Source organism: Kitasatospora sp. NPDC093679 (assembly GCF_040683455.1).
Classification (GTDB): domain Bacteria; phylum Actinomycetota; class Actinomycetes; order Streptomycetales; family Streptomycetaceae; genus Kitasatospora; species Kitasatospora arboriphila.
On sequence record NZ_JBFBDW010000009.1, the window covers coordinates 112,213 to 195,551 of the forward strand.

The window sequence follows — 83,339 nt, forward strand, 5'->3', positions numbered from 1 at the left end:
GCAGCACGGGACGGCGGCCGTCGCGCAGGAGGACCGTGCCGGCCAGGAAGGCGGTGGCCGGGAGCACGAAGAGGTAGGCGCGCAGGATCATCTCGCCGCCGTAGCCGTTGCCGAGCAGCAGGGGCAGGGGACCGAACAGGACGGCGACCAGGCCGGTGCGCCGCACCCACCGGTGGCAGACCAGTGCGGTCAGGGCGAGCAGGCCGATCGCCCCGGACATGCCGAGGGACAGCCAGCCGACCATCACCTGGGCCGGCGCCACGGTGCCGAGTTTCAGCTGGTTGGGCGGGCGGACGTTGCTCTCGGCCGCGCTCAGGTCGGCGATCAGGCCGCCGATGTTCTCCGACAGGTAGGGGCGGGCGATGGTGGCGTCCCAGGCGAGGGTCATCCCGACGGCGGCCGCCAGCACCGGCCACACCGTCCGGCGGTTGCGGCGGCGCAGGCAGAGCATGGTGAGAACGCTGATCGTCATCACCGGGGTCAGCGGGTGCGAGACGACCATGCCCGCGATGATCACCACGCTCATGGCGTACCAGCCGAGCCAGGGCGTCCTGGCGGTGAGCGCGGTGGCCGCCGGCCGCCCTTCGGCCGCGCTCTGCGCCGCCCGGCGTGTCTCTGCCAGCCGTCCGAGCACCAGCGCGAGCAGCAGTACGAACAGCACGAACGCGAAGGCCTGCGGCGCGAAGTAGTCCTGGCCGACCCAGGAGACCGAGTAGAAGAGCCAGACACCGCCCCATACGAGGCGCCGGCTGTCGGTGAGCGAACGGTAGAGCAGAAGCAGCGGTCCGAGCAGCAGCAGGTTGGTGATCAGCGGCCACCAGGCCGCGTACCCGAATGCGGAGTGCAGGCCGGTGGCGCGCAGGAAGAGCACGTTGAGCTGGAAGAAGCCCGGCCACTCGTTGTAGATCTCCAGTCCGCCGGCGTTCGGCACGGTGCCGTCGTGCCGGAGCATCGCGTCGACGACCGCGATGTGCTTCCATGCCCAGGCGTAGCGCAGCGTGGGGTAGAGCACGCTCGGGGTGGCGTGGATCAGGGTGATCAGCGCGACCACGTACGCCGCGGCCCAGCCCTGCGGGATGCGCGGCCGGTAGAGCACGGCGAGGAAGCCGGTGAGCAGGAGGGCGAAGCTCGCCCAGTAGAACGGCGGCAGGACCTGGAGCAGTCCGAGGTCGCCCATCCGGTCGAGCCGCGCACCGCGCAGGGCGAGCACCCACAGCACGATCGCCGCGGGCAGCGCTCCGACGGTGATCCAGGCCGCGGGGCCGCGGCCGCCGGCCACCCGCGCCAGCAGCGCCGACGGCGGGCGGCGCTGGACGGGCGGGTCGGCCGGACCGGCGATCTGCTGGTCAACCATCGAAGGGCCCTCTCCGGACAGTGGGCGTGACGGGCACGGGCGGCGGTCAGTCCTTGGGCGGACCCCCGACCGGGGCGCCGATGAATCGGGTGGCTCTGCGGTAGGCGCGCCAGCCGCGGGTGTAGAGGCTCTCCCTGATCGGCCCGACGCGGCTGCCGCGGCCGGCCGTCCAGTCCTCGAAGACGCTCTCCGGGGTGTCGTTGCGGACCATCAGCCGGCAGATCCGCATCGGGTCGTCGATCGCGGAGCTGAACTTGTTCTCCACGGCGGTCGCCGAGGTCCAGCCTGCGGCGCGGACCTGGCGGCGCACCGTGGGGCTGGAGTACCCGTGCGGGTAGGCGAAGGCGGTCACCGGGTGCCCGACCGCGTCCTCCAGGCGCTTCTTGCTGCCGACGATCTCGTCGGTGCGCCGCTGGCCGTAGACCGTGTCGAGCTGGGCGTGGGTCTGGGAGTGACCGCCGATCTCCACGCCGATCGCGTCCAGGGTGCCCACCTGGCGCCAGTTGAGCATCTGCGTGTCGGGCAGCAGGCTCCCGGTGGGACGGCCACCGGGCGGATGGAGGGCGCCGACGGTCACGTAGAGGGTGGCCGGCAGGCCGCGCTCGGTGAGGAGCGGGGCGACCGTCCAGTAGAAGTCGGCGTAGCCGTCGTCGAAGGTGAGCACCGCGGCGTTCGGGGGCGGCGGCGAGCCGCCGTGCAGGGCGGCGACCAGCCGGCGCAGCGGGACGACGGTCAGGCCGGCGTCGGCGATCCGGTCGAGCTGTTCCCGGAAGACCCGCGGGGAGACGGTGTAGGGCGCGAGCCAGTCCGGCGGGTCGTCCGAGACCGAGTGGTACAGGAAGACGGGGACGGCTCTCATCGCGGGCTCCTCACCGGCCGGAGCGCGGGCACGGACCGCCGGGGCAGCAGCAGGGCGGCGCGGCCCACGGTGTAGCCCAGCAGGGTGATTCCCGCCCCGGCGCAGAGCGCGCCCGCGGAGCGGAGGTCGGCCCGGCGCAGGCTGCGCAGCACGGCCGAGGGCAGCGTGTGCCGCAGGTAGCGGCGCTCGGAGGCCAGGGCGGGCCGCGGGCCGGTGTGCCGTGCGACGACGGCCTTGGAGCGGCCCTCGGCGTAGCAGCGGGCCCGGAAGTAGGACCAGGTGGCCCGTGCGGGCGGCACGTGGTGGTGGACGACGGCGGCCGGGTCGTAGCGCAGCACCGCCTCGGGGTGGCGGGCGGCCAGCCGCAGGCAGAACTCGGTCTCCTCGCAGCCCACCGGCCGGGTGCCGATCCGGCCGAGGTCGAGCCGGAAGCCGCCGGCGGAGACGGCCTCGGCGCGCCGGAAGGACATGTTGGCGCCGGTGAAGTTGCGGATCGCGGCGGGCCGTTCGGGCAGGCCGTGGTAGGAGCAGCCGACCACCCAGTCGAACTCGCCGGGGAACCATCCCGGCCGGCCGGTCTCCCAGCGCGGCCGGACGAACCCGCCGACGCCGAGCACCGCGGGGTCGCGGTAGCCGGCCAGCAGCCGGCTGCTCCAGTCGGGTGCGGCCGCCGCGTCGTCGTCGAGGAAGGCGACGACGTCCCCGTGGGCGGCACGGACTCCGGTGTTGCGGGCGCCGGACAGGCCGCGGCGCTGCTCGTTGCGGACGACCCGGACGCCGGGCCACTGCCGTTCGGCACGGCGGGCGAGCTCGGGGCAGTGGTCGACGACCAGCAGCAGTTCCTCCGGGGGCCGGTGCTGGCGGCGGACGGAGTCCACGGCGGCGCACAGGTCGTCCCAGCGGTCCAGGGTGTAGGCGCAGATGACGACCGACAGGCTGGTCCGTGTGTCCGGTGCGGTGGTCATGCCCGACTCCCTTCGGGGTTCCTCATCCAGCGTGGCAGAGTGAGCAGAAGAGGCACGGCGACGGCGCAGCAGGCGAGCAGCCAGGCCAGGCCGACGCCCGCGAGTCCGTACAGCGGCAGCATCACGAAGGTGAGGCCGACGGTCAGGACGCACTGGGCGACCTGGACGCCGATGAGCAGCCGGAGGTTGCGCCGGACGCGGGCGACGTCGATGGCGACGATGATCAGGACGGTGGGCAGCGAGGCGACGGCCATCAGCCGCAGGACGGGGGTGCCGTACCGGGCGTAGGCCGGGCCGAAGAGGGAGAGGACCCACGGCGCCGCGACCAGCACGACGGCGGTGGCGGCGAGCACCAGCAGCCCTGCGTGGCGGAGCATCCGCCGGGCGAGCTCGGGAAGCCGTTCCGGCGCGTGGGCGCCCTCGACGACGAGGGAGAACCCCATGCTGAGCACGGCGATGTTGAAGGTGTCGGCGATGATCCAGGCCAGCGAGTAGTACGCGTTCTGGGCGGCGCCGAGGTGGGCGAGCACGGTCAGGGGCAGCACCGTGTAGGTGGTGATGCCGGCGAGCTTGCCCAGGTAGTCGGCGACGGCGTAGCGCTTCACCCGGCCCGGCATCGGTGCGCCCTCGCGGTCGGCGCGCTGGTGGGCCGGGATGGCGTGGCGGAAGAGCACGGAGTTGGCGATCAGGATGGCCAGCACGAGGGCGACGGCCCACGAGGTGAGGATGCCCGTGCCGATCGCGAGGGCGGCGCAGGCGGCGAGGGCTCCGGCCTTGGCGGCGGCGAAGATCACGTTCTCGCCGAGGACCCAGCCGGTGCGGCGCAGGCCGGTGAGGGCGCCGTCCTGGAGGTCGAAGATGGAGTAGCCGGCGGCGGCGATGACGAAGGCGGTACCGAGCAGGGGGGTGCGCAGGAAGTCCAGGCTGGGGGCGATCACCGGGATGAGCAGCAGGAAGCCGACGGCCGCCAGTGCGCTGAACACGCCGGCGATCGCGTAGCACCGCAGGACGAACCGTCCTGTGTGCCGCCCGGCCCGCGGGACGAACCGGACGAGGACGTCGCCGAGGTTGAACCGGCCGAGGGCGGACATCAGGGCGGCGACCGACAGGGCCGCGTAGCTGGTGCCGACGGTCTCGGCGCTGTACCAGCGGGTGGCGAAGATCCAGAACAGCGCGCCGAGCCCGGCCGCGAGCACCGCGCTGGCGGCCAGGATGTGCCCGTTGCGCAGCAGCGGTTCGCCCGCGGTCCGCCGGAGCACCGCCCTGGCGCGGGCCCGCAGCAGCGCGCGGTAGCTGCACTCGCAGGGCAGCGGCAGCGGGCACGAGCACGCGCGGGTCGGTGCGGTGCGGCGGCGGGTCAGTTCCGGTATCACGGCCGGGCACCGCCACGTGTGCGTCGGCGCCCGTGGCTGACGAGGTAGCTGAACGGTCCGACGAGCAGGCCGCGGCACTGCAGCCGGACGAGCTCGCGCGGCGCCGGCGCGCTGTCGGGGCGCCGCCGGCCCGGGGCCAGCGGGAGCATCGCCGGCAGGCCGCGGACGAGGTCGCCCAGCATCGCCGGGCGGTGGACGACGACCGCGGTCAGGAACGCGCCGTAGCCGACGCCGTAGCCGTACACCTGGGAGCGGAGGGCCGACGGGGTGCGGCGGTGGCGGTGCCAGACCAGCGCGTCGGGCGCGTAGGCGACCAGGTGCCCGGCGGTGAGGACGGCGAGGAAGGCCAGCAGGTCCTCGCCGCCGCGGGTCGGGGTGCCGGCGCCGGCGGCCTCGTCGAACCCGCCGACGGCCCGCAGCGCCTCGGTGCGGAAGGCCATGTTGGCGCCGGTGCCGAAGCGGCTGACGGTGTAGGGGACGGGCGGGTCGCCGCCCTGGTCGGCGAGCGACCAGACGCGCGGGGCGAAGCCGCGGGAGAAGCCGCAGTGGCGCTCGAAGGCCACCTGGGAGGGCGTGTCCAGTTCGGCGGGCAGGACCAGGCCGGTGACGCAGCCGATCCGGGGGTCGGCGCGGAAGGTCTCCCGCAGGGCGCGCAGCCAGCCGGCGTCGGGCAGGGTGTCGTCGTCGGTGAAGGCGCACACCTCGCCGGTGGCGGCGGCCAGGCCGGCGTTGCGGGCCCGGGAGACTCCGGGCGCGGGTTCGCACAGGTAGCGGATGCGGTCGCCGTACCGGTCGCGGACCAGGTCACGGGTGGCGAGGTCGCTGGGGGCGTTGTCGACCAGCAGCAGTTCGGCGTCGGCGGGCGCCGCCCGCAGCAGGGCGTCCAGGCAGGGCGGGAGCAGTTCGGTGCGGTCGCGGGTGCAGATGATCACGGTGAGCGAGGGCGGGGCGGCCGCCACGGGCGGCGGCGCGACCGGCGTTGCACCCAGTCCGGTGCCGGCGGCGAGCAGGGCGGCCCGCAGGCCGGAGGTGTCGCCGGGGGCGGCGGTCGCGGTGACCATGCCGAGCGGGTGGCTGTGCCGCCGGACGAGGGCCAGGACGGGGCCGCCCGCGGGCGGCGGGGCGGCCGCGCCTCCGGGGAGCTTCAGCTCGGTGGGACGGGCCAGGTCGATGTCGAGGATCGTGGCCGGGGGCTCCGGCAGTACGGCGGCGGCGGCGGTCATCATGGTGATCACTCTCCGATCCGTGCACCGCGCTGGTGCCAGACACTGCAGAGGTAGCCGAGGGGGCCGTACACCAGGCCCTGCAGCTCGCGCCGCCCGAGGCCGGGCACCGGCTCGGGGCCGTGGTTCTCGGTCGCCCGCCGGCGGTGGACGGCCTGCCACTGCCACAGGCCCCGGGGGAGCCTGCGGAGCAGGTCGCCGAGCACCTCGGGCCGGTGCGCGACGGCGGCGGTCAGGTAGGCCCCGAAGCCGACCCCGAAGTTGAAGATCTGCCGGGCCAGGGCCTCGTCGGTGCGCGGGTGGCTGTGCCAGACGATCGCCTCCGGCTGGTAGGCGATGTCGTGGCCGCCGTTGTAGACGGAGAAGAAGGCGTAGAGCTCTTCGCCGCCGCGGGCCGGCGTGCCCGCGCCGGTGGCCGGGTCGAAGCCGCCGACGGCACGGAGCACCTCCGTCCGGAAGGCCATGTTGGCGCCGGAGCCGAAGCGGCCGACGGAGAAGCGCTGCAGGGGGTCGGCGTTCGCGTCGCGCAGCGACCAGCTGCGGGCCGCGAAGCCGCGGGAGTAGCCGCCGTAGCTCTCCAGCGCGGCCTGGGCGGCGGTGTCGAGCTCGGCGGGCAGCACCAGGCCGGTGACGCAGCCGATCCGCTCGTCGCCCTGGAACGCCTCAACGAGGGCGGCGACCCAGCGGCGGTCCACGACGAGGTCGTCGTCGGCGAAGGCGCAGACCTCGCCGCGGGCCGCCGCGAGACCGGTGTTCCGTGCACGGGCCGAGCCCTGGACCGGTTCGCTCAGGTAGCGGACCCGGTCGCTGTAGTGCTCCAGCACCATGTCCCGGGTGTCGGTGCCGTCCGGGGCGTTGTCCACCACGACGACGTCGATGTACGGGTAGTCGGTGCGCAGCAGCGAGTCGAGGCAGCGCCGCAGCGTGGCCGGCCGGTTGCGGGTGCAGACCACCACGGTGACGGTCGGCGAGTCCGCGGGCACCCGCGGCGGCCCGGTCCGGCGGGGACGCGCCGCGGGTGTCGCGGTGGACAGGGAGGGAACGCGCAGTTCCCGGTGAGCGGCTTCGACCAGCGCCCGGCGCAGCGTGGCGGGATCGCCTGCCGTGCCTGTGGCCTCGACCAACCCCAGCGGGTGTCCGTGCAGCCGCACCAACGCCAACACGCGGCCCTCCGGGTCGACGGGGCCGAGACCGCCGGGCGCATGCAGCCGCCCGGGCTCGTCCAGGTCCAGCTCGACCACCCGGACGGGGGTGTAGAGCGATTCTCGTGCGGCTGGGCGCGGGCAGGCTGCCGGGGTGCGCCGGTCGTAGCCATTCATCATCGCTCCCCCACGGCAACGGGCGCCGCGGACCTGGCTCCGGGACGCTCGGCGATCAGCGTCCGCAGCACCCTGCGGCCGTCGGAGACGGCGTGGAGGTGCGAGCGACCGCTGCGGCGGGGAAGTTCGAGGCTCGGGACCTCGGCGATGCGCAGACCCGAGCGGAGGGCGTGCGCGATCATCTCGGCCTCGATCTCGAAGCCGGACGAACGCAGCCGGAGTTCGTCGAGGAAGTTGCGGTTGAACGCGCAGTAGCCGTAGCAGAGGTCGGTCAGCACCGTGTGGTACAGCCGGTTGACCACGGCGATCAGGGCGCGGTTCCCGAGGGCGCGGATGCGGGTGAGGTCGAGCGATCCGCCGCCGGCGATGCAGCGCGAGCCCTTGACGAAGTCGTACCCGTTGTCGAGGAAGTGCAGGTAGTGCGGGATCTCGCCGGGCCACATCGAGCCGTCGGCGTCCATCATGACGATGTACTCGCCGGTGGCGGCGGCGAATCCGGTGCGCAGGGCGTTCCCCTTGCCCGGGCCCGTCTGCTGGACGTTGCGCACGGTCGGCAGGCAGTGCCGCGCCATGGCGAGGGTGGCGTCGCTGGAGGAGCCGTCGACCAGGATGACCTCGTCCACGCATCGGGGGATCTGCTCGAACACCCAGGGGATGTTGCGGGCCTCGTTGTGGGCCGGCACGACCAGGCTGACGGTGTGCCGGGGGGCGAGGTCCCCGGCCCGGCGCATGGGCTGCGGTGCACCCTCCGCCCTGTCGGTGGCTCGGCGCATGGGCCGGCCGTTGTGCATCGGGTACGGCTGGTGCGGGTCGGAAGACGCAGTGGTGCTCATCGCGAGCGGCCTCTCGGGAGGCGGCAGGGCACAGGGGTGCCCGCGGAAACGGGGTGGAGACGGATCAACGACGCTCGGGCTGCGTCCCCCGCGGCCTCGGTGAGCCCCCCGGGCCCTGCCCTCGGAATGCGTCGGTCGTCTCGGGCGCACGCGGCGCCGACGGTGACGGCCGGTACCTGGCGTCCCGCCGTAGCGGTACCGGTTGGAGCCATCATCCTCACGGCGGTCACGCCGAGTCAAGGGCTTTGGGGGGGTTTATCTGAATTGCCCGAATTGTCGACGGGCGGTCGACGGCCCCTCACTCGGCGAGGTCGACCGTCTCCGACAGGTTGGCCTCGGCGATCCGGCGGGCGATCTCGCCGGGACGGACGGGACGGCCGAAGTGCCACCCCTGCGCCCAGTCGCAGCCCATCAGCCGCAACCGCTCGGCGTCGGCGCGGTTCTCCACGCCCTCGGCGGTGACGGTCAGCCCGAGGGTGTGCGCGAGCGAGACGAGTCCGCTGACGATCCGCCAGCCGAGGTGGGTGTCCTTGGCCGGGTCGTGCAGGTCGCCGACGAAGGAGCCGGCGATCTTCAGCCCGGAGACCGGCAGGTCGCGCAGGTAGGCGAGGTTCGACCAGCCGGTGCCGAAGTCGTCCACGGCCAGCGAGACGCCGAGGTCGACCAGGCCGTGCAGCGACTTGAGCGCCTCGTCCTCGGGGCCGACCACGGTGGACTCGGTGATCTCCAGCTGCAGCTTGCCGGGCTGCAGACCGCTCGTGCGCAGGATACGGTCGAGGTCGGCGACCAGCCCGGCGTTGCGGGCCTGACGGACCGCCAGGTTGACGTTCAACTGCGGCGCCCGGTCGCCGAACCGGCGCACCCAGTCGGCCGCCTGGCCGCAGGCCTGCTCCAGCACCCACCGCCCGAGCGGCATGATCAGACCGGTCTCCTCGGCGGTGCCGACGAACTCCTCGGGCCCGAGCACGCCGAGCTGCGGGTGACGCCACCGCACCAGCGCCTCGACCGCGGCGAGCGACCCGTCGGCGAGGTTGACCAGGGGCTGGTAGTCGATGAAGAACTCGCCGCGGTCCAGCGCGGACGGCATCCGCACGGACACCGCGTACCGGCTGACCGCGCGGGCGTTCTCCTTGGGGTCGAAGAGCGTCCAGCGGCCGCGGCCGGCCTCCTTGGCCCGATAGAGCGTCAGGTCCGCGGCCCGTACCGCGGCGCCCGGGGTGGTGGTGGCGACCCGGCGTTCGAGGACGCCGACGCTCGCGCCGACGGCGAGCTTGTGGTCGCCCACGATCACCGGCTTGGCCAGCGCGGCGAGCACCGTCTTGGCCGCGGCCACCGCCTCCTGCTCGCCCCGGCAGTTCTCCAGCAGCACCACGAACTCGTCGCCGCCGAGCCGGGCCACCATGTGGCCGAGCGGGGTGAGCGCGGCGTCCAGCCGACTGGCGACCGCCGTCAGCAGCTGGTCGCCCATGTCGTGGCCGAGGCTGTCGTTGACCACCTTGAAGCCGTCGAGGTCGACGTAGCACAGACCGAACCGGGCGCCCGGCTCCGGCTCCTCGAAGAGCCGCTCCAGCCGCTCGAAGAAGGCGGCCCGGTTGGGCAGGCCGGTGAGCGGGTCGTGGGTGGCCTGGTGGCGCAGCCGCTCCTGCAGGCGGTAACGGTCGGTGATGTCCTCCAGCATGGCGACCTGGTACTTGGGCACGCCGTCCGCGTCGCGGATCAGCGAGACGGTCAGGTGCGTCCAGACCACCTCGCCGTCGCGCCGGTAGTACGGCTTGTCGACCTGGAAGTACTCTCGCTTGCCGCTGATGAGGTCGCCGTAGGCCTCCCACACGCCCGGGGTGTCCTCGGGGTGGACGAGGTCGCCGACCCGGCGGCCCGCCATGTCCTCCGTGCCGACCCCGAAGATCTCCCCGATGGCCTTGTTCACGGCCAGGATGTTGCCCTCGACGTCCCCGATGCCGATGCCGATCGCCGCGCTCTCGAACAGCGCCCGGAAGCGGGCCTCGGACTCGCGCAGGGCGCGCTCCACGCCGTGCCGGGCGGTGTCCGCGGCCAGCCGGATCGCCTCCTGCTCGCGCAGCGTCCGCTCGCGCAGGGCCGCGGCCCAGCCGGCCGCGAAGGCGCCGGAGAGCATCGGGCCGACGCCGTCGGCGGCGGGCTGCCGGTGCAGGATCTCGACCGCCCGGGCCAGCACCTCCGGGTCGGTGAAGTGCGCGTCGACCAGCAGCGCGCCGGCCTGCCGGGCGGGCACGGGGTCGAAGGGCCGGGCACGGCGGGCCCGGTCGAGCAGCTCGGCGGTGCGGTCGACCAGGCTGTCGACGACCCGCGGGTGGACCGCTCCGCCGTGGTTGCCGCCGAGCAGCCGGGCCCACTCCTCGCGCAGGCCCTCCGTGCTGCCGGCCCCCACCGGCAGCCCGCCGCTCACGGGAGTCGTCCGACGCCGGCCACGCCCGTCATCCGCTCCGGATGCGGGCCGACCTCCTGCGGATCGTCCGGACGCCATTCGGGGAGGTAGACCACCCCGGGCTCGACCAGCTCGAAGCCGTCGAAGAAGGCCTCGATGGCCTCCCGGCTGCGCATGGTGAGCGGGGTCGGGGTCTTCCGGTACAGGTCCTGGTGGGAGCCGGCCTGGTCGGGACGGCCCTCCAGCGAGGCGTGCGAGAGCACCAGGGCGCTGCCGGGCGGCAGCGCGTCGCGCAGCGCGGCGACCAGCTTGTGCGGGTCGTCGGACTCCGGCACGAAGTGCAGCACCGCGACGAGCAGCACCGCGACCGGCTCGCCCGCCGCGAGCAGGCTGCTCACCTCGGGACGGGCGAGGAGGTCGTCGACGTGGCGCAGGTCGGCCTGGACGACGCTGCTGAGCGGGTCGTCCTCCAGCAGCAGACGGCTGTGCGCCACGGCGACCGGGTCGTTGTCGACGTACACCACGCGGGCGTCGGGGGCCGTCCGGCGGGCGGCCTCGTGGACGGGGCCGAAGGTGGGGATCCCGGAGCCGATGTCCAGGAACCGGGTGATGCCGGACTCGGCGAGGTACTGGACGGCCCGCCGCAGGAACGCCCGGTTGGCCCGCATGATCCGCGGGAGCTCCGGCCAGAGCTCCACCGCCTTGCGGGCCATCTGCCGGTCTGCCTCGAAGTTGTGCGAGCCGCCGAGGTAGTAGTCGTACATGCGGGCCGCGTTGGGCTTCTCGAGGTCTGTTCCGGCGGGCACCCAGTTCGGTTGCCGCATGACGGCACCCCCTCCGGTTCAGGAAAAAGCCAACAACTCGACACGATTTTCCTATGATCTGATCTTCCTTGCAAGCGGAACGGGAGTTCCCGGCTCCACCCCTGCCGGCCCCGGATTCCTTACGCCGTGCGGTTCCTGACGCCTTCGGCGGAGAATGGTCACGATGGCCGGACGCATCGAGGACTACGCCCTCATCGGTGACCTCCAGACCGCCGCCCTGGTGGGCAAGGACGGTTCGGTCGATTGGCTCTGCCTGCCTCGCTTCGACTCCCCCAGCTGCTTCGCCGGACTGCTCGGCGACCGCCGGCACGGCGCGTGGCGGATCGCACCCGCCACCGGCGGCGAGTGCACCCGGCGGCGCTACCTCGGTGACAGCCTCGTCCTGGAGTCCCTCTGGGCCACCCCCGACGGCACCGTCCGGATCATCGACTTCATGCCGCAGCGCGACCGCGTCCCCCAACTGGTGCGGATCGTCGAGGGCGTCTCCGGCACCGTCCCGATGCGCGGCGAGCTGCGGCTGCGGTTCAACTACGGCCGGGTCCACCCCTGGGTCCGCCGCACCGAGCACCACCGGGTCGCCGTCGCCGGCCCGGACTCCGCCTGGCTGCGGGTGCCGACCGGGGTGCACACCTACGGCGAGGACGGCACGACCGCCTCCGACTTCACCGTCTCCGCGGGCGACCAGGTGCCCTTCGTGCTCACCTGGCAGCCCTCCCACCTGCACGCCCCGCCCCGGGCCGACTCCGCGCGGGCCCTGGCCGGCACCCTCGACGGCTGGGAGCGCTGGGCGTCCGAATGCCACTACGACGGCGAGTGGCACCGCGCCGTGCTGCGCTCGCTGATCACCCTCAAGGCGCTCGCCTACGAGCCCACCGGCGGGATCGTCGCCGCCCCCACCGCCTCACTGCCCGAGGTGCTCGGCGGCGAACGCAACTGGGACTACCGCTTCTGCTGGCTGCGCGACTCCAGCCTCACCCTCTCCGCGCTGCTGCGCGGCGGCTTCCGCGAGGAGGCGGCCGCCTGGCGCAAGTGGCTGCTGCGGGCGATCGCCGGCGACCCCGGCGACCTGCAGGCCGTCTACGGCGTCGCGGGCGAACGCGGGCTGCCCGAGATCGAGGCCGACTGGCTGCCCGGCTACGACGGCTCCACCCCCGTCCGGTTCGGCAACGTCGCCGTCCGCCAGCTCCAACTCGACGTCTACGGCGAGGTGGTGGACACCATGCACCTCGCCCTGCAGGCCGGGATCCCGATGGAACGCCAGGTCTGGAGCCTGCTGCGGACGCTCATGGCCTACCTGGAGAAGCACTGGACGGAACCCGACGAGGGCCTGTGGGAGGTGCGCGGCACCCGGCGGCACTTCGTGCACTCCAAGGTGATGGCCTGGGTCGCCGCCGACCGCGCCCTCAAGATGGCCGAACTCACCGGCCTGCCCGCCCCGGTGGACCGCTGGCGGGAGATGCGGGACGCGGTGCACGCGGACGTCTGCGAGAACGGCGTGGACCGCCGCCGCGGCCTGTTCGTCCAGGACTACGGCGGACGGGACCTGGACGCCGCCACGCTCTTCGTCGTGAAGAGCGGCTTCCTGCCGCCGGACGACCCGCGGGTGGTGCGCACGGTGGACGCCGTCCGCACCGGGCTGGACCACGGCGGGCTGATCCGGCGCTACTCGGCGGGCTCCCCCGCGGACGGCCTCCCCGGCAACGAAGGCGCCTTCCTGGCCTGTTCGTTCTGGCTCGCGGACGCCCTCGGCGCGATCGGGCGGACCGGCGAGGCCCGCGACCTGTTCGTCCGGCTGGTCTCGCTCGGCAACGACGTCGGACTGCTGGCCGAGGAGTGGGACCCGCACTCCGGACGCCAACTCGGCAACATGCCACAGGCGTTCAGCCACGTGGCCCTGGTCAACTCCGCCTTCGAACTCGCTGCCGGGCATTCCGGGCAGGGGTGACCCCAGGGGTTCTCCGCCGCCCTGGGGTTGCCCCCGCATGCGGGAGGGCGGCCGATCCCACGGCCGTGGGATCGGCCGCCCGGGGTCCGCGATCAGGTCGCGGTGCGGGTCACAGCGCCGTGCAGGTCAGCGTCGGGACGGCGTTGCTGCCGCCCGAGTTGGTGGCCCCGAAGCCGAAGCCCGCCGAGCCGCCTGCCCCGATCGCGCCGTTGTACGCCGCGTTGGTGACGGTCACCGTCTGGCCGGTCTGGGTGTAGCTGCCGTTCCAGAGGTTGGAGATCTTCTGCTGGCCGCCGTAGGTCCAGGTGACCTTCCAGCCGTTGATCGCCGTGGTGCCGTTGTTGGTGACGGTGACGTCGGCGTTGAAGCCGGCGCCCCAGTCGCTGCTCACCTTGTAGGTGGCGGTGCAGCCGGAACCGTTGCCGGTGCCGGAGGTGGTGACGGAGAGCGCCGTGGAGGCCGCCGAGACGTTGCCGGCCGCGTCCTTCGCCTTGACCGTGTAGCTGTACGCCGTGGAGGCGGTCAGACCGGTGTCGGTGAACGAGGTGGTCGCGGACGAGCCGACCAGCGTGCTGCCCCGGTACACGTCGTAGCCGGTGACACCGACGTTGTCGGTGGAGGCCGTCCAGGACAGCGAGACGCTGCCGGAGGTCTTCGCCGGCGAGGTCAGACCGGTCGGGGCGGTCGGCGCCTGGGTGTCGGTGGTGCCGCCGGCCGAGGTGGTGACGGAGAGCGCCGTGGAGGCCGCCGAGACGTTGCCGGCCGCGTCCTTCGCCTTGACCGTGTAGCTGTACGCCGTGGAGGCGGTCAGACCGGTGTCGGTGAACGAGGTGGTCGCGGACGAGCCGACCAGCGTGCTGCCCCGGTACACGTCGTAGCCGGTGACGCCCACGTTGTCGGTGGAGGCCGTCCAGGACAGCGAGACGCTGCCGGAGGTCTTCGCCGGCGAGGTCAGACCGGTCGGGGCGGTCGGCGCCTGGGTGTCGGTGGTGGTGCCGCCGACCGGCGGGTAGGCGTTGGCCAGCAGCTGCTGGAACTGCGCGGAGAACCAGGCGCCGGCGAGCGGCGAGTTCGGCAGGGCGCCGGACATGCTGTTGCCGTTGCGACCGTTGCCCGTGTAGGTCGGGTCGCACATCCGGTCGAAGCCCTTGCCCTCGTCGTTCTGGATCACCTGGCTCGCGCCGTCGGACTCACCCGGGGGCTTGGCCCACACGTAGGCGTCGATGCCCGTGGCGGGCGCGGCGGTCGGGCGCTCGCCGAGGCCGGCACCGCTCTGGTTGCACCAGTTGCCGGCGTGGATACGGCGGTCGACCCGGCCGCCGTTGACGTAGTCGTCGACGGAGGTCAGCGGGCCCGGGCCGGCCGGACGGGCGGTGCCGCCCCAGCCGTTGCGGGAGGTGTCGATCAGCATGCCGATGCTGCTGTTGAAGCCCTCGCCGACCAGCTTGGTGCGCAGCGCCTGGGCGAAGGACAGCTCGTCGACGTAGTAGTTCCAGTCGACCCACTTGGACTGGCGCACGGTGGTGCCGTTCACCGAGTCGGTGACCTTGAAGTTCGGCTCGGTCAGCGCGCTGTAGTTGGCGGTGTTGACGATGAAGCCGGCCACGTCGTTGACGGTGGCGCCGCCGGTGGTGGCGGCCTTCTTGAACTCGGTGGCGGCGGGGCCCATGTTGGAGTCCCAGCCGAGCCAGCCGTGGTGCGCGGCGTCGATGTAGTTGTAGACGTTCGGAATGGCGCCCAGGGTGTGCAGGGCGTAGCCGACGCCGGCCTCGTAGTTGCCGTTCGCCTTCATGGTGGCGCAGGCGTCGGTCGAACCGGCGGTGCCGCCGGCGTTGGTGACCAGGTTCGGCAGCGAGTCGGGCTCGATGACGTTGACGATCCGCAGGCCCGCGTACTTGGAGTCCGACATGATCGCGGCGATCGGGTCGATGTACTCGGTCTTGTAGCGGCCGATCTCGGTGGCGCCGAGCTCGCCGTTGGAGGCGAGGGCGGAGCAGTCGCGGCCGGGCAGGTCGTAGATGACGATCTGCACCAGGTTGGCGCCCTGGGCGAGGGCGGTGTCCAGGTGGGCGCGCAGGCCCTTGGCGGCGGAGGAGCCGCTGATCGCGGCGATCCGGTCCATCCAGACGAAGGTCGGCTGGTTGGCGACCGCGGAACCGCCGGGCTCGGCGGCGGCCTTGGCGGACCAGTCCGGGTTCACGTAGACCTTGGCGCCGGCATACGGGTTGTCGAGCTTGGCCTCGGCCGCGGCTGCGGGCTGGACGGCCGTCGCGAGCGGCAGCACGGCTGCGACGCCCAGCGCCGCGGCCGCTGCCGACGTGCGCAGACGCCGCATGATGGGGGAAGGCACTTACGGAGTCCTTTCGGGTGGGGGAGGGACCCTGACGTGCATCGGAGGGAGTCGCGGGTGGGAGCGCTCCCATTTACTGGGGATCGACGATACGTCGATGGAACAGTCGGAGCTTGGTCGACGAGTCGCCGGAGCGGCGGATCTTCTCAACCCGCCCTTCAGGGCCAGGCCCTGAGCTCATGGGATATCAAGCCACGAAGGCCATGCCCCGTCAAGGCATCGGACGGAGTTGGCGATGCGAAACCTGAACTCCCGTGGGAGCGCTCCCCTTTTGGGCATGCTGCACGGTCGCCCGCCGCACCCGTAGCGTGGAGACGGCGGTCGCCGCCCGGCGACCGGACGGAAGGAGCGGCGGTGACGGAGTCCTTCGACCGCAGCGGGACGGGCAGCAGCAAGTGGGCCCGGGCCGGCCGGGGCCGGATCGCCCTCGGCCTCGCCGACATGGACCTCCCCGGCCCCGCCGCGATCGGCGCCGCCCTGGCGGAGCGGGCCCGCCACCCGGCGTTCGGCTACACCGTGGCCGATCCGGACGGCCCGCGCCTGGTCGCCGACTGGTACCGCCGGCGGCACGGCGCGGCCGTCGACCCGGCGTGGGTGCTCTGCCTGCCCTGCGGTCCGCGCACCGCGATGCGGCTGCTGCTGGACGCCGCCGCGCCGCTCGTCCGCGGCCGCACCGCCGTCGCGGCGGCGCCGGAGTGGGGCGGCTTCGCCGGGCTCTGCGCGGCGGCCGGGCTGCCCTTCGCCGCCGTCCCGTCCGGCCGCGCCGACGACCCGTCCGGGCTGCCCGTCGACCGCTTCGCCGCGCAGCGCCCCGGGGTGCTGCTGGTCAGCAGTCCGCACAACCCGACCGGGCGGCTGCGCACGGCCGCCGAGGTGGGCGCGCTGGCCGCCCTCGCCGCCGCCGAGGGCGGCCTGCTGGTCTCGGACGAGGTGCACGGCGACCTCGTCCACCCCGACCACGGCCTGCCCCACCCCGTCGCGGTGGCCGTCGCCGATCCGGCCGCGGCCCGGCACACGGTAACCGTGGGATCGGTCGGCAAGACCTTCAACACCTCGGGCATCCCCAGCTGTTGGCTGCTGGTGCCGGATCCCGGCCTGCGCGACCGGGTCCGCGACCGGGCCGCCGCCCTCGGGGTGTGGGAGGGCGGACTGCTGGAGCAGATCGTCCAGCGCGCCGCCCTGGCCGAGGGCGGCGACTGGCTGGACGGGCTGCTGCGGCACCTCGTCGCCGCCCGGGGCCTCGCCCTGGCGGCGCTCGGCCCGGCCGTGCTCGCCCGCCCCCAGGCCTCGTACCTGCTGTGGCTGGACGGGGCCGCCCTCGGTCTGCCACCCGAACGGGCGAGAGAGCAGGCGATGACGGAGCGTGACGTCGAACTGGCGGACGGGGCGGACTTCGGAGCGTCCCGGCCGGGGCTGCTCCGGCTCAACTACGCCCTGCCGCTGCCGGTACTGGAGCGCGCGCTGCACCGGCTGGCATGCGCCTGACCTGCGTTGAGCGGCGGCGATGTTTGCCGCGTAGCAGACTGAGCAGGAAATACCGGGCCGCAACCGCGTACCGAGGGATGGTGAGTCCGGTGATACCCGTCCGTCCGCAGCGCAGCACCGAAGGAATCGATCAGACACCCAGCGTGACGCCGCTGACCGAGGCGTCCGCCGAGACCCATCTGGCCGGAATCTGCTTCAAGATCGGGCCACCCGCCCTGGTCGGGGTGGAGGCCGAGTGGTTCGTCCACGACAGCCGATGTCCCGAGCAGCCGGTCCACCCCGCCCGCACCGCGGCCGCCCTGGCGGCCCTGCCCGAGGACCACGACGGCCCGCTCTTCCCGGCGGGCTCCCGCTTCACCCGCGAACCCGGCGGCCAGGTCGAGCTCAGCTCCCGGCCCGCCGACTCCCCCGCCGCCTGCGCCGCCGACCTGCTGCGCGACCAGGCCGCCCTGCGCACCGCACTCGCCGGGCAGGGTCTGCGGCTCACCGGCAGCGGCACCGACCCGCTCGGCCGGACCCGCCGGATGCAGGCCGAACACCCCCGCTACCGGGCGATGCAGACCTTCTTCGACCGCGCCGGGCCCTGGGGCCGGATCATGATGACCGGCACCGCCTCCGTCCAGGTCTGCGTGGACGCCGGCACCGAGGCCGCCGTGGCCCGCCGCTGGCGGCTCGTCCACCGGCTCGGCCCGGTGCTGGTCGCCGCGTTCGCCAACTCCCCGCTGCTGGACGGCCGGCCGACCGGATTCCGGTCCAGCCGCCAGGTGGTGTGGTCCCGGATGGACCCGACCCGCACCCTCGCGCCGCCGCCCGACGGCGACCCGCGCGAGGCCTGGGCCCGGTACGTGCTGGACGCCGAGGTGCTGTGCGTGCGGCGGCCCGAGGGCCGGCCCTGGACGGCGCCGCCCGGCCTCACCTTCCGGCAGTGGCTGCGCGGCGCCGGCGAGCGGCCCGCGACCCTCGCCGACCTCGAGTACCACCGCACCACGCTCTTCCCGCCCGTCCGGCCGCGCGGCCACCTGGAACTGCGCATGATCGACGCCCAGCCCGGCGACGGCTGGCTCGTGCCGCTCGCCCTGGTCACCGCGCTGCTCGACGACCCGGAGGCGACCGACGCCGCGCTCGCCGCGCTGGAGCCGCTCGGCCACGACCGGGCGCTGCCGCCCCCGCGCTGCAGCCTCTGGCGGCGGGCCGCCGCGCTCGCCACCACCGACCCCGAACTGCGGCAGGCCGCGCTCACCTGCTTCGCCGCCGCCGAACGGGCGCTCGCCCGCCGGCCCGACACCGCCGGGCTGCGCCGCGCCCTGGCCGAGTACGCCGACCGCTACCCCGCCCGGGGCCGCTGCCCGGCCGACGACCAGCTGGACGCCGTGCGCGCGGGCCGCCGCCCCGCCGTCGAGGAGGACGCACCGTGCTGAACGCCGACCGCACCGACCCGGCGACGCTCCGCGAGGCGATCGCCGCCGAGCTGCTGGCCGCCCGCGACCGCACCGCCGGGCTCACCGGCTGCGTGGACGACCACGACCTCACCGCCCAGCACTCCCCGCTGATGTCGCCGCTGGTCTGGGACCTCGCGCACATCGGCAACCAGGAGGAGCTGTGGCTGCTGCGCAACGTCGGCGGCCACGACCCGATGCATCCCGAGATCGACCCGCTCTACGACGCCTTCGAGCACCCGCGGGCCGAGCGGCCGAGCCTGCCGCTGCTGCCGCCCGAGGAGGCCCGGCGCTACGCGCACGAGGTCCGCGGCAGGGTCCTCGACCTGCTGGAGGCCAGCCCGCTGGAGGGCGCGCCGCTGCTGGACGCCGGCTTCGCCTTCGGCATGATCGCCCAGCACGAGCAGCAGCACGACGAGACCATGCTGATCACCCATCAGCTGCGGCAAGGCGCCGCCGTGCTGGCCGCCCCTCCCCCGCCGGCCGCCCCGGCCGACCGGCTGCCCGCCGAAGTCCTCGTCCCCGCGGGCCCGTTCACCATGGGCACCGACACCGAGCCGTGGGCACTGGACAACGAGCGGCCCGCGCACCGGGTGGACCTGCCCGCGTACTGGCTGGACACCGCGCCCGTCACCAACGCCGCCTACCTGGCCTTCGTCGAGGACGGCGGCTACCGGGAGCCGCGCTGGTGGACACCGGCCGGCTGGGAGCACCGGATGCAGGCCGGCCTGACCGCCCCGCTCTTCTGGAGCCGGGACGGCGGCCAGTGGCTGCGCCGCCGGTTCGGCACCGTCGAACCCGTCCCGCCGGACGAGCCGGTGCTGCACGTGAGCTGGTACGAGGCCGACGCGTACGCCCGCTGGGCCGGGCGGCGGCTGCCCACCGAGGCCGAGTGGGAGAAGGCCGCCCGCTTCGACCCGGCCTCCGGCCGCTCCCGGCGCTACCCGTGGGGGGACGGACCGCCCGCCGCCGAGCACGCCAACCTCGGCCAGCGGCACCTGCAGCCCGCCCCGGCCGGCAGCTACCCGGAGGGCACCGCCCCCTGCGGCGCCCGGCAGCTGATCGGCGACGTCTGGGAGTGGACGGCCAGCGACTTCCTGCCCTACCCGGGCTTCGCCCCGTGGCCGTACAAGGAGTACTCCGAGGTGTTCTTCGGCCCGGAGTACAAGGTGCTGCGCGGCGGCTCCTTCGCGGTGGCGCCGGTCGCCTGCCGCGGGACCTTCCGCAACTGGGACTACCCGGTCCGGCGGCAGATCTTCGCCGGGTTCCGCACCGCCCGCTCCGCCGGCGGCACGGAGGGCGCCTGATGTGTCGCCACCTCGCCTACCTCGGCGGTGAACTGCCGCTCGGCGCGTTGCTGTTCGACCCGCCGTACGGGCTCGTCCGGCAGTCCTGGGCGCCCCGGCGGCAGCGGTACGGCACGGTGAACGCCGACGGCTTCGGGATCGGCTGGTACGCGTCGGGCGACGAGCGGCCCGCCCGCTACCGCCGGACCGGGCCGATCTGGGCGGACGAGAACCTCGCCGACCTCGCCCGGGTGGTGCGCACCCGGGCCCTGCTGGCCGCCGTCCGCTCGGCCACCGCCGGCTGCGCGCCCGGCGAGGCCGCCGCCGCGCCGTTCGCCGCCGGGCGGCTGCTGTTCAGCCACAACGGCGCCCTGCCCGGCTGGCCGGAGCGGTACGGCCCGCTCGCCGCCACCCTGCCGCCGGCCGATCTGATGGCGCTGGAGGCGCGCAGCGACTCGGCCCTGCTGTGGGCGCTGCTGCTGGCCCGGCTGCGCACCGGCGCCGAGCTGGGCGAGGCGCTGGCCGACACCGTCCGGGAGGCCGCCAAGTACGGCGACGCCAGGCTCAACCTGCTCGTCACCGACGGGACCTCGATCGCCGCGACGGCCTGGGGCGACACGCTGTTCCACCGCTCCGGCCCGGGCGTGGTGGTCGCCTCGGAGCCGTACGACGACGGACCCGGCTGGACCGAGGTCCCCGACCGCACGCTGCTGCTCGCCGGACCGGCGGGCGTGGCGCTGCACCCCATCGACCGCGCCGAACCGGCGCCCGCCGCACAGGAGTCCGCCCGACCGGGGCGCACCGAGGAGGAGAGCGACCGGCCCGCACCCGCGGCCGGCCGCCCGATGCGAGAGGACGACTCGCCGTGAGCACCTTCGACCTGACCCGCCTGCTGCCCGCCGACCACTTCAGCCACGCGCTACGGCACGACGTGCAGCGGGGCCTGACCGCGAGTCCCAAGTGGCTGCCGCCGAAGTGGTTCTACGACGCGCGGGGCAGCGAGCTCTTCGAGGAGATCACCCGGCTGCCCGAGTACTACCCGACCCGGGCCGAGCGGGAGATCCTGACCGACCGGGCCGGCGAGATCGCCGCGCTCACCCGGGCCCGCACCCTGGTGGAGCTCGGGTCGGGCTCCTCGGAGAAGACCCGGCTGCTGCTGGACGCGCTGAACGGGATCGGCAGCCTGCGGGGGTACGTGCCGGTCGACGTCAGCGAGAGCGCGCTGGAGGCCGCGGGCAAGGCGCTGATCGCCGACTACCCGGGCACCGACGTGCACGCGGTGCTGTCCGACTTCACCCAGGGGCTCGGGCTGCCGCCCGGCGGCGGGCCGAGACTGGTGGCCTTCCTCGGCGGCACGCTCGGCAACTTCGTGCCCGCCGAGCGGGCCGGCTTCCTGCGCACCCTGCGGGCGGCCATGGAGCCGGGCGACGCGCTGCTGCTCGGTACCGACCTGGTGAAGGACCCGGCGGTGCTGGTCGCCGCGTACGACGACGCGGCCGGGGTCACGGCCGAGTTCAACAAGAACGTGCTGAACGTGCTCGACCGGGAGCTGGACGCCGACTTCGACCCGGACGCCTTCGAGCACGTGGCGTTCTGGGACGCCGAGCAGGAGTGGATCGAGATGCGGCTGCGCTCCGTCCGCGACCAGACGGTGAAGATCCCGGCGCTGGACCTGCCGGTGCACTTCGACGAGGGCGAGGAGCTGCGCACCGAGGTCTCGGCGAAGTTCCGGCGGGAGCGGGTGGCCCGGGAGCTGGCGGCGGCCGGCCTGCGGCTGACCCACTGGTGGACGGACGCCGAGGGCCGGTTCGGGCTGTCCCTCTCGGAGCCCGTCTGAGTCAGCTGAATCCTCATACTATTCAGCTCTTGAACGCTCGTCCGGAATGGTTTGCCCCAATGACCGGATAGTGCGTACATGTGATGAACGGGCCGGGGGTACGATCCTGACGCCTCTCTCAATGTCGAGTACACAGGAGTCAGTGATCGTGAGCGTCACCCAACAGCCCGTAGCGGCCCGCGCGCAGTCGCCGGACCGACTCGGCTTCGTGGTCTTCATCACGGCGGCGGCCGCGCTCGGCGGCTTCCTGTTCGGCTACGACAGCTCGGTGATCAACGGCGCCGTCTCCGGCATCCAGGCCCGGTTCGGGATCGGGGACGGCGTCACCGGGCTGATCGTCTCCTCGGCGCTGCTCGGCTCCGCGGTGGGCGCCGCCCTGGCCGGCCGGTTCGCCGACCGCTACGGCCGGATCCGGGTGATGAAGGCCGCCGCCGTGCTGTTCGCGCTCAGCGCCGTCGGCTCGATGCTGCCCTTCTCCGCCTGGGACCTCGCCGCCTGGCGCGTCCTCGGCGGCGCCGCGATCGGCATCGCCTCGGTGATCGCCCCGACCTACATCGCCGAGGTCGCCCCGACCCGCTACCGCGGCCGGCTCGCCTCCTTCCAGCAGGCCGCCATCGTGCTCGGCATCGCCGTCTCCCAGCTGGTGAACTGGCTGCTCGCCGAGGCCGCGGACGGCGACACCCGGGGCAGCCTGCTCGGCCTGGAGGCCTGGCAGTGGATGCTCGGCATCTGCGTGCTGCCGGCGGTGCTGTACTTCGTGATGTCGGCGATGATCCCGGAGTCCCCGCGCTTCCTGATCTCCGCCGGGCGGCTGGACGAGGCCCGCTCCGTGCTCCGCGAGGTCGAGGGCGAGGGGACGGACACCGAAGCCCGGATCGCCGAGATCCGCGGCCTGATCGCCTCCGACCACCGGCCGCGCTTCCGCGACCTGCTCGGCGGCCGGGCCGGGCTGCTGCCGATCGTCTGGGTCGGCATCGGCCTCTCGGTCTTCCAGCAGCTCGTCGGCATCAACGTGATCTTCTACTACTCGTCGATCCTCTGGCAGTCCGTCGGCATCGACCAGAGCAACTCGCTGATGATCAGCTTCATCGGCTCGGTGATCAACATCGCCGGTACCGTGATCGCCGTCCTGCTCGTCGACCGGATCGGCCGCAAGCCGCTCGCGCTGATCGGCTCGGCCGGCATGGCCGTCACCCTCGGCGCCGCCGCCTGGGCGTTCTCCTCCGCCACCGGCACCGGCGACGACGTCACCCTGCCCGACCTGCAGGGCACGGTGGCGCTGGTCTCGGCCAACCTGTTCGTGCTGTTCTTCGCGCTCTCCTGGGGCGTCGTCGTCTGGGTGATGCTCGGCGAGATGTTCCCCAACCGGATCCGTGCCGCCGCCCTGTCGGTCGCGGCCTCCGCACAGTGGCTGGCCAACTGGGCGATCACCGTGTCGTTCCCGGCGATGTCCCGGTGGAACCTCTCGGCCACCTACGCCCTGTACGCGGCCTTCGCGCTCGGCTCGATGGTCTTCGTGGCCCGCTTCATGAAGGAGACCAAGGGGATCCGCCTGGAGGACATGGGCTGATCCTCCGGGAGTCGAGGGGCGTCCGCGGGGTGCGGGCGCCCCTCCGCCGTGTCCGGCCGGCCGCGCCGGACGGAGGCGGGGCCGGGGGCGGGGGCGGGGCGGGGCGGGGCACCTTAGCGGCCGCCGCGGCGGGACGCGGCACAATCGCGCACTCTCCGCGCCCGGCCCGGCACATCCGGTACCCATGACGCCAGGGAGGGATGTGTCCTTGATCTTCCGCCGGATTCGCGCCACCCGCAGACCCGCCGCGGCCTGCCCCTACGCCCACCAGCACGCGCCCCAGCCGCCGGCCCCGCCGGCCGCGGCCGCACCGTCGCCGACCGGGGCGCTCGCGGGCGAGGCCGTCGCCTTCGTCCGCCAGTTCCACCGGGAGCAGCCGGGCACCGGCGACCCCGCCCCGCGGGTCCGCCAGGTGCTCGCCGAGATCGAACGGACCGGCGGCTACCGGCACACCGCCGAGGAACTCGCCTTCGGCGCCCGGCTGGCCTGGCGCAACGCCGCCCGCTGCATCGGCCGCCTCTACTGGCGCAGCCTCGTCGTCCGCGACCTGCGGCACGTCGACACCCCGGACGCGATGGCCGAGGAGTGCTTCGAGCACCTGCGGACGGCCACCAACGGCGGCCGGATCCGCCCGGTGGTCTCCGTCTTCGCCCCGGACCGGCCGGGGCGGCCCGCCCCGCGCATCCTCAACCAGCAGCTCGTCCGCTACGCCGGTCACCCCGACGGGGAGGGCGGCTGGACCGGCGACCCGGCCGGTGCCGCACTCGCCGCACTCGCCCGCGGGCTCGGCTGGAAGAGCGGCGAGGACCGGTTCGACGTGCTGCCGCTGATGATCCGGCACCGGCCCGGCGAGGAGCCGCGCTGGTACGAGCTGCCGGACGACGCGGTGCTGGAGGTGCCGCTGCGGCATCCCGACCACGCGTGGTTCGCCGGGCTCGGCCTGCGGTGGTACGCCGTGCCGGCGATCAGCGACATGACCCTGGAGATCGGCGGCGTCCGCTACCCGGCGGCCCCGTTCAACGGCTGGTACATGGGGACGGAGATCGGCGCCCGGAACCTGGCCGACGCCGACCGGTACGACATGCTCGGCGAGGTGGCCCGGCGGCTCGGCCTCGACACCGGGTCGGAGCGGAGCCTGTGGCGCGACCGGGCGCTCGTCGAACTGAACGTGGCGGTGCTGCACTCCTACGAGCGGGCCGGGGTCACCATGGCGGACCACCACACGGAGTCGGCGCGCTTCCTCGCGCACGTCGCGCGGGAACGGCGGCACGGGCGGCCCACACCGGCGGACTGGAGCTGGATCGTGCCGCCGGTCTCGGGCGGGCTGACGCCGGTGTACCACCGGTACTACGACCCGGTGGACCCGGACCTGCGGCCGGCCTTCCTGCCCGGCGACGCGGGGGCGCCCTGAGCGGCGGCGGGGAAAATCGCTGGCCGGAGTGCTGACGGGTGGTCACAATGCGCGGGTGGAACAGAGTGTGCAGCGCAGTGTGACGGCAGTGGTGACCTTCGAGGGCGAGACGCTGGGGGAGGTCGGGCCGTTCCCGGTGGACCATCCGCGGTGGCAGGAGGTCGGGCCGGTCGCGCGGGGGCTGGAACAGCGGCTCGGGGTGCCGGTGCTGGTGCTGCGCCTGGTGTCCGTGGCGGGCGGGGAGGCCGGACGCGGCGGGCACGTGGTGTACCACGCGGAGGCGCTGCGCCGGCCGGAGGCCGTGCTCGACGAGGGATCCGTCCGGCTGGAGGAGGACCCGCTGCGGGCCGTCTGGGCCACCGCGGAGGGCCTGCGGGCCGCCCTGGACTGGGCCGAGGAGGCGCTCCGTGCGTGCGGCCGCCCGGCGACCGGCCCCGCCGAGCAGGTGAAGAGCTGGAACCTCTCGGGTCTGGTCCGCATCCCCACGGCGGACGGGCCGGCCTGGCTGAAGACCACGCCGCCGTTCGGCACCGACGAGCACCGGCCGATCGCCCTGGTCGCCTCGCTCGACCCGGCCCTGGTGCCCGGCGTGATCGCCGCGGCGCCCGGCCGGCTGCTGCTGGAGCACGTGCCGGGCGAGGACTGCTGGGGGCTGCCCGAGGACGCCATGCTGGACGCGGTCGGGCGCACCGTCGCCGTCCAGGCCGGGCTGGCCGCGGCACTGGCCGCCGACCCGGCGGCGCACGGGCTGCGCGACCGCTCGCCGCGGCGGGTGCTGGAGCAGGCCAGGGAGCTGCTGCCCCGGCTGGACGACCTGTCGGCCGAGGAGCACGGGCGGGCCGGGGCACTGCTGGACGGCCTGCCCGCGGTGATCGACGCGTTGGACGCCTGCGGGCTGCCGCTCACCCTGGTGCACGGCGACTTCCACCCGGGCAACTACCGCTCGGACGGCAGCGCCACGGTGCTGGTCGACTTCTCGGACGCCTTCTTCGGGCATCCGGCCTTCGACGGGCTGCGGCCGCAGGACTTCCTGGGCGAGCAGCGCTGGGCGGACGTCCGGTCCGTCTGGGCCGCCGCCTGGTCGGCGGCGGCCCCCGGCTCGGACCCGCTGCGGGCGCTGGAGCTCGCGGCCCCGCTGGTGCACCTCGGCTACGCCGTCCGCTACCAGGAGTTCCTGGACGGGATCGAGCGCAGTGAACGGATCTACCACGAGGGCGACCCGGCCTCCGAGGTGCGGGCCGCACTGGCGGCGGCCGACGCCCTCAGTGTTCCGGGCCGTTGAGCAGCCGGCAGACGAAGTCCTCCTCGACCGCCCGCAGCTGCACGAGCAGCGCGGGCCGGGTGCTCCGGCTGATCTGCTCGGTGACGGAGACCGTCACCGAGCGGCGGCCGTCCGGGGTGGCGGCGGCGAACTGGGTGTAGCCGGCGGTGTTGCCGGTGTGGCCGTACACGACGCCGCAGCGGGTGGTGTAGCGGAAGAGCGCGAGCCCGGCCGCGTTGGTGCCGGGCCCGGCGGGCTCGGAGGCGCCGGGCACCCAGTCCGTCTGCTGCTGCCGGGTCGAGGGCTTCAGGAAGCCGTCGCCGCCGTAGGCGCGGATGAAGGCGGACAGGTCGGCGGGGGTGGAGACGATGCCGCCCGAGGCCCAGGCGCCCGAGGCGCCGAACAGCGTCGAGACGTCCTCCGGCGGGCCGGGCGGGACGACGTCGTAGCCGTGCAGGTAGGGCTCGGGCAGTTCGTAGCCGCGCGGCAGGGTCGTCTCGCGCAGGCCGAGCGGGCGGTTCACCAGGCGGGCGAGGAGCTCCTCGTACGGGCGGCCGGTCGCGGCCTCGGCCATCAGGGCGGCGGCGATGTTGTCCGAGTTGGAGTACCGGTACCGGGTGCCGGGGGCGAAGCCGAGCGGCTGGTCGAAGACGTAGTCCAGCAGGTGGTGCGGGTCGAAGACGTGGTGCGGATCGGCGGTGATGACGGCCCGGAAGGCGGCCGAGTCGCTGTAGTCGGGCAGGCCGCTGGTGTGCTGGAGCAGCTGGCGCAGCGTCACCGCGTGCCAGGCGGCGGGCAGGTCGGGCAGCCGTTCGCCGATGGTGTCGTCCAGGCCGAGGGCGCCGCGGTCCACCAGCCGCAGGGTGACGGCGCCGCTGAAGGCCTTGGCGGCGCTGGCGATCCGCATGTGGTCGGTGATGCGGGGCCGGCGGCCGGTGCCGACCTCGGCGGTGCCCGCGCGGTGGACCTCGGTGCGGTCGCCGTACCGCAGGACGGCGATGGCGCCGGGCGGGCCGCCGGGGGCGGTAACCAGCTCGCGCAGTGCGCGATCGAGCGACGGGCGGCCGCCGTCCTGGCCGCCGCCCTCGCCCTGACCGGCCTGCTGCCCGGCACCGCCCTGGCCGGCGGCCGGGGCGGCGGCCAGGACGGCGGCGGGGCGCAGGGGCCGGCGACGGGTTCGGGCCGGGTGGGGCGGTGGCTGCACGGTGGGCTCCGGGTGGGCGGACCGAGGGGACAGCAGCCAGTGATGACCGTCCGTCCGACCGGGCAAACGCATCCCGGGTGGCTGTGACCCGGAGGGGAGAACGAAACCCTTCGAACGGCTGCCACCGTACGGACCCGGGCGAGCCGGAGCGGCCGGGAGTACCGAGCCCGGACTGCGCAGTTCTCCCCGGCCTTCGGCCGGGAGGTGCCCCCACGCGCCCCTGGGTGGTTGCCCCTCTACGGCTTCGGGTCGGCGGCGGGGTGGCGCAGGGCGAGGCCGTCGAGGAGGGCGGCGAGGCCGGTTTCGAAGGCGCCCTCGTCGATCGCGCGGCGGTGTTCGGCGAGCAGGTGGGCCTCGCCGAGGTGCGGGTAGTCGGCGGCGTAGACGGCGGCGTCCTCGGGGAAGCCGCCGGCGAAGGAGCCGAGGGCGGAGCCGGTGATGAAGTAGCGCATCAGCGCGCCGATCCGGGTGGCCTGGCCGCGCGGCCAGCCGGCGTCGACCAGGCAGCCGAAGACGGCGTCGGCGAGGCGCAGCGCGTTGGGGCGGCGGCCGGGGCCCTGGGCGAGGACGGGGACGACGTTGGGGTGGGCGGCGAGCGCGGCGCGGTAGCTGCGGGCCCAGTCGCGCAGGGCGGTGCGCCAGTCCTCCGGCGCGTCGAACATCGACAGGTCGACCTCGCCCATCACGCTGTCGACGACGGCGTCGAGGAGGTCGTCCTTGGTGGCGAAGTGGTTGTAGAGGGAGGGCCCGCTGACCGAGAGCTCGGTGGCGAGGCGGCGGGTGGAGAGCGCGTCCAGGCCGTCGGCGTCGACCAGGGAGAGCGCGGCGGCGACGATCCGCTCGCGGCTGAGCAGCGGGGTGCGCGGGCGGGCCATGCGGTCGCGGCCTCCGATCGGGTGGGGTGTCGCACATTCTTGCAGGCGACCCTTCCGCGGGCGGCGCGGTGGGGCTACGCTCCCATTAAAACTTGCACTGCTAGTTTATGGAGCGTCCGCCGCCATGAATCTTGAGCTGTCCGAGGAGCAGGCCGCCGTCCGCGACCTCGCCGCGGCCTTCACCGACCGCGAGATCGTGCCGCACGCGGCCGCCTGGGACCGCGCCGAGTCGGTGGACCGCGGCATCGTCGGCAAGCTCGGCAAGCTCGGTTTCCTCGGTCTGACGATCCCCGAGGAGTACGGCGGCAGCGGCGGCGACCACCTGGCGTACTGCCTGGTGCTGGAGGAGCTCGGCCGCGGCGACTCCGCGGTGCGCGGCATCGTCTCCGTCTCGCTCGGCCTGGTCGGCAAGTCGATCGCCGGGTACGGCACCGAGGAGCAGAAGCGGTCCTGGCTGCCCCGGCTCACCTCCGGCGAGGCGCTCGGCTGCTTCGCCCTCACCGAGCCCGGCACCGGCTCCGACGCCGCGAACCTGACCACCCGGGCCGTCCGCGACGGCGGCGACTGGCTGATCACCGGCGGCAAGACCTTCATCACCAACGGCACCTGGGCCGAGGTCGCCCTGGTCTTCGCCCGCACCGGTGAGGAGGGCCACCGCGGCATCACCGCCTTCCTGGTGGAGACCGGCCTGCCCGGCTTCGAGCGGCGCACGATCCACGGCAAGCTCGGGCTGCGCGGGCAGGCCACCGCCGAGCTCGTCCTCGACGGCGTCCGGGTGCCCGACAGCGCCCGGCTCGGCGCCGAGGGCCAGGGCTTCCGGGTCGCGATGTCCGCGCTCGCCAAGGGCCGGATGTCGGTCGCGGCCGGCTGCGTCGGCATCGCCCGGGCCTGCCTGGAGGCCGCCGTGAAGTACGCCGGCGAGCGCGAGCAGTTCGGCAAGCCGATCGCCTCCCACCAGCTGGTGCAGGAGCTGCTCGCCGACATCGCCGTCGACGTCGAGGCGTCCCGGCTGCTCACCTGGAAGGTCGCCGACCTGATCGAGCGCGGCCTGCCCTTCGCCACCGAGTCCTCCACCGCCAAGCTGTACGCCAGCGAGGCGGCGGTGCGCGCCGCCAACAACGCCCTGCAGGTGTTCGGCGGCTACGGCTTCATCGACGAGTACCCCGTCGGCAAGTACCTGCGCGACGCGCGCGTCATGACCCTCTACGAGGGCACCAGCCAGATCCACAAGCTGCTGATCGGGCGATCCCTGACCGGCATCAACGCGTTCTAGAACCCACGAGAACAGGAGCCCGACGAAGTGCGTCCCGTCTACTTCGCCGCCGCCCGCCGCACCCCGATCGGGCGGCTGCGCGGCGCGCTGTCCACCGTCCGGCCCGACGACCTGTCGGCCGCCGTCCTCTCCGGTCTGCTGGCCGAGGTGCCGCAGCTCGACCCGGCCCGCATCGACGACGTCTACTGGGGCGCCGCCAACCAGGCCGGCGAGGACAACCGCAACGCCGCCCGGATGGCCGTGCTGCTCGCCGGACTGCCCGACAGCATCCCCGGCGCCACCGTCAACCGGCTGTGCGCCTCCGGCATGGAGGCCGTCACCAGCGCCGCCCGGGCGATCGGCTCCGGCGAGGCCGAGGTCGTCGTCGCCGGCGGCTGCGAGTCGATGACCCGCGCCCCCTTCGTGCTGCCCCGCCCCGACGAGGCGATGCCGCACCGGATGGAGACCTTCGACACCCGGCTGGGCTGGCGGCTCACCAACCCGCGGATGAAGGAGCTGCACGGCGTCCTCTCCATGGGCGAGACCGCAGAGGAGGTCGCCGCGCGCTTCGGCGTCACCCGCGAGCAGCAGGACGCCTTCGCGCTGCGCAGCCACCAGCGGGCCGCCGCCGCCCGCAAGGACGGCCACTTCGACGCCGAACTGCTGCCCGTCGTCCGGCCGGACGGGGTCACCGTCACCGCCGACGAGTCGATCCGCGAGGACACCACCCTGGAGAAGCTGGCCGGCCTCAAGCCGGTCTTCCGGGCGGGCGGCACCGTGACCGCCGGCAACGCCTCGCCGATGAACGACGGTGCCGCGGCCCTGCTGCTGGTCTCCGAGGAGGCGCTCGGCCGGCTCGGCCTGGAGCCGCTCGGCCGCTACGTCGCCGGCGCCTCGGCCGGCGTCCACCCGGACGTCATGGGCATCGGCCCCGTCCCCGCCACCCGCAAGGTGCTGGCCCGGGCCGGCTGGCAGGTCGGCGACGTCGAGGAGGCCGAGTTCAACGAGGCCTTCGCGGCCCAGGCGCTCGCCTGCGTCAACGAGCTCGGCTTCGACCACGACCTGGTCAACCCGAGCGGCGGGGCGATCGCGCTCGGCCACCCGCTGGGCGGCTCCGGCGCCCGCATCCTCACCACCCTGCTGCACCGGATGCGCCGGACCGGCGCCCGGCGCGGCCTGGCCACCATGTGCGTCGGTGTCGGACAGGGCACCGCCGTACTCGTCGAGAAGAACTGAGGGCAGATCAGATGACGCGATTCGCAGGCAAGGTCGCCGTGGTGACCGGCGCCGCCCAGGGCATCGGCGCGGCCACCGCCGCCCGGCTCGCCGAGGAGGGCGCGACCGTGGCCGTCGTCGACCTCACCGCCGAGCGGGCGCAGGCCACCGCCGACGCCATCACCGCCAAGGGCGGCACCGCCCGCGCGTACGGCTGCGACGTGGCCGACTACGACGCGGTCGACGCGGTGTTCGCCCAGGTCGTCGAGGACCTCGGCGCGCTGCACATCCTGATCAACAACGCCGGCATCACCCGGGACAACCTGTTCTTCAAGATGGCGAAGGACGACTGGGACGCCGTCCTCACCGTCAACCTCACCAGCGCCTACAACTGCAGCCACGTGGCGCAGAGGTACATGGTGAAGCAGAAGTACGGCAAGATCGTCTCGCTGAGCTCGCGCTCCGCGCTCGGCAACCGCGGCCAGGCCAACTACGCCGCCGCCAAGGCCGGCATCCAGGGCCTCACCGCCACCCTGGCGATCGAGCTCGGCCCGTTCAACATCAACGTGAACGCGGTCGCCCCCGGCTACATCGCCACCGCGATGACCGCCGCCACCGCCGAGCGGGTCGGCTCCTCCGCCGAGGACCACCAGGCGATGGCCGCCGAGCGGACCCCGCTGCGCCGGGTCGGGCAGCCGGAGGAGGTCGCCTCGGTGGTGGCCTTCCTGGCCAGCGAGGACGCCTCGTACGTGAGCGGGCAGACGCTGTACATCAACGGCGGCGCCCGCTGACGGGAGCTGCGCTGCGCCTGTTCCGGGTTCGCGTTACCAGCCAAGTGAACGTCACCTGAATTGCGCAGTTCCCCGCGCCCCTGAGTGGTCGGCCCCCTGCTTCGGCTGGCCGCGCGCCCGCTGACACCGCCCCGGAGTCATGTGGGCTTACCGAATCCGGGGGTGGTCTTTACCCGATCCGGTGGCCCACTGCGGTGGGGGCGACGGCCCCGGGGTGACTATGGATCAACGGGCCCGCGCCCGGTGGGATGTGGGGTGCCGACCGACCGGTCGGCACCCCTCCACCGAGGAGTCCCATGGGCACGCATCCCGTCACCGCGGGTCCCCGCTCCACCGTCCGGGCGCTCGCGCTGCTCGCCGTCGGGGCCACCGCCCTGGCCGGCGGCACCGCCGTCGCCCGGCCGGCCGCCGGGTCCGCCCTCCGCGGGCCGGCCGTCCACGTCCGGCCCGCGTCGAGCGGCCACATCAGCGCGGCCGGCCGCACCGCCCCGATATCCACCGCCGAGTGCGTCGCGCAGATCGGCATCCACTGCTACTCGCCGCTGCAGTACCGCACCGCCTACGACCTGGACCCGCTGTACCGGCAGGGCGTCACCGGCAAGGGCCGGACGATCGTCATCGTCGACTCCTTCGGCTCCCCGACGATCCAGCACGACCTGGAGGTGTTCGACAAGCAGTGGGGGCTGCCCGACACCGACGTCGAGGTGGTCAAGTGGGGCGACGTTCCGCCGTTCGACCCGACCAACGGGGACCACACCGGCTGGGCCGGCGAGACCACCCTCGACGTCGAGTACGCCCACGCGATCGCCCCGGACGCGCACATCGTCCTGGTGGAGACCGGCGTCGCCGAGACCGAGGGCGTCACCGGCCTGCCGGAGATGATGGACGCCGAGAAGGCGATGATCCGCTCCGGCCGGGCCGACGTGATCTCGCAGAGCTTCGGCGCCACCGAGAACACCTTCCCCGGCTTCGACAAGCACGACTTCTCGTCCATCGAGAAGCTGCGGTACGCCTTCAAGGAGGCCGCCGCCCGGAACGTCACCGTGCTCGCCGCCTCCGGCGACAACGGCGCGACCGACGCCATGGAGAACGGCAGCGACCTGTACCCGTACAGGGTCAACTCCTGGCCGTCCGCCGACCCGCTGGTCACCTCCGTCGGCGGCACCCAGCTGACCCTGGACGACAAGGGCGTCCGCACCGCGCCCGACAAGGTCTGGCACGACGACTACGGCGCGGCCGGCGGCGGCGTCTCCGGCGTCTTCGAGCGCCCCTGGTACCAGGCCGGCGTCGCCAAGGTGACCGGCAACCACCGCGGCACCCCGGACATCTCGATGAGCGCCGCCGTCGACGGCGCGGCCTGGACGTACGAGTCCTACGACCCGACCCGGGTCGGCTGGCACCTCACCGGCGGCACCAGCGAGGCCACCCCGATCTTCTCGGGCGTCGTCGCGCTCGCCGACCAGCTCGCCGGGCACCGCCTCGGCCAGCTGAACTGGCGGATGTACGGCCTGGCGATGCTGCCCGCCAAGTGGAGCGGCATCAACGACGTCACCGCCGGGGACAACTCCTGGGACAAGGTGACGGGGTACCAGGCGGCCCCCGGCTACGACCTGGCCTCCGGTCTCGGCACCGTGGACGGCACCCGCTTCGTGCACGCGCTCGCCGGACGCTGACCGGCCCCGCACGTCCGGGCCGTCCCGCCGCCGGCGGGGCGGCCCTGCAGGTGTCCGCGGGGCCGCGGCGTCCGTCAGCCCTCGGCGGCCGCGGCCGCCAGCTTGGCGAGGTAGCGCTCGGCCGCGCGCAGCTTGCGGCCCTCCGGACCCGGCAGGTGGGCCCGCAGCTCGATGATCTCCGGGGCGATCCGGATCGCCTCGACCGGGTCCGCCACCGCCCGCCAGCAGGCCTCGGCGTTGGTCGCGGCCCGCTGGGTCTCCGGGTCCTCGGCACCGGCGGTGCCGAGCAGCGCCAGCGCCACCTCCCGGTACAGGTCGGCGGCGAGCACCGTACGACCCGCCAGCCGGGAGACGTGCGCCCGGACCTGACGGACCTGCAGCACCTCGGGGGCCGCCGCACCGTGCGTACCGAGGGCCTCCTCCTCCAGGGCGAGGGCGAGTTCGGCGGCGGTGTCGTGCTCGCCGGCGTCGGCGGCACGGACGATCCGGCCGACCGCCTCGCGGTAGTCCGCGACCGGCTCGGCCGCCGGCCCCGCTGCCGGCTCCGCGGAGGGGGACGCCTCGGGGACGGCCCGCTTGCCGAGCTCGACCCGGGCCGCGGAGCCGCCGGGCGCCTCCGCGGGCGCCCCGATCGGGTCGGGGACCGCCGCGGTCCGCGCGGGTTCGGCCGCCGCGGCCGCAGCCTCCGGCGACATCGGCGGCGGCACCGGCGGGTCGCCGGGCAGCCGCTTGCGCAGCGAGACCGGGCGCGCCGGACGCGGCGGGGTGGGCGGCACCCCCGGCTTGAGCAGCGACACCGGGCCGCGCGGCACCGCCTGCTGCGCTTTCGCCAGGGTGATCCGCGGCGCGGCCGCGACGGGTGCCGCCGGGCGGGGACGGCCGGGGCGGGCCCCCGGCCGCTTCGGCTGGACGGCCGAGGGGCGGGGCGCCTCGTTGAGCCTGGCCGCGGTGGAGGTGTCGCCGATCTGCCGGGAGGTGTTGCGGAAGACCGGGCGGTCCGGGGCGTGCGACTGCAGGACGGCGGCCTCCGGCCGGAGCACCGAGTGCACCTGCCGGCGCAGCTCCTCCGGTGCGAGCACCGGCCCGGCGCCCGGGACGCCGACGTGCAGCACCTCGATCAGCGCCCGGGTGAACGTGCCGACCTGGTCCGGGTCCGGGTTGACCACGGCCCACAGCGGCACGCCGTCGGTGAGCGGAGAGATCGTGCTCTGCACCAGCGGCCAGGCGGTCTGGTCGGCGCTCAGGTCGGCGACGACCAGGGTGTCCCACTCCTGCGGGCGGTGCTGCAGCTCCGCGGCGACGGCCTGCCAGGGCAGGGTGTCGTGCGAGCGGGCGTCACGGAGCGTCAGGAAGAGCTGCTCGCCACGCCGGTCGGTGACCAGGTGCCCGCCGATGTGGACGAGCAGCGGGCCCGGGTGCCGGGAGGCGGCGCGCAGATGGGCGAGGACGGTCTGCGGGTCGCCGGCACCGGGCAGGTGCACGGCGTCGACCGCGTCGGAGGCCAGCAGGACGTGCGGCGAGACGGCAGCCAGCATCGCGGACAGCACCGGTGCCTGTGCGCTGCCGCGGCCCCAGGGCCGGCGGCCGCTGCTGCCGTAGCCGCCCTCGACGACCAGGATCCGGCCGCGCAGACCGGCGCCGAACCCGCGCAGCGGCGGGGTGGCCGGCAGCCCGGTCGGCCCCGGGCCGGGCGGGACGGCCGGGGCGGGCGGGGGCGCGGACGGCGGCACGGGGGCCGGGCCGGGCGGCTGCTGTGGCAGCTGGGGCTGCTGCGGCGGGACGGACGGCAGGGTGATCGCCGGCATGGTGGTCGTCCAGCCGGTGTGCGGCACGGGTGCGGGCGGTTCGGTCTGCTCCTCGCCGGGCCGGTATTCGGCCGGCCGCGGGGGCGTGTCCGTGTCGAACGGTCTCCGCTCGCCGCCGCCGGAGGCCGCTGTCACGTCCGCCACGCCCGGTCACCGCCCCGCCCCGCCGCCCGCCGCGGCCTCGCCCTTGCCAGCGCGATGCCCTCCACCGCGCACGATTTCGCCACCATACGGGGTGATCCCGGGCCGCTTCCAGGCCGGGTCGCGATGACCGCCCGGGCGGGTGGCGCAGCCGTCGGTCCGTCAGTAGGTCACGGTGATCCGGCGGGCCGGCCCGTCCACCCGGACGGTGCCGCCGTACGGGATCACCACCTGCGGGTCGGTGTGCCCGAGGTCGACGTCGAACACCGCCATGGTGTCGGGCGCGTACGCGGCCAGCGCGCGGAGCACCGCCTCGCGCTGCCCGGCCCGGTGCGCGGCGCGCTGCGCGGCGTCGTTCGGCCGGTCGAAGGACCACGCCTTCGCCCGGCCCATCAGCAGCGCGGGGAAGCGGGCGAGCAGCCCCCGCTCCCCCATGTTGCGCAGGATCCGGAACACCTCCTCGCCGGACGGGAGTTCCTCCGAGGTCTCCAGGAAGAGCACGCAGCCCTCGTACGCCTCGGGGCTGCGGATGCCCCGGTCGGCCATCAGCAGCCAGCCGAGGATCTCCAGGTTGCCGCCCCAGCTGACCCCCTCGACCACCCGCTCCGGCCGGTGCCATGTCCAGCCCCCGGCGGGCTGCATCGGCGCCTCGGACTCGAAGGTCGCCGGCTCCTGCCAGGGCCGGTCGATGTCGTTGAACTCCGCGGGCTCGGTCAGCTCGTACGGGCCGGAGGTGAACAGCGCGGCGCGGGCCGAGGCCCCGGTGACGGGGTGCAGGGCGCCGGGGCGGCCGAACTCGGTCATCACGCTCGCCCCGTGGTAACCGACGATGCCGAGGTTCCACAGGTGGGTCAGCAGGTTGGTGTTGTCGCTGAACCCGAAGAACGGCTTCGGATTGGCGCGGATCAGCTCGTCGTCGAGGTGCGGCAGCACGGTGATCTGGTCGTCGCCGCCGATGCTGGCGATCACGGCCTTGACCTCCGGGTCGGCGAAGGCCGCGTGGATGTCGGCGGCCCGTTCCTGCGGCGAGCAGCCCATCCGCCGGGTGGTCGGGTACTCCACCGGCTTCAGACCGAACTCCTCGGTCAGACGGCGCAGGCCGAGGTCGAAGGGCAGCGGCAGGACGGCCGGCAGGCCGGAGGACGGCGAGAGGATCGCCACCCGGTCGCCGGGCTTCGGCTTGGGCGGGTACACGGGAGCTGTCATGCCCCGATCGTAGGTTCGGCGGGCCCGTGTGCCGAAGCGGTTTCGGCGCCCCGACGGGAGGTCCCGGACGGGAGGTCCCGTCCGGTGACGGCCGGTCAGTCCCGTTCCTCCCGGACGACCAGGAGGGTCTTGCCGGTGGTCGCCCGCATCTCGATCGCGGCATGCGCATCGGCCGCGCGCTCCAGCGGGAACCGCTGCCCGATCAGCGGCCGGAGCCGGCCCGCCGCACCCTCGGCGAGGGCCTCGGCGGTGGCGGCGCGCAGCAGCACCGGGTCGGGCCGGGCCGGTGCGACGAGCTCCACCCCGCGGTCCTCCGCCGCCTCCGGTGGGATCGCCGCCCAGCTGCCGCCCGCCAGCCCGTAGCTGACCATCCGCCCGCCGGGCGCGAGCAGCTCGAAGGCGGCCCGGGCCAGATCGCCGCCGACCCCGTCGAGGACGACGTCCAGGCCGCCGGTGCCGGACCGCACCAGCTCCGGCCAGCCGGCCTCCCGGTAGTCCACGGCGAGCTTCGCGCCGAGGCCCGCCGCGACGGCCGCCTTGCGCGGGCCGCCCGCCGCACCGACCACGGTCGCCCCCGCGGCCGCGGCCAGCTGCACCAGCAGACCGCCGACACCGCCGGCCGCCGCGAGGACCAGCACCCGGTCCCCGGCGGCGACCCGGACGGCCCGTAGCTGGAGCAACGCGGTGCGGCCGTCCGCGAGCAGCGCGACCGCCGCGTCCAGGGCCAGCCCGTCCGGCACCGCGACCAGGTCGGCCGCGGCCGCGAGCGCCCGCTCCGCATAGCCGCCGGACCCGCCGGTGGAGGTCACCACCCGGCGGCCGAGCAGCGCCCCGTCCACCCCCGCGCCGACCTCCGCCACCGTGCCGCCGACCCCGTTGCCGGGCACCAGCGGCGGCACCGCCGCGAACGGCCCACGGCCGCTCGCCCGGAACTGCGTCTCGACGAAGGTGGTGTTGGCGTACGCGACGTCCACCACCACCTGCCCCGGACCCGGCACCGGATCGGGCGCCTCGCCCGCCACCAGCACCTCGGGCCCGCCGAACTCCGTCAACCAGACCGCTCGCACGACCGCTCCCCGGCTCGCTCCGACCTCTGCGCCCCAGCCTGCACGTTCAAGCGGACTTCAGGTCAAGGGCCGGAACCGGAACCGACGCGCGCCCGCGGTCACACCGAGGCCACCGGGCCGGTGTACCGGTCGGTGTAGTGGGCCAGGTACTCGGCGAGCTCCGGCGCGGCCGGCGCCTCCTCGTGCTGCAACGCCTGCCAGAGCCGGTTCTCCACCCAGAAGCGGTAGGCGAACTCCTCGAAGCCCGGGGCGCAGTGGGCGACCGCCGCGCTCAGGTCCACCGGCCCCTCCGCCTCCTCCCACTCCGGCAGGCAGGCGAAGTCCAACGGCGACCCCACCACGAACGCCTCCCCCGAAGGCCGCAGGTAGAGGTACCAGAACACGCAGTCCTGCTGGTCCCGCAGGAACCGCACCAGCCGCGCGCCCGGCTCGAACGGGCTCGGCAGCGGCTGCGACACGTCCGTCCAACAGCCCGTCACCGACACCTCGTCCAGCACGTCGTGGCAGCGGGCCGAGGTCTGCAGCGCCACGAAGTCGGCGGGCAGCTCGCAACCCGTGCCGGCCAGCGCCGCCGCCACCCCGTCCAGCAGCGCCACCCGCTCCGGATCCGCCGGCCCCGGCCCGCCCAGCCAGCCGAACCCCCCGTCGAACCGGCCCGCCGCCAACGGCGGCAGGCTCGCGTACGGGTACCACTCGTAGGTGCCGCGGCACGGCCGGTGCACCCCCAGATCGGTGGCGCACCACGCCGGGACGAACTCCACCGGCCGGTCCGGTCCCACGCTGCTGACGGTGCCCACGGCTGCTCCTCCGGACGCGCTCGACTGCTCGCTCCGCATCCTGCCGCCTGGCACTGACAGCGGGCCCGGACCGGAGATCAGCCCAGGTGCGCGAGGATGACGGCGGCCTCCGCACGGAGCCGCTCGGCACGGTCGGGACGGCCCGCCCGGTCGTACGCCTCCGCCGCCTCGGCCCGCTCGGCGGCCTCGGCCCGGACGATCCCCACGATCTGCTCCTCCGTCAGCTCCCGGCGGGCCACCTCGGCGGCACCCGCACCGATCGGGATCAGCTCGACCGCGAGGTTCCGGTCGGCGCCCTCGGGACGCTCCACCGCCTCGGCGTTGTCCAACGCCGCGAGGGTGGGTCGCAGGGCATCGACGGTCACCTTGTCGCGTGCCTTCATGGCCACCGTGAGGGCCGCCCGCAGGCGGGGTCGCAGGGGCAGGTCCGAACTCGTCATGCCGCGACGCTAACCGGGCCACCACCTCCCCCGCGACCCATATTCGTGCGAGTACGGCCATGGGAAATCAGGGGCGCGGGGAACTGCGCAATCCAGGAGTGGGCACCGTACGAAATTCGGCCCGGCCCTGATCCGCGAGGTGGGCCGCACCCGGGCCGCGCAGTTCCCCGCACCCCCGGGGCGGGGCCTCTCAGGCGGCGAGGAGGTCGCGGAGGAGGGCCACGGTGTCCGGGTCCAGGTCGCGGCCGGTGCGGCGGCTGAGGGCGTCGAGGCGGTTGACGGCGCGGACGAGTTGGTCGCGGGCGCCTGCGGAGGCGTACGCGTAGAACAGGTCGCGGTGCAGGAGTTCGACGTCCGGGGCGACGGCCAGGGCCCGGAAGATGGCGGCCTCGGCCGTCCGGTGGTCGCCGTACTGGAGGCGCCGGACGGCGAGTTCGTGGGCGGTGTCGACGATCGCGGCGAGCATGTCCTGGCGTTCGGGTTCGGCCCAGCCGTACGCGTCGGCGGGGGCTTCGGCGAACGGCGCCCCGCGGACGAGGGCGAGGGCGTGGGCGAGCGCCGCGTCGGCGGTGGAGCTGGTGGAGCGCATGCCGCGGCGGTAGAGCCCGCGGAATTCGTCCCAGTCGCAGCTGACGGTCGGGGCGAGGGCGTAGCCGTCCGGCTGGTCGGTGCGCAGGTGGGGGCGGCCGTCGGCGGAGGTGCCGAGCCAGGCGGCGAGGCGGGTGAGTTTGCCGGGGAGCGGGCTGGCGGCGAGGGCGGGGGCGAGTTCGGCGAGGTGGGCGGCGCCGGGGTGCAGTTCGCGGTCCAGGGTGGCGTGGTCGATGCCGGGCCGCAGGGTGATGAGGGCGGCGAGTTCGGTGAGGCGGGGGACGGCGGCGGGTTCGGTGCTGCCGGTGGCGCCGGTGATGTCGACCGGTCCGAGGACGCGGAGCCTGGGCGCGGAGCGGCCGGTGTGGGCTTCAGGTGAGCGGAGGATGGCGAGCAGTTCGGCGCTGTCGGTGCGGGCGGCGGCCGCGCGGGGTGTGCCGGCGGCCGGGGAGGCGACGTCGGGGGCCGGGTCGTGGGTCGGTGTCGGTTCGGGGGCGGGTGCCTGGTCCGCGGAGCGGTCGGGCTGCCGGGGGACGGCGGGCTGCGGCGGGCGGCCCGGTCCGGAGGCGGCGTGCCGGCCGATGCCGTTGGCAGTGTGCCGGGGCGGGGGCGGTGTGTCGTCCCCGCCCGCGCCGGGCAGGTCGGCCGTCGGCCGGTCGGCGGGCGGCGCCTCCACGGCGGGCCGGTCCGCGGTCGGCTGCGGCACGGGGGGCCGGTCGGCGGCGGCCGGGACGGGGGTGAGCGGCGGTGCGGTCGGGTTGACGGGGGTGACCGCCCGGACGACGGCCGTCCCGGGCTGCGGCGGGGTGGCGGTCGGGGCGGTGCCCGCGAAGGGGCTGGCGCCGGTGCCGATGACCCGGGCGATCAGCCGCGGCGCGGCGTCGTCGTCGCCGTCGGCGCTGTTGGCGCTGTTGGCACCGCTGGCGCCGTTGGCACCGTTGGCGCCGTTGGCCGGCCGCCTGTCCGCGGTGCTGCCGACGGCGGCCAGCACGGGGACGGGGGCGGGCAGTTCGGCCGGTTCGAGGTCGTCGCCGGGGCCGTCCAGGGTCCACTCGGGTGCCAGGTGCTGGGTGGTGTCGCCGGAGGCGCGGACGAGTTCGGCGAGGTTCGCGTACTGGGCGTCGTCGAGGCGCTGCAGTTCGACCTGGAGGTGCAGGCCGGGCAGGGTGGCGGCGCCGGTGGCGGGCAGGGTCCAGCGGGCGACGGGTCCGCTGCCGCGTTCCGGGGCACGGGTGATGACGGCGAGGCAGCTCCGCGGCTTGGCGTCGAGCAGGCGGCCGAGTTCGGCGGGCACCTGGCCGGCGGGCGGTTGGGCGGAGAGGACGATCTCGGGGACCCAGGCCTCGTCGGACCGGCCTCGGCTGCGGGCGTCGCGCGGGCTGGTGGCCTCGGCGGCGACCAGGGTGGCGCGGGCCCGGGCGGTGCGCGGGCCGAGTGCGCCGAGGGCCTGCTCCAGCGAGTCGTAGCGGTGGACGCGTTCGGCGGCGCGGCCGGCGATCGGCAGGTCCTCGGCGAAGCCGACGAGGTGCAGGTGGAGGCGGTCGGCGAGCGGGCTGTGGGCGAGTTCCAGGGCGAGGGTGCGCAGCACGTCGCGGGCGTCGTCGGGGTGGCCGGAGAGGTGCACCAGCCGGACGGTCTCGAGGTCGGCGAGGACGACGGAGCCGTCCGGCGAGGTGCCCAGGGTGACCAGGGCCGGGTAGGGCGCCGAGGCTTTGGCGGCCTGGCCGGGCGACAGCAGTTCGTTGGAGTCCTCGGGGCACCACCAGACGTTGGCGGCGTGCGCGGCCCGGAAGGGGGCGATCGGCACGGCCGGCCCGGACAGGTGGAGTTCGACGGTGCGGCCGGGGGTGATCCGCGCGGCGACCAGGGAGGGCAGCCGCTTGCCGGTGCGGACGGTGTTGCGGGCCAGGGTGCGCAGGGCGCGGTCCAGCAGTTCCAGCGCGGGCACGTTCTGACGGGCCTTCAGCTCGGCCTCGAAGGCGGCGGCGGACGGCGCCGGCATGGTGATCCGGTGCCGGGGCCGGCGGACGCGCTGCTGGTCGCCGCGGCGCCGGGCGACCGTGCCGATCATGATGGCCGCCAGCAGCACGCCGACGGTGGAGGCGGCGAGCGCGGTGGTGTAGTCGCCGGAGGCGGCGTGCGCCTCGTGGCCGACCCCGGCGGGGACGACCGGCGGCGGGGTGTGCTTCGCCGGTGTGCTCGGCGCGGGGCTGTGGGGGGCGGGCGTGCTCGGTGCGGGGCTCGCGGGTGCAGGCGTGGCCGGCGCGGGAGTTGCGGGCGCGGGGGTGGACTGCGCGGGCGGCTGCGGGGCCTGCTGCTCGGGTTGCGGCTGCTGCGGGGCGGGCTGCGGGGCACCGGGGACGGCCAGCACCGTGCCCGGGACCAGCACGTCCGGGTCGGTGAGCCGTTCGCCGTCGGGGGCGCGGACGCCGCGGTTGGCCTCGAAGAGTTCGGGCCACCTGTCGCCGCTGCCGAGTTCGCGCTGCGCGATGGCGGAGAGGCTGTCGCCGGGGGCGACGGTGACCGAGGAGTGCTGCGGGGCGGGCGCGGGGCTCTGCTGCGGGGCTGCGCCGCCGCCGGCGTCCGGCCTGGCGTCGCCGGGCATCAGCAGCTTCCAGCCGGGATGGATCGGCCGGTCTGCGTCGAACCGCCGCCCGGAGTCGTCCATCACCCGGCCGTCGTTGAGCCGGGCGATCTCCTGCCACCGCTCCCCCGAGCCGAGTTGGTGCTCGGCGATGGACCAGAGGCTGTCGGCGGGCCGGGTGTCGCGGACGGTGTAGACGGGGTGGTCCTGGGCGGGTGCGGCCGGGGCTGCGGCCGGCGCGGCCGCGGGCAGCGCGGCGTACTGCGGCGCGGCGGGCAGCGCGGCGGCGACGGCCTGCGGGCCGCGTTCGGGGACGGCGGCGAAGGCCGAACCGGCCACCGGCAGCAGGGCGAGGACGGCGCCGACCAGTCCGGCCGCGATGCGCTGGCTCCAGCCGAAGGCGGGGATCCGGCGGGCGACCCGGCCGCGGAGCTGGGCGGGGATCTCGATCAGCACGGACAGCGCGAAGCAGAGCCAGGCGATCCAGCCGACGCCGACCAGCGCCCACAGGAAGAGCCGTCCGTCGTCGGGGCTGGTGAGGACCTCCACGGCGCTGCCGCCGGTGGCGGGTTCGCCCATCGAGGCGACCGCCAGGGTGCCGTAGCCGAGCAGCGCGGGCAGGCCGGCCAGTAGGGCGACCAGCGCGAGCAGCGCGCCGAGGGCGGCGGCCACCGAGCCGGCGGTGCGGCGGCGCCGCGTCCGGACGGCGGCGGGGCGCCGGACGCCGGCGGGTGTCCGGTCGCCGGGGGCGCCGGTGCGGGCGGGGGCGCCGGTGCGGGCGGGGTCGTCGGCTCGTCGCGCGGCCATCAGCCGTTCTCCGCTTCCGTGATGCCGGGCACGAGGGTGGCCTTGCCGTACCCGTGCACCTCGAGGTGGGTGAAGTCGGGGATCACCGCGCCGATCAGGGCGCTGGTGTAGGTGCCGGTGGTCCGCACCTCGACGGTGCGGTCGTCCACCAGCCGGGTCGTGCCGGTGAGGTTGTAGGCCCGCAGGTAGTCGTCGGCGGCCCGCTCGGCGGCCTCCTGGCTGACGATGCGGTAGCCGTGGCCCTGCAGCACGGCCTCGACGTCGAGCTGCTGGCTCGCGACGCGGGCGGCCTCCTGGGCGCGGGCGTCGGCGCGTTCGACGGCGCGCAGCCGTCCGCCGAGGTCGAGCACGATGCCGACCAGCACGACCAGGGCGGCCGCGCAGATCGCCACGTACACCGACAGTGCGCCGTCGTCCGGGCCGCGGCGGCGCCGCGGCGGTGTTCTCCGGTGTGCCACCGGCCCCCCTCTCCTGCTCGGTCGCCGCGGTGGCGGTCGACCCTGCTCAGTCGCCGCGGTAGCGGTCGACGACCGAGGTGAACTCCCCCGTCATGGTCTTGTCCCCCTGCAGCGCGTCCACACCCAGCAGGTCGCGCAGCGGCACCGAGCAGCGCACCCGCACGGTGACGGTGGCGAGTTCACCGCCGGGGGTCTGCAGGGTGCCGTAGGACACCGGGGTGACCGGGTCCTGCGAGCAGCGGACCTTGCGCCGGCCGAGGACGTCCTGCACGGCGTCCGCGGCGGCCTGCCGGGCGCCGTCCTCGCCGCGGGCGAGCGAGGCGGCGCGGGCGCCGGCCCGGGCGGCCGCGTCGACGACGGCGCCGGTGCTCTGCACCCGGCCGGCGGCGACCACGATCAGCACGAAGGCGAGCACCACGGGCAGCAGCAGCGCCGCCTCGACGGGGACGGCGCCGGTGTCGCGGCCCGCGGGCGGCCGCCGTCGGGCGGCGCGGGCGGTCACCGCTGCCCGCCCTGCGGGACGAACCGCTCGCGGGGTGCGCTGAGCGTCTCGGTGATGGTCAGCCGGTCGAAGAACGGCACGACCGACTGCGGACGGACCGTCACCGTCATCTGCTGGGTCTCGGCGTCGGAACCGGCGTGGTCGACGCTCTCGAGTTCGGCGAGCCGGCCGAAGCGGGCGAGGAACTCCCGTACCCGCACGTCCCCGTCCTCGGCGGTGGCACCGCGCACCCGGCCGGCGTCGACGCCCTCGCGCAGCGCGGTGAGGGCGACCTGGTCGGCGTACCACCAGAGCGAGGCCTGCACCACGAGCATGACGGCGGTCAGCACGACCGGGAAGACGATGGCCAGGCCGAGGACGACCGCCCCGCGGTCGCGCAGTGCGGCGGTGCGCGGCGCGGCGGGGACGCGCGGGCGTCGGATCACTTCACCGCGTCCGGGACGTCGGTGGGGATCTTCTGCTCGGCCTTGCCGGCGAGCAGTTTGACGGCGGCCAGCACCGCACCGGCGATGGCGACCAGGACGATGATGGTGAGGGCGAGTTCGATGCTGATCGCGCCGCGGTCGCCGGAGGCGCGGGCGGCGCGCAGTCTGCCGAGGCGCACGTGCAGGTAGGGCATGCCGAGGTGCAGGGGCAGCAGGACGGGCAGCAGGAGGGCGGTGGCCAGGGGCTTGAGCCTGGCCGCGGTCTCGGTCATGGTGTGGTCTCCAGGACGGGCGGTCGGGTGGTCGTCGGCTGCTCAGCTGACGTCGAGCATCTGGTACAGCGCGGGGAAGACGATCAGCACCGTCATGAGCAGGGTGAGCGCCGAGCCCGGCGCGACCATCCGCTCGCTGTCGGTGTTGGCCTGCGCCAGTTCCTCGGCGAGGAGTTCGCCGCGGAGGCTCTTGGCGCGGGCACGCAGGGTGTCGTACACGGCGGCGCCGTCGGTGCCGGAGATCCGCATGATGTCGGCGAGGTCCTGGAGGGGGGTCAGACCGAGTTCGGCGGCGAGGGCGTCGAGGCCGTCCCAGGGCGGCAGGCGGTCGGTGGCGGCGCGTTCCAGGGCGTCCCGGATCCGCCGGAAGACGGTGCCGCGGCCGACCGCGGCGGCCCGCCGCAGGGCCTCCGCCGGTCCGCAGTCGGCGGCCCGCTCCAGGGCGACGAGTTCCAGGTAGGCGGCGACGCCGTGCAGGTACTCGGTGCGGGCCTCCTTCGCCTCGCCGGCCACGATGCCGTCCGGGACGAGCCAGAGCACGGCGGCCAGCAGCGGGCCGGCGAGCAGCGGCACGGCGACCGGCAGGCCGATCCCGGCGACCGCGGCCATCGCCACCAGGTAGCCGGGCAGGACGAGTCCGACCAGCGCGAACAGCAGCTTGTGCGCCATGAACCGGGCCGGGCTGCGGCCGATCAGGGCGAGCTGCTGGTGCGGGATCCGGGCGCCGGGCAGCCGCAGCGAGTCCGCGCCGATCCGGTCGTACCAGGCGGGGCGGGTCTCCTCGGCGGGGCGCGGGTCCGGGGTGCGGTGCAGCCGGCCGAGCGCCTGGCCGAGGTCCGGCGGCGCGGGCCGGAGTTCGGCGAGCAGCAGGGCGAGGCCGCCGGCCGCGGCGCCGCCCGCGAGCACGGCCCAGGGCGAGATCATCGGGCCTCCTTGGCCGCGGCGGCGGCCTCCGGCGACGGCTCGGCCTCGACCGGGTCGCCGGGCAGCCGGCCGGCCTTGCTGCGCCGGTCGGGCTCGATCAGTCGGGGCAGCGGGGTGTGGGCGGCGAGCGACCGCATCCAGGCGATCACCCCGACGAACGCGGCCGCGACCACGGCCAGCACCACCTGGCCGGTGACGCTCGCGTACGGCGCGGTGTAGCGCGGGTTGAGGGCGCCGGCCGCGATCACCACGAGGATGATGCCGACCAGCCAGCGGACGGTGGTGCGGTGCTTGGCCCGGTCGGCCTCGATGGCGCGGCGCTGGCGGACCTCCTCGCGGACCGACTCGGCGATGTCGGCGAGCGCCCGGGCCAGGCCGGGGCCGCTGTCGCCGGACCGCAGCAGCAGGGCGGCGAGCACCTTGTCGGCGGTGGCGTCGGCGAGTTCGTCGCCGAAGGCGCGCAGCGCGTCCTCCGGTCGCCAGCGGGACTGCAGCCGGGCGGCGAGGTCGCCGATCTCGGCCTCCAGGGCGGGCGGTGCGGTGCGGCGGCTGGTGACGATCGCCTGGTTGAGGCCGACGCCGAGCAGCAGCACGTCGGCGAGGCGCTGCGTCCACTCGGCGAGCGCCTCCAGCCGTTCGATCCGCCGGGTGTCGGAGCGGGTGGCGTCGTACAGCCAGGGCAGGCCGAAGACGGCGAGCGGCAGCAGCAGCACGGTCAGCGGGATCCCGGTGAACAGCCAGGCGCCGGCGCCGCCGGCCACCGCGAGCACGGCCTGGACCCGCCGCGCCCTGGCACGGCCGGGGCTCGCCGTCCCGGGGGCGCCGTACCAGAAGGTGTGCAGCCGGCCGCTGCCCGGCCGGGCCTCGGGCTTCTCCTCCCGGGTGCCGACCAGGCCGGCCACCAGGGCGACCAGCCCGCCGGCGACGGCGAGGCCGCAGAGCACGAAGAGCAGCATCAGCGGGCACCGCCGATCCGCAGCCCCAGCGGGGCGCCCCAACTGCCGTACGGGGACTGCAGCAGGCCGGCGTCGAAGCCGGCCCGGCGCAGGTCGTCCAGGCACTGCGGCGGGGTGTGCGGGACGGCCCGCGGCTCGCCCTGTTCGGTGCGCGGGCCGAAGACCTGGTTCATCGCCGGGCGGCCGCTCTCGCCGAGGCCGGTGACCTCCAGGACGTGCGAGACGAAGCGGTGCCGGCGGCCGCCGACGGCGGTCTCGTCGACCATGGTGACGTGCACGACGAAGTCGACGGCGTTGGCGGTGAGCCGGTAGGCCAGGCTGTCGGTCATGTGGGCGCCGTACTCCAGGCAGAGTTCGGCGATGCGGTCGACCACCATGTGCGGGGCGCGGGCGTGCAGGGTGCACATCGAGCCGCCCTCACCGTTGGTCATCACCCGCAGCATGGGCACCACCTCGGCGGAGCGGACCTCTCCGACGATGATCCGCGAGAGCGTCATCCGCAGCGCGGCCGGGATGAGTTCACCGATCGTCAGCTCGCCGGCGACCCGGCCGTCGACCCGCTCGCCGTTGCCCTCCCGGGCCTCCATCGGCACCACCTGGCGCAGGTGGCCGAGGGTGTGCAGCCACAGCTCGAACTCGGTCTCCAGGGTGCCGACCCGCTCGTCCGGCGGGATCTCGGCGGCCATCGCGCGCAGCAGGCTGGTCTTGCCGACGCCCTGGGTGCCGGTGACCATGACGTTCTTCTTGGCCCGGATCGCCGCCGCCAGGAAGGCCGCCAACGTCGCGTCCAGGGTGCCGAGTCCGACCAGGTCGCCGAGGGTCGCCGAGGCGACCCGGTGCCGGCGGATCGCCACGTACGGGCGCGGGGTGACCTCGGTCAGCGCCTGCAGGCGCATGCCGCCCTCCAGCCGCAGCGCCAGGGTGGGGCTGGCGGTGGAGAGGCTGCGCTCGCCGCCGCCGTGCTGGCGGGCCAGGTCCTGCAGCAGCTCGACGAGTTCGGCGTCGCTGTCGGCGATCGGCGGCACCTGCCGCAGCGGCTCGTTGGCCCGTGACACCCAGACGTCGTCGCAGCCGTTGACCAGGATGTTCTCGATCTCCGGGTCGTCCAGGTACGGCTGCAGCCGGCCGGCCCGGAACAGCAGGTCGTAGACGGCCTCGGCGAGCGCGCGGTCCTGGTCGCGGGTCGGCGGGATCCCGTGGGTCTGCGCGTACGCGTCGGACCAGCGGGCGACGACCTCCTCGATCAGCGCCCGGCCGCGCTGGCGCCTGGTGGCCCGGTCGACCTCGCCGGAGCCCTCCAGTTTGGCGAGCTGCTGGTGGAGTTCGGCCGCGACCTGGCGCTTGAGCTCCCGGGCGACCTGCGGGTCGACGGCCGGCCGGACGCCGACCGGCTGCAGTGCGGGCACCGCCGCGACGGGCGCGGCGGGCCCGGACGGCCGGACGGGACCGGGGACGACGCCGGGGCCGGGCACGGCACCGGGGGTCGGCAGCTGCCAGGGCGGCGAGGACGGCCCCTGCTGGAGCGGACTACCGCGCACGGAGCACCTCCCCGTACCCGTTCTGCGGCTGCTGCCGGTCCGGCGGCGGGAAGGGCGCCGGCGCCGGCGGCTGCGGGACGGCCGGCGGTGCGATGTGCTGCGGGAAGCCGACCGACTGCGGATCGGGCACCGGCGCCCACGGCTGCCGCGGCGTCACCGGCCCGAGCACCGGGCCGGGCGCGGGGGCCGCAGCGGGCTGCGGGTAGGGCTGGGCCTGGGGGTACGGCTGCGGCTGTGGGTACGGCTGGGCCTGCGGGTACGCCTGGGCCTGCGGGGCGAGGCGCTGCCGGCGGCGGGCCGCGACCTCCTGGATCCGGTCGGCCGCGCTGCGCACCGTCCGCATCAGCTCGGAGCGGACGAACCGCCGGTCGGCGGTGTCACCGCCGTCGGAGAGCACCCTGGCGGTGCGCGGCGCGTAGGGCAGCAGGCCCAGCGCGGAGACGCCGAGTTCGCGGGCGGCCTCGGCCAGCGGGTACGGGCCCTCGCCGACCGGCAGCAGGCCGAGCGCGTCGGCACCCGGGCCGGCGCTCTCCAGGTCGTCGCGGAGCGCGGCCAGCCGCGGCCGGGCGGCGGACAGGCCGCGCAGGGTGGTCCGGACGGTCGCCACCACCACGTCGGCCCGCCGGGCGAGCACCGCACCCGGGCCGGTCGCTCCGGACCGGCCGAGGTCGACGATCACGTCGTAACCCTGGCCGTCCAGGGCCTGGAAGGTGTCGGCGAGCGGCTCCCAGGTGTACGCGAGGCCGGGCGCCTGCGCGGGGTCGGTGAGGCCCGGCAGCAGCAGCCGCTCCGCGGTGCCCTCCGGGGAGAGGTCGACCAGCTGCTCCCAGACGGTCTGGGCGAGCAGGCCGCGGCGGTCCGCCACGGCCAGGTTGCGCAGCCCGTACACAGCGTCGATGCGGCCCTCCAGCGCGCCGGCCAGCACGGCGCCGCCGTCCGGATCGCACTCGGCGAGCAGGACCTTGCGGCCCGGCGGCAGCGGCCAGCTGAGCAGCAGGGCGAGGGCGGTGGTGGTGGCCCCGGGCGCGCCCGGGCCGCCGACCACGGCGACGACCGCCATCAGGTGCCACCTCCCGTACCGCTCTTCGGACTTCCGGTGGCCTTGCCGCTCGGGGCACCCGTCGGCGTACCGGCCGGGGGTGTGACCGCCCCGGCCTTCCCGTCGTCCGCGGTGGTGCCGCTCGTGGACGGCGCGGGTGCGGGGGCGCCGGCCCGCGGCGCGAGGATCACCTGGAACCGGCCGGAGGACACCCAGACGGCCAGCCGCGGTCCGTCGGCCGAGGGGACGGCCACGTCCACCACCTGGCTGCCGTCGGAGTCGACGCGGCCGACGGTGACCACCACCGCGGCGATCGTCTCCGGCGTCCGGTCGGCCGCCTGGTCGCCCTTGGCGTCCGGGGTGGACACCACGAGCACCTGCAGCCCCGGCTGCAGCCGGGTGGCGGGCAGTTGGGTGCGCTTGGCGGCGAGGCCGACCTTCTGCTGGTCGGGGCGGAGCACCGGCTCCGCCGTCAGGTCCGCCTTGAGCAGCAGGGCGCCGCGCTTGAGGTCGGTGGTGGCGCGCAGGCCGATGGTGCCGGCCCGGTCCCGGGCGTCCAGCGGGCGCAGCAGCGGGTCGCCGGCGATGTGCGCGACCACCAGGTCGTCGGCGGTGATGGCCTGCCCCATCGGGACGTCGCGAGCCACCGCCAGCACGGCGATCCGCTGCCCCGAACTGGTGTAGAGGGCGGCGCCGCCGAGGCCGCCCGCGGCGATCAGCGCGACGGCCATCGCCAGCACGGCGGGCCGCCGCCGCCGGGCCCGCAGGGTGCGCGGGGGCACGTGCGGGGCCGGACGGTGCGGGTCGGGGGCGAGGGCGGCGGTGCCTGCGCTCGGCGTCGGGACGTTGCGGGTTTCCACCGGGCTTCGGCCTTTCCGGAACTGGTGGTTCGTCGTGGGGTCGGGGCGTGGCCGGCGGTCAGTTGAGCGCCTGCACCTCGGCGACCTTCAGCGGCAGCGGCTGGTCCGTGTCGACGCGGTAGTCGACCGCGAACACCCGCGCCCCGGTGTCGGAGCGCACCGCCTCGACCCGCCAGGTCAGCGTGGCGGTGAGGTAGAAGCTCTGGTCGTGCTGGCCGCCGGACGCCTTCCGGTAGGTGTGGCCGCAGGGCGGTTCGGTGCCGGCGCCCGGGGTGTAGGCGGTGCCGGGGCCGGTGCAGTCGGCGCCGGCCGAGCCGTCGCCGGTGTCCCAGTGCACCTTCGTCAGCCGGGCGGTGGCGGTGACGCTCATCGTCCGGCCCTTGGCGGTGGCGCTCTGCGGGCCGGCCGTGGTCGGCCCGGCGGTGTACCAGAGCCAGACCGGCACCCCGACGACGGCGGTGGCGGCCGGGGCGGCGTGCAGCGCCGGCGAGTCGAAGTGGATCATGCCGAGCGCCTTCATGCCCAGGTCGTACGGGCGGTCCGGCGGCGGCGGGCCGCCGGGCGGCTGGGCGAAGAACATCGGCGGCTTCGGCGACAGCTGGCCGCCGACACCGCGGCAGTTGACCTCGTACACCGCACCCTCGGACGGGCTGTGGCCGTCCCAGGCGGGGTCGCTCGCGGGCGGCTGCGGCTCGGAGCGGTGGTAGTAGCAGCCGTCCGCGGTGGAGAACCAGCCGAGGTCGTCGTCCCAGCAGGGCCACTGCTGCCCGTTCCAACTGCACATCTGCACCCCGCCGTCGGACCCGCCCGACGACCCGCCGCTCCCGCCCCCGGGCTCGGCCGTGCTCCCGGGCTCGGTGACGACCACGCAGATGTCCCGGACGGCGCACGGATTGACGGTGCCGCCCCCCTCCGCCGAGGCCGGGGCCGCGGAAGCGAGCAGCAATGCCGAGAGCAGCAGCGTGCGGAAGACCTTTTTCAGCACGTGCGATCCACCTCGCGTTCGAAGTCCACGATCATCCAACGGCTGTCGTTCCTCCGCAGCGAAACGGTCGCCGGATAGCGGGTGAGCCGCTGCCGGGGATCCTTTACCGCTCCGGTCGTTGCGTCGGCCTGGTGCCAATCGGTGACGTCGAGGCAATCCTGCACGACGGCCGTCTGCGGATCGGCGGAGAGATCGACCTTCTTCACCAGTGCCGAGTTGCGCGGACTCCCGGTCATCACCAGCTTTGCGTCGTGCAGTTGGTGGAGGCTGGCCAGCGCCTCGCTCAGCGCCTGACCGGTCGAGTACGCACGCAGTTGCGAGCCGTCCGAATCGGAGCGGGCGAACGCCTCGACCTGTGCCTGCCACCAGGCTTGATAGGTGCTCAGGACCGTTCGGGCGACGGCTCCGTCGGGGCCTTCGGTGGGGGCGCTGCCGCCCGTACCCGGACCACTCGAAGGAGTTACTGCAGTCCCACCGGGAACAGCTGTCACAGGAGTACCCAGACGGTCCGCAGAACCCCCGGCGTCGGCGGCGGAACAGGCACTGAGCGCCAACAGCAGTGCCACCCCACCGATCCCGACCGCCCCAGGGCGCAACACATTTCCGCGCTGCCGCATCGCCCCACCTCGTAGCGCCAGACCTCGTCCGCGGCCGTGGTCGCACAATTCCTCTGCCGTCCCTCGGCGCCGCCGCGGGGACATCGATTCTTCGCCACCCGCCCCGGCACAGCAACACCTCGGGCGGTCCGACCTTACGCGTTCGGCGGATCGGTTGGGGTGTTTTCTCGCCAGAGCACGGCCAACAGTTCGTCGGAAAGCGACAATCCGGCCAATGCGCCCCGGACGGCGGCTCGATTGTGCATCAGCAGCCGTCCCCCGTCGGCCGGTACGAGTTCGACGGCCTGTCCGGCTTCGGCCGCGCCGCCGTCCCGCAGGGCGAGTTCGTGCGCGAGGACGGGCGCGAGTTCCTGCGGGCCGAGGGCGGCGGGTGCGCCGGGGACGCCGCGGTCGAGGGCGTCCACCAGGAGCCGGCTGAACGATCCGTCGCCTCCCGGGCGGACGGCGTCTCGGCCGCGCCGCCCGGCCTGGTACCGGCCGATCCGTCCCCAGAGCGGGACGCGGGAGTGGCTGAGGAGCTCTCCCGCGGCGTCCTCCCGGGCGAGGGCGGCCCAGGTGTCGCGGTCGGCGACCGCGTCGACGAGCAGCAGGGTCTCCTCCTGGTCACCGTGCACCATGGCGCTGACCACCCAGTCCCAGGCGAGGCCGCGCCGGTAGGCGTTGTCGGGGGTGGAGCCGGCGGTGACGAGCGCGATCCGCCGTCCCCTGGGGTCGGCGGTGAGCTGGCCGAGCAGGCAGACGACCAGCCACCGCGCGGGTCTCGCCGCGGCGGCGCGCAGCGCGGTGAGCATGGTGTTGGCGTCGGCGTCCGGGGGCAGCAGGTCGACCCGGCAGCCGCGGGCCCCGGCGTCGAAGGTCCGGCCGGGCAGTGCCGCGGCGAGGGTGCGGGCGCCGTCCGCGGCCCGTTCCGAGCCGGACCAGCTGCGGTCCGGCCCCCCGTCCGCGCCGATCACCACCAGTTCGATGCCGCCGCCCACCCCGCACCAGCCCCCTTCCGCCTCCGTGCCTGGCGACAAGCTACCGCCGGAGGACCCTTCGGGCAGGGACCATCGGCCCTACCGGCTCCGCGGCCGCGGGCCGAGCATCATGCCATGGAGTACGAGGACCCTGTGGAGGAGCTGAGCGAGGCCGAGTGCCGCCGCCTGCTCGGCACCGTGCCCGTCGGGCGCGTGGTGTACACCGAGCACGCGCTGCCCGCGGTGCTGCCGGTGGCGTTCGAGGTGGCGCAGGACGGCCGGCTGGTGCTGGCGCTGCGCGCCGACAGCGCCACCGCGCGGGCGCTGGACGGCACGGTCGCCGCCTTCCAGGCCGACGTGCTCGACCCGGAGACGCGCTCCGGCTGGAGCGTCCTGGTGCACGGGCACGCCGAGGTGGTCCGGGACCACCGCGCGCAGGACGGCCTGTACGACGCGGGGCTGCGCCCGTGGGTGGGCGGTCCGCGGCCGGTGTACGTGGCGCTGACCCCGGAGCTGGTGGGCGGGCGGCGGCTGCGCGCGGTCGGTACCGCCGCCGCGGCGCGCCCGGCCCCCGCTGACAGGTGACCGGTCGGTAGGCATACTCTCCGACTGTCCCCGCCGGACGCAGCCGTGGGGACCGGAGCCCCGACCCCACCTGGAGCGCACCTTGACGACCTTCGCCTCGCTGGCCGACCTGAAAGCCGCGGTCGGCACCGAGCTCGGCACGAGCGAGTGGCACACCATCGGCCAGGAGCAGGTGAACCTGTTCGCCGAGGCCACCGGTGACCACCAGTGGATCCACGTCGACCCGGCGCGCGCCAAGGAGAGCCCGTTCGGCGGGACGATCGCGCACGGCTACCTCACGCTCTCACTGATCCCGGTGCTGGCGAAGGAGTGCTACGGCGTCGAGGGCATCGCGATGGCCCTGAACTACGGCTCGGAGAAGGTCCGCTTCCCGTCGCCGGTGCCGGTCGGCACGGCGGTGCGGGCCACCGCCGAGCTGCTCTCCGCCGACGAGGTCCCCGGCGGGGTGCAGGCGCTGGTGCGGTTCACCATCAGCAGTGAGGGCAGCCCCAAGCCGCACTGCGTCGCCGAGACGATCACCCGCTTCTACGCGGCCTGATCCTCCGCACCCGGACGGGCCCGCCGGGCGGCGGGCCCGTCCCGGCGTGTCCGGGGCCCGACCGGCGGGTCCGCCGAACGGCTCGCCCGATCATGTTTCGGCCGGGCCCGCACGGGCCAGGAGGGGTAGTGTCCGGTTTCGACGGTCGTCGTACGGCAGCGGAGCCCCAGCCGCCCCACCCGTACGCGTCCGGCCTGCCGGCCTCCGCGACCGCGGACGCCGGACGGCCACCGCCGTACGGATGTCCCGACGTGGAGGTGCCGTGCCCAGCTCCGTCCCCTGGATCTCCCGCGCAGCCGCCCTCGCCGCATGGTTCGGCACCTCGTTCACCGACGGCGGAGGCATCGGACGACTGCCGCGCCGCACCTGGCATCGGATCCGGACGGACGCCTTCGGCGCCGATCCCACGGGCGAGCGGCTGGAGCGCGTACGGCGCTCGCCGCAGTTCCGCGACGGAGCCTTCCAGAACCCCGTCCCGACCCGGCGGCTCGCCGACGGGCAGTCACCGCTCTCGGTCAGCCGGGCCCAGCTCGCCGGCGACCGGGCCCGCCGGCTGCCGGCCGCCCCCGTCCCGCTGCACCCGCTGCGCCCGATCGACCTGGCCGCGCCGCCCGCCTCCGGCCTGCGGCTGACCTGGCTCTGCCACGCCACCGTGCTCGCCGAGCTGGACGGCCGCCGGGTGCTGTTCGACCCGGTCTGGGGCGAGCGCTGCTCGCCGTTCTCCTGGACGGGCCCCAAGCGGCTCCACCCGATGCCGATCGGCCTCGCCGAACTCGGCCCGGTGGACGTGGTGGTGGTCTCGCACGACCACTACGACCACCTCGACATGCCGACGATCAAGGCACTGGACGCGAGCGGCGCGGTGTTCGCCGTCCCGCTCGGGGTGGGCGCGCACCTGGAGCACTGGGGCGTACCGCCGGAGCGGATCGTGGAGCTCGACTGGTGGGAGTCGGCCGAGGTGGCGGGGCTGACCCTGACCGCCACGCCGGCCCGGCACTACTGCAGCCGCGGGCCGCGCACCCACCCGTACGCGCTCTGGGCGTCCTGGGTGGTGGCCGGCTCCGAGCACCGGCTGTTCCACAGCGGGGACACCGGCTACTTCCCCGGCTTCGCCGAGATCGGCGGCCGGCTCGGACCGTTCGACGCGACGATGGTGCAGATCGGCGCGTACAGCGACTTCTGGCCCGAGGTGCACATGACGCCCGAGGAGGGCGTGCGGGCGCACCTGGACCTGGACGGCGGGCTGATGCTGCCGATCCACTGGTGCACCTTCAACCTGGCGCCGCACCCGTGGGAGGAGCCGGCCGAGCGGACGGTGGCGGCGGCGCAGGCGCTGGGCGTGCGGTTCGCGGTGCCCCGGCCGGGTGCGCCGTTCGAGCCGGCCGACCCGCCGGCGCCGACCCTGTGGTGGCGGGCGGTCGCCCGGGTGCCCGGGGACGGCGGCCCGACCGTGCCCGCGGCCCCGGCCGCTCCGGCGCCGTCCGCGTCCCGCCGCCCCGCGGCGACCGCGGACGACGACGGGATCACCGTCTGAGGACGGGGCCGGACGGGCGGGCGCTCAGCCGCGGGCCCGGACGGCCTTCCAGGCGACGTTCTGGACCACCAGGGTCGCGACACCCGCGATGACGATGCCCAGCATGTTCAGCAGGAGTTGCACCGCCGAGCCCCGGCCCTGCGCGAAGTCGCCGTAGGCCACCGCGGCGGCGGCGTTGGCAGCGGCCGGCACGGTGGTCACGGAGATGGCGACCCCGACCAGTGCACCGGCCTTCGCCGAGGTCAGCGAGAGCAGTCCGGCGACGCCGGCCAGCAGCGCCACCACGAAGGAGGTGGCATCCGGCTTCCAGATGAACGAGGTGTTCGGCCTGCCGGCCTCGAACATCTCCTTGGTGAACAGTCCCCACTGGTCCATCAGGAAGCAGAAGCCCACGGTCAGCACCATGGCGACGGCGAAGCCGACGACCAGGGCGTTGAGCGACCGGAGGACCGGTCGGCCGCGGCGCTGCACCAGGGCGACGCAGAGCCCGGCCAGCGGGCCGAACTCCGGCCCGACCGCCATCGCGCCGACGACCAGGATCGCGCTGTCCAGGACGGCGCCGCAGGCCGCGAGCATGGTCGCCACCGTCAGGAAGGCCAGATAGACGGCGGTGAGGGTGGACTCCTCGTGCGTGATCTCCGAGACCGACTCCCAGACGAGCGCGTCGGCGCCTTCGCCGGGTGCCTCCTCCTCGGCCCGGTCGGCGGCGGCGGAGATCGTCAGCGCGACCTCCTCGACGTTGATCGCACCGCGCTCGGCCAGCCCGATGGCCCGCAGGGCCCCGAGGAGCTCGTCCGCGGCCTCGCGGGCCACGTCGCAGAGCACGACGTCGCCCTCCGGACGGACCGCCGAGTCCGGCAGGATGATCACGTGGGTCGCCCCCACGGAGGCGTCGAGCGCCTGCAGGACACGGTCCCGCAGGTCGGTGGGGACGATCAGACGCAGGTGAAGCACGGACGCTCCGGAGGTGCGGGCCGGTCGGACGCGCCCACCCTAGGGCCCGCGCGGGGATCAGGCCCGGTCGGGGCGGGCGGCGGCGTGGGCGCGCATCGCGGCCTCGACCAGGGCGACGGCGGCGCGCGGGTCGGCGACCTCGACCACCAGGCGGCTGTAGCGCTCGTCGGCGAGTTCCACGACCACGGCCCCGGCCGGGTTGTGCACGTCCCAGAACACCCACTCGCCCTGGGAGCGGAAGGTCCCGGCGGTTATCACGCCGGGCAGGTGGGTGCCGCCCATCCTGATGCCCTTGGACTCGTGGACGATGCCGGGGTCGGCGGTGGCGCCGCGGACGTTCGCCAGCGGGATCTCCAGACGGCTCCTCAACGCCCAGAGCTTGTCGAGTCCTTCGACCTCGACGATCAGGGTGTCGTCGACGACGGACAGCTGTGCCATCTGATGGCTCCTCGGGTGGGGTGAAGCGTGCGGCGGTGAGGCGTGCGGGGAGGGGTGCGGGTGGTCAGCGGGTGAGGCGGTCGGCCAGCGCCAGGACGGCGGCCGCGCCCGGGCGGCCCTCGGCTGCGCGGCCGCGCAGCCGCACGCCGAGCACGGTGGCGGCCAGCGCCTCGGCCAGCGGCGGCGCGGCGCCGTCGCCGAGCACCCCGGCGAAGGCGGCCTCCAGCGCGGCGAGCCCTTCCTCGACCAGGGCGGCCGTGTCCGGGTCGAGCGGGGCCCGCTCGGCGGCGGAGAGCAGCAGCAGCCCGGCGGCCGGGCCGCTGTCGTACGCGGCCGCGGCCTGTGCCAGGGCCGCGGGCAGGTCCGCGGCCCCGGCGACCGCCCGGGTGAGCGGCAGCACGTCCCGGTCGAGGTGGCGGCGGAGCGCGGCCAGGTAGAGGCCGCGCTTGCTGCCGAACACCTTGTAGAGGCTGCCCCGGTGGACGCCGAGCGCGCTCACCAGGTCGTCCACCGACGTGCCCTCGAAGCCGTGCGCGGCGAACAGCCGGGCAGCGGCTTCGACGGCCTCGTCCTCGTCGAAGGCTCGTGGTCGTCCCATGGCCGGAACGTTAGCGAATTGAAGAACGGTCAGTCAAGAACGATCGTTCAACAACCGGGGGACGGCCGGGTCAGCCCGCCAGCACCTCCTGCAGGGCGGCCGCCTCGCGGACGGCCCGGGAGCTGCCGCCCCGCGCGGCCAGGGCCGTGACCTCGGGGATCGGGCCGCGGGCGGCGCAGCGGCGGGCGCAGTCGGCGGCCACCGCCAGCAGCTCGCCGACGCCGCGCGGCGGTTCGCCCGCCAGCAGCCGGGGCAGGGCGGCCACGAGGACCGACCAGACGGTGCCGTGGGCACCGGTGTCGGCGGCGGCGCGCAGCGACTCGGTGAGGCGGTTGGGCTTCACCGGGCCGAGGGCGACGAGTTCGGCGCTCTCGTGGCCGAGCAGGGCGCCGTCCAGGTCGCCGCGGGCGGCGAGCACCAGCAGGGCGTCGACGGCGGCGGTGCGGTCCTCCGGGTGCCGGGCGCCGAGGCCGTAGGCCAGGGCGAGGTGGATCGCGGGGCCGGCCGGGCCGCCGGCCTCGGCGAGGGCGGGGAGCAGGTCTGCGCCGCCCCGCACGTCGAGGTCCGCCGCGGAGGCGAAGCGCTCCATGAGGCGGGCGGCGGTCTCCTCCCGGTGGTGCGGCAGGACCGCCGTCCACTGCTCGCGGGCGGGCGGGGTCCACCAGACGTCGCGCCGTCGGAGGTGCCGGTCGGCGGCGTCGAGCAGCCGTTCGGCGTCCTCGGGCAGACCGGCGTCGGCGGCCTCCTGGTCGATCAGGCGGCGGGTGGTGGAGAGCCGTCGGCCGTCCCGTCCGCGCCCGCCGGAGGGCGCCCGCACCACGGTGGGACGGCGCGGGAGGCCGCCCTCGCGCAGCCAGCCGGCCAGCCGGTCGCCGGCCGGGGTGCCGACGGCCGCGGCGGCCGCGATCACGGCGGGCTCGGTGGTGGGTACCACCCGCAGCAGGGCCTGCCCGAGGTCGACCGGGCCCGGGTCGGCGCCGAGCGCGGCGTACCCGGCGAGCCGTTCGACCAGGACGACGGGGTCGATGGATCCGGTGGAGTCGGTCGGGGTGGCCAGCAGGTACGGCAGCGGGCGGGTGACCAGCCGCAGGACGGCCTCCTCCAGCCGGGCGGCGGTCTGCTGGTCGAAGGGCGTGGACCAGGCGGTGCGGAAGCTGCCGTGCCGGTACGAGCGGTCGGCGACCTGGCGGGCCCGGTCGACGGTCATCCGGCCGGCGGCGGCCTCGGCGATCAGCCCGAGGTCCCGCGCGTGGGGGTGGGCCCTCAGCACCGGGTCCAGGGCCTCGGCGAGGGCGGCGCGGTCGGTGTGCGCGTGCCGGACGAGCCCGTCCAGGACGCACTCCCAGGGGACGAGGCCGGTGTCCCCGGCGAGCACCGCGCCGAGCTCCTCGGCGAGTTCGGCCGGGGTGGCGATCGGGGCGGGCACCGGCCGGGGCTGCGGCGGGGGCGGCAGCAGCTCCCGGTACTCCTCGGCCTGCACCTCGGCGCCGAACAGCTCGGCGGCGCGCCGGTGGTGGGCCGGGTCGAGCTGTTCGGCGGCGGCCCGCAGCTCGGGGAGGACGGCGGTGCCGGCGGCGGTCAGGTGCCGGGCGACCACCTTGAGCGCCTGCTCCTGGAGGGTGCGGTCGGGGTGGCCGAAGGCGCCGGCAGCGGCGAGGACCACCGGCCCGGCCCGGTGGGGCGCGGTGCGGGCGGCCCGGTCGAGCCAGCCGAGCTGGGCGCGGACGAGCTTCTTCTCCGTCCGGAACAGCACGGTGGGGCTCGCCTCGTCGAGCACCTCGGGGTCGAGCCGGCCGGCGGCGTCCAGCGAGGCGAGCACCTCCTGGGCCAGGGCGGCCGTGGTGGACGGGCCGGAGAGCAGCGCCAGCAGGGTGCGGGCCCGCTCGGCGTACTCGTCGGCGGTGGGGGCCAGCGCCCGCAGGACCGCCAGGTAGGTCCGGTGGTCGTTGGGGCGGCCGCCGCCGCGCAGCAGCCGGGCGAGGCAGCGGTCGAGCAGGTCGGCGCGGTCGAGGACGCCGTCGGCGGCCAGCCGGGCGAGGACGGCGGGCCAGCGCTCGGAGTCGTCCCGGGCGACCCAGGGGCCCTCCAGTTCGCCGGCGAGGTCGGGCACCTCGAAGACCCGCGGGGCGAGCACCGGGGTGAACGGGTCGGCCACCAGCCGGGCGTGCAGGTCGCGGCCGGGCGGCAGGTCGCCGAAGGCGCGGTGGCGCGGTTCGGGCCGGGACCGCTCGCGCACCCACTGGGTGGTGAAGGAGTCGGTCGCGGGCACCGGACTGCCGGTGGAGCGGACGAGGTACTCGAGCAGCGGGAAGTGCTCGGACCAGCCCCAGCCGGGTGCCCTGCGCTCGGCGAGCCGGGCGGTGACGACCTGCCGCCACTCGACGGGCTGACGCTCGATCACCTCGACGAGCAGCGGGTTGCGCCAGCCGGCGCGGTCCTCGAAGACCCGGCTGCCGATCCACTCGGCGGCCGCGGTGGGCGAGGTGTGGCAGCCGGCGCCGGCCACCAGCAGGGCCGTCCACCGGTCCGGGGAGCCGGACCAGCTGTCCCGCAGCTCCTTGCGGAGGGCGCGCAGCGCGGGCACCTCGGCGCGGCGCTGTTCCGGGGCGAGCTCGGCGAGGGCGGCGGCGACGGCCGCGGTGTCTCCCTTGCGGGCGAGGTCGGCGACGCTCATCGCGCGGCCTCCGGCTGTCCGGCGCGGACCAGGCCGACCGCGAGCACGTGCTTGCACGGCCCGCGCCCGCCCCGGTACTTCGCCCACCAGAGGCAGGTGCAGCCGAGCTGTCCGTCGGCGCCGGTGCGCACCCGCTGCACGTGGTCGCCGACGGTGACCTCGGCGAGGCCGTCGCCGAGCCGGACGGCGTCGGCGGCGGCCAGCGCCCGGGCGGCCCGCAGCCGAGGGTTGTGCGCCTCGGCGCGCCCGGCGTCGTACGGCAGCACGCGGTGGAAGTGGGCGGCGTCGGCGGGGTCGTAGCCGATCTGGCCGGCGGTGCCGAGCCGGGTGAGCGCCGCACGGACCCGCCCGAGGGTGAGCCCGGACTGGGCGGCGAGTTCGGCCGGGTCGATCCTGGGCTCCCAGGCGAGCAGGGTGGCGATCAGCTCGGCGTCCTCGGCGGAACCCTCGGCGGCGAGGGCGGTGAGCACCCCGCCCTCGCCGGAGAAGCCGCGCGAGGCGTCGGGCGAGAGCGTGAGGGTGAGCCGCATCCCGGGCAGCACCACCTCCCAGGCGGAGGCGGCGGACGCACCGGGGGCCGCCGCGGCGGGCGGGCCGTAGACCCGCAGGCCGAGGGCGTGCCGCAGGACCCGCTGCAGGGCGGCGAGCCGCTCGGGGCCGGGCAGGCAGACGGCGCCGGGCACCGGGCGGCTGGTCGGACGCAGGGTGCGTCCGGCCGGCACGACCCAGCCGGTGGTGGAGCCGCGGCCGCCGGTGCGGGGCAGGGTGCGCAGGAAGCGGACGGCCTCGGCGGCGGGCAGGTCGGCGCGCAGGTCGAAGCCGGCGGTGAGCACCTGGGTCTCGGCGAAGCCGCGCAGCCAGCGCTCGGGCAGCGGGACCTTCTTCTCGACCATCGGGCCGTCGAGGGTGGTGACCTCCAGGGCGTCGGGGCCGACGGCCAGGTGCAGCGGCTCGCCGGCGCCGATCCGGCTCAGGCCCTCGCGGAGCGGGTTGTTGACGTCGACGTTGGTGGTGCCGTGGCCGGGGTCGTCGCCGTCCAGGCCGTCGGCGAGGACGTCGAGGCGGGCGTGCACGCCGCAGCAGCCCGAGAAGGACTCGAAGCGCAGCCGGTCGCCGCCGGCGGTGACCACCGGGTCGAGGGAGGCGCGCAGCTGCGGCTGGTAGTAGCGGGCGGCGGCGACGTCGGCCACCGCGAGGAGGGCGGCCGCGGCGGCCGCGGGCGAGGTCAGGAAGCCGCTGAAGAACCGCGGGTTGGCGGTGGCCCCGAGCGGGCCGGCGCCGCCGGAGGTCTCCAGGGCGAGGGTGCGCCCGGCGGTGTTCCGGTGCACCGCGGAGGGGCGCAGGTAGGCGTACGTCTGCACGGCTTGCGTCATGGCGAGGACGCTAGGTGCGGGGACTGACAGGCCATCGCTTATGGAACACGTTCTACTCTACCGACGCACCACGGGTAACCCAGGTCACACCGCGCTGCGGGGGCGATCTGCCAGTATGGGGCGGTGAACGACGCCATGGACCAGGGGATGCCGGCCGACGACCAGGTGGCCCCGTTCGTCGAACTGCTGCGGATCGAGGAACTGGACGAGAACCTGTTCCGCGGTCGGTGCCATGCCGGCGCGCCGATGCGCGCCTTCGGCGGCCAGGTCGCCGCGCAGGCGCTGACCGCGGCCGGGCGGACGATCGGCGCGGAGCGGTCGGTGCACTCGCTGCACGGCTACTTCCTGCGGCCCGGCGACCCGACCCGGCCGATCGTCTACCAGGTGGACCGGGTCAGGGACGGCTCCTCGTACGCGACCCGCCGGGTGACGGCGGTTCAGCGCGGCGAGGCGATCTTCACCATGTCGGCGTCGTTCAAGCGCCCGGAGTCCTCGACGGAGCGGCAGCGCACGATGCCGCCGGTGCCGGGGCCGGAGGAGCTGCCGGACCCGTTCGTGGCCTGGGAGCGGGCGAACCCGGAGGACTTCGCGAAGTCGACCGGCTTCCGTGCGCTGGAGATGCGCTTCCTGCCGGCCGACGCGCCCGGGATGCCGGCCGAGCTCCCGGGCGTGCCGCAGCAGTTCGTCTGGCTGCGGACGGGCACCCCGCTGCCGGACGACGACCCGCTGCTGCAGGTCTGCGCGCTCACCTACCTGTCCGACCTGACGCTGGCCTCGACCACGGCGCTGCACCTGGAGCCGCACCGCTTCGGGCGGAAGGAGCCGCGGCGCACCCTGCTGGCCTCGCTGGACCACGCGATGTGGTTCCACCGCCCGTTCCGGGCCGACGAGTGGCTGCTGTTCGCGCAGCGCAGCCCCTCGGCCTCGGACGGACGGGGCCTGGCGCTCGGCGAGTTCTACAACCGGGACGGCCTGCTGGTGGCCTCGGCGGTGCAGGAGACGCTGCTGCGGGAGGCGCGCGCGACCCGTCCGTGACCGATCGCGTCATACCCGTGCGGGACCCCGGGCCCTATCATGGTGAAGGTGACCAAGGTTGACCTGTCACCCCGTCCGGTGGAGGCGATGTCGCCCCGTCAGCTGGAACGCCGCGGGAACCTGATCGCGGCCGCGCTCGCGCTGGTGACCGAGATCGGCGTCGAGCGGCTGCAGATGCGCCAGGTGTCCGAGCGCTCGGGGGTCGCCCTCGGGACGACCTACCGCTACTTCTCGTCCAAGGACCACCTGCTCGCGGCCGCGATCGCGGAGTGGCACCACTCGCTGCTGACCGACCTGGTGGGTGAGGCGCGCGGCCGCCGGGCCGGGCTCACGGCCAGCGACCGGATGGTGCGCTTCGTCCGGCACGGCATGCGCGCCTACCAGCGGCAGCCCGAGCTGGCCCGGCTGCGGGTGTCGGTGGCGGCGTCCACCGACCCGTTCGCCAGCGAGGCGCTGCAGGCGATGGCGAAGGCGGACGGTGCGGCGCTGCGCGCGGTGATGTCCGAGGTGCCGCCGAGCACGGGGGACGTCGTTCGGCACATCGTGGGGCACGCCTGGCAGGGCGAGCTGACGGCCTGGGTGACCGGCCGGACCACCCTGGACGACGCCCGCCGACGGCTGGAGGACGTGGTGCGGCTGGTGCTGACGCCGTACGAGGCGGCCGATCCGGCGGCCTGACGGCGAGTCTTAAATCGGGCGTAAGCGTTCCTGACGTTCCTTGACCGCGGCCCGGCACGCCCCGACGCTGGACGGACTCCGCCCCGGCCAGCCCCGGGACCCCCGCCGCACGCCCGACCACCAGGAGCCCTGTCATGAACACGCCCTCCCGCCGGCTGCTGCTCGGCGCCGCGCTCGGCGGCGCCGCCTCCGCCGGGCTCCAGATGGCCGCCCGCGGCGAGACCCCGGCCGCCCCGTCGGTCTTTGGCTGGCAGCTGCGCTGGTCGCCCTCCCCCGCCTTCGACGGACTGCGCGCCTTCGAGACCGTCGAGGACGACCGGGCCGGCTCGCACCCGTCCGCCCGGCCGCACATCACCACCGACGGCGACGCGTACCGCTGGACGATGCACACCGTCGACCGGGACTCCGCCACCGACCGGCAGCGCCACGAGGTCACCGGGATGCGCAGTCCGGCGGGCGGCCCGCCGCTGGAGTGGCGGGCCGGCGAGACCTGGCGGACCACCTACGCGGTGTACGTCCCGTCCTCGCTCCGGGCGACCACGACCTTCACCCACATCATGCAGATGAAGCAGCCCGGCAACGGCACCGCGCCGATCGTGGTGCAGTCGCTGCGGCGGGTCGGCGGCAGGGAGACGGTCGAACTCGCCCTGCCGCAGTCCGGGGTGGTGGTCGGCCGGACCGACCTGGCGGCGCTGCACGACCGCTGGGTCGACGTGGACTTCCGGATCAGGATCGGCGACGGCTCGAAGGGCACGGTCCGCTGGATCCTGCGCAGCGGCGGGACGACCCTGGTCGACGCGGCGAAGGAGGGTGTGGACACCTTCCTCGCCGACCGGGTCCGCCCCAAGTGGGGCATCTACCGCTCGCTCGGCGACACCTCCGGCTCGCTGCAGGACTGCCACCTGCTGATCCGGTCGATGCGCGGCTACCAGCTGGTCCCCGGCCCGTCCGGGACCTACCGGGCCGAGGAGGCCGTGCTGCGGCGGGGACGGCTGGAGACCGACCCGTCCGGGATGTCCTGGGCGTCCTTCGACGGCGGTGCCGGGGCCGGGGCCGAGTGGACGGTCGAGGCGGGCGCCCCGGCCGCCGCCACCCTCTCGCTGCGCTACGCCAACGGCGGTGCCGCCGACCGGCCGATGGACGTCGCCGTCAACGGCGGCCGGGTGGTCGCCGCACGCGCCTTCCGGCCCACCGGCGGGTGGGACCGCTGGGAGACGGTGGCGCTGCCGGTGACCCTGCGGCCGGGGCCCAACACCGTCCGGGTCACCGCCGTCGGTGCCGCGGGCGCGCCGCGACTGGAGCGGATCGCACTCGGCTGACCCGCGGCGCCCTCAGACCACCTCCACCGGGTGCACCACGACCGCGTCGAAGAGGTAGCCCTCGCGGTTGAACGGCGCCTCGGCGCCCTGGGTGCGGCCGAGCAGGTCGGTGGCGCGGGCGCGCAGCCCGTAGCGGCCGGGCGCCGCGGGGCGCCAGTCCAGCGCCCAGCGCCGCCAGCCGTACCGGCTCGGCGGGTCGAGCAGCTCGGCCGTCCGCCAGACGCGGCCGCCGTCGGTGCTCACCTCGACGGCGCGGACGGCGGCCGCCCCCGACCAGGAGCGGCCGTGCAGCCGGTGGGTGCGGCCGGCGGCCAGCACCGCCCCGGGTGTCAGTTCGAAGGCGCTCTTGACGGACTGCCGGGTGAGCGCCGGACCGCCGTCCGCCGGCTGCCCGGGGCCGAACAGCCGGTAGAACTCGGTGCTCCACGGCGACTCCAGCGGCCGGTCCGAGACCTCCAGGGACCCGAGCCACTTGACCGAGGCCACCCCCACCCAGCCCGGCACGACCAGCCGGGCGGGTGCCCCGTGGTCGGGCGGCAGCGGTTCCCCGTTCATCCCGTACGCGACGAGCACGTCCTCCGGGGCCTTGGCGAGCGGCAGCGGGCGGCGCACCCGGCCGAGGTTGCGGCCGCCCACCCGGTACTCGGGGTCGAGGCCCACCGCCAGCACGTCCACCGCCGCCGGGCCGAGGCCCGCCCGTTCCAGCAGCACGCCGAGCGGGACGCCGCGCCAGGCCGCCATGCCGACGCCGCCCAGCCCCCAGGCGGTGCCCGGGGCGGGGGTGCCCTGCTGCTCGGCCCAGAACCGGCGGCCGTTTCCCGCGCACTCGAGCACCGCGTCCAGCGTGGTCGCGGGCAGGGCGTGCAGGTCGGCGAGGGAGAAGACCGCGCCCGGGCCGCGCAGACCGCTGCCGTGCACCCGCAGCCGCCAGGTGTCCGGGTCGATCCGCGGGGTGCGGGTGTGGTTGCGGACGAAGAACCGCTCGTTCGGGGTGTGCGGGCCGGGGCCGGTGGGCGCGTCCCAGCGCATCTCGGCGTTGCCGTCGTGCGGCACGAACCACTCCGGGGGCAGCGGCTTGACGATCCCGCGGCCCCCTCCGTCGGACGTTCCGGGGGTCACGGCTCCACGGTAGTACTCCGGACGGGTGCGGGCAGCCCACCGCGGCTCCCGCACGGACCGGCCCTGACCTGCGATGACGGACTCGACGTCGATCTTCCGCCGGGACTTCACCCGGTTGTGGCCGGCCTTTCACACCGGTCTGCCACGCTCCGGGGCATGATCGCACCATCCGCCCCGATTCCCCCGCGGGACACCCGCTTCCCGCTCCCCCGCCGCCACCGGCGGTGGCTGGCCTGCGCGGCCGTCGCCGCATCGGTCGCGCTCGGCACCCTCGGCGTGGCCGCCACCGCGGAGACCGTCCGGCACCACCAGCGCACCGAGGCGGTGCAGGCGGCCCGCTGAGCCGATCGAGTGGTGCCGGGCGGGCCTGCGGCCGATACTGCCGTCATCGACACCGACCCCTGAGCGAGGGGGTGGTCCCATGGCCACCGGCACTGTCAGGACGTACTACCGCGGCCACGGCTACGGCTACATCAAGCCCGACGACGGCGGGCCGGAGCTGACCGTCTACTACGACTCCATCGTCGACGCCCCCGAGCACGTGCTGGCCGACGGCCAGCGGGTGGAGTACGACGTCACCGTCCAGGAGTTCCGCGAGGTCGCCGAACACGTCCGCGCCGTGGAGTGAGGAGCCCGCTCCGCCGCCCCGGGCCGGGCGTCAGTCGCTGCGGGAGTGACGGCCGCCGCCGGGGGCGGGGTGGAGTTCGGCCTGCGGGGCGTAGCGGGCGGCGGGGGCGCGGAGCACCCAGTTGCGGCCGGCCGGGGCGATCAGCTGCATCCGGTGCAGCAGGCCGAGCACGTCGCGGCGCAGGGCCGTGCGGTCGGCGAGGTAGTCGCACTCGGGCTGTTCGGGCAGCCCGTGGTCGTCGGTGACGTCTCCGAGGGCGCCGTCTATCAGCGCGTCGGGGACGAGGACGGCGGGCGGGGCGGCCTCCTCGGGCAGCGGGCGGAGCTCCTCCACCAGGCGTTCGGCGACCAGCAGTGCGATGCCGGCGAGCGGCCCGTCGGCGAGGTCGGAGAGTTCGTCGGCGGGGTCGAGCAGGGCCATGCCCTCGGCGCGTATCTCCGCCTCCAGCCCGAGGAAGTCGGCGAACAGCTCGGCCTCGGCGGTCAGCCGGCCGAGCAGCCAGGCACGTTCCGGGGCGGCGAGTTCGTCGGTGAGGACGACCGGGTTCTCGGCGAGCAGCCGGCGGACGGCCAGCGCCGGGGTGCCGGCGGGCCCGACCGCGGGCGGGGCCGGAGCGGCGAGCAGGGCGCGGGCGAGCTCGCGGTCGAGCGCGAGGCCGCCGTCGGGTCCGGCGGTGGCGACCTGCCAGTCCGTCAGCAGCGCGGGCACCTCGGGCCGTTCGAGGTCGGGCACCCGCCGGTCGGCGATCGCGCCGAGGGCGAGGACGAGGGCGGCGTACCCGTCGGGCCCGAAGCCGGACACGGCGCGGTCGGCCAGCGGGGCCTTGTGCAGCCGGGCGTGGGCGGGGCCGACGGTGAGGGGGTAGCCGAGGATTTCGCCGAACCGTTCCGTCAGCCAGTCGGCGTGACGGAGGATCAGCGGGAAGCCGGCACCGTGCGGGCCGTCCGGGGTGACCAGCGGGTGGGCGAGCAGCAGCCGGGCCGCGGTGCGGCGCTCGCCCGCGGCGGCGCCCTGCGCGGCGGCCCGGGTGCGGTCGGGCCGACGGTGCCGGCCGGGGGCGGCGGGGGCCGGGACGCGTCCGGGCGGGGTGTCGGGGCGGGCGCGTCGCAGACCGCGGGGCCGGGCGGCCGAGGCGGCCCGGTGGACCGTCGGTCCGTGCCACCAGCTGGTGCCGGCGGCCTGGCCGTGCACCTCGGCGGGACGGCCGCCGAGGTGCCGGGCCGGGTAGAGCCCGAAGACGGCGGTGAACAGCCGGTGCGCGTCCGCCTCGTCGGCGTCGGCGAAGCGCCGGGCCAGCAGCTCGGCCTGCGGGTACGCGCCGGTGAGCGCGTGGGCCGTGAGCTGCCCCGCCCCGCCCATGCGCCCGTCCGCCACGCCGCCGGCCGCCCCGCGGGCGCCGGTCGCGTACTCGTGCTGCTCCATGTCGGAGCCCAGCCTAGACGGTGGCCGGGGCCGGACGGCACGCCTCCGCCGGTCGGTCGGGCAACCGCCGCTACGGGCGGGTAACCTCCCCCTTCCGCCACTGCCCGGCGTCCCCTAGGGTCCTCGCATGCCGAACCTGCCCGACGTCGCGCGGTCGTCCGTACCCGCCTTCGCGCTGCTCACCGTCGTGGCATCCTGATCGTCTTCGACCGGCCGAGAGCCCGGAGGGCACCCCCGCATGACCGTCTCCGCACGACTGCGCGCCGCGCGCGGCCTCGTCACCGCCTTCGCCGCCACCTCGGCGGCCCACCTGGGGGCGATCGCCACCGGCGCGACCGTGCTGCAGAACGCCACCAAGCCGGCCCTGATGCCGCTGCTGGCCGCGCACAGCCTGGCCTCCGCGGAGCGGGCGCCGAAGCTGCTGGCCCCGGCCCTGCTGGCGAGCGGCGCGGGCGACGTGCTGCTGCAGCTGGGCGGGGACACCGCCTTCCTGGCCGGGATGGGCTCCTTCGCGGCGGCGCACGTCGCGTACGTGACGATGTTCGCCGGGCAGGGCGCGTTCACGGACCGGCGGCGGACCCTGCTGGTGGCCGCGGGCTACGCGGCGGCCTGGGCGGCGATGATCTCCCAGCTCTGGCCGGACCTCGGCGGGCTGCAGATCCCGGTGGCGGCGTACAGCCTGCTACTGGCGTCCACCGCGGTCTCCTCGGCCGGGCTGGGGCTCGCGACCGGGATCGGCGGCGGCCTCTTCCTGCTGTCGGACAGCCTGATCGCCGTCCGGCTGGCCGGCTGGAAGCTGCTGCCCGGCCACAACGTGCTGGTGATGGCGACCTACATCGCCGCGCAGTACCTGCTGGCGCGCGGTGCGCTGCGGGCCGAGGAGGCCCGGACGGAGCCGCGGGCCGCCGACGGAGCCGACGCGGCACGGCTCGGCGCCCCGGCCTGATCGGACGGGGCGCCGGGCGGGCGGGCACCGGCCGGCATCAGGACTGCGGGGCGCGGCGCCGCAGCAGCCAGAAGCCGCCGAGGCCGGCGGCGACCAGCGCTCCGCCGGTGGCCAGCTCCCGGGGGCTCGTCCCGGTGACCGAGCCGCCGACGCCGGTGGCCACGCTGCCGTGCGGCTCGGGCGCCGCGGTGCCGTGGCCGGCCGGGGTCAGCGGGGCCAGCACGCCGACGGTGCCGGTGAACGCGTCGCCGTTGGGGCACTTGCCGTCGACGCCCCAGGAGGCGGGCTTCTCGGTGACCTGCTCGGTGAGGGTGAGCTCGGTCGCCGAGAGCAGCGCGATGCTGCCGGTGTAGGTGCCGTTCGGACCCGCGGTCAGCGTGACGGTGCCGCCGGTGAACGCCTTCGAGCTGGCTGTGATGGTCTTCGTCGTGCTGCCCGGGCAGACCACGTTGACGGTGACCTTCTCGCCGGGGGCGGCCTGCGCCGGAGTGACCTTGGCCGGTTCGGGCCCCTTCGCGGGCACGGCGGGCGCGGCGTGCGCGGTCGGCGCGGCGAGGGCGAGCAGGGCGGTCGTGCCGAGGACGGCGGCGGTACGCGGGATGCGCATGCCGGACCTCCAGGTTCTCGGATGCGGCCGGGGGCGGGGTCGCCCCGTGGTCGGTCGGCTGCACCCGGTCACGCCCGACGCTAGGCAGCACCGCCCCGCGCGGCCACCGCACGCGACCGTTCGGGTCCGCACCGTCACTGCGGGTGCGGACCGCCGTCTCAGACCTCCAGGTCGACCACGACCGGGGCGTGGTCCGAGGTGCCCTTGCCCTTGCGGGCCTCGCGGTCGACGTAGCTGTCGGTGACGGCGTCGGCGAAGGCCTTGTTCGCCAGCGTCAGGTCGATCCGCATGCCGCGGTTCTTCGGGAAGGCGAGCTGGCGGTAGTCCCAGTAGGTGTACGGGCGGTCGTACTTGAGCGGGCGGGGCACGACGTCCTGCAGGCCGGCCTCGTGGAGGGCGGCGAGCGCGGCCCGCTCGGGCTCGGTGACGTGGGTCAGGCCGGCGAAGGCCGCCGGATCGAAGACGTCCTCGTCGCTCGGGGCGATGTTGAAGTCGCCGAGCACCGCGAACGGGCGCTCGCCGGCCGCGTCCTCCAGGACGGACTGCCGCAGCGTCTCCAGCCAGGCCAGCTTGTAGCGGTAGTGCGCGTGGTCGACCTCGCGGCCGTTCGGCACGTACACCGACCAGACCCGGACGGGGCCGCAGGTGGCGCCGATCGCGCGCGGCTCGACCTCGGGCAGCAGCGCGTCGTCCGCCTGGTAGCCGGGCTGCTCGGGCAGGCCGCGGACGACGTCCTCCAGGCCCAGCTTGGACAGCACCGCGACGCCGTTCCAGCGGCCGCTGCCGTGCGCGGCGGTCTCGTAGCCGAGCGCCCGGACCTCCTCGTGGGGGAAGGCGTCCGCGGCGCACTTGAGCTCCTGCAGGCAGAGCACGTCGGGGGCGGCGCTCTCCAGCCACTCCAGGAGCTTGGGCAGCCGTGCGGTGACGGAGTTGATGTTCCAGGTGGCGATGCGGACGGTCACGGCGGGCGGCCTCCCCGGTGGTACGGGCTCGATGTCGACACGGTGCGGACGGCCGTTCGGGCGGTGCGCGCGAACGGGGCGGGCGCCCGGCGGACGCCCACCCCGAACATACCGCCCGGCGCCGACAACCCCGGGCCGTCAGCGGGCGGGCCGCACCACCGCCGCCGAGCCGCCGCCGCGGCGCACCGGCTCCGCGGCCGCCCGCCAGCGGCCGTCCGGCAACCGCTCCACGCCGGTCGCGGCGCCGATCTCCGGGGAGGCCGCCAGCACCTGGCCGAGCGCCTCCAGGCCGGCCCGCTCCGGCAGGGCCAGGAAGCCCGCCTCGGCGGCGGTGGTGGCGGCGTTGCGCTGGCTGGCCCGCGGCGCGGCGATCGCCTGCTCCAGGGTCAACCCGCGGTCGATCCGGCCGAGCAGCACCTGCAGCACGGTCGTGATGATGGTGGCCCCGCCGGGCGACCCGGCGGCGAACAGCGGCCGCCCGTCGCGCAGCACGATCGTCGGCGAGATCGAGGAGCGCGGCCGCTTGCCGGGCCCGGGCAGGTTGGGGTCGGGCACGCCCGGGGCGACCGGGGTGAAGGAGAAGTCGGTCAGCTCGTTGTTGAGCAGGAAGCCCCGGCCGGGCACCGTGATCCCGCTGCCGCCGGTCTGCTCGATGGTGAGGGTGTAGGAGACGACGTCGCCCCACCGGTCGGCGACGGTCAGGTGGGTGGTGCTCGGGCCCTCGTAGGCCTCGGTGGCGGCGGGTCCCGCGGAGCCGCAGGCGGCCGGGTGGTACGGGTCGCCGGGGGCGAGCGGGCTGGTCAGCGCCCGGCCCGGGTCGAGCAGGCAGGCCCGGGCGGCGGCGAAGGCCGGCGAGAGCAGCCGGTCGGTGGGGACGGGCTGCGCGGCGGGGTCGCCGACCCAGCGGTTGCGGTCGGCGAAGGCGATCCGGGACGCCTCCAGGAAGCGGTGGTAGTACTGCGTGGCGTCCAGGTGGGCCAGGTCCGAGTGGGACAGGATGCCGAGCGCCTCGCCGACGGTGGTGCCGCCGCTGGAGGACGGGGCGATGGAGTACACCTCGGTGCCGCGGTAGGCCACCCTGGTCGGCTTCTGCTCCAGCACCCGGTAGGCGGCCAGGTCGGTGCGGTCGACCTTGCCGGGGCGGGCGGTGCGGCCGGAGGCCGGGTCGACCGGCGGGTGCTGCAGCGTGTTCACCACGTCGGCGCCGATCGGGCCGCGGTAGAGCGCCGCGGTGCCGTCCCGGCCGAGCTGGCGGTAGGTGGCGGCGAGGTCGGGGTTGCGGAGCGTCGAGCCGACCACCGGGAGCGCACCGCCGGGCAGGAAGAGCGCCCGGGTGGCCGGGAAGTCGCGGAACCGGGCCTCGTTGGCGGCGGTCTGGTCGCGGAAGGTCTGGTCGACGGTGAAGCCGCGGTCGGCGATCCGCTCGGCCGGGCGCAGCACCTCGGCGAGCGGACGGGTGCCCCACAGCTTCAGGGCCTTCTCCCAGGTGGCGGCGGTGCCGGGGACGCCGACCGACAGGCCGCTGGTGACGGCGTCGGCGAACGGCAGCGGTTTGCCGTCGGCGTCCAGGAAGAGCGAGGTGTCGGCGGTGCGGGAGGCGGTCTCCCGGCCGTCCAGGGTGGAGACCCGGCCCGTGCGGGCGTCGTAGGCGACGAAGTAGCCGCCGCCGCCGATGCCGGCCGAGTAGGGCTCGGTCACGCCGAGGGCGGCGGCGGTGGCGACCGCGGCGTCCACCGCGTTGCCGCCGCGGCGCAGCACCTCGATGCCTGCGGCGGTGGCGTCGGCGTCGACGCTGGCGACGGCGCCGCCCCACCCGACGGCCTCCGGTGTCTTCCGTAACGCGTCAGCGGGGGCCGCCCCGGCGGGGGCGACGGCGCCGAGGACCAGGCAGCCGACGAGGGCGATCGGCGGGGCGATTCGGGCCAGAGCTCTCATGCGGGCCTCCTGAGGCAGCGTCAACTATCCGTTCTGCCACAGGTGCGGTGGACAGGACAACAGCGCCTCAGGCCACTACCCGTCAGTAGTTTCGTTATCGCTCCGATACCGTCCGACCCGTTACTGACATCGCGTCCAACAAGCTACCGTCCGGTGAACCAGCTCGGTCCTGCACCCCCACCCCCCCACCCCGCAGACCGGTCCCTTGGAGTGCCCCCATGCCTGCACTGCCTGCACGCGCACGCCGGAGAGCCGCCGCCCTCGCGCTGGCCACCGCCCTGCTGACCACCGCCCCGATCGGCCTCGTTCCGCTCGCCTCCCCCGCCCGCGCCGCGGCCGACGCCTCACCGGTGCTCCGCTTCACCGACATCCCCGGCGAGGGCGGCACCGTCCTCAAGGGCAACGTCTACGAGCCCGGCGACGGCGCCGACCACCACCCGCTGCTCGTCCTGCCGTCCAGCTGGAGCCTCAACGACCTCGAGTACCTCGCCCAGGCGCGCGCCTTCGCCGCCCGGGGGTACGTCGTCGTCTCCTACACCCCGCGCGGCTTCTGGGGCTCCGGCGGCGAGATCGAGGTGGCCGGGCCGCCCGACGTCGCCGACGTCTCCCGGGTCGTCGACTGGGCGCTCGCCCACACCACCGCCGATCCGCAGCGGATCGGCCTGGCCGGCATCTCCTACGGCGCCGGGATCAGCCTGCTCGGCGCCGCCTTCGACCCCCGGATCCGCACCGTCGCCGCCCTCAGCGGCTGGGCCGACCTCGCCGACTCACTGTTCAGCGACGAGACCCAGCACCTGCAGTCCGCCGGGCTGCTCGCCGTCGCCGGGTACCTGACCGGCCGTCCGGGCGACGAACTGCGGACCACCCTCACCCGCTACTTCGGCAGCGACTGGGAGAACGAGCCGGCCATCCGCGCCTGGGCGGCGCAGCGCTCCGCGGCCACCTACGTCGACCGGCTCAACGACAACGGCACCGCGGTGATGCTCGCCAACGCCTGGGGCGACTCGATCTTCCCGCCGAACCAGCTCACCGACTTCTACGAGCGGCTCACCGGCCCCAAGCGCCTCGAACTGCGGCCCGGCGACCACGCCACCGCCGAGGCCACCGGCCTGGCCGGCCTGCCCAACGACGTCTGGACGGACACCCGGGCCTGGCTCGACCACCACCTCAAGGGCGTCGACAACGGCATCGACCGGCAGCCGCCCGTCCACATCAGGCCCCAGCTCCAGGACGGCTACGAGGACTACCCCGACTGGCGGTCCGTCACCGGCTCCACCAGGACGCTGAACCTCGGCGACCGCGACCGGCTCGGCACCGGCCCGCTCTCCGCCGGCCCCGCCCGCACCGGCTGGACCACGCCGGTCTCCACCGCCCTCGACTCCGGTGCGGACGGCGGGGTGATCTTCCTGTCCAACCTGGCCGAACAGTTCCTCAAGGTGCCGCCCACGGTCTCGGTGCCGCTGCTCCCCCGGCCGGTCGCGGCCGTCTGGCAGTCCGAGGCGTACGGCTCCGCGCAGCGGGTCCGCGGGTCGGTGCGGTTGCACCTCGGGGTGACGCCCTCGGCCGGGCAGGGCAGCCTGGTCGCCTACCTGTACGACGTGGACGCCCTCGGCACCGGCCGCCTGGTTGCCCACGCGCCGTACACCTTCCTCGGCCGCACCCCCGGCGAGCGGTTCACCGCCGACGTCCGGATGCAGGCCACCGCCTACGACGTCCCGGCCGGCCACCGCCTCGCCCTGGTCGTGGACTGCGTCGACCCGCTCTACATCACCCACAACCCGCCCCTCGCCACCCTCGCCTTCGGCTCCCCGGCCGACGACCCGTCCTGGGTCTCGGTGCCCTTGAAGTAGGGGGACCTTTGGGGGCAGCACCCAGGGGCGCGTGGGGGCACCTCCCGCGCCCCTGATGTGCCCTCCGCCGCCCCTTCCTCCGTCAGGAGAACCGCTTCCGCCGTTTGACGGTGCGGAAGCGGCGGGCCACCTGGCGGGCCAGGTCGGCGGCGCCGACGAGGCCGGCCTCGTTGCCGAGGGCGGCGTGCACGATGCCGGCCTCGGGCCGGAACCCGCGGCCGGTCAGGGTGCGTTTGAAGGCGTCCTGGGCCGGGCCCAGCAGCAGGTCGCCCGCCTCGGAGACGCCGCCGCCGATGACGAACCGTCCGGGGTCCAGGGCGGCGGCCAGGTTGGCGATGCCCACGCCCAGCCAGTGGCCGACCTCGTAGAGGAGTTCCACGGCGACGGCGTCGCCCTCCCGGGCGGCCTCGGTGACCAGCGGGCCGGTGATGCCCTCGGCGGTGCCGCCGGCCCGGGCGAGCAGCGGCTGGACGACGGGCGACTCCTCGGCGGCGAGCCCCCGCGCCTCGCGGACCAGCGCGTTGCCGGAGGAGTACTGCTCCCAGCAGCCGCGGTTGCCGCACGGGCAGCGGTGCCCGCCGGGCACCACCTGCATGTGGCCGAACTCGCCCGCCAGGCCGTACTTGCCGCGGTCGACGAAGCCGTCCCGGACGACCGCGCCGCCGATGCCGGTGCCCAGGGTGATCATCACCATGTGGTCCTCGCCGCGGCCGGCGCCGAACCGCCACTCGGCCCAGGCGGCCGCGTTGGCGTCGTTCTCCACCACGACGGGGAAGCGCAGCCGCTCGCTGAGCGCCTCCTGCAGCGGCTCGTTGCGCCAGTTGAGGTGGGGGGCGAAGAGCACCTTGGAGCGGTCGGCGTCCACCCAGCCGGCGGCGCCGACGCCGACGGCGTGCACGTCGTGCTTGTCGGCGAGTTGCAGCACCAGGTCGACGATGACGTCCTCGACGACCGTGGGGCTCTTGCTCTTGTGCGGGGTCTCGGTGCGGACGCGGTCCAGCACCCGGCCCTCGCCGTCGACCACGCCCGCCACCACCTTGGTGCCGCCGATGTCCACGCCGACGGTGGGCAGCCGCAGGACGCCGGGCGGCAGGGCGCGCCGGCGGCGGTCGGCGCTGCGCGGCCCGAGGCCGAACAGGGTGGGCAGGACGGCCGGCCGCTGGGTGCTGTGCGGGCTGGTCACGGGGGCGGTGGCTCCTTCGGGTCGGGCGGCGGGGCGCCGGCGCTCTCTCCGCCATCCTCCCGCGTCCGGCCGCGGCTGCGGGGTCCGGTCCGGGCACGGCCGCGACTGCCGGCGAATCCTCATCCGAATGACCGCAGGTGCTGCCCCGTTCGAGGGATTCGGTCAGGGGGCTGGCAAACTGGGCTGGGCCGCGCGGGGGATTCACAAGGAAACGTGATGTTCCTCTCAGGTTCTGCGCAGTTTGGGGCGGAACCGAACCGCGGTTTCCATCTGTCTGATCACATCGGAACGTGCACGGGCGAGCGGGGGCCCGGGCTGCCAGCTACCCGGATACGAGAGCCTTAATGCAACTGACCGGAACACCCTTCCTGATCGTCACGATCGTGCTCGTGCCGCTCTCCATCGCGGCGGCGCTGCTGCTGTGGGGCAGGGTGCGCGGGCCGAAGCCGGTCCAGGTGCTCTCCAGACTGATGATGATCCTGGCCTGCCAGGTGACGGCGGTCACCATGGTGTTCGTCATGGTCAACAACGCCAACCTGATCTACGGCAACTGGGACGACCTGCTGGGCACCGGCGACCACGTCCGCTCCGTGCCGCAGGTGCAGGCCGACGGCCCCGCGCAGGACGCCAAGTCGGAGCCCAAGGTGCTGCAGCAGTTCAAGGGCGTGGACGACCCGATGGTGCCCAAGGACGTCCAGCGCACCGACCTCAAGGGCCGGCTGTCCGGCGTGGACGGCGAGGTGCTGGTCTGGCTGCCGCCGCAGTACCACGACCCGGCGTACAAGGACAAGACCTTCCCGGTGGTGGAGCTGATCCCCGGTTTCCCCGGCTCCTCCAGCACCTGGTACGGCACCCTCAAGGTGTCCGAGCAGCTGAAGCCGCTGATGAAGGAGGGCAAGGTAGCGCCCTTCATCCTGGTGTCGCCGCGCACCCTGCTGCTCGGCCGCAGCACCGACACCGGCTGCGCCGACGTGCCCGGCAAGGTGAACGCCGACACCTGGCTCGCCCGGGACGTGCCGAAGATGGTGCTCGACAACTTCCGCGCCGACACCTCGTCGGACCGCTGGGCGGTGGCCGGCTACTCGGCCGGCGGCCACTGCGCCGCCAAGCTCGCCCTGGAGCACCCGGACCGCTACCGGGCCGGGATCAGCCTCTCCGGCTACAACGACCCGGCCGCCGAGTCGGACTCGCTGACCGCCAAGAACCCGCAGCTGCGCGAGGCCTCCAACCCGCTGAACATCCTCAAGAAGGCCGCCCAGCCGCCGAAGACCTCGCTGTACGTCAGCGGCAACAAGGGCGACGGCTACGAGGGCGGTCTGGCCCTCCAGCAGGCGGCGAAGGCGCCGACCAACGTGACCGTGGTGGAGACCACCGGCCCGCACGCGGTGGACGTGTGGAAGCCGCTGCTGCCGAAGGCCTTCACCTGGCTGACCGGCATCATCCCCGTCCAGCACTGACGCTCCGCCCGCTGACGCGGCGACACACGACGGGCCGCCCCTCCCTCCCGGGAGCGGGCGGCCCGTCGGCGTTCCGGGGCAGCGGCCGGAAGCGGCCGGCAACGGTCCGTCAGGCGAGTTCCAGCGCCAGGTAGAAGTCCACCCGGTCCTCCAACCGGGAGAGGTCACGGCCGGTCAGCTCCTCGATCCGGCCGATCCGGTAGCGCAGCGTGTTGACGTGCACGTGCAGCTGGGCCGCGCAGCGCGTCCAGGAGCCGTCGGAGCGCAGGAAGGCCTCCAGGGTGCGCACCAGGTCGGCCTGGTGCTCCAGGTCGTAGGCGATGACCTTGTCGAGCAGACGGCTGCGGAAGGCGCGGCGGACCTCGTCCGGCACGGCGGCGAGCAGCAGCACGTGCGAGGCGAGTTCCTCCGGTCCGGCCACGCAGACCCGGCCGACCCGGGCGGCGGCGATCCGGCGGGCGTGCCGGGCCTCCTCCAGGGCGCCGCGCAGGCCGTCGGCCTCGCTGGCCGGGGCGGAGACGCCGACGGTGATCCGGCCCTCGGAGCCGAGGCCGGCCTCCAGCGGGGCCAGCAGCTCGCGCAGCGCGTCCGCGGGGACGGCGGTGCCGGGGGCGGGCAGCACCACGACGGCGCCGCTGCCGGCACCGGCGACCAGCGCCCGGTCGGTGGAGTCGGTGAGCGCCTCCTCCAGGACGGCGCGGACGGTGCCCTCGGGCAAACCGGTGCCCTCGGCCGAGAGGATCAGCCAGGAGTCGGCCGTCTCGGGGCGGCCGCCCTCGTACTTGGCGGCCATCGTGGCGGAGGCCTGCAGCGCGCGGGAGATCTCCAGCGGGTCGGCGTCCTGGCGGAGCAGGGTGAGCACCTCGTCGGCGATCCGGCGGCGCAGCCGGCGACCCTCGTCGCGGCGGGTGCGCTCGGCGGCGACCAGCCGGGCGAGGTTCTCGGCGAGCTGCTGGCGCTTGGCCGTCCACTCGGTGACGTCGCCGGCGACCACGAGCAGCCAGTCGGCGAGCGGGGCCTCGGCGCCGGGGTCGGCGGGAGCGGGCAGCAGCGAGTAGGCGCCGACGGCGAGGCGGGCGCGGTGCGGCGGACGGCGGCGCTGGCGCTGGGCGGCGAGGTGGGCGCGGACGAGCTGGTCGCGGTCCTCGGCGGAGAGCCGGTCGGCCGGTCCGGCGACCACCCGGCCGGTGGGGGCGATCACCCAGCAGTCCAGGTCGAGGTCGCCGCCGAGCAGGTCGAGCACGGCGTCCAGGCCGCCGCCGCCGGCCGCGGAGACCAGCAGCCGGTGCCGGTCGACCAGGGCGGCGAGGTCGGCGGCCCGGTCGGCGGAGACCTGGCGGCCGATGTACTCGGCGACGGTGCCGAAGGCGACGTCGTCGGGCACCACGAGCAGCGGCATCCGGTGCCGGCGGCAGGCCTCGACCAGGTCCTCGGGGACGGGGCCGACCTCGGCCTCGCCGGCGGCCAGCGCGACCGCCCCGCCGGCCGCGATGGTGCGGACGAACCGCTCGGAGTCGTCCGGGCCGGTGCGCCAGAGCATGCCGGTGAGCACCAGTTCGCCGCCGTGCAGGTAGCGGCCCGGGTCCTGGAGGTCGGTGGTCATCACACCGCTGACCTGCCGGTCGAGCTCTTCCTCGGCGGCGAGCAGCCGAAGCCGCGGGGCGCCGGGGGCGAGCAGGTCGCGGACACGCATCCGCAGACTCCTTCGTGCTGGAGGGTGGGGGTCGGGTGGATGTGGGGCCTCACAGTGTGCACCAGGTCCGCGGCCCTCGGCGGAACGTCCCGCGCGGCCGGCCGGTCACGGGCCCGTCGCCTCTCCGTCACGGCCGGATTACGGTCGTAGGTGGCGGTAGGGAAACCGCTGGACTGGGCAATTGTCAGCCTTAGAGGAACGTACAGGATGCCGGGCGGGACCGGCGCGCGGGCTTCATGCCATCGGTGACTGCCAGTGGGCCCCGTCACAGCGGTTCACTGGCCACACGCCACCGGAACAAGCCGGTGACCGGAGCTCAACGCCGAGGCAACGAAGCGGTAGCAAGGTCCGAACACCGAGTTCGGGGCACTGTGCCCACTGTCCGGTTGGCGACGACTTGAGGAGACACCCGCATGGAGTTCCTTCGGCCCGCTACGTGGGACGAGGCGCTCGCGGCGAAGGCTGAGTACCCGACCGCGCTGCCCATCTCCGGGGGCACGGACGTCATGGTCGAGATGAACTTCGACGTGCACCGGCCATCCGCGATTCTCGACCTGAACCGCATCGGCGACCTCGCCACCTGGTCGATCGACGGCGACACCGTGAGGCTGGGCGCCGCGGTTCCCTACAGCCGGATCATCGACGAGCTGTCCGGACCGCTGCCCGGCCTGGCGCTGGCGGCGCACACCGTCGGCTCGCCGCAGATCCGCAACCGGGGCTCCGTGGGCGGCAACCTCGGTGCCGCCTCGCCCGCCGGCGACTCGCACCCCGCGCTGCTGGCGGCCGGCCGGGACGTCCTCGTGGAGGCGGCCTCGGTGCGCGGCACCCGGCTGATCCCGATCGACGACTTCTACACCGGCGTGAAGCGCAACAGCCTGGAGGCGGACGAGCTGATCCGCGCCGTGCACATCCCGGTGGCGGACGGCCCTCAGCAGTTCTCCAAGATCGGCACCCGCAACGCGATGGTGATCGCGGTCTGCGCGTTCGGTTTCGCGCTGCACCCGAAGAACGGCACGGTCGGCACCGGCATCGGCTCGGCCGCCCCCACCCCGCGCCGCGCGGTGGAGGCCGAGGAGTACCTGCAGGACGTGCTCGCCGAGCGCGGCCTGTGGGAGTCGGGCGACCTGCTGGGCACCGAGGTGATCCAGCGGTTCGGCGAGCTGGTCCGCGCCGCCGCGTCCCCGATCGACGACGTCCGCGGCACCGCGGACTACCGGAAGCACGCGCTGGCCGTGATGGCCCGCCGCACGCTGACCTGGACCTGGAACGACTACGGCAAGCAGATCAGGAGCGCGGCATGAGGGTCACGTTCACCGCCAACGGCAAGCCCGTCGAGGCCGACGACGTCTGGGAGGGCGAGAGCCTCCTGTACGTGCTGCGCGAGCGGGTCGGCCTGCCGGGTTCGAAGAACGCCTGCGAGCAGGGCGAGTGCGGCTCCTGCACCGTCTACCTGGACGGGGTGCCGGTGTGCTCCTGTCTGGTCGCGGCCGGCCAGGTGCAGGACCGCGAGGTCCGCACCGTCGAGGGCCTCGCCGGGGAGGGCGGCGAGCTGGGCCTCGTCCAGCAGGCCTTCGTCGACGCGGGCGCCGTGCAGTGCGGCTTCTGCACCCCCGGTCTGCTGGTGCAGACCGACGCGCTGCTGGCCCAGGACCCGCAGCCCAGCGACACCGACATCCGCGAGGCGCTGTCGGGCAACCTGTGCCGCTGCACCGGCTACGAGAAGATCATGGACGCGGTGCGGCTCGCCTCCGCCCGCACCTGCGCGAAGGCGGTCTCCGAATGAGCGGCACCCGCACCATCCAGGGCCAGAAGAACCTGCAGAACATCCACCAGGCGAGCAAGGACGGCATCGGCGGCTCCCCGCTGCGCCCGGACGGCACCCTGAAGGTCAAGGGCGAGTTCGCCTACTCCTCGGACATGTGGCACGAGGACATGCTGTGGGGCATGGCGCTGCGCTCGCCGCACCCCCGCGCCAACATCCTCTCGGTGGACGTCTCCGAGGCGCTCAAGGTGCCCGGCGTCTACGCGGTGCTGACCCACGACGACATCCCCGGCTCCAAGTACTACGGCCTGGAGATCCAGGACCAGCCGGCGCTGGCCATCGACAAGGTCCGCTACCACGGCGAGGCGATCGCCCTGGTCGCGGCGGACCATCCGGAGACGGCCCGCCGCGCGGTGAAGAAGATCAAGGTCGAGTACGAGGTGCTCACCCCGATCACCACCGAGGAGCAGTGCCTCGACCCGGAGACGTACGGCTACGTGCACGAGCCGCACGAGTACAAGTCGCACGGCTCCGGCAACATCTGCCACAGCCAGAAGCTGGTCTCCGGCGGCGGCGTGACCGACGAGATCCGCGCGATGGCGGACGTCATCGTCAAGGGCACCTACGAGGTCGGCATGCAGGACCAGGCCTTCCTCGGCCCGGAGTCCGGCCTCGCGGTGCCCGCCGAGGACGGCGGCGTCGACCTGTACATCGCCACCCAGTGGCTGCACGTGGACCGCCAGCAGATGGCGCCGGTGCTGGCCCTGCCGGAGGAGAAGGTCCGACTCACGCTGGCCGGCGTCGGCGGTGCCTTCGGCGGCCGCGAGGACCTGTCGATGCAGATCCACGCCTGCCTGCTGGCGCTGCACACCGGCAAGCCCGTCAAGATCGTGTACTCCCGCGACGAGTCCTTCTTCGGCCACGTGCACCGCCACCCGGCGAAGATGACCTACGAGCACGGCGCCACCCGGGACGGCAAGCTGGTCTTCGCCGACTGCCGGATCGTGCTGGACGGCGGCGCGTACGCCTCGGCCTCCCCCGCGGTGGTCGGCAACGCCGCCTCGCTCGGCCACGGCCCGTACGTCATCCCGAACGTGCGGATGGAGGCGATCGCCCTCTACTCCAACAACCCGAGCTGCGGCGCGATGCGCGGCTTCGGCGCGGTGCAGGCCTGCTTCGGCTACGAGTCGCAGATGGACAAGCTGGCCGCCGAGCTGGGCATGGACCCGGTGGAGCTGCGCCAGATCAACGCCGTCACCCAGGGCGACTTCATGCCGACCGGCCAGGAGATCGACGCGCCCGCCCCCGTCGCCGAGCTGCTGCAGCGGGTCAAGGACATGCCGCTGCCGCCGCCGCTGGACCTGGAGAACCTGGACGTGCGCACCCTGCCCGGTGCACTGTCCAACACCTCGCACGGCGAGGGCATCGTCCGCGGCATCGGCTACTCGGTCGGCATCAAGAACGTCGGCTTCTCCGAGGGCTTCGACGACTACTCCACCGCCCGGGTCCGCCTGGAGGTCATCGGCGGCGAGCCGGTCGCCATGGTGCACACCGCGATGGCCGAGGTCGGCCAGGGCGGCGTCACCGTGCACGCCCAGATCGCCCGCACCGAGCTCGGCGTCGAGCAGGTCACCATCCACCCGGCCAACACCGAGGTCGGCTCGGCCGGCTCCACCTCCGCCTCCCGGCAGACGTACATGACCGGCGGTGCGGTGAAGCTGGCCGCCGAGGCGGTCAAGCAGGCGCTGATCGAGAAGGGCCGGCGCCGCTACGGCTGGGAGCACAAGGACATCACCCTGGTCGGCGGCAAGGTCGTCTCGGAGACCGGCGGCGTGCTCGTCCCCATGGTCGACCTGCTCGGCGACGAGGCGATCGACCTGACCCGTGAGCACCACCACCGGCCGACCGTGCCGTTCGACAAGGAGACCGGCCAGGGCTTCGGCCACGTCCAGTACACCTTCTGCGCCAACCGCGCGGTGGTCGACGTGGACGTGGAGCTCGGCCTGGTCAAGGTGGTCGAGCTGACCGCCGCCCAGGACGTCGGCAAGGCGCTGAACCCGCTCTCGGTGATCGGCCAGATCCAGGGCGGCTGCACCCAGGCGCTCGGCCTCGCCGTGATGGAGGAGATCGTCGTCAAGGACGGCAAGGTGCGCAACGCCTCCTTCACCGACTACCTGATCCCCACCATCCTGGACACCCCGCCGATCCCGGTGGACATGCTGGAGCTCCCCGACCCGAACGCCCCGTACGGACTGCGCGGCGTCGGCGAGGCCCCCACCGTGTCGGCCACCCCGTCGATCGTCGCGGCGATCCGCAACGCCACCGGCCTCGCCCTCAACCGGGTGCCGGTCCGGCCGGAGCACCTCACCGGGACGCTCTAGCCACACCGCGCAGGACCTCCCCGGGGCGGCGCCACGTCTTCCCCGCCGCCCCGGGGGCGCACCACAACTCCACACACCGGATGTGCTCCACCCGCTGCCCCACCCACGCCGGGGACCGGCAGCGGACGCACCACCCCATCCGGTACGCGGCCCCCCGCGTACCTCCGTGAGTCGAACAGTCCCCCTTAGTGCCTACCTCCCACAGCCTGGCATTCAGGTCGGCTCGCCCACCCCAATCCCCTTTGAACCTTGGGAGTGGACATGACCCGGATCCCCATAGAGCCCGGTACCACTGAAGACAGACCTGCCACCGACGACGCCCTCACGCCGCCGGTCGTCACCCCGAAGAACCCGCTGGACGCGTACTTCAAGATCTCGGCGCGGGGTTCCACCCTCGCGACCGAGCTCCGGGGCGGCGTCACCACCTTCATGGCGATGGCCTACATCGTCCTGCTCAACCCGATCATCCTGAGCGGGGCGGACGTCAACGGCGTCAAGCTCGACCACTCCGCACTGACGACCGCGACCGCGCTCGCCGCCGCGGTGACCACGATCCTCATGGGCGTGGTCGGCAACGTGCCCCTGGCCCTCGCCGCCGGACTCAGCGTCTCCGGCGCCATCTCCGCACTCGTCGTGCCGCACACCACCTGGCCGCAGGCCTTCGGCCTGTGCGTGATCTACGGCCTGCTGATCGTCCTGCTGGTGGTCTCCGGACTCCGCGAGAAGATCATGAACGGCATTCCGCTGCCGCTCAAGCACGCCATCACCATCGGCATCGGCCTGTTCGTCGCCATCATCGGCCTCTACAAGGCCGGCTTCGTGCACACCGGCGGCCCCACCCCGCTCTCGCTCGGCCCCTTCGGCGAGCTGGCCGGCTGGCCCGTGCTGATCTTCGCGCTCACCCTGCTGACGATCTTCGTGCTGCTGGCCCGCAACGTCCGCGGCGCCATCCTGATCGGCATCGCCGGCGGCACCGTCCTCGCCATGATCGTCAACGCGGTCGCCGACCTGCCCGCCAAGACCTGGGCCAACTCCGCCCCGGTGTGGCCCGGCAGCCCGGTCGCCGCCCCGGACTTCAGCCTGTTCGGCCACGTCGACCTCTTCGGCGCCTTCACCGGCAAGGGCATGGGCGCGATCAGCGCCTCGGTCGCCGTCTTCACCCTGGTGCTGGCCGGCTTCTTCGACGCGATGGCCACCATCATCGGCGTCGGCACCGAGGCCGGGCTCGCCGACAAGAAGGGCCGGATGCCCGGCCTGTCCAAGGCGCTGTTCATCGACGGTGCCGGCGGCGCGGTCGGCGGTGTGGTCGGCGCCTCCGGCCAGACCGTCTTCGTGGAGTCCGCCACCGGCGTCGGCGACGGCGCCCGGACGGGCCTCGCCTCCACCGTGACCGGCCTGTTCTTCGCCGCGATGCTCTTCTTCTCGCCGATCGCCGGCATCGTCCCGGTCGAGGTCGCCGCCGCGGCCCTGGTCGTCATCGGCTCGATGATGATGAGCCAGGCCCGGCACATCGACTGGTCCGACCGCGAGGTCGCCATCCCGGCCTTCCTCACCTGCGTCCTGATGCCGTTCACCTACAGCATCACCGCCGGTGTCGCCGCGGGCGTCATCGCCTACACCGTGATCAAGGCCGGCACCGGCAAGTGGCGCGAGCCCGGCCCGCTGATGTGGATCCTCACCGCGGTCTTCGTCGTCTACTTCGCCCTCGACCCCGTCAAGGCGTGGCTCGGCGTGCACTGACCGCCCGGCCGCCGTGCGGGAGCCCCGCTCCCGCACGGCGGCCGACCCCGTTCCCCCGTTACCCTCGTGCTAAGGAGCACCCACCCATGCAGGACATCGCCGCGCAGCTCACCGCCTGGCACGCGTCCGGGCGCTCCTTCGCCGTGGCCACCGTCGTCGGCGTCTTTGGCAGCGCCCCCCGCGACCCCGGCGCCGCGCTCGCCGTCGACGAGACCG

At 75.0% G+C, this 83,339-nt stretch carries 71 protein-coding genes and 1 pseudogene (1 of these 72 running past the window's edge); 30 read left to right on the top strand and 42 right to left on the bottom strand.

Annotated features, from left to right (window positions below; all coding sequences use genetic code 11):
• The 9 genes from AB0O09_RS10600 to AB0O09_RS10640 all read right to left on the bottom strand — a co-directional run.
• Nucleotides 1–1,354, bottom strand: the 5' portion of a protein-coding gene (locus tag AB0O09_RS10600; protein WP_363541150.1) for a glycosyltransferase. Its footprint begins 554 nt before the window's first position; 1,354 of the gene's 1,908 nt are visible here — the first part of the coding sequence; the start codon lies at nt 1,352–1,354; its stop codon lies beyond the left edge, outside the window.
• Nucleotides 1,355–1,400: 46 nt separating this feature from the next.
• Nucleotides 1,401–2,213: a polysaccharide deacetylase family protein gene (locus AB0O09_RS10605; protein WP_363541151.1), complete on the bottom strand. Its 813-nt coding sequence runs from the start codon at nt 2,211–2,213 to the stop codon at nt 1,401–1,403.
• On the bottom strand, nt 2,210–3,178 hold the full coding sequence (locus AB0O09_RS10610) for a glycosyltransferase family 2 protein (protein WP_363541152.1): 969 nt from the start codon (nt 3,176–3,178) through the stop codon (nt 2,210–2,212). Before AB0O09_RS10610 ends, AB0O09_RS10605 begins: the two co-directional genes overlap by 4 nt.
• Nucleotides 3,175–4,551, bottom strand: coding sequence for a hypothetical protein (locus AB0O09_RS10615; protein ID WP_363541153.1), 1,377 nt, complete (start codon nt 4,549–4,551; stop codon nt 3,175–3,177). The genes AB0O09_RS10610 and AB0O09_RS10615 overlap by 4 nt, the downstream gene beginning before the upstream one ends.
• Nucleotides 4,548–5,777, bottom strand: coding sequence for a glycosyltransferase (locus tag AB0O09_RS10620; protein WP_363541256.1), 1,230 nt, complete (start codon nt 5,775–5,777; stop codon nt 4,548–4,550). The genes AB0O09_RS10615 and AB0O09_RS10620 overlap by 4 nt, the downstream gene beginning before the upstream one ends.
• Nucleotides 5,778–5,782: 5 nt before the next feature.
• Nucleotides 5,783–7,093: a glycosyltransferase family 2 protein gene (locus tag AB0O09_RS10625; protein WP_363541154.1), complete on the bottom strand. Its 1,311-nt coding sequence runs from the start codon at nt 7,091–7,093 to the stop codon at nt 5,783–5,785.
• Nucleotides 7,093–7,926, bottom strand: coding sequence for a glycosyltransferase family 2 protein (locus tag AB0O09_RS10630; RefSeq protein ID WP_363541155.1), 834 nt, complete (start codon nt 7,924–7,926; stop codon nt 7,093–7,095). Before AB0O09_RS10630 ends, AB0O09_RS10625 begins: the two co-directional genes overlap by 1 nt.
• A gap of 298 nt (nt 7,927–8,224) precedes the next feature.
• A complete protein-coding gene (locus AB0O09_RS10635; RefSeq protein WP_363541156.1) occupies nt 8,225–10,351 on the bottom strand; it encodes an EAL domain-containing protein in 2,127 nt (708 codons plus the stop codon).
• Entirely contained in the window at nt 10,348–11,154 is an 807-nt protein-coding gene (locus tag AB0O09_RS10640; protein ID WP_363541157.1) for an SAM-dependent methyltransferase, read from the bottom strand. The genes AB0O09_RS10635 and AB0O09_RS10640 overlap by 4 nt, the downstream gene beginning before the upstream one ends.
• Nucleotides 11,155–11,317: 163 nt before the next feature.
• On the opposite strand from AB0O09_RS10640, the gene AB0O09_RS10645 reads away from it, so the two are divergent.
• On the top strand, nt 11,318–13,099 hold the full coding sequence (locus tag AB0O09_RS10645) for a glycoside hydrolase family 15 protein (protein WP_363541158.1): 1,782 nt from the start codon (nt 11,318–11,320) through the stop codon (nt 13,097–13,099).
• A gap of 109 nt (nt 13,100–13,208) precedes the next feature.
• On the opposite strand, the gene AB0O09_RS10650 is transcribed toward AB0O09_RS10645, so the two are convergent.
• The gene (locus AB0O09_RS10650) at nt 13,209–15,434 is read right to left on the bottom strand and encodes a glycoside hydrolase family 6 protein (protein WP_363541258.1); all 2,226 of its coding nucleotides are present in this window, start codon (nt 15,432–15,434) and stop codon (nt 13,209–13,211) included.
• Between the two features lie 369 nt (nt 15,435–15,803).
• Here AB0O09_RS10650 and AB0O09_RS10655 point away from each other — a divergent pair, with 369 nt between their 5' ends.
• The 8 genes from AB0O09_RS10655 to AB0O09_RS10690 all read left to right on the top strand — a co-directional run bounded on the left by AB0O09_RS10655 (nt 15,804) and on the right by AB0O09_RS10690 (nt 25,756).
• The gene (locus AB0O09_RS10655; RefSeq protein ID WP_363541159.1) at nt 15,804–16,934 is read left to right on the top strand and encodes an aminotransferase class I/II-fold pyridoxal phosphate-dependent enzyme; all 1,131 of its coding nucleotides are present in this window, start codon (nt 15,804–15,806) and stop codon (nt 16,932–16,934) included.
• A 143-nt stretch (nt 16,935–17,077) separates the two neighbouring features.
• On the top strand, nt 17,078–18,352 hold the full coding sequence (gene egtA, locus AB0O09_RS10660) for an ergothioneine biosynthesis glutamate--cysteine ligase EgtA (protein WP_363541160.1): 1,275 nt from the start codon (nt 17,078–17,080) through the stop codon (nt 18,350–18,352).
• Nucleotides 18,346–19,677, top strand: coding sequence for an ergothioneine biosynthesis protein EgtB (gene egtB, locus AB0O09_RS10665; protein WP_363541161.1), 1,332 nt, complete (start codon nt 18,346–18,348; stop codon nt 19,675–19,677). The genes egtA and egtB overlap by 7 nt, the downstream gene beginning before the upstream one ends.
• Nucleotides 19,677–20,525, top strand: coding sequence for an ergothioneine biosynthesis protein EgtC (gene egtC / locus AB0O09_RS10670; protein ID WP_363541162.1), 849 nt, complete (start codon nt 19,677–19,679; stop codon nt 20,523–20,525). The genes egtB and egtC overlap by 1 nt, the downstream gene beginning before the upstream one ends.
• Entirely contained in the window at nt 20,522–21,493 is a 972-nt protein-coding gene (gene egtD, locus AB0O09_RS10675) for an L-histidine N(alpha)-methyltransferase (protein WP_363541163.1), read from the top strand. Before egtC ends, egtD begins: the two co-directional genes overlap by 4 nt.
• A gap of 121 nt (nt 21,494–21,614) precedes the next feature.
• Nucleotides 21,615–23,063 (top strand): sugar porter family MFS transporter, encoded by a 1,449-nt coding sequence (locus AB0O09_RS10680; protein WP_363541164.1) that lies wholly within the window; start codon nt 21,615–21,617, stop codon nt 23,061–23,063.
• Between the two features lie 202 nt (nt 23,064–23,265).
• Nucleotides 23,266–24,474, top strand: a complete 1,209-nt coding sequence (locus AB0O09_RS10685; RefSeq protein WP_363541165.1) for a nitric oxide synthase oxygenase — start codon at nt 23,266–23,268, stop codon at nt 24,472–24,474.
• Between the two features lie 55 nt (nt 24,475–24,529).
• Nucleotides 24,530–25,756 (top strand): aminoglycoside phosphotransferase family protein, encoded by a 1,227-nt coding sequence (locus AB0O09_RS10690; protein WP_363541166.1) that lies wholly within the window; start codon nt 24,530–24,532, stop codon nt 25,754–25,756.
• Here the strand turns inward: AB0O09_RS10690 and AB0O09_RS10695 are convergent.
• On the bottom strand, nt 25,737–26,939 hold the full coding sequence (locus tag AB0O09_RS10695; protein ID WP_363541167.1) for a serine hydrolase domain-containing protein: 1,203 nt from the start codon (nt 26,937–26,939) through the stop codon (nt 25,737–25,739). The genes AB0O09_RS10690 and AB0O09_RS10695 overlap by 20 nt on opposite strands.
• Nucleotides 26,940–27,175: 236 nt before the next feature.
• Nucleotides 27,176–27,814: a TetR/AcrR family transcriptional regulator C-terminal domain-containing protein gene (locus tag AB0O09_RS10700; protein WP_363541168.1), complete on the bottom strand. Its 639-nt coding sequence runs from the start codon at nt 27,812–27,814 to the stop codon at nt 27,176–27,178.
• 124 nt (nt 27,815–27,938) lie between these two features.
• Here AB0O09_RS10700 and AB0O09_RS10705 point away from each other — a divergent pair, with 124 nt between their 5' ends.
• The 4 genes from AB0O09_RS10705 to AB0O09_RS10720 all read left to right on the top strand — a co-directional run bounded on the left by AB0O09_RS10705 (nt 27,939) and on the right by AB0O09_RS10720 (nt 32,745).
• Nucleotides 27,939–29,087, top strand: coding sequence for an acyl-CoA dehydrogenase family protein (locus AB0O09_RS10705; RefSeq protein ID WP_363541169.1), 1,149 nt, complete (start codon nt 27,939–27,941; stop codon nt 29,085–29,087).
• Between the two features lie 27 nt (nt 29,088–29,114).
• Complete coding sequence (locus AB0O09_RS10710) at nt 29,115–30,302, top strand: acetyl-CoA C-acyltransferase (RefSeq protein WP_363541170.1); 1,188 nt, start codon at nt 29,115–29,117, stop codon at nt 30,300–30,302.
• 11 nt (nt 30,303–30,313) lie between these two features.
• On the top strand, nt 30,314–31,072 hold the full coding sequence (fabG, locus tag AB0O09_RS10715) for a 3-oxoacyl-ACP reductase FabG (protein ID WP_363541172.1): 759 nt from the start codon (nt 30,314–30,316) through the stop codon (nt 31,070–31,072).
• Nucleotides 31,073–31,368: 296 nt separating this feature from the next.
• A complete protein-coding gene (locus AB0O09_RS10720; protein ID WP_363541174.1) occupies nt 31,369–32,745 on the top strand; it encodes a S53 family peptidase in 1,377 nt (458 codons plus the stop codon).
• A 74-nt stretch (nt 32,746–32,819) separates the two neighbouring features.
• Here AB0O09_RS10720 and AB0O09_RS10725 read toward each other — a convergent pair whose 3' ends face one another.
• The 18 genes from AB0O09_RS10725 to AB0O09_RS10810 all read right to left on the bottom strand — a co-directional run bounded on the left by AB0O09_RS10725 (nt 32,820) and on the right by AB0O09_RS10810 (nt 51,733).
• Nucleotides 32,820–34,694 carry a hypothetical protein gene (locus AB0O09_RS10725; RefSeq protein WP_363541176.1) on the bottom strand — a complete coding sequence of 625 codons (1,875 nt, stop codon included), beginning with the start codon at nt 34,692–34,694 and terminating at the stop codon, nt 32,820–32,822.
• Between the two features lie 159 nt (nt 34,695–34,853).
• Nucleotides 34,854–35,897 (bottom strand): S66 peptidase family protein, encoded by a 1,044-nt coding sequence (locus AB0O09_RS10730; protein ID WP_363541178.1) that lies wholly within the window; start codon nt 35,895–35,897, stop codon nt 34,854–34,856.
• 95 nt (nt 35,898–35,992) lie between these two features.
• Nucleotides 35,993–36,964 carry a zinc-binding dehydrogenase gene (locus AB0O09_RS10735; RefSeq protein ID WP_363541180.1) on the bottom strand — a complete coding sequence of 324 codons (972 nt, stop codon included), beginning with the start codon at nt 36,962–36,964 and terminating at the stop codon, nt 35,993–35,995.
• Nucleotides 36,965–37,062: 98 nt separating this feature from the next.
• Nucleotides 37,063–37,761 (bottom strand): hypothetical protein, encoded by a 699-nt coding sequence (locus AB0O09_RS10740; protein ID WP_363541182.1) that lies wholly within the window; start codon nt 37,759–37,761, stop codon nt 37,063–37,065.
• Between the two features lie 77 nt (nt 37,762–37,838).
• Nucleotides 37,839–38,201, bottom strand: coding sequence for a GatB/YqeY domain-containing protein (locus AB0O09_RS10745; protein ID WP_363541184.1), 363 nt, complete (start codon nt 38,199–38,201; stop codon nt 37,839–37,841).
• 190 nt (nt 38,202–38,391) lie between these two features.
• Entirely contained in the window at nt 38,392–42,180 is a 3,789-nt protein-coding gene (locus AB0O09_RS10750) for a LysM peptidoglycan-binding domain-containing protein (protein WP_363541186.1), read from the bottom strand.
• Nucleotides 42,180–42,638, bottom strand: a complete 459-nt coding sequence (locus AB0O09_RS10755) for a hypothetical protein (RefSeq protein ID WP_363541188.1) — start codon at nt 42,636–42,638, stop codon at nt 42,180–42,182. Before AB0O09_RS10755 ends, AB0O09_RS10750 begins: the two co-directional genes overlap by 1 nt.
• Nucleotides 42,639–42,684: 46 nt before the next feature.
• Nucleotides 42,685–43,140 carry a TadE family protein gene (locus tag AB0O09_RS10760; RefSeq protein ID WP_359985234.1) on the bottom strand — a complete coding sequence of 152 codons (456 nt, stop codon included), beginning with the start codon at nt 43,138–43,140 and terminating at the stop codon, nt 42,685–42,687.
• Entirely contained in the window at nt 43,137–43,565 is a 429-nt protein-coding gene (locus AB0O09_RS10765; protein ID WP_363541190.1) for a TadE family protein, read from the bottom strand. Before AB0O09_RS10765 ends, AB0O09_RS10760 begins: the two co-directional genes overlap by 4 nt.
• On the bottom strand, nt 43,562–43,837 hold the full coding sequence (locus AB0O09_RS10770) for a hypothetical protein (RefSeq protein WP_030265308.1): 276 nt from the start codon (nt 43,835–43,837) through the stop codon (nt 43,562–43,564). The genes AB0O09_RS10765 and AB0O09_RS10770 overlap by 4 nt, the downstream gene beginning before the upstream one ends.
• 42 nt (nt 43,838–43,879) lie before the next feature.
• The gene (locus AB0O09_RS10775; RefSeq protein WP_359985231.1) at nt 43,880–44,761 is read right to left on the bottom strand and encodes a hypothetical protein; all 882 of its coding nucleotides are present in this window, start codon (nt 44,759–44,761) and stop codon (nt 43,880–43,882) included.
• Nucleotides 44,758–45,717 carry a type II secretion system F family protein gene (locus AB0O09_RS10780; RefSeq protein WP_363541192.1) on the bottom strand — a complete coding sequence of 320 codons (960 nt, stop codon included), beginning with the start codon at nt 45,715–45,717 and terminating at the stop codon, nt 44,758–44,760. Before AB0O09_RS10780 ends, AB0O09_RS10775 begins: the two co-directional genes overlap by 4 nt.
• Nucleotides 45,717–47,255: a CpaF/VirB11 family protein gene (locus AB0O09_RS10785; protein ID WP_363541194.1), complete on the bottom strand. Its 1,539-nt coding sequence runs from the start codon at nt 47,253–47,255 to the stop codon at nt 45,717–45,719. Before AB0O09_RS10785 ends, AB0O09_RS10780 begins: the two co-directional genes overlap by 1 nt.
• Nucleotides 47,245–48,315 carry a hypothetical protein gene (locus tag AB0O09_RS10790; protein ID WP_363541196.1) on the bottom strand — a complete coding sequence of 357 codons (1,071 nt, stop codon included), beginning with the start codon at nt 48,313–48,315 and terminating at the stop codon, nt 47,245–47,247. Before AB0O09_RS10790 ends, AB0O09_RS10785 begins: the two co-directional genes overlap by 11 nt.
• The gene (locus AB0O09_RS10795) at nt 48,315–49,154 is read right to left on the bottom strand and encodes an SAF domain-containing protein (RefSeq protein ID WP_363541198.1); all 840 of its coding nucleotides are present in this window, start codon (nt 49,152–49,154) and stop codon (nt 48,315–48,317) included. The genes AB0O09_RS10790 and AB0O09_RS10795 overlap by 1 nt, the downstream gene beginning before the upstream one ends.
• A 58-nt stretch (nt 49,155–49,212) precedes the next feature.
• Nucleotides 49,213–50,139, bottom strand: coding sequence for a hypothetical protein (locus AB0O09_RS10800; RefSeq protein ID WP_363541200.1), 927 nt, complete (start codon nt 50,137–50,139; stop codon nt 49,213–49,215).
• A complete protein-coding gene (locus AB0O09_RS10805; RefSeq protein ID WP_363541202.1) occupies nt 50,133–50,705 on the bottom strand; it encodes a hypothetical protein in 573 nt (190 codons plus the stop codon). The genes AB0O09_RS10800 and AB0O09_RS10805 overlap by 7 nt, the downstream gene beginning before the upstream one ends.
• A 185-nt stretch (nt 50,706–50,890) precedes the next feature.
• Nucleotides 50,891–51,733: a hypothetical protein gene (locus tag AB0O09_RS10810; RefSeq protein ID WP_363541204.1), complete on the bottom strand. Its 843-nt coding sequence runs from the start codon at nt 51,731–51,733 to the stop codon at nt 50,891–50,893.
• 114 nt (nt 51,734–51,847) lie between these two features.
• On the opposite strand from AB0O09_RS10810, the gene AB0O09_RS10815 reads away from it, so the two are divergent.
• The 3 genes from AB0O09_RS10815 (at nt 51,848) to AB0O09_RS10825 (ending at nt 54,369) form a co-directional block, all read left to right on the top strand.
• Nucleotides 51,848–52,297 (top strand): pyridoxamine 5'-phosphate oxidase family protein, encoded by a 450-nt coding sequence (locus AB0O09_RS10815; RefSeq protein ID WP_363541206.1) that lies wholly within the window; start codon nt 51,848–51,850, stop codon nt 52,295–52,297.
• 82 nt (nt 52,298–52,379) lie between these two features.
• Nucleotides 52,380–52,835: a MaoC family dehydratase gene (locus AB0O09_RS10820; RefSeq protein WP_363541208.1), complete on the top strand. Its 456-nt coding sequence runs from the start codon at nt 52,380–52,382 to the stop codon at nt 52,833–52,835.
• 343 nt (nt 52,836–53,178) lie between these two features.
• Nucleotides 53,179–54,369: an MBL fold metallo-hydrolase gene (locus AB0O09_RS10825; protein ID WP_363541260.1), complete on the top strand. Its 1,191-nt coding sequence runs from the start codon at nt 53,179–53,181 to the stop codon at nt 54,367–54,369.
• Nucleotides 54,370–54,393: 24 nt separating this feature from the next.
• Here AB0O09_RS10825 and AB0O09_RS10830 read toward each other — a convergent pair whose 3' ends face one another.
• The 5 genes from AB0O09_RS10830 to AB0O09_RS10850 form a co-directional block, all read right to left on the bottom strand.
• Nucleotides 54,394–55,323 carry a DUF389 domain-containing protein gene (locus tag AB0O09_RS10830; protein WP_363541210.1) on the bottom strand — a complete coding sequence of 310 codons (930 nt, stop codon included), beginning with the start codon at nt 55,321–55,323 and terminating at the stop codon, nt 54,394–54,396.
• 57 nt (nt 55,324–55,380) lie between these two features.
• Nucleotides 55,381–55,761 carry a hypothetical protein gene (locus tag AB0O09_RS10835; protein WP_363541212.1) on the bottom strand — a complete coding sequence of 127 codons (381 nt, stop codon included), beginning with the start codon at nt 55,759–55,761 and terminating at the stop codon, nt 55,381–55,383.
• 64 nt (nt 55,762–55,825) lie between these two features.
• Complete coding sequence (locus tag AB0O09_RS10840; RefSeq protein ID WP_363541214.1) at nt 55,826–56,359, bottom strand: helix-turn-helix domain-containing protein; 534 nt, start codon at nt 56,357–56,359, stop codon at nt 55,826–55,828.
• A 70-nt stretch (nt 56,360–56,429) separates the two neighbouring features.
• Complete coding sequence (locus tag AB0O09_RS10845; RefSeq protein ID WP_363541216.1) at nt 56,430–59,033, bottom strand: DUF6493 family protein; 2,604 nt, start codon at nt 59,031–59,033, stop codon at nt 56,430–56,432.
• Nucleotides 59,030–60,406 (bottom strand): SWIM zinc finger family protein, encoded by a 1,377-nt coding sequence (locus AB0O09_RS10850; RefSeq protein ID WP_363541218.1) that lies wholly within the window; start codon nt 60,404–60,406, stop codon nt 59,030–59,032. Before AB0O09_RS10850 ends, AB0O09_RS10845 begins: the two co-directional genes overlap by 4 nt.
• Nucleotides 60,407–60,529: 123 nt before the next feature.
• On the opposite strand from AB0O09_RS10850, the gene AB0O09_RS10855 reads away from it, so the two are divergent.
• The 4 genes and pseudogenes from AB0O09_RS10855 (at nt 60,530) to AB0O09_RS10870 (ending at nt 63,438) form a co-directional block, all read left to right on the top strand.
• Nucleotides 60,530–61,441, top strand: a complete 912-nt coding sequence (locus AB0O09_RS10855; protein ID WP_363541220.1) for an acyl-CoA thioesterase II — start codon at nt 60,530–60,532, stop codon at nt 61,439–61,441.
• Nucleotides 61,442–61,489: 48 nt separating this feature from the next.
• Nucleotides 61,490–62,119: a TetR family transcriptional regulator gene (locus AB0O09_RS10860; protein ID WP_344628313.1), complete on the top strand. Its 630-nt coding sequence runs from the start codon at nt 61,490–61,492 to the stop codon at nt 62,117–62,119.
• Nucleotides 62,120–62,253: 134 nt separating this feature from the next.
• Nucleotides 62,254–63,057 (top strand): annotated as a pseudogene (locus AB0O09_RS10865) (Tat pathway signal sequence domain protein); the annotation flags it as partial.
• Between the two features lie 75 nt (nt 63,058–63,132).
• Nucleotides 63,133–63,438 (top strand): carbohydrate-binding protein, encoded by a 306-nt coding sequence (locus AB0O09_RS10870; RefSeq protein ID WP_363541262.1) that lies wholly within the window; start codon nt 63,133–63,135, stop codon nt 63,436–63,438.
• A gap of 12 nt (nt 63,439–63,450) precedes the next feature.
• On the opposite strand, the gene AB0O09_RS10875 is transcribed toward AB0O09_RS10870, so the two are convergent.
• Nucleotides 63,451–64,557, bottom strand: a complete 1,107-nt coding sequence (locus AB0O09_RS10875; RefSeq protein ID WP_363541222.1) for a sulfite oxidase — start codon at nt 64,555–64,557, stop codon at nt 63,451–63,453.
• 156 nt (nt 64,558–64,713) lie between these two features.
• Here AB0O09_RS10875 and AB0O09_RS10880 point away from each other — a divergent pair, with 156 nt between their 5' ends.
• Both AB0O09_RS10880 and AB0O09_RS10885 read left to right on the top strand, forming a co-directional pair.
• Nucleotides 64,714–64,899: a hypothetical protein gene (locus tag AB0O09_RS10880; RefSeq protein ID WP_363541224.1), complete on the top strand. Its 186-nt coding sequence runs from the start codon at nt 64,714–64,716 to the stop codon at nt 64,897–64,899.
• 79 nt (nt 64,900–64,978) lie between these two features.
• Nucleotides 64,979–65,185: a cold shock domain-containing protein gene (locus AB0O09_RS10885; protein WP_363541226.1), complete on the top strand. Its 207-nt coding sequence runs from the start codon at nt 64,979–64,981 to the stop codon at nt 65,183–65,185.
• Nucleotides 65,186–65,215: 30 nt separating this feature from the next.
• Here the strand turns inward: AB0O09_RS10885 and AB0O09_RS10890 are convergent, their stop codons facing one another.
• Nucleotides 65,216–66,607 (bottom strand): DUF2398 family protein, encoded by a 1,392-nt coding sequence (locus AB0O09_RS10890; protein ID WP_363541228.1) that lies wholly within the window; start codon nt 66,605–66,607, stop codon nt 65,216–65,218.
• A 238-nt stretch (nt 66,608–66,845) separates the two neighbouring features.
• Between AB0O09_RS10890 and AB0O09_RS10895 the strand changes: the two genes are divergently transcribed.
• Nucleotides 66,846–67,553 (top strand): lysoplasmalogenase, encoded by a 708-nt coding sequence (locus AB0O09_RS10895; protein ID WP_363541230.1) that lies wholly within the window; start codon nt 66,846–66,848, stop codon nt 67,551–67,553.
• Between the two features lie 37 nt (nt 67,554–67,590).
• Here AB0O09_RS10895 and AB0O09_RS10900 read toward each other — a convergent pair whose 3' ends face one another.
• The 3 genes from AB0O09_RS10900 to ggt all read right to left on the bottom strand — a co-directional run bounded on the left by AB0O09_RS10900 (nt 67,591) and on the right by ggt (nt 71,057).
• On the bottom strand, nt 67,591–68,160 hold the full coding sequence (locus tag AB0O09_RS10900) for a hypothetical protein (RefSeq protein WP_363541232.1): 570 nt from the start codon (nt 68,158–68,160) through the stop codon (nt 67,591–67,593).
• A gap of 158 nt (nt 68,161–68,318) precedes the next feature.
• Nucleotides 68,319–69,122, bottom strand: coding sequence for an exodeoxyribonuclease III (locus AB0O09_RS10905; RefSeq protein WP_344627974.1), 804 nt, complete (start codon nt 69,120–69,122; stop codon nt 68,319–68,321).
• 138 nt (nt 69,123–69,260) lie between these two features.
• Entirely contained in the window at nt 69,261–71,057 is a 1,797-nt protein-coding gene (gene ggt, locus AB0O09_RS10910; RefSeq protein ID WP_363541234.1) for a gamma-glutamyltransferase, read from the bottom strand.
• A 218-nt stretch (nt 71,058–71,275) separates the two neighbouring features.
• On the opposite strand from ggt, the gene AB0O09_RS10915 reads away from it, so the two are divergent.
• Entirely contained in the window at nt 71,276–72,907 is a 1,632-nt protein-coding gene (locus AB0O09_RS10915) for a CocE/NonD family hydrolase (RefSeq protein WP_363541236.1), read from the top strand.
• 82 nt (nt 72,908–72,989) lie between these two features.
• Here the strand turns inward: AB0O09_RS10915 and AB0O09_RS10920 are convergent, their stop codons facing one another.
• Complete coding sequence (locus AB0O09_RS10920; protein WP_363541238.1) at nt 72,990–74,090, bottom strand: ROK family glucokinase; 1,101 nt, start codon at nt 74,088–74,090, stop codon at nt 72,990–72,992.
• A 344-nt stretch (nt 74,091–74,434) separates the two neighbouring features.
• Between AB0O09_RS10920 and AB0O09_RS10925 the strand changes: the two genes are divergently transcribed.
• Nucleotides 74,435–75,547 carry an alpha/beta fold hydrolase gene (locus AB0O09_RS10925; RefSeq protein ID WP_363541240.1) on the top strand — a complete coding sequence of 371 codons (1,113 nt, stop codon included), beginning with the start codon at nt 74,435–74,437 and terminating at the stop codon, nt 75,545–75,547.
• Nucleotides 75,548–75,656: 109 nt separating this feature from the next.
• Here the strand turns inward: AB0O09_RS10925 and AB0O09_RS10930 are convergent, their stop codons facing one another.
• Nucleotides 75,657–77,240, bottom strand: coding sequence for a PucR family transcriptional regulator (locus AB0O09_RS10930; RefSeq protein WP_363541242.1), 1,584 nt, complete (start codon nt 77,238–77,240; stop codon nt 75,657–75,659).
• A 413-nt stretch (nt 77,241–77,653) separates the two neighbouring features.
• Between AB0O09_RS10930 and AB0O09_RS10935 the strand changes: the two genes are divergently transcribed.
• The 5 genes from AB0O09_RS10935 to AB0O09_RS10955 form a co-directional block, all read left to right on the top strand.
• Nucleotides 77,654–78,541, top strand: coding sequence for an FAD binding domain-containing protein (locus AB0O09_RS10935; RefSeq protein ID WP_363541244.1), 888 nt, complete (start codon nt 77,654–77,656; stop codon nt 78,539–78,541).
• Nucleotides 78,538–79,023, top strand: a complete 486-nt coding sequence (locus tag AB0O09_RS10940) for a (2Fe-2S)-binding protein (RefSeq protein WP_363541246.1) — start codon at nt 78,538–78,540, stop codon at nt 79,021–79,023. Before AB0O09_RS10935 ends, AB0O09_RS10940 begins: the two co-directional genes overlap by 4 nt.
• On the top strand, nt 79,020–81,383 hold the full coding sequence (gene pucD, locus AB0O09_RS10945) for a xanthine dehydrogenase subunit D (protein WP_363541248.1): 2,364 nt from the start codon (nt 79,020–79,022) through the stop codon (nt 81,381–81,383). The genes AB0O09_RS10940 and pucD overlap by 4 nt, the downstream gene beginning before the upstream one ends.
• A gap of 261 nt (nt 81,384–81,644) precedes the next feature.
• Nucleotides 81,645–83,123 carry an NCS2 family permease gene (locus AB0O09_RS10950; RefSeq protein WP_363541250.1) on the top strand — a complete coding sequence of 493 codons (1,479 nt, stop codon included), beginning with the start codon at nt 81,645–81,647 and terminating at the stop codon, nt 83,121–83,123.
• Nucleotides 83,124–83,209: 86 nt separating this feature from the next.
• A partial coding sequence (locus AB0O09_RS10955) for an XdhC family protein (RefSeq protein ID WP_363541264.1) occupies nt 83,210–83,339 on the top strand: 130 nt, incomplete at its 3' end.

Bases quoted from the DNA above. Each gene is read 5' to 3' on its own strand.
- egtC (WP_363541162.1), top strand. From the start codon at position 19,677: ATGTGTCGCCACCTCGCCTACCTCGGCGGTGAACTGCCGCTCGGCGCG.
- AB0O09_RS10650 (WP_363541258.1), bottom strand. From the start codon at position 15,434: ATGCGGCGTCTGCGCACGTCGGCAGCGGCCGCGGCGCTGGGCGTCGCA.
- AB0O09_RS10625 (WP_363541154.1), bottom strand. From the start codon at position 7,093: ATGAATGGCTACGACCGGCGCACCCCGGCAGCCTGCCCGCGCCCAGCC.
- pucD (WP_363541248.1), top strand. From the start codon at position 79,020: ATGAGCGGCACCCGCACCATCCAGGGCCAGAAGAACCTGCAGAACATC.
- AB0O09_RS10815 (WP_363541206.1), top strand. From the start codon at position 51,848: ATGGAGTACGAGGACCCTGTGGAGGAGCTGAGCGAGGCCGAGTGCCGC.
- AB0O09_RS10610 (WP_363541152.1), bottom strand. From the start codon at position 3,178: ATGACCACCGCACCGGACACACGGACCAGCCTGTCGGTCGTCATCTGC.
- AB0O09_RS10700 (WP_363541168.1), bottom strand. From the start codon at position 27,814: ATGGCCCGCCCGCGCACCCCGCTGCTCAGCCGCGAGCGGATCGTCGCC.
- AB0O09_RS10850 (WP_363541218.1), bottom strand. From the start codon at position 60,406: ATGACGCAAGCCGTGCAGACGTACGCCTACCTGCGCCCCTCCGCGGTG.
- AB0O09_RS10895 (WP_363541230.1), top strand. From the start codon at position 66,846: ATGACCGTCTCCGCACGACTGCGCGCCGCGCGCGGCCTCGTCACCGCC.
- AB0O09_RS10900 (WP_363541232.1), bottom strand. From the start codon at position 68,160: ATGCGCATCCCGCGTACCGCCGCCGTCCTCGGCACGACCGCCCTGCTC.
- AB0O09_RS10750 (WP_363541186.1), bottom strand. From the start codon at position 42,180: ATGGCCGCGCGACGAGCCGACGACCCCGCCCGCACCGGCGCCCCCGCC.
- AB0O09_RS10620 (WP_363541256.1), bottom strand. From the start codon at position 5,777: ATGATGACCGCCGCCGCCGCCGTACTGCCGGAGCCCCCGGCCACGATC.
- AB0O09_RS10630 (WP_363541155.1), bottom strand. From the start codon at position 7,926: ATGAGCACCACTGCGTCTTCCGACCCGCACCAGCCGTACCCGATGCAC.
- AB0O09_RS10705 (WP_363541169.1), top strand. From the start codon at position 27,939: ATGAATCTTGAGCTGTCCGAGGAGCAGGCCGCCGTCCGCGACCTCGCC.
- AB0O09_RS10915 (WP_363541236.1), top strand. From the start codon at position 71,276: ATGCCTGCACTGCCTGCACGCGCACGCCGGAGAGCCGCCGCCCTCGCG.
- AB0O09_RS10950 (WP_363541250.1), top strand. From the start codon at position 81,645: ATGACCCGGATCCCCATAGAGCCCGGTACCACTGAAGACAGACCTGCC.
- AB0O09_RS10775 (WP_359985231.1), bottom strand. From the start codon at position 44,761: ATGATCTCGCCCTGGGCCGTGCTCGCGGGCGGCGCCGCGGCCGGCGGC.
- AB0O09_RS10790 (WP_363541196.1), bottom strand. From the start codon at position 48,315: ATGGCGGTCGTCGCCGTGGTCGGCGGCCCGGGCGCGCCCGGGGCCACC.
- AB0O09_RS10605 (WP_363541151.1), bottom strand. From the start codon at position 2,213: ATGAGAGCCGTCCCCGTCTTCCTGTACCACTCGGTCTCGGACGACCCG.
- AB0O09_RS10925 (WP_363541240.1), top strand. From the start codon at position 74,435: ATGCAACTGACCGGAACACCCTTCCTGATCGTCACGATCGTGCTCGTG.
- AB0O09_RS10870 (WP_363541262.1), top strand. From the start codon at position 63,133: ATGTCCTGGGCGTCCTTCGACGGCGGTGCCGGGGCCGGGGCCGAGTGG.
- AB0O09_RS10745 (WP_363541184.1), bottom strand. From the start codon at position 38,201: ATGACGAGTTCGGACCTGCCCCTGCGACCCCGCCTGCGGGCGGCCCTC.
- AB0O09_RS10930 (WP_363541242.1), bottom strand. From the start codon at position 77,240: ATGCGTGTCCGCGACCTGCTCGCCCCCGGCGCCCCGCGGCTTCGGCTG.
- AB0O09_RS10845 (WP_363541216.1), bottom strand. From the start codon at position 59,033: ATGAGCGTCGCCGACCTCGCCCGCAAGGGAGACACCGCGGCCGTCGCC.
- AB0O09_RS10840 (WP_363541214.1), bottom strand. From the start codon at position 56,359: ATGGGACGACCACGAGCCTTCGACGAGGACGAGGCCGTCGAAGCCGCT.
- AB0O09_RS10645 (WP_363541158.1), top strand. From the start codon at position 11,318: ATGGCCGGACGCATCGAGGACTACGCCCTCATCGGTGACCTCCAGACC.
- ggt (WP_363541234.1), bottom strand. From the start codon at position 71,057: ATGAGAGCTCTGGCCCGAATCGCCCCGCCGATCGCCCTCGTCGGCTGC.
- AB0O09_RS10880 (WP_363541224.1), top strand. From the start codon at position 64,714: ATGATCGCACCATCCGCCCCGATTCCCCCGCGGGACACCCGCTTCCCG.
- AB0O09_RS10640 (WP_363541157.1), bottom strand. From the start codon at position 11,154: ATGCGGCAACCGAACTGGGTGCCCGCCGGAACAGACCTCGAGAAGCCC.
- AB0O09_RS10890 (WP_363541228.1), bottom strand. From the start codon at position 66,607: ATGGAGCAGCACGAGTACGCGACCGGCGCCCGCGGGGCGGCCGGCGGC.
- AB0O09_RS10720 (WP_363541174.1), top strand. From the start codon at position 31,369: ATGGGCACGCATCCCGTCACCGCGGGTCCCCGCTCCACCGTCCGGGCG.
- AB0O09_RS10935 (WP_363541244.1), top strand. From the start codon at position 77,654: ATGGAGTTCCTTCGGCCCGCTACGTGGGACGAGGCGCTCGCGGCGAAG.
- AB0O09_RS10680 (WP_363541164.1), top strand. From the start codon at position 21,615: ATGTCGAGTACACAGGAGTCAGTGATCGTGAGCGTCACCCAACAGCCC.
- AB0O09_RS10835 (WP_363541212.1), bottom strand. From the start codon at position 55,761: ATGGCACAGCTGTCCGTCGTCGACGACACCCTGATCGTCGAGGTCGAA.
- AB0O09_RS10770 (WP_030265308.1), bottom strand. From the start codon at position 43,837: ATGACCGAGACCGCGGCCAGGCTCAAGCCCCTGGCCACCGCCCTCCTG.
- AB0O09_RS10780 (WP_363541192.1), bottom strand. From the start codon at position 45,717: ATGCTGCTCTTCGTGCTCTGCGGCCTCGCCGTCGCCGGCGGGCTGGTC.
- AB0O09_RS10730 (WP_363541178.1), bottom strand. From the start codon at position 35,897: ATGACAGCTCCCGTGTACCCGCCCAAGCCGAAGCCCGGCGACCGGGTG.
- AB0O09_RS10940 (WP_363541246.1), top strand. From the start codon at position 78,538: ATGAGGGTCACGTTCACCGCCAACGGCAAGCCCGTCGAGGCCGACGAC.
- fabG (WP_363541172.1), top strand. From the start codon at position 30,314: ATGACGCGATTCGCAGGCAAGGTCGCCGTGGTGACCGGCGCCGCCCAG.
- AB0O09_RS10885 (WP_363541226.1), top strand. From the start codon at position 64,979: ATGGCCACCGGCACTGTCAGGACGTACTACCGCGGCCACGGCTACGGC.